We start from the raw sequence: 114,091 nt of genomic DNA, 5'->3' as shown, positions 1-114,091 counted from the left end.
GACGTGTAGGCGCCCCAGGGTTCGACCTGCGCCGGGGTGGACACCTCGTCGTCGGCCCCGGCGAACGCGACGACCGGGCAGCGCACGGGCGCCGGCCGGTCGAGCAGATAGCGTTCCGCGATCTCCAGGTCCGCCCGTACGGCGTGCAGCAGGTCCCGCAGGAAGTCCGGGAATTCCAGGAGCTGTTCGGGCAGCCCCCCACTCCCCCGCAGCCAGGCGACGAGTCGTGTGTCGTCGCTGCCCGTCAGCGGCTCCCGGCCGAGCGGCACGTGCGGTGCGCGGGAGCCCGACACCAGCAGCGCGACCGGCGCCTGCAGGCCGTCCTCCCGCTCGATGCGCCGGGTCAGCTCGTACGCGACGACCGCGCCGAAGCTGTGCCCGAACAGCACGTACGGCAACGTCAGTTCGCCGCGTATGCCGTCGAGCAGCGCCTCGACCAGCGGCTCCAGGGCACCAGGCACCGGCTCGTCGATGCGGGAGCCACGGCCCGGCAGCTCCAGCGGGGCCAGTTCGACTCCTTCCGGCAGATACGGCCGCCAGCCGCTGAAGGCCGCGGAGCTGCCTCCGGCGTGTGGCAGGCACAGCATCCTCAGGCGCGGCTGTCCGACGGCGTACCGGGCATTGATCCACCGGGCGGCCGGGGTCACGGGGTCTGGTGCAGTCATGGCGAACAGCGTTACCGCCGCGGCCCTGTGGCGGCCAGGCAGCGCGGCGGCAGTTTCGGCGGAAGCAGCACCTTCCGGCCGGGGCGAGTTGCCGAGAGCTTGCCGGGCCCGTTACCTGGGACCACCGCACGGCCGGGCCTAGCGTCGGCGCCATGACTCAGACCCCCGCCGTAAGCGCCACCGAAGCCGTCGCTCCCGTGGTCCTCGAGATGGTCCGGCTGATCGCTCCGCGCAAGCCGGACGTGGCACAGCCGGACCACCGCCTCATCGGCGACCTCGGCTTCCACTCCCTCGTCCTCGCCGAACTCGGCTACAACCTGGAGGACCTGTACGGCCTGCGGTCGCTGACCCCCGAGGAGGCCATGAAGCTGGAGCGCGTCCGCGACGTGATCGACTTCGTGGGCACCGAGGTGGCAGCCGGCCGCGCGCAGCTGCCCGCCGAGGACGAGGTCACACTCCTCTTCGGCCGCTACGGCCTCGACGAATCCGCGGCATGACCGGCCGCGCCTTCGACCGCCCCTCCTACGCGCTGGCCGCCGAGCTGGAGAGCATGCTCGGCGATCCGGCCACCGGGAGCGGTCCGTTCAGCTTCGCGGAGATCGTCGAGCATGAGGAGAACGGCTCACTGCCGCCGGGTGCGGTGGGCCTGCTGCGCTCATGGGGGTTCTCCCGCTACCTCGTGCCGGAGGCGTTCGGCGGTGGCCTGCGGAACCTGGAGCAGCTGTTCCTGCTGACCCGGGTCCTCGCACGCCGGAATCTGACCGTGTCGGTGATGTTCGGCTCGGCCCTGCTCGGCGTCAACCCGGTGTGGCTGTGGGGCGACGAGGCACAGCGTTCCCGGGTCGCCGAGGGCATGCTCGGCGGGGACCTCGCGTGCTTCGCGGTGTCCGAGCCGGACCACGGCAGCGACCTCGGGACGAACGAGACGGTCGCGGTGCCGGACGGCGACGGCTACGTCCTCACCGGCGAGAAGTGGCCGGTCGGCAACGCCACCCGGGGCCGGTTCCTCACGGTGTACGCGAACGTGCCGGGCGTCGGCTCGTCGCTGCTGCTGCTCGACAAGTCCCGGCTGGACGAGTCGACGTGGGACAACCACCCGTTCGTCCGCACCGTGGGCCTGCGCGGCCACGACCTCAGCGGGATCACGTTCCGCGGGACGCACGTGCCGGACGGAGCTCTGCTCGGCCGGCCCGGCGGGGGCCTGCCCGGCATCCTCCAGGTCCTGCAGATCACGCGTACGGCGATCGGCGCGCTCTCGGTGGGCACCATGGACTCGGTGCTGCGGATCGCGCTCCGGCACGCCCGGGAGCGGGTGCTCTACGGCCGGGAGATCTATCACATCCCGGTCATCCGGCGGCACTTGGTCCAGGCCCATCTGGACCTGCTGATCGCCGAGTGCACCGCGGTCCCGGTGACGCGCTCGCTGTCCGTGGCCCCCTCCCGCCTCAGCCTGTGGTCGTCCGTGGTCAAGTACCTCGTGCCGACCATCGGCGAAGAGGTGGTGGCCGAGGCGGCGCGGGTGCTGGGGGCGCGCAGCTATCTGCGGGAGGGCGTGGCCTCGGGCGTCTTCCAGAAGCTCCAGCGCGACCATGCGATCGCGAGCATCTTCGAGGGCACCACGCACGTCAATCTGCACAGCATCGCCTCGCAACTGCCCGCGGTGGCCCGGGTCGCCGACCGGCCGGCGCGCGAGGGCAACACGATCCTGCGCGCCCTCTTCGACTGGTCCGAAGAGGCGCCCTTGTGGCAGCCCTCCGGCCGCGCGCTGCGGCTGACCAACGCCAGCGAGGACGAGATCACCCGGGGTTGGGAACCCGCCGTGGCCCGAGCCCGGCTGATCGCCGAGCGGGAGCTGCCGACCGCCGAGGCGGTCGCGCTCACCAAGGTCCTCGATGAACTGTCCACGCGCCGCAAGGCGTTCTACACCCTGATCGCCACGGGTGAGCTCGACGCGGCCACGGCCGAAGCCCAGGACGTCGCCGTGGAGCACTGTCTCCACCATGCGGCCGCCTCCTGCCTCTACACGTGGCTGTACTCCTTCGAGGAGGAGCGCACCGCGCCCGTCGGCACCGCCTGGGTGATCCTGGCCCTTCAGCGGCTGCTGTCCCGTCTCCAGCCGGGTGCGGACCTGGACGAGTCGCTGCTGCCGCGACTGGAAGAGCTGATGCTCGCGTGCCTCGACGGTCCGGAGCACTTCTCGCTCCAGGCCGTCAAGGCCGCCTGCCGCCTGGCGTGAGGCGTGCGCCGGCTCCGGCCGGGCGGAACGTTCCGCCCGGCCGGAGCCGTCAGGCCGCCGGGTGACCGGCCCTCGTCGTGTGGACGGTCCGGACACCGTCCACGTCGGATGCCGGGGAGTGTTCGGTGTCGCCGGAGCGCCCCGTGTGCGCCACGACATGGCGGACGAGGGCGTGGACGCGGTACTCGTATCTGCCCTGACGGTTCGTCTGCACCAAGGAGGCATCGGCGAGTTCGGCGAGCAGGTGGGCAACGCGTGTCATCTCACGGTCACGGCCGGGCCGGCTTGCGAGGACGTCGTCCAGGGAGAAGCCGTCGGGCAGGGTGACCAGGTCGTGCAGGAGTGCCCGGTGCGGCCGGGGCAGCAGGTCGTAGCTCCAGCGCACGCTGTCGGACAGAGTGCGGTGCGCGCTGAGTCCGCTGGCGTCGACCTGGTCGAGCAGCTGGAACAAGGTCTCCTCGCGCAGTAACGAGGTCAGCGGCAGCGATCTGAGGCGCTGGGCGGCGATCTCGATGGCCAGCGGTACCCCGTCGAGGAGCCGGCACAGCGCGGTGACCTGCGGCAGGTGCTGGGCGAGGTCCAGCGTCGGCAGGCAGGCCTGGACGCGGCGGAGCAGCAGTTCCACCGCGCTGGGCGGCGGCGCGTCGCGCCCCTCCCGGCCGTCGACGCGCAGCGGTTCGACCTCCCAGCTCTCGGCCGCGGCGGCGGCCAGGGCCCGCCGCGAGGTGACGAGCAGATGCAGCCCGGGGTGCTGGTCGAGCAGCTGCCGCGCGAGACGGGCGGTCTGCCGGACCACGCGCTCGGCCGCGTCCAGGACCAGCAGGCGCCGCCCGGGTCCGACCGGCTCGCCGGTCAGTTTCCCCGTGATACGCGCCAGTTCGGCCTGCGCACGCGCCGGGTCCAGGTGCTCCGGCGTGCAGTCGTGCAGCTCGGCGACGGCGACCCCGTCCGGGAAGAGCGGACGCAGCCGGGACGCCACCGCGAGCGCGAGGCGGGTCTTGCCCACGCCTCCGGGTCCGGTGAGCACGATCAGCCTGCTGCGCTGCGCGGCGGCCAGGATGTGCCGCATGTCGGCCTGGCGTCCCACCAGCGGATCGCCGAGCGGCCGGGGCCCGTGCCAGGGTGACGGCCTCGCCGTGCGGTCGCGGTGCGTCTCCGAGCGCTGTTCGGGTATCAGAGGCCAGTTGACGCCACCCCACGATGCGGTTTCCGCGGGCGCCGCGCCGAGGGCGCTGAGCAGCAATTCCACGGAAGTCCGCCGTGGATTGGTGTTGGAGCCGGTTTCGAGATTGCGGATCGTCCGGACGCTGACGCCGGAGCGCTCCGAGAGCTCCTCCTGTGTCCAGCCGGTGATTCTCCGCCGATTGATCAGAAATTCACGCAGTTGATGAACGTCCATTCTGCCGTAGGAAGTGAACTCATCCTGAATCACCATTGACAGAATCCCCCTTGGAAATGAAACAAAGATGGCCGCCACCTGCACATCACGCCACTTCAAGGCAGTTGACGACGTCCCCACGAAGTCAACACCGGCGTGTCCATGTTTAGGCCAAGACCGGACCCTACTCGACCGAACGAGCGAGCGGGAGTTCCGGCCATTACAGGAAGGCGCCACCTGACCACTTGCTGCCAGGCGGGGTTTGGTCTACGCCAGGCAGACGACGGCCAGAAGGTAGCCGGAACGCGCGGTCCAGCGCCCCGAGAAACCGCCCGAACCGTCCGGCGGAGCACCCTGGAACGTGCCGTCGGAGGCCAGCCGCACCCGGAAGTCATTAAACCCGAAACGGCTTCCGAGCCATGGTGAAAACGCCTTGTAGGACGCCTCTTTGGCGCAGAAGAGCAGCCGGTCGAGCGGCACGTCGGCTGCCGCGCGAAAGTCGGCTTCCAGCCAGTCGCGCTCGGCGTCCGGCACGGTCCGCGCCGCGACGACGGCGGGCAGCGGTTCGGCCGGCTCCGCGTCGATGCCGAGGCCGGCGACGTGCACGGCGCGGGCCACGGCGGCGGCGCGGTAGCCGCGGCAGTGCGTCATGCTGCCGACGACGCCGGCCGGCCATCGCGGTGCACCCAACTCCCCCGGAACCAGCGGCTCCGCGGCCACGCCGAGGCGGGCGAGCGCCCGGCGCGCACAGCCCCGTACGGTCGTGAACTCGAGACGCCGATTCTCCACCACGCCCTCCACCAGGGCCTGTTCGGCGGGGAAGAGCACGATCGCCGCCTCCGGACCGGCATCGCCGTACGCCTCCCAGGCCTGGACACCGTCCGGCACGAGGTCAGCGATCACGCCCGAACTTCCCAGAAAATGCAGCCGGTTGACACACCCGCAACCCGAGGGACTCCTGCGGCGAGTGCGAGATTAGTGTGAAGATGATGAAGATCCAAGGAGTGACGGGGACCACGGGGGTGCTCCATGTTGCAGAGATTAGGGCTCGACGGACTCACCGACGCGGTGTACAAGCGGCTCATCGCCGGACGGTACCGGAGCGCGCACGACCTTGCCGACCACCTGGGAGTGACCGCGGACGACGTACGACTGGCGCTGGAGCACCTGGCCAAGCTGGACCTGCTGCGCTCCGTGGGCGACGGCGTCGGCGAGCTGGTGGACCCGCGCCTCGGCCTCAAGGCCCTGCTGCTGCGGCGGATGTCCGGAATCGAGGAGCAGCTGCGGGAGTTCGAAGAGGACCGAGCCGCGGTCATGTCGCTGATCGACGAGTACACCGAGGCGCGTCCGGGCGGTGGGGAGGTGCCCGGTTGCTCGTACGTCACAGGCCGCGACGCCGTCACCGACCAACTGCGCGAGATGTCCGACGGGGCCGGCGCCGAGTGGCTGGCCTTCCTGCCGGACGGTTCGCCGTCCGAGAGCTGGCTGGAGCCCCTGCAGGCGCTGCAACGACAGGTCCGCGCCCACGGCGTGGAGACCCGCGCGGTCACCACGGACAGCATCCGCGGCGACGCCCGGGCCGGCCTGCGCGCCGCCTGGGAGGGCGAGCCGGGCAGCAGGGTGCGCACGGTGCCGTCGCTGCCGGTGCACCTGCTCGTCGTCGACCGGTCGAGGGCGCTGCTGCCGGCGGACCCGGCCGACCCGTGGCACAGCGTCCTGCAGATCACGACGCCCGGCGCCGTCGAGGCACTGACGGCCCTCTTCGAGGGCGTGTGGGAGAACGCGGTCCCGCTCGGCAGCGCCGCTCCCGGGGTCGACGAGCACGGACTCAGTCCCCGCGAGAAGGAGTTGCTGCGCCTGCTGGCGCGCGGCCTGAACGACGACACCATCCGCAGACGCCTCGGCGTCTCGCTGCGCACGGTACGCCGGATCGTCGCGGAGCTGTGCGTCAGGCTGGGCGCGACCAGCCGCTTCGAGGCCGGGTACCAGGCGGCCAAGCGCGGCTGGATCTGACGGCTCGTGACGGTCTCCCGGTGCCCCCCGGGGGGACGCCGGCGGTGAGCGGCAACTTTCTCCGGCCGAGTTGCCGGTGCACTGCCTGGCCGGGCCGGTGACGCATCGACCAGCATGCTGGGCGGGATCCGCGGCACCGGCCCGGACGAGCAAGCACACGAGCGATGGGGGACGGACGACGATGGAGCGGTCACGTCCCGGGGAGACTCCCGCGGAAGACGCCCCTGAGGAGGCTGAGGAGCCGCAGGGCACTCCCGCGAAGCTCCCGTCGCTGTGGCGCAACCGCGACTATCTGATCTGGTGGTCCGGCGAGGGTCTGTCGGCGCTCGGCACCAGCATGTCGACCCTCGCCTTCCCCCTGCTCATGCTGTACGTCACCGGTTCGGCGACGCAGGCCGGCACCATCACCGTGCTGCACATGCTCGGCCGGCTCGGCACGCTCGTGCTGGGCGGGGCCCTGGCGGACCGGGTGTCGCGGCGGGCCTTGCTGAGCCTGGCCGCGCTGGTCGAGGCGCTGTCGATGGGCGCTGTCGCCTGGCTCGTGTACCGGGGCGATCCCTCGGTGCTCGGCCTCCATGCGCTGGCTCTGGTCAGCGGCCTCGCGGCCGGGCTGAGGTCCGGGGTCACCGCTCCGGTGCTGCGCCGGATCGTGCCAAAGGAGCAGGTCGCCGACGCGACCGCGCAGGGCATGGGCCGCGACCTGCTGGCCCAGCTCGTCGGCGCCCCGCTGGGCGGTCTGTTCTACGCCATGGCCCGCTGGGTGCCCTTCCTGTTCGACGCCATCTCGTTCCTGTGCATCATGCTCGGCTCGCTGCTGATCCGCCGGCCGCTCGGCCCGGACCGGCGCGACGACGGGGAACCGCGGGCCGGCCTGTTCGCGGACATCAAGGACGGCCTGCGCCTGATCCGGCGCAGCGACTATCTGGTGTTCACACTCGCCTGGGGCGCCCTGCTGAACACGGTTGCGCAGGGCTTCACCCTGCTCTTCGTCATCATCGTCCAGCACCGCGGCGGCAGTCCCACCACGGTCGGCGTCGTGACCTCGCTCGCCGTCGCCGGCGGTGTGCTCGGCGCCGTAGCCGGCCCGTGGCTGATGCGGCGCATCGGCGCACGGCGGGTGCTGCTGCTGTCCGCGTGGCTGTTCGCGGCGTCCTTCGCCGCCGTCGCGATGGTCCCCCGGCCCTGGCAGATCGGCCTGGTGATGATGATCGGCATGACCAGCATGGTGCCGATGAACGTCGTCACCGAGTCGTACGAGGTCCGGCTGGTCCCGGACGCGTATCTGGGCCGGGTCGCCTCGACAGGCCAGTTCTGCTTCCAGGCCGTGCAGTGGACCGGCCCCCTGGCGGCGGGCCTGCTCGCCGACGCGGTGGGCGTGGAGCGGGCCGTGCTGATCCTGGCCGCCGCCATGGCCGTACTCGCGCTCGCGCTGCATGTCGCCCGTCGCCGACTGACCGTCCTCGACACACCGTTGGCCGAGGTTCAGGAGCTCCCGCTCCCGGCGGCCGCAGACCCCGGGGCGCAGGACCTCCAGGACCCCGCCGAGCCCGGGACACACCGGGACGGCCCGGCGGAGGAACCCGTCCTCACCCCCCGTCGAAGGGCCGGGCGGACTGATCCACCCCGTTCAGCAGTGGAGGGACAACACATGGCCACGTCAGTGGAATTGGGCATCGTCACGACGGGCATGGCCTTCGGCGAGCGGCGCAGCGTGCGCGAGACCGCGGCCGACTACGTTCCCGACCCCGAGGCAGTCACGGGCCTCGGCTACGAGACGTACCACCGCGCCACCGAGGGCGCCACCGCCACCGACCTTGCCGCTCAGGCGGCGCGCGAGGCCCTGGAGAACGCGGATCTCGGCATCGCGGACGTCGACCTGATCGTCGTGGGCAACTCCGACGTGCCCGAGTATCTGGGCTGGGACCCGTCCGCAGCCGTGGCGAGGGCGCTCGGCGCGCACGGCACACCCACCGTGCTGTTCACCCAGGCGTGCGCCGCCTGGTCGCCCGCGCTGGACCACGCGGCCGGCGCGATGGCCCTCTCCCCCGGCACCGACACCGTGCTGGTGGTCCTGGTCAACGTACTGAGCGAGGCCCACAGCAACCGCATGGACTTCAACGGCTGCGTCGCCAGCGACGGAGCCGTCGCGGCCGTCGTACGACGCGGCCATCCGCGCCTGCGCCGGCTGTCCTCGGCGCAGTTCACCAACCCCGAGTACGCGGACCTGTTCCGCATCGAGTACGGCGGCGCCGCGGTCCCCGTACCACCGCCGGGCCGCGGCCTGCGGGACGTCAGCCCGATGGCCTCGGTCTACCGGCACTTCGGACGGGACCCCGAGCGCTTCCAGGCGTTCATGAAGGAGGTCACCGGGCGGCTCGCGGACGTGATCGACGAGGCCCTGGCCCGCGCCGGACGGGATCGGAGCGAGCTGACCCGGCTCATCCACCTCAACGACAACCAGCAGACCTTCCGCGCGGTCGCCGACGCGGTCGGCATCCCCGTCTCCCGCACCAACGCCGAACTGGCCCGCGGACTCGGCCACATGGGCGCCGCCGACCAACTGGTCTGCCTGTGGCGGCACATCGAGGCCGGCGACCTGGCACTCGGGGACCTGGTGGCGCTCACGGGTGTCGCCTCCCCGGGCATGCACTGGTTCTGCACGATCGTCGAAGTGTGAGGCGGCGGCCCCCTCCTGAGCGTCGCGAGGACGTCACGCACCTGCGAAAGGAAACACCACATGCCCGTCGAGCCCCATGCCTCGCCGGTGATGCCCTCGGCCGTCTCCGAGGCGGACATCGCCGGCTTCGTCGTCGAGCGCTTCCTGCCCGGCCTCGACGCCGCCGACCTGGACCCGGACTACGACCTGCTGGCCACCGCCGTGATCGACAGCCTCGGTGTGCTGCACATCGCCGCCTGGCTGGCGGACGAGCACGGTATCCACCTGCCCGACGAGGAGCTCACCAGCCGCAACTTCCGTACCGTACGCACCATCCGGGCCACAGCCGGGCGCGCGGAGGCCGGGGAGGGACGCGCATGAGCCGCTCCGTCGCCACGGCCTTCGCCGAACGCGCCGCCTCGCAGCCGTCCGCTCCCGCGCTCGTCTGGGAGGGCCGCACGGTCGGTTATGCCGAGTTGCACGCCATGGCCTGCCGGGCCCGTACCCAGGTGGAGGCCGCGGCGCCGCACGCCGACCGTCCGGTGGGCCTGCGGGTACCGAAGTCGCCGGAGACGGTGGCCCTGGTGCTGGGCTGCCTGATGGCGGGACGCAGCTTCCTGCTGCCCTCGCACGAGCTGCCCGACCTCCCGCTCAAGGAGCTGTACGAGCAGGCCGGTTGTGCGGTCGTCCTCGGTCTCGCCGACGGCCCGCTCGTCGACGTCGTGGTGGACCCGGCCGCCCCGCTCTCCCACACCGCCGAGGAGCACCGTCCGCCGGCCGAGGACGCCGAGGACGCCATCGGCTTCATGCTGACCACGTCCGGCTCGACCGGACTGCCGAAGATCGTGCCGCTGACGTCCGGGGCGGTGTCCCGCTTCACGGCCTGGGCGGCCGAGACCTTCGCCATCACCGCGGGCACGACCGTCCTCAACTACGCCCCGCTCAACTTCGACCTGTGCCTCCTGGATGTGTGGACCACCCTCGCGTACGGCGGCACCGTCGTCCTCGCCGACCCCGAACGGGGCACCTCGCCGCACTATCTGCGCGACCTGGTCGCCGACCACCGGGTCACCCTGATCCAGGGCGTACCGCTGCTGTTCCAGCTGCTCGCCCGGGCGGCGGCCGAGAGGGGCCCGCTGACCACGCCGGAGTACCTGGTCTTCGCAGGCGAGAGCATGCCCGCGAAGGTGCTGGCGGGCCTGCCCGAGGCCTTTCCCGAGGCGCGCTGGTTCAACAACTACGGCTGCACGGAGACGAACAACAGCTTCCTCCACGAGGTGGACCGCGACGGCCCGGTCACCACCCCGCTGCCGATCGGCAGGCCGCTGCCCGGCGTGCGCTGGCTGATCGTCGACGAGGACGGACGCGCCCTGACCGGCCCCGGCCAGGGCGAGCTGCTGGTCAACACCCCGTTCCAGACGGCGGGTTACGTGAACGTCCCGAACGACGAGAAGTTCGGCCCGCACCCCGACGGCGTGCCCGGCCTCGTGTACTACCGCAGTGGCGACGTCGCCGTGCGACACGAGGACGGCTCCCTGAGCGTGCTCGGCCGGACCGACTTCATGGTCAAGGTGCGCGGCACCCAGGTGAGCACGCAGCACGTCGAGAGCATCCTGCTGGAGCACCCGGCGGTCGTCGAGGCCGCCGTCGTCGCGCTCCCCGACCCGGTCGCGGGCCACCGTCTGCACGCCCGCATGCGCCTGACCGAGCCGGGCGCCGCGAACATGCTTGCCCTGCGCCAGTATTGCGCGGAGCGCGCGGTGCGCGCGGCCGTCCCCAGTGTGTTCGAGCCGGTGTCGGAGCCGCTGCCGAGGACGTCGACGGGCAAGGTCGACCGCAATCGGATCAGGGCCGAACTGTCGGCCTGCTGAGGCGACGCGGAAGGGGCTGCCCGGCCACGCGAGCCGGGCAGCCCCTTCGTTTGCTCCTATGCCCCGTCAACTCCGCGCGGTGCGGAAGCCCTTGGTCACGGAGCTGACGCCGATGGCGAGCACGATGAGGGCGGCGCCGCTGTAGACGGGGTCCGGCGTCTCCCAGAGGGTCTTGGCGTCGGCGAGGAAGTCGGGGTTGAACAGCTCCTGCTGGTACAGCACCCAGGCCAGCGGCAGCGTGAACACCGCCTGGGCGACGGCGTACCAGGTGGCCAGCCGGAGGGTCCAGCCGCGCGCCACGACCCGGGCGAGCCCGACGGCCACGAGACCGGCGAGTCCCGCGAGTATCGGCCAGATCCACCCCGACCACAGGTCCGGGTTCAGCACCTCCAGCCACTTGCCGTCCCCGGCGGCGCTGTCACCGTCCGCCCAGTACGGCTCGGCGGTGTGCTGCCAGATGATCAGCGCGAACAGGAAGGCGTCCCACACCACGGCGGCGAAGGCTCCGATGCCGCCCTTGTCGGGCTGCCGGACATCGGGAAGGTCGTCGGGCGTCCAGCGGGCCGCTCCTGTCACGCCCCGGCGGTGCCGGACCCGCTCGGCCACGGCGAACACCAGCGTCAGTACGGCGACCAGCTGTGCGCCGACCGTGATCAGCGTGCCGACACCGGAACGCAGCGCGGCACCGATGTCGTCGGTGTCCGCCACCTCCAGCAGCACGAGCCCGACGGTGATCACCGGAAGCACTGTGGTCAGCAGGGCCACCAGCAGTCGGAGGTAGGCGGGGTAGAGGTCGGGCCCGATCAGGGCGAGCGGTCGTTCCGTGTAGCGGGAGGCGTACCGTACCGGGTCCCCCATCTCACTGAGCACCTCGCGCTCCGCGGCCTGCGGGTCGTCGGCGTTCCGTCCCTCGACGGTGTCGGCGATCGTGGCGCGGAGTTCCTCGGCGATGTCGTCGCGCTGGTCGGCCGGGAGCCGCCGGACGACCTCGTGCACGTAGCGTTCAGTGAGCACGCCCGTACTCATTCGTTCTCCTTGGTCAGTCGTGAGATCGAGGCGACGAGGTCCTGCCACTCGCGCACCAAGCCCGCACGGACCCGGGAGCCGTCTGGGCTGACCTGGTAGAACTTGCGCGGCCGGGACTCGTCGGTATTCCACTCGCTCGTGAGCAGGCCCTGCTTCTCGAGGCGTCGCAGCAGTGGGTAGAGCGTGTTGCCGTCGACGGTAACCCCCGATTCGTTGAGCGTCTCCAGGAGCGCATAGCCGTACTGCGGCTTCCGGAGCAGCGCCAGACAGGCCAGCACGACCGTCCCGCGACGCAGCTCCTGCGCCTGGCTGAGGGTCAGTTCTTCTACGGACACACAGCACACGATACTGTGCGCCGCACACTAATGTCACCCCCCGAACAACGTGCGCCGCCTGCCCCCGACGGCACGGGCACGGTACGCGGCACGAGAAGCGGCCGGGCGAACGGAAGGGGACGTCGACAGAACTCCCGTGCGACTAGGGCCGTACGCAGCACAAGCAGCACCGCGGCACCCCCAACGGGGCGCCGCGGTGCAGGAGCTTCCGGGCGAACTCACAAGTGAGAAACGCCCGTTCTGAAGTTGTGGGGGCGGCGGGCACCCCCAGGTGTCCGCCGCGGGGTCATGCCGTGCGCCCGGCGACCAGCCACTTCGACGGCAGTTCGATCCTGGCGCCGTCCGGGCCGGACTCCGTGGTCGTCAGGGGCAGTTCGCCGCTCGCCAGCACGGTGAGCCCGGCTGCCCGCAGGTAGTCGGGCACGGCGGCGTCGGCGACCTCGCCGGGGGCGATGCCGTGCCGGAAGACGGGGGCGAGCTTGGCCGGCGGGCCGGCGGGGCCCTGAGCCAGACCGCGCAGGACGGCACCGGCGGCCTCGGCGAGCTCGACGAGGAAGACCCGGCCGCGGGCGCCGACAAGCGTGGCGATGCCGTCCACCAGTGGCTGCCGGTCGTCGGGCTCGCACTGGTGGAGTACACCGCGCATGTACACGTTGGCATCGCCGAGCTCCGCGTGCAGCGCCTCGGTCTCACTCTTCTCGGCGGCGTCCAGTGCTCGGTAACCCGCCTGCCCGGCGGGATCCCCGTACCGGGCGTGCTCGACGGCCGCCACGGACAGGTCGACGCCGAGGACACGCCGGAAGCGGTCGGCGAGGTAGCGGGTCTGGGTGCCGTTGCCGCAGCCCAGGTCGACCACGGGCAGGCCGGGGTCGGTCAGGTGCGGCTCGAACAGGGCGAGGTGGCGGCCCGCGGTGATGGCGGGCTCGGCGTCCCAGAACACGGCGCCCTGCTCGCGGGGCGCCTCGCGCCAGAACGCCTCCCAGGCCTCCCGGTACCGACTCGTCACGCTCATGGCCAACTCCCCAGGTCCGACGCCGATCCCACCGTAAGTGACGGGCCAGTACGGTGTATCGCGCCCGGGTCCACGGTCACAAGCACACGGCACATACCTTCACGGCTCGTTCGACAGGCCCACGGCCCCTGCGCCTGCTGATTCAGCGGCGCGGCAGCGTGAGTTCGAACCAGACCGTCTTGCCCGCACCCCTTCGGCTGGCGCCCCACTCGCGCGCGAGGGTGCTGACCACGCGCAGTCCGCGCCCCGCCTCGTCGCCGGGCCCGGCGCCCCGCAGCGTCGGCAGGTCGTGATCGTCGTCGTCCACCTCGCACAGCAGCGTGTCGCCGCGCACCAGACGCAGTTCGACGGGCCGGCGGTGGGAGTGCCGTACCGCGTTGGTGACGAGTTCGCTGACCATCAGCTCGGCGCTGTCCGCCAGCCGGGCCAGGCCCCAGTCGTGCAGCTGCTCGCGGACGGCGGCGCGGGCCCGGCCCACCTCGGCCGGGTCGAGGGCGAGCCGCCATTCGGCGACGTCGCCGGGTTCGATGCCGTTCAGGCGGGCCATCAGCAGGGCCACGTCGTCCTTGCGGCCGCCGCGGGTGTTGAGGGCGCGGATGATGGTGTCGCAGGCGTCGTCCATGGACGCGGCCGGGTGCGCGGCGGACTCGCACAGCGTGGCGAGGCCGACGCCGATGTCCTCGCCGCGCACCTCGACCAGCCCGTCGGTGCACATCACCAGCCGGTCGCCGGGCCGCACGCGCACGCGTACCGCCTCGAAGGGCACCCCGCCGACGCCGATGGGCGCACCCGTGGGCAGGTCGAGCAGTTCACTGCGACCGTCCTCCGCCCGCACCAGTACCGGAGGGATATGGCCCGCGTTGGCCAGGTGCAGCTCGCTCGCGATCGGGTCGTAGACGGCGTACAGACAGGTCGCCAGGTAGGTGTCGCCCAGCCGCTGGGCGAGGTCGTCGAGGTTGCGCAGCAGCTGGGCGGGCGGCAGGTCCAGGGCTGCCATGGTCTGCACGGCGGTCCGCAACTGGCCCATCATGGCAGCGGAGTTGAGGCCGTGGCCCATGACGTCGCCCACGACGAAGGCGGTGCGGGCGCCGGGCAGCTTCACCGAGTCGAACCAGTCGCCGCCGACCCGACCGAGCAGGGTGCCGGGCAGATAGCGGGTGGCGATGTCGCAGCCCGCCATGCGTGGCGGGATGTGCGGCAGCATGCTGTCCTGGAGGGTCTCGGCGACGCTCTCCTGGTAGGTGTACATGCGCGCGTTGTCGAGCACGAGGCCCGCGCGGGCGGCGAGTTCGGCGCCGGTGACCCGGTCCATGTCATTGAACTCGGCGCGCTCGGGATGGCGCAGCAGGATCATGAACCCGAGCACCACACTGCGTGCCTTCAGCGGCACGACGAGCATCGAACGGCCCGTGATCAGCGGCCGGATGTCCCGCTTCTCGAACTGCGAGGCGATGGCGTGGCCCATCTGCTCGCTGATCCGCGGCACCAGGACGGGCTCGCCGGTGGTCATGCACTGGAAGAAGGGTGTGTGCGCCGGGAACGGCATGGCCTCGCCGACGGGGACGACGTCGTCCCAGCGGCCGGGTTCGTCGGTGTGCTCGACGGCGACCCGGTGCCACATGGTGGTGGTGTCCGGCACGCCCTCGGGGAATCCCTCGCCGGCGACGACCTGTTCGCGCAGGTAGGTGCCGGCGACATCGGTGAAGCGCGGTACGACGGCCCTGCTGACCTCGACGATGGTCCGCGCCAGGTCGAGCGAGGTGCCGATCCTTCCGCTCACCTCGTTGAGGAACTCCAGGCGCTCGCGTACGGCGGCGTACTCGAGGTCCTCGCCGTCCTCGTCGTCGTCCCGCAGTTCCTCCGGTACGGTCTCGCCGGCCGCCACGGCCCTGGCCAGTCGCTCGCGGCGGGCCTTGCGCTCGGCGCGCCGGGGCACGCCCCAGTCGGGGGTGACCGGCACCCGGTCGTTCTGACTGAACTCCAGTACCGGATAGCCCAGTTCGAGGACCTGCACGACGATCCGGGCGCTCTCGTCGACGCTCATGCTGGGCAGGATCTCGGGAAGCCTGCGGGCGAGTTCCTCGGCGCCGGGAAAGTCGGTGTGCAGGGCGAAGGCGGGCGCGATCCGTTCGACGGCCGCGTCCTCGTCCGGCTCGTGCGGGCGCAGGGCGGCCGCATCCGCGGCAAGCACGAGCAGCCGCTCGAGGCCGGGTCCGATCAGCGGGTACGCCCACCACAGCACGTCGACCCGGCCGCCGTCGGGCACACCGACCCGGGCGCGGCCCGCGGCCGGGTAGGAGAGCCCTCCGTCGAGGGAGGCCTGCAGGTCGGGTCCGAGGCCGTCGTACCTGCCGTACGGCCCGTACGGCGTGTCCTCGGGGTCTGCGGGCAGCGCTCCGGAGACGGGGAGAAGGTCGGCCGCGGGCCGGCCGATCGCGGACTCCTTGGCGGCGCCGAAGAGGCGTCGCGCGCCGGAGCTCCAGTGGGAGACGAGGCCGTCGCGATCGACCACGACCACGGCCAGCGGGATGCGGCCGGCCGGGGCATGCCCCGTCGGTGCACCGCTTCCGGCCTGGTGGTCGGGAGGTGCTTGCCGGTCGGTGCCACGGTCCATGGCCCAGTCCCTCTCCCCACGACTGTGCAAGATCTAGATCTGTGCCCCCGTCACCCACCGTACGGCGACACCCCTCCACGATGTGCGGCAATACGGGAATTGATGTCGCCGACCGCGCGGGCGCACGCCCTGCCGCGGCCGACGGGCGGTTCAGTCCTCGTGGCCCAGCTGAAGGTCGCGTTCCGTGCGTCCCCCGCCCGCCACTTGCAGCACGGTGGCCACCGGCGGATATCCGGCCGCGATGACGGTGTACTCGCCGGAGGACAGATCGACGAACCGGAACGTTCCGTCAGCCCCGGTGGTGAGCGTGTCGACCACGTTGCCGGCCGCGTCCAGCAGGGTCACCCGCGCGTCCTCGACGGGCCGCCCGCCGCTCGCCCGGACCGTGCCGCGCAGCACGGCGCCGCCGGCGAGTTCGATGTCCTGCCGGGTCTCGCGGGCCGCCTGGACGGTGACCGGGAGGGCGGCCGGCCGGAACGCGGGAGCGCTCGCGGCGAGCGTGTACTCGCCCGCCACCAGCTCGGTGATGACATAGCCGCCCTCGCGTCCGCTGCGGGTACTGGCGACGACCTCTCCGTGCGCGTTGGTCAGGGTGACGGTGGCGTCGCGCACGGGGCTGCCGTCCGCGGTGAGCACGCTGCCGGCGAGGCGTCCGGCGCCGCCGAGGACGACGTCCAGTTCGACGGGGCGTTCGCCGACGGTCACGGAGACGGCCTGCGGCTGGTGGCCGCCGGCCGCGGCGATCAGGACGTACGCCCCCGAGCCGGGCGTGGCCAGCGCGTACCGTCCGTCCTCGCCGCTCGCGCCCCGCCCGATCTGCTGTCCGGCGACGTCGATGAGCGTGAGCGCGGCGCGGGGCACGACGGTCCCGTCGGGGTGCTGCACCGTGCCGCAGACGGCGATTCCGGCGGCGTACGGCGAACGGGCGTGCGGGATGGGAGCGTTCACCTGAGCTGTCTCCGGGTCGGTGGCGGGGGCGTGGGGGGACGCTGTACTGGTCAACAGGGGGGTCTCCTTGAGGAAGAACGAGATGAGCAGCCCGAGGACGAGCACCGGCACCAGGTAGAGGAAGATCCTCGGCATGGCGTCGGCGTAGGCCTGGATGTAGCCCTCGCGCAGCGCCGGGGGCAGTGCGTGGACGAGCTCGGGGGTGATGGACTCGGGGTCGGGCAGACCGGCGTCCGCGCGCGTGGGGAGGTGTTCGCGCAGGGAGTCGGTGAGCCGGTCGGCGAAGAGGGTGCCGAAGATCGCGGCGCCGACGCTGCCGCCGATCTGCCGGAAGTAGTTGTTGGCGCTGGTGGCGGTGCCGAGGTCGGCGGGGCGCACGGAGTTCTGCACGGCGAGGATCAGGACCGGCATCACCATGCCGATCCCGGCGCCGAGGACGGCCATCCAGATGCTGTAGTGCAGCCGGGGCGTGTCGGCTTCGAGCCGGGAGAGCAGCCACATGCCGACGACGGAGAGGGCGCCGCCGATGATCGGGTGGATCCGGTAGCGGCCGGTGCTGCTGATGAGCTGCCCGGAGATGATCGAGGCGCCGACGATGCCGCCCATCATGGGCAGCATCAGCAGCCCGGACTCGGTGGCGCTCGCCCCGTCCACCATCTGAAGGAACGTCGGCAGGTAGCTGGCGGCGCCGAAGAGGGCGACGCCGACCACCAGGCCCACCAGGCCGGTGATGTTGAAGACGGAGTCGCGGAACAGCCGCAGCGGGATGAGGGGTTCGGCGGCGAAGTGCTCGGCCACGAGAAAGAGCACGGTGGTGGCCGCGGCCCCGGCGGCGAGCGCGAGGATGACGTCCGAGCCCCAGGCGTACTCGGTGCCGCCCCAACTGGTCAGCAGGACCAGGCAGGTGGAGGCGGCGGCGAGCAGCAGCGCACCGAGGATGTCGAGGCGGGGTTTGGCGGTCGGCTTGGGAAGTTTCAGCACGACGGCGACGACGGCCATGGTGATCAGGCCGAAGGGCACGTTGATGTAGAAGCACCAGCGCCAGGAGAGATGATCGGTGAAGTAGCCGCCCAGCAGGGGCCCGGCCACCGAGGCGAGGCCGAACGCCGCGCCGATCAGCCCCATGAACCTGCCCCGCTGCCGGGGCGGCACGATGTCCGCGATGATCGCCTGGACGCCGATCATGAGCCCGCCCGCGCCGACGCCCTGCACCGCGCGGAAGGCGATCAGCTGGTCCATGGTCTGCGCGCGGCCGGCGAGCGCGGAGCCGACGACGAAGACGACGATGGCGAACTGGAAGACGCCCTTGCGGCCGAGGAGATCGCCGAGCTTGCCGTAGATCGGCAGTCCGATGGTGGCCGTGAGCAGGTAGGCGGTGATCGCCCAGGACATCTTGTCCAGGCCGTGCAGCTCACCGACGATTCTCGGGAGTGCGGTGGCGACGATCATCTGCTCCAGGGCGGCGAGCAGCAGCGCGAGCATCAGGCCGAGGAAGACCAACCGCACCCGGCGCGGGCTGAGTTCGGCGGTCAGGACCGGCGGTGGGGCAGGGAGGTGCGGAGGCGCCGTCGCAACCGGTCCGTCCTGCACCAGAGTTGTCCCGCCCACTACCGCTCCCCTCGTCGCACTGCCACACAATTGCCGCGTAAAGCGACAACTACGAGCAAGCGCGACGAGTTACGGAATCATGCCGGTCGGCCAGGAGATCCACCCGAACCGGTGAGACCTCAACAACCCCTGAGGGATTGCCCCTTGATCACTTCTCGACCTCGGCGGCCAGCTTGGCGAGCACCGCGTCGTAGATCCGGGCGAGGCCCTTGGGTGCGAAGGTCTTCTCGAAGAAGCCGCCGATGCCTCCGGCGCCCGTCCAGGTGGTGGTCACGGCCACGCGGGACCTGCCCTCGCCGGCCGGGGTGACCCGCCAGGTGGTGACCATGGAGGAGTTGCGGTCCTTCTCGACGAGCTCGCCGTCGGTCGGCTCACTGACCTCCAGGAGGCAGTCGCGGACGCGCTTGCTGGTGGCCTGGAGGCGCCAGTGGACGAGGGTGCCCTCGCCGTCACCGCCCTCGCGCACCTCGTATTCGCTGAAGTGCTCGGGCAGCAGCTTCGCCCGCGTGCCGGCGTAGTCGGCGAGGGTGTCGAACACCGTCTCCGGGTCCGCCGCGACGACCCGCTCCGTAGTGGCCTCGACCTGCGCCATTGCGTTCCTCCAGCACCTGAGTTCTCGGGGTTGCGCACAGCCAACCATCCCGGCACCCGGCCACCCAAATCGGGAGTACGGAAGTGATCGATCGGGTTCCGTGACACGACCGGGAGTGACGCTCGCACGATCATGGGAACGTATGTTCTATTCTGTGCCGAGCGACCCCGAGGAGGCGTCATGCGCTGGGAGAACCTCACCCTGGAGTCCGGCGAGCACAGCCGGGCCGACGCCGCGCTGTTCGGCGCGGACGCGGTGGTGACCAGGACCTTCGACACGCCCGAGTTCCGCGGGATCACCTTCCACGAGGTGCGGGCCCGCTCGATCCTCAACCGGGTGCCCGGGGCCTCCCGCATGCCCTTCGAGTGGACCGTGAACCCATATCGGGGCTGCACGCACGCGTGCGTGTACTGCTTCGCGAGGAAGACGCACAGCTACCTGGACCTCGACACCGGCCTCGGCTTCGACTCCCAGATCGTGGTGAAGGTGAACGCACCCGAGCTGCTGCGCCGCCAGCTCGGCTCGCGCCGCTGGCAGGGCGAGCACATCGCGATGGGCACCAACGTCGACTGCTACCAGCGCGCCGAGGGCCGCTACCGCCTGATGCCGGGCATCCTCGCCGCCCTGCGCGACCACGCGAACCCGTTCTCGATCCTGACGAAGGGCACCCTGATCCTGCGTGACCTGGACCTGCTGACGCAGGCCGCCCGGGTGACGGACGTCGGCATCTCCGTCTCGGTCGGTTTCACCGACGCCGAGCTGTGGCGCACCGTCGAGCCGGGCACCCCGACGCCGGAACGCCGCCTGGACGTCGTACGGACCCTGGGCGAGCACGGGATCGGCTGCGGTGTGCTGATGGCGCCGGTGATCCCGTTCCTGAGCGATCAGCCCGCCCAACTGCGGGCCACCGTGCGGGCGATCGCCGCCGCCGGGGCCACGTCGGTCACGCCGCTCGTGCTGCATCTGCGACCCGGCGCACGCGAGTGGTTCATGGCGTGGCTCGAGCGCCACCACCCGCACCTGGTGCGGCGGTACGAGCGGCTGTACGCGGACGGCGCCTACGCCCCGAAGTGGTACCAGCGCCGGATCACCCGTCAGGTCCACGAACTGGCCCAGGAGTACGGCATCGGGCCGACCCGCGCGGGTATGCCGCGCCGGATCCGGGAACCCGAGCCGGCGCCTTCGGACCTGCCTGGGCCGACCCAACTCTCGCTGATCTGAGAGCGTTCGAGCGCAACCATCGACCCAATCGGGTCAAATATGATCAGAATATGTTCTTCTGGGTGTTCCGTTCGGGACGATGCGGCGAGGGCCGTGGGATGCGCGGCCCCGCAACCCTCCGTCCTGGGAGGACCCCATGAACAAACGCGCAGCCGTGCTGTGCGGCGCCGCGCTCGTCGCGGCCGGCACCCTCACGGCAGTCCCCGCCGAGGCGAACGCCCCGCACGCCGCCACCTCGAGGCCGGCGTGGAAAAAGTGCGGCACCACCGACTACCCGACACTCCAGTGCGCGTCGCTGAAGGTGCCGCTCGACCACGCGAACCCGCACGGGCAGAAGATCACGCTGGCGCTGTCCCGCGTCCCGCACACCGCGAAGAGGTACCAGGGCCCGCTCTTGGTCAACCCCGGCGGTCCCGGCGGCAGCGGTCTGACCCTCGCCGGATTCGTCGCGTCCGCCCTGCCGAAGTCGGTTGCGGCGCAGTACGACGTCATCGGCTTCGACCCGCGCGGGGTGGGCGCGAGCAAACCGGCGCTGAACTGCGGGCCCGGCCACTTCGACCCGGCGCGCCCCGACCCGAGGCCCGCCACGCCCGCCGCCGAGACGGCCAACCTCGCGCGCGCGAAGTCCTTCGCCGCCACCTGCGGAAAGAAGTACGCGCGCGTGCTGCCGTACCTCGACACGGTCAGCGCCGCCGAGGACATGGACTGGATCCGGCGCGCTCTGGGTGCGGAGCGGATCAACTACTTCGGCTACTCGTACGGCACGTACCTGGGCGCGGTCTACGCCAGGCGGCACCCGGAGCGGGTCCGTCGTGCGGTCCTGGACTCCGTCGTCGATCCCACCGGCGTCTGGTACGACAACAACCTGGCGCAGGACCACGCCTTCGACGACCGCCACCGGGCCTTCATGAAGTGGGTCGCCAAGCACAACGCCACCTACCGGCTGGGCACCGACCCGGCCCGGGTCGAGGCCAGGTGGTACGCGATGCGGGCGGCGCTGGCCAGGAAACCCGCGCGTGGCACGGTCGGCGCCGGCGAACTGGAGGACACCTTCCTGCCCGGCGGCTACTACAACGGCTACTGGCCCCACCTCGCCGAGGCGTTCGCGGCGTACGTCAACGACAAGGATCCGGACCCGCTGGTCGAGGCGTACGAGGACTTCGGGGCCGTGGATGCCTCCGACGAGAACGGCTACAGCATCTACACCGCGGTGCAGTGCCGGGACGCCGCATGGCCGCGTGACTGGCGCCAGTGGAGCAAGGACAACTGGGCGGTGTACGAGAAGGCGCCCTTCCTGACCTGGAACAACGCCTGGTACAACGCGCCGTGCGCGTTCTGGCCGACGGACTCGCTGAAGCCGGTGAACATCGCCAACGGCCACCTGCCGCCGGTCCTGCTGTTCCAGGCGACGCACGACGCGGCCACCCCGTACCAGGGCGCCGCGACGGTCCACCGGCTGCTGCGCCGCTCCAGCCTGGTCGTCGAGGCGGGCGGCGGGAACCACGGCATCACGCTGAGCGGGAACACCTGCCTGGACAAGCACCTGGCGGCCTATCTGACCGACGGCACGGTGCCGCGCGGGAGCGGCGGGGTCGACGCGAGATGCAAGGCACTGCCCGACCCGAAGCCGCTGACCACCAGGGCGTCCGGCGCGACCCGGGGTTCGACGCTGCACAGGCTGCTGGGCTTCCGTGGCTGAGTGATCCGGCCGGTCGGGGGCGTTGTCAGACCCATGGTCCACCATGGACGCATGAGTGAGCCGACCAGGATTGCCGTGGGAGATCGAGGCGTTCGCGATGGTGGGCGCGTGAGCCGCCTGCGGATCCGGGAACTGACCGCCGCCGACTGCGAGCGCGTGGCCGAGATCCGCATCGGCGGCTGGCAGAGCGCGTACCGAGGCCTCATACCGCAGGAGTATCTCGACGCGCTCGACGTGGCGGAGGACGCCGAGCGCCACCGCACCCGCCTCGCCCAGGGCGACGGCAGCGTGGTGAACCTGGTCGCCGAGGTCAACGGCGACGTGCTCGGCTGGGCGTGCCACGGCCCGTACCGCGACGGCGAAGTGCGCACGGACGACGCCGAGTTGTACGCGATATACGTGCATCCCGAACGGTACGGCGCCGGCATCGGACATGCCCTGCTGGCCGAGTCGGTACGGCAGTGCACGGCCGCCGGACACACTCGCATGCTCCTCTGGGTGCTCAAGGAGAACGCCCTCGCGCGGCGCTTCTACGAGCGGGCGGGATTCCGTACGGACGGGGCCGAGGAGCCGTTCGAGGTGGCCGGGGCCGAGGTGCCGGAGGTGCGGTACGTGCGGGAGCTGACCCGCGTCGAGTGACCCGGCGGGCATCACCCCTGCCGTTGCCGGGGCATGCGGGCCAGTGCGGCCACGGCGGCCTCGGCGAGCGCCGGGTGCGCGAGGGCTTCGTTCAGTACGGGCCGGGCCCGGGCGTCGCCGAGCACTCCCAGCCCCTCCACGCAGGCCAGGGCCACGCGGCGGTACGGGTCGTGGGGGCGCAGCCGTCGCTCCAGCGTGGTGATCAGGGTGGGCACCGACTCCGGGGCGCGCAGTTCGACGAGGAGTCGGACCGGGTGCAGGGCGTAGGCGACGCGCAGTTCGTTGGTGGCGAGCGCGGCGGCGGCGCGGGCGGTGCGCGGATCGCCGAGGCGGGCGAGGGCATGGGCGGCAGAGGCGCAACGCGGTGGGTCGCGGTGGTTGAGGAGCAGGACGAGGGACTCGAAGGCCCGCCGGTCGCCCGCCAGCCCCAGCCGGAACGCGGCCAGTTCCCTGGCCCACAGCGGCTGTCCCGCCGCGGTGAGCACACTCGCCAGCTCCTCGTGGTCCTCGGTCGCCACCAGATGCTCGTACGCCGTGGTGGCGCCCGACTCCTGCCGTAAGCGCTCCGTGAGCAATCGCAACTCTTCGTCCATGACGCCGAGGGTACAAACGATCTCGGTTCGGGGGACCCACATCACAACGACAGAGGACTGGCGCGCTCGTTACCCGCGGGTTAAGCTCAGACGAGCGGGTAACCCACCCGCCCCCTTGCGACGGTTTGGTGACGCAGCCGTCGGGAGAGCAGTCGGTTCGGTACATCACGTACCTGAGTACGACTCGGCCACGGGACAGGGCCGGTCGGCATCACCGTTCCTCGGACGTGTGCACGTCCGCAGCGACGGCACCGGGCGTGTGCGCTTGCAGCCCGGCACCACCCGCACTCCTCACGCACCCGGTGCGCCCTCGGCGCACCCGGCCGCGTTCCCAGACGTCACCCTCATTTCCAGGAGTCCCGCGATGGCCACTCCCCTGTCCGACACCCCTCTGTCCCCGCTCAAGACCGTTGCCGTCGTCGGCCTCGGCACCATGGGCACCGGTATCGCCGAGGTTCTGGCCAAGGCCGGTCGCGAGGTCGTCGGTATCGACGTCAGCGAGGCCCAGGCCGCCCGGTGCGTCGCCGCCCTGGAGGCCTCCACGGCCCGCGCCGTGGAGCGGGGCCGGCTGACCGAGCAGGAGCGCGCGGACGCCCTCGCCCGGGTCCGTACCGCCACCGATCTCCGCGCGGCGGCCGACGCCGACCTGGTCATCGAGGTGGCGCCGGAGTCGTACGAGATCAAGCAGCAGATCTTCCGCGAACTGGACGGGATCGTCCGCCCGGAGACGATCCTCGCGACCGGCACCAACGCCCTGTCCGTCACGCGCCTGGCCGCCGACTCGGCGCGTCCCGAGCGGGTGCTCGGGCTGCACTTCTTCAACCCGGCGCCGGCGATGAAGCTGGTCGAGGTCGTCTCCTCGGTGCTGACCGCGCCCGCCGCCGTCAGTGCCGTCACCGGCCTTGCCCTCGACCTCGGCAAGGAGCCCGTCGCGGTCGGTGACCGGCCCGGATTCGTCGCCGACGGGCTGCTGTTCGGCTACCTCAACCAGGCGGCCGCGATGTACGAGGCGAAGTACGCCTCCCGGGAGGACATCGACGCGGCGATGCGGCTCGGCTGCGGACTGCCGATGGGCCCGCTGGCCCTGCTCGACCTGATCGGCATCGACACCGCGCGCACCGTCCTGGACGCCATGTACGCGCAGTCCCGCGACCGGCTGCACGCCCCCGCGCCGATCCTGAAGCAGCTCAGCGAGGCGGGCCTGACGGGCCGCAAGTCGGGCCGCGGCTTCTACACCTATGACGCTCCGGGCAGCGCCACCGTCGTGCCCGACGCACTGACGCCGCGGTCCGGCGACTCCCGGACGCCGGGCCGTACGGTCCGCTCGGTCGGCGTCGCGGGCTCCGGCACCATGGCGTCCGGCATCGCCGAGGTCTTCGCCAAGGCGGGCTACGACGTGGTCCTCGCCGCCCGCAGCGCGGAGAAGGCCGAGGCCGCCAAGGCCCGGATCGGCAAGTCGCTCTCGCGCTCGGTCGACAAGGGCAGGCTGACGGCGGAGGCGGCGGCGCAGACGCTGGACCGGATCACACCGGCGGGCTCGTACGACGCCTTCGGCGACGTCGACCTGGCGGTCGAGGCCGTCGCCGAGGACCTGGAGGTCAAGCGGCAGCTGTTCGCGACGCTGGACAAGGTCTGCAAGCCGGGCGCGGTCCTGGCGACCACCACCTCGTCGCTGCCGGTCGTCGCCTGCGCCCGTGCCACCTCGCGTCCGCAGGACGTGATCGGCATGCACTTCTTCAACCCGGCGCCTGCGATGAAGCTGGTCGAAGTCGTGCGTACGGTGCTGACGGCGGACGACGTCCACGCGACGGTTCACGAGGTCTGCTCCGCGATCAGGAAGCACGCCGTCGACTGCGGTGACCGGGCCGGATTCATCGTCAACGCGCTGCTCTTCCCGTACCTGAACAACGCGATCAAGATGGTGCAGGACCACTACGCGTCCCTCGACGACATCGACGCGGCGATGAAGCTGGGCGGCGGCTACCCGATGGGCCCCTTCGAGCTGCTGGACGTCGTCGGCCTGGATGTCTCGCTGGCCATCGAGAAGGTCCTGCACCGCGAGTTCCGCGACCCGGGCCTCGCCCCGGCGCCACTCCTGGAGCACCTGGTGGCCGCGGGCTGCCTCGGCCGCAAGACGGGCCGCGGCTTCCGCGAATATGCCCGCCGCTGAGCGTCCAGGGGACTGGTTCGGGGCAGCCGCGGAGTGGGGCGGACTGCTCGACCCGGCTGGTTCTCCCCCGCCCTTCCAGGGCGGGGGAAACCCCGGACCTGCGCATCGAGCTGCGCACATGCAGTACGTTCGGGGCATGTCCCAGCCCGCCAAGTCCTCACGTACACCAGCCGCGCCCGACGCACCCGAGAGTGCCGCAGGCAGTCGCGCCGCCGCCCAACGGCTGAAAATGCGCCGGGAGCTGGCGGCCGCGGCGATGGAGCTGTTCGCGACCAAGGGGTACGAGGCGACCACCGTCGACGAGATCGCGGCCGCGGCCGGGGTCGCCCGCCGCACCTTCTTCCGCCACTTCCGCTCGAAGGAAGAGGCGATCTTCCCCGACCACGACGACACCCTGATCCGGGCCGAGGCGGTGCTCAACGCGGCACCCGCGCACGAGCACCCGCTCGACACGGTGTGCCGCGGGATCAAGGAAGTCATGAAGATGTACGCGGGCCGGCCGGAGATCTCGGTCGCCCGCTACAAGCTCACGCGCGAGGTGCCCACCCTGCGCGAGGCGGAGATCGCGTCGGTGGCCCGCTACGAGCGCCTCTTCACCCGCTATCTGCTCGGCCACTTCGACGAGCACGCGCACGACGACGACGCCAACGACGATCCCCTGCTGGCCGAGGTCGCCGCCTCCGCCGTGGTCACCGCCCACAACCACGTGCTGCGACGCTGGCTGCGGGCCGGCGGCCAGGGAGACGTGGAGGCACAGCTCGACCACGCCTTCGCGATCGTGCGGAAGACGTTCGGGGCGGGCATCGGAATCGGACGCTCCGCGGCGCCGAAGCCGGCCCCCGCCTCGGTCTCGACGCAGGGCGAGGTGCTGGTGACGGTGGCCCGCACCGACGCTCCGCTGGACGAGGTCATGCGGACCATCGAGGAGGCCCTCCGGGACCGCTGAGCACCCACAGCGCAGTGACAACGGCCACCCCACCGGGGTGGCCGTTTTGGCATGCCAGAGCCCTCTTTCGCCCGCTTCCCAGCCTCCATACGATCGATCATCGCTCATTTGTTACGTAAAGATTTCGTCTGAGCGAAACTTCTGGCACCCAGTGCCTTGCCAGGTGACACGGCGTGCCATACGTTGATGTTGTCCGGGCGGCCGGCGTGCAGCGACCTTTCGTACGCCGGCTGTCCCCGCAAGCCCACGGCCTGCGCGCCCGGACGCCTGCGTCACAGGCAACCTCCCGCGCCACAAAGCGCTGCCGAACAGCACCACCCGCCGAACCGACGGCAACCCCCAACCCTCAGCAGCACCGACGTAACCCTCAGCGCCCTTCCCTCGGGGCGCGTATCGCCGGAGGCAACACCGTGACCGTGAAGAACATCCTGGACGCGATCCAGTCGCCGGACTCGACGCCGGCCGACTTCGCCGCTCTGCCCCTCCCCGAGTCGTACCGCGCGATCACCGTGCACAAGGACGAGACGGAGATGTTCGCGGGCCTCAGCACCCGCGACAAGGACCCCCGTAAGTCGATCCACCTGGACGACGTGCCGGTGCCGGAACTCGGCCCGGGCGAGGCCCTGGTGGCCGTGATGGCCTCCTCGGTCAACTACAACTCGGTGTGGACCTCGATCTTCGAGCCGCTGTCGACGTTCGGGTTCCTGGAGCGCTACGGCAGGCTCAGCGAGCTCACCAAGCGCCACGACCTGCCGTACCACATCATCGGCTCCGACCTCGCGGGCGTCGTCCTGCGCACCGGCCCCGGCGTCAACGCCTGGGAGCCGGGCGACGAGGTCGTCGCGCACTGTCTGTCGGTCGAGCTGGAGTCCAGCGACGGCCACAACGACACCATGCTCGACCCCGAGCAGCGCATCTGGGGCTTCGAGACCAACTTCGGCGGCCTCGCCGAGATCGCGCTGGTCAAGTCCAACCAGCTGATGCCGAAGCCGGACCACCTCAGCTGGGAGGAGGCCGCCGCTCCCGGCCTGGTCAACTCCACCGCGTACCGCCAGTTGGTCTCCCGCAACGGCGCCGGCATGAAGCAGGGCGACAACGTGCTCATCTGGGGAGCGAGCGGCGGGCTCGGCTCGTACGCCACGCAGTTCGCGCTGGCCGGCGGCGCCAACCCGATCTGTGTCGTGTCCTCGCCGCAGAAGGCGGAAATCTGCCGCTCGATGGGCGCCGAGGCGATCATCGACCGCAACGCCGAGGGCTACAAGTTCTGGAAGGACGAGAACACCCAGGACCCCAAGGAGTGGAAGCGCTTCGGCAAGCGCATCCGCGAACTCACCGGCGGCGAGGACATCGACATCGTCTTCGAGCACCCCGGACGCGAGACCTTCGGCGCGAGCGTCTATGTCACCCGCAAGGGCGGCACGATCACCACCTGCGCCTCGACTTCGGGCTACATGCACGAGTACGACAACCGCTACCTGTGGATGTCGCTGAAGCGGATCATCGGCTCGCACTTCGCCAACTACCGCGAGGCCTGGGAGGCCAACCGGCTCATCGCGAAGGGCAAGATCCACCCCACCCTGTCGAAGGTGTACTCCCTGGAGGACACCGGCCAGGCCGCCTACGACGTGCACCGCAACCTCCACCAGGGCAAGGTCGGCGTGCTGTGCATGGCCCCCGAGGAGGGCCTGGGCGTGCGCGACCACGAGAAGCGCGCCAAGCACATCGACGCCATCAACCGCTTCCGGAACATCTGAGAGGCGTCGCATGACTGAGCGTCAGAAGGACCGGCCGTGGCTGATGCGCACGTACGCCGGTCACTCCACGGCCGAGGCGTCCAACGAGCTGTACCGGCGCAATCTCGCCAAGGGGCAGACGGGTCTGTCGGTGGCGTTCGACCTGCCGACGCAGACCGGCTACGACTCCGACCACATCCTCGCCCGCGGCGAGGTGGGCCGGGTCGGCGTGCCGATCGCGCACCTCGGTGACATGCGCCGGCTGTTCCAGGACATCCCCCTGGAGCAGATGAACACCTCGATGACCATCAACGCCACGGCCATGTGGCTGCTGGCGCTCTACCAGGTCGTCGCGGAGGAGCAGGGCGCGGACATCACCAAGCTCCAGGGGACGACCCAGAACGACATCGTCAAGGAGTACCTGTCGCGGGGGACGCACGTCTTCCCGCCGGGGCCCTCACTCCGGCTGACGACGGACATGATCGCGTACACGGTCTCCCACATCCCGAAGTGGAACCCGATCAACATCTGCAGCTACCACCTGCAGGAGGCGGGCGCCACACCGGTCCAGGAGATCGCCTACGCGATGTCCACCGCGATCGCGGTTCTCGATGCCGTACGCGACTCAGGGCAGGTTCCCGAGGAGAAGTTCGGGGACGTCGTGGCCCGCATCTCCTTCTTCGTGAACGCGGGCGTCCGCTTCATCGAGGAGATGTGCAAGATGCGGGCGTTCGGGCGGATCTGGGACAAGGTCACGCGCGAGCGGTACGGCATCGAGAACCCCAAGCAGCGCCGCTTCCGCTACGGCGTCCAGGTCAACTCCCTCGGTCTGACCGAGGCGCAGCCGGAGAACAACGTCCAGCGGATCGTCCTCGAGATGCTGGCCGTGACCCTCTCGAAGGACGCACGCGCGCGTGCCGTCCAACTGCCGGCCTGGAACGAGGCCCTGGGTCTCCCCCGCCCCTGGGACCAGCAGTGGTCGCTGCGCATCCAGCAGGTCCTCGCCCATGAGAGCGACCTGCTGGAGTACGAGGACATCTTCGAGGGCTCGAAGGTGATCGAGGCGAAGGTCGACGAGCTGGTCGAGGAGTCCCTCGCCGAGATCGACCGTATCCAGGAGATGGGCGGCGCGATGGCCGCCGTCGAGTCCGGCTACCTCAAGTCGCAGCTCGTCGCCTCGCACGCCGAGCGGCGGGCTCGTATCGAGTCCGGTCAGGAGAAGATCGTCGGCGTCAACATCTTCGAGACGACCGAGCCGAATCCGCTGACGGCCGACCTGGACACGGCGATCCAGACGGTCGACCCGGCCGTCGAAGCCCGTGTCATCGCCTCGCTGCAGCACTGGCGCGACACCCGCTACCAGCCGCCCTTCAACCACCCGCGCCCCTGCAAGGCGCTGGAGCGCCTGAAGGAGGCCGCCAAGGGCACCGACAACCTCATGGAGGCCACCCTGGAGTGCGCCCGCGCCGGCGTCACGACCGGCGAGTGGGCAGGAGCCCTGCGCGAGGTGTTCGGCGAGTTCCGCGCGCCGACCGGCGTGTCGTCCGCGCCGGTCGCGGTGACCGCCGAGGAGGGCACCGCGATGGCGCTCGTCCGCCGCCGGGTCGAGGAGACCGCCCGCGACCTCGGCGTCGGCAAGCTGCGCTTCCTGGTCGGCAAGCCGGGCCTGGACGGACACTCCAACGGCGCCGAACAGATCGCCGTACGCGCGCGTGACGCCGGCTTCGAGGTGGTCTACCAGGGCATCCGGCTCACACCCGAGCAGATCGTCGACGCGGCCCTCGCCGAGGACGTCCACGCGGTGGGCCTGTCGATCCTCTCCGGCTCGCACGCCCAGCTGGTGCCGGACGTGCTGGAGCGGCTCCGTGTGGCCGGTGCCACAGATATACCGGTGATCGCCGGTGGCATCATCCCCAACGGTGATGCCGAGCAGCTCAGGGCCGCCGGAGTCGCCGCGGTCTTCACCCCGAAGGACTTCGACATCACCGGAATCATCGGCCGCATCGTCGACGAGATCCGCAAAGCGAACAAGCTCGACCCCCTGGAGGTCCCCGCATGACCGTCAACCGTCTTCGTCCGCGACGCTCCTGCCTCGCGGTCCCCGGAAGCAACCCGCGCTTCCTGGAGAAGGCGCAGGGCCTCCCGGCCGACCAGGTCTTCCTCGACCTGGAGGACGCCTGCGCGCCGCTCGCCAAGCCCGAGGCGCGGCACACCATCGTCAAGTTCCTCAACGAGGGCGACTGGACGGGCAAGACGAGGGTCGTGCGCGTCAACGACTGGACGACCGAGTGGACGTACCGCGATGTCGTCACCGTCGTGGAGGGCGCGGGTCCGAACCTCGACTGCATCATGCTGCCGAAGGTCCAGGACGCCCAGCAGATCGTGGCCCTGGACCTCCTTCTCACCCAGATCGAGAAGACCATGGGCTTCGAGGTCGGCCGCATCGGCATCGAGGCGCAGATCGAGAACGCGCAGGGCCTGAACAACGTCAACGAGATCGCGCAGGCCTCCCCGCGCATCGAGACGATCATCTTCGGCCCGGCCGACTTCATGGCGTCGATCAACATGAAGTCGCTGGTCGTGGGCGAGCAGCCGCCCGGCTACCCGGCGGACGCCTACCACTACATCCTGATGAAGATCCTGATGGCCGCCCGCGCCAACAACCTCCAGGCGATCGACGGCCCCTACCTGCAGATCCGCAACGTCGACGGCTACCGCGAGGTCGCGCAGCGCGCCGCGGCCCTCGGCTTCGACGGCAAGTGGGTGCTGCACCCGGGCCAGGTCGAGGCGTCCAACGAGATCTTCTCGCCCTCCCAGGAGGACTACGACCACGCCGAGCTGATCCTGGACGCGTACGACTACTACACGTCCGAGGCGGGCGGCAAGAAGGGCTCCGCGATGCTCGGCGACGAGATGATCGACGAGGCCAGCCGCAAGATGGCCCTGGTCATCTCCGGCAAGGGACGCGCGGCCGGCATGCAGCGCACCAGCAAGTTCGAGATCCCGGAGGCCTGAGCGCGATGCAGTTCGGACGCACCTACGAGGAGTTCGAGGTCGGAGCGACGTACAAGCACTGGCCGGGCAAGACGGTCACCGAGTACGACGACCACCTGTTCTGTCTCCTCACCATGAACCACCACCCGCTCCACATGGACACCAACTATGCGGAGAAGACGACGGACTTCGGCAAGAACGTCGTCGTCGGGAACTACATCTACTCGCTGCTGCTCGGCATGTCCGTCCCGGACATCTCCGGCAAGGCGATCGCCAACCTGGAGATCGAGTCGCTCAAGCACGTGGCGCCGACCTTCCACGGCGACACGATCTACGGCCAGACGACCGTGCTCGACAAGTGGCCGTCGAAGTCGAAGAACGACCGGGGCATCGTCCACGTCGAGACCAAGGGCTACAAGCAGGACGGCACGCTGGTCTGCGTGTTCCGCCGCAAGGTGATGGTCCCCACCGAGACGTACATCAAGGAGCGCGGCGGCGAGCAGCCGGGCCGCCCCGAGCTCAAGGAACAGGGGAAGTAGCAATGGCGCGACTCGCCCAGACCGCCGGTCTGACCGACATCCAGCAGGAGATCCTCTCCACCGTCCGCGACTTCGTGGACAAGGAGATCATCCCGGTCGCGACCGAGCTGGAGCACCGCGACGAGTATCCGCAGCAGATCGTCGACGGCCTCAAGGAGTTGGGCCTGTTCGGCCTGATGATCCCCGAGGAGTACGGGGGTCTGGGCGAGTCGCTCCTGACGTACGCCCTCTGCGTCGAGGAGATCGCCCGCGGCTGGATGTCGGTCTCCGGCATCATCAACACCCACTTCATCGTGGCGTACATGCTCAAGCAGCACGGCACGCAGGAGCAGAAGGACCACTTCCTGCCGAGGATGGCGGCCGGTGACATCCGTGGCGCCTTCTCGATGTCGGAACCGGGCCTGGGCTCCGATGTTTCGGCGATCACGTCGAAGGCGGTCAAGGACGGCGACGAGTACGTCCTGAACGGTCAGAAGATGTGGCTGACGAACGGCGGTACGTCCTCCCTCGTCGCCGTCCTCGTCCGGAGTGACGAAGGACACCCCGAGGGCACCGCGCCCCACAAGTCGATGACGACCTTCCTGGTGGAGAAGGAGCCCGGCTTCGGTGAGGTCCGCCCCGGCCTCACCATCCCGGGCAAGATCGACAAGATGGGGTACAAGGGCGTCGACACCACCGAGCTGATCATGGACGGCCTGCGCGTTCCGGCCGATCGGGTGCTCGGCGGCGTCACCGGCCGAGGTTTTTACCAAATGATGGACGGGGTCGAGGTCGGTCGCGTCAACGTTGCGGCACGTGGCTGCGGCGTCGCTCAGCGTGCCTTCGAGCTGGGTGTCCAGTACGCCCAGCAGCGTCACACTTTCGGCAAGCCGATCGCCCAGCACCAGGCCATCCAGTTCAAGCTCGCCGAGATGGCCACCAAGGTCGAGGCGGCCCATGCCATGATGGTGAATGCTGCACGCAAAAAGGACTCCGGGGAGCGAAACGACCTCGAGGCCGGGATGGCGAAGTACCTCGCCTCCGAGTACTGCAAGGAGGTCGTGGAGGACGCCTTCCGGATCCACGGCGGCTACGGCTTCTCGAAGGAGTACGAGATCGAGCGCCTCTACCGCGAGGCCCCGATGCTGCTGATCGGTGAAGGTACCGCCGAGATCCAGAAAATGATCATCGGCCGCAGGCTGCTCGAAGAGTATCGATTCCAGGGCTGAATGTCCGGAAACGGGGTGTTTTATTCGAGAAGAAGATCACACCCCGTAGGCACTCCCCGGCTACCGACTCGGCTTCCTGGCTTACCCAGTTACGGCCCTTAGCCGCTACGATCGCGAGAAAGCCGCCGTCCCCCGTTCAGAGCGCGGCATCATCCGCTACGAAGGTCATCCATGCCCCACAGCCAAACCTCTGCACCACGCGACAGCCTGGTCGGCACACGCCTCGCGCGCGGAGCATCGCCGTGGCTCCTCCCGACCGTCGCCACCGCAGCCCTCAGCCTGGCCCGCGCACGCCGCTCCGGTGCCGCCAAGGCCGTCGCCGTCCCCGCCACCGCGCTCGCGGCGGGGATGCTGTGGTTCTTCCGCGACCCCGAGCGCGAGATCACCCAGGGCCGGGTGATCTCGCCCGCCGACGGCGTGGTGCAGAGCATCATGCCGTGGAAGGACGGACGTACCCGCGTCGCGATCTTCATGAGCCCGCTCAACGTGCACGTCAACCGCGCTCCGCTGGCCGGCACCGTGACGTCGGTCGAGCACGTCCCGGGCGGATTCGTTCCTGCTTTCAACAAGGAGAGCGAGAACAACGAGCGGGTCGTCTGGCACTTCGACACCGAGCTCGGTGACATCGAGATGATCCAGATCGCCGGCGCGGTCGCCCGCCGTATCGTCCCCTACATCCCGCAGGGCACCAAGGTCGAGCAGGGCGAGCGGATCGGTCTGATCCGCTTCGGCTCGCGCGTCGACCTGTACCTGCCCGAGGGCGTCGAGGTCGCGGTCGAGGTCGGCCAGAAGACCATGGCTGGGGTGACTCGCATTGACCGTGATTGACCCTGATACGCAGTCGGGCTGGGTCCCGGAGGCGGCGGAGGACGACGAAGAGGAGGAGATGCCCCTCTCTCTTCGCCTCTCGATAGCGGACACCCTCACACTCGGCAACGCCACGTGCGGCTTCATGGCGGTGTACTTCACCACCACCGGCATCCTGATCCCGCACCTCACCGGCAGCCAGGAGACCGGCATGGCCCGCCACAGCGCGGCCACGGCGGTCATCCTCATGCTCTGCGCGGCGGTCTTCGACCTGTTCGACGGCCTGGTGGCACGCAAGCTGCGCTCCTCCCCCATGGGCGCGGAGCTGGACAACCTCTCGGACCTGATCAGCTTCGGCCTGGCCCCCGCGTACTTCGTCCTCGTCTACGGCATGGTCGCGGACGACGCGCACCAGCGGGTGGCCGCGGTCGGGGCGATCGTCGTACTCCTGGCCGTGGTGCTGAGGCTCGCGAGATTCTCCTGTGTGACGCCGACGAACGGCATGTTCCAGGGCATGCCCAGCCCGTTCGGTGCACTGACGGTCGTCGCGATCGTGCTGCTGGAGCTGCCCTTCGTGGCGACCCTGCTGGCGATCCTGGGGACCGCGTGGCTGATGGTGAGCCGGGTCGAGTACCCGAAGCCGCGGGGCCGCCTCGCCGGTGCGATGCTCGGCTGGATCGTGGTGAGCATGGGCCTGCTGGTCGCCTGGGCCTTCGGCGCCCCCAGCGGCCAGCTCCTTCTCCAGACGGGCTGCGCGCTGCAGCTGGTCATGGGCGCGGTGATCCCGCTGTTCGCCACGGCCCGCCGGGTGAACAACTTCCGCGACAACCGACGCGAGGCGCGGGCGGCGCAGCTGCCGTAGCGCTGGCGCTTGGCTTGGGCCCCGGACCTTGGGTTCGGGGCCCTTCGCTTTTTTTGGGGCCCGGCGTCGGTGTGGACGCCGCTGGGGGCTCCGCCCCCAGACCCCCGGCCTTCGCCCACCCACCACCCGACTCGGTCGGACGAGAGGCGGGGGTCCAGGGCGGAGCCCCTGGCGGGGTCCGAGGGGCGCAGCCCCGGCGGGGTCCGAGGGGCGCAGCCCCTGGGGATGGGAATGGGTAAGGGCGGCGGGGGCGAGAAAAGTCCCGCCTCAGCCCAAGTAGTCCCGCGCGATCCGCTCCGCCACCCGCTCCAGGATCGGCCCCGCCTCCGCGATGCACTTCGCCACGTCCGGCTCGACCTCCGTCAGCGGGTACGCCCGCCGGATCCCGGCCCGGCCCAGCGCCTGAGGCGGCAGCGCGAGGCGCCCGCACACCGCGACGACCTCCTTGCCCGCGGCCCGCGCAGCAGCCGCGACCCCCGCCGGAGCCTTGCCGTGCAGGGTCTGCTCGTCCAGCGAGCCCTCACCGGTGATCACCAGATCGGCCCGGGACAGTGCGGGGGCGAAGCCCAGGACGTCGAGCATCACCTCGATACCGGGACGGAACCGGGCCCCGATGATCAGCGCCCCGTACCCGATCCCACCCGCCGCGCCGGCGCCCGGCGACGCGGCGTACTCCCCGGCCTTCGGCCCGATGGCCTCCTCCAGCACCTTCGCGAAGTGCGCAAGCGCCGCGTCCAGCGCCGCCACGTCGTCCGGCGAGGCCCCCTTCTGCGGCCCGTACACCGCCGGCGCCCCCTTCGGCCCGGTCAGCGGGTTGTCGACGTCGCTGGCGAGGACGAACTCGACGTCCGCCAGCCGCGGGTCGAGGCCCGACAGATCGGCGGACGCGAGCGCGCCAAGCCCTCCGCCGCCCGGCGTCACCGGCTCCCCCTCCGCCGTCAGGAACCGCGCCCCCAGCGCGGCCAGCATCCCCGCCCCGCCGTCCGTCGTCGCGCTCCCCCCGACCCCGAACACGATCGTCCGCGCCCCCGCGTCGAGCGCGGCCCGCAGCAACTCCCCCGACCCGTAGGTGGACGCCGTGAGCGGCGCGAAGACCCCGGCCGGCAGCCGCTGCAGCCCGCTCGCCTCGGCCATCTCCACGACGGCAGTGTCGCCGCGCAGCGCAAAGGCGGCGGTCACCTCGTCGCCGAGGGGCCCCGCAACCCGTACCGCACGCCGCTCGAACCCGGCCGCGACCGCCGCGGCCACGGTTCCGTCGCCGCCGTCGGCCACCGGGAGCGCCTCCACGTCGACGTCCGGTACCACGCGGCGCAGTCCGGCTGTCACCCGCTCGGCGACCTCCACGGCCGTCAGCGACCCCTTGAACTTGTCCGCGGCGATGAGCACCCGACGGGCACCGTCCACAGCGTCAGCCACCTTGTCTTCCCCTTGCTCTCCGGGCCCCGCGCATGTCAGGGCCAGTCGCGCCGCTGTGACCCTAACCGCAGGACAGCCCTGCCGTCATGCCCCTGCCCGGACCGTGGAACACCGACCGTGGAACACCCCGGAATGCCCCTGAGAACCGCCTGTGACGACCGCCGGAATCGGGTAAACCGTTCCTATGACCCCTGTGGGCACCGAGTCAGAGCTCGCCGACCGCATCCTCGGGGGCTGGCTGGGCCGGATCGCCGGGAACATGCTGGGCAAACCGGTCGAGCAGGGCGACCTGTGGACGCGCGACCGCATCGACCGCTACCTGCGCCAGGCCTCCGCCCTGCCCCTCACCGACTACCTCCCCGAGCCGCCCCCCGACGGCGACAGCCCTCAGCTGCGCCCGGAGTGGCGCCAGTGCGTCCGCGGCCGCATCCACGGCAGCTGCCGCGACGACGACGTCGACTACGCCGTCCTCGGCCTGGACCTGCTGGAAACCCACGGCTTCGACTTCAGCACCGAGCAGGTCGGCGACCTGTGGCTGCTGCGGCTGCCGTACCTGCAGACGTTCACGGCGGAGCGGGCGGCCTACCGCAACCTCGCCAACGGACTCAAGCCGCCGCTCACGGCGACGTACGACAACCCGTACCAGGAGTGGATCGGCGCCCTGATCCGCGCCGACATCTACGGCTGGACCTGCCCGGGCGCCCCGTCCCGCGCCGCCTCGCTGGCCCGCCGGGACGCGGTGCTGTCGCACACCGGCAACGGCGTGTACGGGGCGATGTGGGCGGCCGCTCTGATCTCGGCCGCGTTCACGGCGCCCACCGTCCGGCACGCCGTGGACCAGGCGCTGACCGTCGTCCCGGCGAGCAGCCGACTGGCCCGCACGGTGCGCCGCGTCGCCTCGCTCCACGAGACCCGTATGACCTGGGAGGACACGCTGACGACGCTGACCGAGGAGACCGCCGGGCTCGGCTGGATCCACGCCGTCCCGAACGCGGCGGTGCTCACCGCGGGGCTGCTGTACGGCGACGGCGACTTCACCCGCACCATCACGCTCACCGTCCGCGGCGGCCTGGACACCGACTCCAACGGCGCCACGGCCGGTTCGGTGGCCGGTGTCCTGACCGGTGCGGAGGCGATCCCGGCCCAGTGGAAGGACCCGCTGGAGGACACGGTGCGCAGCGCGGTGTTCGGCTTCGACGGGGTACGGATCAGCGAGCTGGCGGAGCGGACCCTGCGACTGGCCCGGACGGAGGCCGACCACGCCGACCAGTAGGGCAGGCAGGCCCTGAGCCCGCCCTGGTTACCCTTCCTGGATGACCACTGCTGACTTCGCCACGTACATCGCGGGCCTGCCCCGCGTCCTCGCCGGTGCCGCCGCGCTCTTCCGTGACACCGAGGGCCGGGTGCTGCTCGTCGAGCCCAACTACCGTGACGGCTGGGCGCTTCCGGGCGGCACGATCGAGTCCGACGACGGCGAGACCCCGCGCCAGGGCGCGCGCCGGGAGACCGCCGAGGAGATCGGCCTGGACCGGGAGCTCGGGCGGCTGCTCGCCGTGGACTGGGTGCACGGGACGGCCCGGCCGCCACTGGTGGCATATCTGTACGACGGCGGGGTGCTCGGCGAGGAGGACCTCAAGGCGATCCGGTTGCAGGAGGAGGAACTGCTGTCCTGGCGACTCGTACCCCGCGAGGACCTCACCGACTTCCTGCCCGGCGCCCTGGGCCGCCGCGTGCTGACCGCACTCGACGTCCTCGCGGACGGTTCGGGAACGGCCGAGCTGGAGAACGGCCACCGCGTGCTCTGACCGGGCGGGGCGGCCGGGCGGGGAGTCAGCCCTCCACGTCCCGAGGCTTGGCATCCACCTCACGCAACGCCTCGTCACGCTCGGCGACCCGGGCCTCCGTACGGTGCCCACGCTCGACGTAGTCGCGCAGCACGAGCTCGACGGCGTCCTGGGGATTACCGACACCGGCAAGCACCATGGCTTCCACGACGAGTTCGGCGTCAAGCGCGACATTGACCTTGGCCATGCGCGGACCATAACACCAGCGCCCCGCCGGGACTCGATTATTCGTTCGCCGCCCCGGCCCCGTCTCGGAACAGCGCACCCGGGAGCAGCCGTGACACGGACACATCCGAACGACTGACGGCCCACCGGGTGACGTCCACCCGTACAGCGCCACATCGCCACGCCGGCGGCTCCGGCCGACGGATCCCTGATACTGCAGCGCTTCACAAACGGCACGATCGCAGATCCTTGTCAACACGGCCGAGCAGCCGGAACGACCACGGCAGGCAGGGTCGGTCGCGCGCCGCGATAAAGGAATTCCATGAGACAGTCCCGAATCGCGGCATGTACCTCCGCCCTCCTCTTCGCCGCTGCCTGCACCGTCGCCGGGCCCACAGCCGGGCCCACGACGGCCCGAGCGGCGCCGCACACGGCAGCCACGGACTATGTGGCCCTGGGGGACTCGTACTCCGCCGGCGTCGGAGCCGGCGACTACCTCTCCTCCAGCGCCGACTGCCAACGCAGCGGCAGGTCCTATGCCGCCCTGTGGACTGCAGCCCACGCACCCTCGTCCTTCAGCTTCACCGCGTGCAACGGCGCCCGGACCAGCGACGTCATGGCACTCCAGCTCGGTCCGCTCACACCGCGTACCGACCTGGTCAGCATCACCGTCGGCGGCAGCGACGCGGGCTTCGGAACCGTCATGACGACGTGCGTACTGCGCGGCACCACCACCTGCCTGTCCGCCCTCGCCGACGCACGCGCCACCATGGACGGCCCCCTTCCGGGCAACCTCGACCGCCTGTACTCAGCCATCACCAGGAGAGCACCCGCCGCCCACGTCGTGGTCCTCGGCTATCCGCGCCTGTACCAACTCCACGGCACCTGCCGGGCAGGCTTCCCGGACACGGTGCGCTCCGCCCTCAACGACGCCGCGGACCACCTCAACCGCGTGATCGCCAAACGCGCCGCCGATCACGGGTTCACGTTCGCCGACGTCCGTACCGCCTTCACCGGCCACGAAATCTGCTCGCCCAACCCGTGGCTGCGCAGCATCCACTTGCTGGCACCCACCGAGTCCTACCACCCCACGGCATCCGGCCAGTCCCTCGGCTACCTCCCCGTCCTGGCCGCCGTAGCCCGAGGCACCACCCAGGAGGGGCGGTGACGGGACCGCGCGCTCGACCGCTCCCCCAGGCCGATACAACCTGTTCACGCTACTACACATCTGCCCGGGTGCGCCGGATATCGGTTCGCCCCGAGCGGGCAGGCGCCCTACTCTCGGCTCATGAACAGGCCCCTCGTCGCCATCCTCAGTGGCGCAGGCATCTCCACCGATTCCGGAATCCCTGATTATCGCGGGCCGAACGGGCTGTGGCGGCGGGATCCCGAGGCCGAGAAGCTTGTGACGTACGAGTACTACATGGGCGATCCGGAGATCCGCCGCCGCTCGTGGCAGATGCGGCGGAAGAACCGGACGCTCAAGGCCGAGCCGAACGCGGCGCACCGGGCGGTGGCGGAGCTGGAGCGGTCCGGGGTGCCGGTGCGGGTGATCACGCAGAACGTGGACGGGCTGCATCAGCTGGCCGGGATGCCCGCCCGCAAGGTGCTGGAGCTGCACGGCACCGCGCGCAGTGTCGTGTGCACCAAGTGCCACACCAGGGGACCGATGGAGGACGCCCTCGCCCGGGTCGAGGCCGGTGAGGACGACCCGCCGTGCCTGGAGTGCGGCGGGATCCTGAAGTCGGCGACGGTGATGTTCGGCGAGCGGCTCGACCCGGTGGTGCTGGGCGAGGCCGTCGCGATCACCAAGGCGTGCCAGGTGTTCATCGCCGTCGGCACCAGTCTCCAGGTACAGCCCGCCGCCGGCCTCGCGGGGGTCGCCGCCGACCACGGCGCCCGGCTGATCATCGTCAACGCCGAGCCGACGCCGTACGACGAACGCGCGGACGAAGTCATTCGACAGCCCATTGGTGCGGCCCTGCCCGCACTGCTGGGCCGACTGAGCGCTGACAGCGAGTAGAACTGACAGGCGAAACCCCAACACTCGATGACGGCGCGACGCGCGAGGCCGGCTCGCCCCGGCAGAAGGGCGATCTCCCCGTACCACCCGCCCCAATGCCATGATCGTCCTACCGTCCGAGGACGGAACGGATGTCCAGTAAGAGGGGGAACGGGGTTGTCTTTCGAAGAGGAGTGGGCCCAGTTGAAGGCCGACGCCCTGGCGCGGCGGTCGACACGTATGCAGATCAATCAGCTTCCGGCAGATGCGAGCGGGGCGCAGGCACACCGGCCGCCGGAAGTCTGGTCGCCAAGACCGACTCGATCAACGGCAACGCGAATCTGCTGATCGAGATAGCGGGCTTCCTCCACGAGGGGCGGCCGGACGCCGAACTCACCACCATGGCACGGGATCCCCGTGCGCACGAGGACGTGGCCAAGCAGGTGACGCGGTTCGCTCGATTCGCCGATGACCAGTACCTGGATGCGGTCGCTCTGTTCGCGGCACTCTCCACCCGTCTGCGAACCGCCGGCAGCGACTTCGTGAAGGTTGATGGCGACACCGCACAGCGCTTCCTCGACAACGTGCTGCGCTACGGCCAGTACGTCGCCCCGGAGGCACGATGAGCAGCGGCATCAGCCACCGCAAGGACGTCGAGTTCCTGGAGAGTTGCAGCCCTCCACTCGTCGAGCGCAACGCGGACGAGTTCAAGCGCCTGCACGACATGCTCGTTGCGGTCGAACCATCCGCCGAGCGGGCCGATAAGCACACCCAGTGGAAGAGCGACGGCAGTCAGCACTACGAGGCCCGACTCACCGAAGCCCGCAAACTCATCGCGCAGATCGCCGACGGCTACAACAAGGCCGCTACTGCCCTGCGCGACTACGCGTTCGCCCTGGAGGTCGCAAAGGCCCACTACTCCAACGGCAAGGCGAACGAGCAGGCCCTTGCGAATCTGATCCACACCAAGGGCACGGCGATCACCCGTGAAGCCCAGGAGCCGAGCCGATGCGCCAGTGGGAGGACATGCGGGACACCACAGGCGTCATGGACTTCTTCGCCGAACTCACCATGGACGTCGACGACATCCGCGACGACGCGAACCGGCTGCACGACGCTGCCGGCGGCGATTTCCACCTGGCCAAGACTACCGAGCAAGAGGCACGTGAGCTCTGCGTCCACCAGCTCAAGCAGGCGTACGACTTGTTGCCGGACTTCCGCATGGGCTTCATCGACCGCGTCGACATCGTCTCGGCGATCGCTGAGCTGCGGCGGGAGGCGGCCGAGGCGAGTACGAACCCGCTGACGCGGCTGCCCGGCAGCGGCCCCAAGCAGGACTACTTCCCCATCGCCGGAAACGACATCGTCTCCCCGACCCTGCGCGATATCCAACTCCAGGTCGCCAGCCTGTCCGGAGCGAAGGACAGTTACTGGAGTCCGCCCTCCAACGCTCGGGAGCGCGCCGACTGGATCGCGGCGAACAAGGAGGTCATCACGGCTGCGGCACGCAACTCGGGATTGCCGCCGGACATGGTCGCCGGTATCGCCTGGCAGGAGATCGGCGGACAGCCCGGCATCCTCGACGACATGACCGACACCATCCGCGAACAGGCCGACTCCCCGCTCAGCCCGATCGCCCCCGAGAGCCTGCCGTGGCGCCTCGGCGGCGACCCCGACAACACATCCATGGGGCCCATCGCCATCCAGGTTCGACGCGGCGCGGAAGTCCTCGGCTATGACCCCGACCATCTCACCGATCAGCAACGCGGCACAGTGGAGGAAGCTCTGCAGGACCCCGCACAGAACATCTTCATCGCCTCCGAGTACCTGGCCCAGCTCAAGGCGGAGAGCGAATTCGCCGACGTGCCGGCGGAGGAGATGACACCGGCCCAGTATCAGGAGCTCGCCGCACGATACAACGGCGGTCCGTACTGGCAGACCGACGACGCCCAAGCGTATGGGCGTGGCTTTACGAACAACCTGGACGACGCAAGGAACGCACTGCGCTGATGACCAGCCCTTCCCACGTGGACGACGACCGTGGCTGCCTCCGCCTGGTCCTCGTCGTACCACTCGCTCTGCTGACCCTCATCGCTGGGTACTTCTGCTGGACGGCACTGACCATCCGTCCGTCCGGCTCCTGGGACGACGACGCGTACGCCGGCATCGTTCTGTCGTGCGTTCTCACCATCGGGGCCGCCGGTGCCGCAGGAGCGTTGTGGCTGCTTCCGTCGGTGCGACGGGTCATGGCCTGGTGGTGGGTGGCCCCAGCTCTGTTGTTGGGAGTGGTCGCGGCGGTGCGATGGGTTGTGGTCGGTTAGCCGGCTGCCGCCATCGCAGCGTTCACCTGCAGATCTGCTCCTCCCGCAGCTGCTGCGGACGCTCCCGTCCCTGCACAGTGCTCGTGTTACATCCGCCCATGCCTTGCGACTCCGGAATCCCGGACTACCGCGGGCCGAACGGGTTGTGGCGGCGAGATCCGGGGGCCGAGAAGCTCGTGACGTACGAGTACTACATGGGCGATCCGGAGATCCGCCGCCGCTCGTGGCAGATGCGGCGGAAGAACCGGACACTGCGGGCCGAGCCGAACGCCGCGCACCGGGCGGCGGCGTGTACGCGGTGCCTGCCACCTGCGCCTGTTTTCGCGTGGCGGGCGGACCTCAACTCTTGACGGCCTCTGCGATCTGTTGGGCGGCCTGGGCGGGTGTGAGGTGCGTGGTGTCGATGACCTCGGCCTCGAGGTGCAGCCACGTGCGGGCCGCCTCGGCGTAGGGCTCGAGGTATTTGAGGCGGAACGGGGAGTTGGGGCCAAGGACAGTGTCGCCCGCGATGCGCCCGCGCAGGGTGTCCTGGTCGGCGTGAAGGACGAAGTGCCGTACCGGGATGGCATGTTGGGCGAGACCGGAGCTGATCTCGCGCCAGTACTCCTCGACCAGGACAGTCATGGGCATCACCAGAATGCCGCCGGTGTAGTCGAGTACGCGGCGGGCGGTCTCGACGACGAGCTGCCGCCACGGCGGCCAGTGCTGGAAGTTGTCCGTCGCGGGCAGCCCCGGCGTGATGTCCATGAGTGTCTCGCCGACCTTCTCGGCGTCGAACACCCGTGAATCCGGGAGCAGTTGCTGCACAAGTGGGCTGGTCGTCGTCTTGCCTGCGCCGTGGGTGCCGTTGAGCCATACGATCATGGGACCCGACCCTAGTGCTTTGACCGCATGGGTTCGCCGGGTTGGGCCATCAAGGCCGTGATGACGAACGGCCGACCTCCCCATCGGATGCCTTGCCCGCTACGGACCTTGGCGCGTTCGCATCGCTGGCACGGCATTAGGGTGAAACGGTGACTTCTCTGCCGGAAGACCCGCCGCCACTGTTGAGCGAAGACGACCGGGACACGGCCGTGCAGCGCGTGCAGGAGGCGTACGCTGAAGGGCACATCTCGCACGAGGAGATGGACGAACGCCTCCACCAGGTGCTCACCGCCAAGACGCAGAGCGAGCTTGTGCCGGTTCTGGTCTCGCTCCCGGAGGAGAATGTGGGCACAACGTCCACGATTGCCGCCGCCGGCGGACGGATCAAGCGCCGCGGCGCATGGCGGGTGCCTCGGAACCTCAAGGTTGCGTCCGCATACGGAAGGGTGTACCTGGACCTGTCCCGGGCGGTCATCGAGCATCCGGTAGTTGACATTGAGTTGCAACTCGGCACCGGCAGGGCCAAGATCACGGTGCCTCGCGACGCGATCGTCGACTTCGACGATCTGCACACCGGGTGGAAGGACACGCTCTACAAGACCCGGCGGCGCTCCCGCCCCGGCGGGCCGAGGATCCGGATCTCCGGGACCATGGGCTTCGGACGGTTGAAGATCCGCCACGCGCGGCGTTGAGACCCCTCCGGCATCAGGACCGCCTGCGCTCTGCACGGTGTGGTTGGGGTGGGGGGTGGTTCCTGCCTTGGTGCCCGCGGTTGTGGCGGGGGTGCGATGGGGGGTGGGCGGCTAGGGACCACTAACGCCCTTCGGCGGGTCACGTGACCCTCGCCGGTCAGAAGAGTGCCTCTCCCCGCTCGAAGTCCAGCAGGCGCTGCTTGCGGTCCAGGCCGCCGCCGTAGCCGGTGAGGCTGCCGTCGGCGCCGACCACGCGGTGGCAGGGGACGATGATGCCGATGGGGTTTCTGCCGTTGGCGAGGCCGACCGCGCGGGACGCCTTGGGGCTGCCCAGGGCGTCGGCGAGTTCGCCGTACGTACGGGTCTCACCGTAGGGGATCTGCTGCAGCTGTTGCCAGACGGTGCGCTGGAACGGTGTGCCGTTCAGGCGTAGTTCGAGGGTGAACTCCTTCAACTCGCCTGTGAAATAGGCCTGTAGTTGCTTCTCGGCCTCCGCGAAGGGCGTGTCGTCGGGCTCGCCGAAGGTCTCCTCCGGTGGGCGGTGGCGTTGGCCGGTCATGTAGAGGCCGCACAGGACGCCGTCCTCGGCGACGAGCGTCAGCGGGCCGTACGGGCTGTCGATCACGGTGTGGTGTTTCACTGAACGTCCTTACACAGGCAGGAAGTTGATCGGGTGGCTGTCCGTCGCCCACAGGTACTGGACCGCGTACGCCCGCCACGGTCGCCAGGACGCCGCGCGGGCGGTGAGCGCGGCGGGTGTGGACGGCAGACCCAGCTCTCCTGCCGCGCGGCGGATGCCGAGGTCGGTGGGGAGGAAGGCGTCGGGGTCGCCGAGGGCGCGCATGGCGATGACGTCGGCCGTCCAGGGGCCGAAGCCGGGGAGGGAGAGGAGCCGGGCGCGGGTTTCGGGCCAGTCGCTCTCCACGCCCAGGTGGAGGGTGCCGTCGGCTAGTTGGCTGATGAGTGTGGTGAGCGTCGTCCGGCGCGTGCGGGGCATCGCCAGCGACTCCGGGTCGACGGACGCCAGCGACTCGACGGACGGGAACAGGTGGGTGAGGCCGCCCTCGGGGTCGTCGACGGGTTCGCCGTGTGCGAGGACCAGGCGGGCGGCGTGGGTACGGGCGGCGGCCGTGGAGACCTGCTGGCCCAGTACCGCCCGTACGGCGAACTCGGCCTCGTCGACGGTGCGCGGCACCCGCCGCCCCGGCGCCTTGTCCACCAGCGGTGCCAGCACGGGGTCGGTGCGCAGCTGGTCGTCGACGGCGACCGGGTCGGCGTCCAGGTCGAGCATGCGGCGGCAGCGGCTGATGGCGACCGGCAGATCGCGCAGGTCGCTGAGGGTGAGGCGGCAGGCGATGTGGTCGGGGTGCGGGGTCAGCGCGACGATGCCGTGGCCGTACGGGAGGCGGAGCGTGCGTCGGTAGGCTCCGTCGCGCCACTCCTCCACGCCCGGTACGGCGGTGGCGGCGAGGTGGCCGAAGAGGTTGTCGGGGTTGAGGGGGGCGCGGAACGGGAGGCGCAGGGACAGGGCGCCGGGGGTGCCCTGAGGGCGAGGTGCTCGGGTGCGCAGGTCGCTCGGAGTCAGGGCGTACACCTCGCGGACCGTGTCGTTGAAGGTGCGGATCGAGGCGAAACCGGCGGCGAAGGCGATCTGCGCCATCGGCAGTCCGGTCCTCTCGATGAGCAGCCGGGCAGTCTGGGCGCGCTGGGCGCGGGCCAGGGCGAGCGGGCCCGCGCCCAGCTCGGCGAGCAGCTGGCGTTCGATCTGCCGGGTGCTGTAGCCCAGCCGGGCGGCGAGGCCGGGGACACCCTCGCGGTCGACGACTCCGTCGGCGATCAGCCGCATGGCACGGGCGACCGCGTCGGCGCGCTGGTTCCATTCCGGGGAGCCGGGGCTGGTGTCCGGGCGGCAGCGTTTGCACGCCCGGAAACCGGCCTGCTGGCAGGCCGCCGCGCTCGGGTGGAACACCATGTTCTGCGGCTTGGGCGGTACGACGGGGCAGCTGGGGCGGCAGTAGATCCCGGTGGTCAGGACCGCCGTGAAGAACCAGCCGTCGAAGCGGGCGTCCTTGGACTGGACGGCGCGCAGACAGCGTTCGGTGTCGGTGTGCATCCCGTTCTGCATGCGTCCAGCATCGACCAGCGGCCGGGTTGGGGCTGGCAGGAATCCGACATCAACCTCGGCTGTCCTGGACCGGCCCGGATCGCCATGCGGATTCGCGCAGCAGCCGGAGCCCGTTCAGCGCGACCAGGATGGTCGAGCCCTCGTGTCCGGCGACGCCGAGCGGCAGCGGCAGATGGCCGACCAGGTCCCACACCACGAGCACGGTGATGAACGTGCCCGCGATGACCAGGTTCTGCTGGACCAGTCGGCGGGCGGCCCGGGATAGCCGTACGGTCGCGGGGACGGTGGCGAGTTCGTCGCGTACGACGACGGCGTCCGCGGTCTCCAGCGCCAGGTCGGAGCCGGCGCGGCCCATCGCGACGCCGGAGTGCGCGGCGGCGAGGGCGGGCGCGTCGTTGACGCCGTCTCCGACGAAGAGCACCTTGCGGCCGCTGTCCTGGAGGTCGCGTACGGCGTTCACCTTGTCCTCGGGCAGCAGGTCCGCGCGGACATCCGTCAGGCCGGTGGCCTGGGCGACGCGGGCGGCGGTGTGCGCGTTGTCGCCGGTGAGCAGGACGGGGGCGGTGCCGGTGAGGGCGGTGAGGGTGGCCGTGGTGGCGGCGGCCTCGGGGCGGAGGCGGTCGGTGAGGGCGAGTGTGCCGACGGGGTTGCCGTCGCGGACGACCAGGACGACCGTCGCGCCGTCCTCGCGACCGGTCACGGCCTCCACGCCGTCCTCGCCCTGGGTCACAGCCTCCGCGCGGCCGACGCTCACCTTGTGCCCGCCGACGACGGCGGTGACCCCGCGGCCCGGGACGGCCGTGAACTCCTCGGTGGGCGCGATCGGCAGGTCCCGGGCGCGGGCGGCGGCCACGATCGCGCGGGCCAGCGGGTGCTCGCTGGGGTGCTCGGCCGCGGCGGCGAGGGCGAGGAGCCGGTTCTCGTCGAGGCCGGAGTCCGGCAGCGGTCGTACGTCCGTCACCTCGGGGGCGCCCTCGGTGAGGGTGCCGGTCTTGTCGAGGGCGGCGGTGTCGATCTCGCCGAGGCGTTCCATCGCGACGGCCGACTTGACCAGCACGCCGTGCCGGCTGGCGTTGGCGATGGCGGACAGCAGGGGCGGCATGGTGGCCAGGACGACCGCGCACGGGGAGGCGACGATCATGAAGGTCATGGCGCGCAGGAGCGCGTCGGTGAGGTCGGCACCGAAGGCGAGCGGTACGGCGAAGACGGCGAGCGTGGCGGCGACCACGCCGACGGCGTAACGCTGTTCGACCTTCTCGATGAACAGCTGGGTCGGCGCCTTGGTACGGGAGGCCTCCTCGACGAGGGTCACGATGCGGGCGATGACCGAGTCGGCGGGGTCGCGTTCGACGCGGACGCGCAGGGAGCCGGTGCCGTTGAGGGTGCCGGCGAACACCTCGTCGCCGGGGCGCTTGACGACGGGGAGGGGTTCGCCGGTGATGGTCGCCTGGTCGGCCTCGCTGGTGCCGTCCAGGACCTGGCCGTCGGCGCCGATGCGCTCGCCCGGGCGGATCAGCAGCACGTCGCCGACGGTGAGGTCGCCGGTCGGCACGGTCTCCTCGGTGCCGTCGTCCGTGAGGCGGGTCGCGGTGGTGGGTGCGAGGTCGAGCAGGCCGCGCACGGAGTCGGCGGTGCGGGCGGTGGCCAGCGCCTCCAGGGCGCCGGAGGTGGCGAAGATGACGATCAGCAGGGCGCCGTCGAGGACCTGGCCGATGGCGGCCGCGCCCAGCGCCGCGACGATCATCAGCAGGTCGACGTCGAGGGTCTTGTCGCGCAGGGCCCGCAGTCCTTCGAGGGCCGGTTCCCAGCCGCCGGTGACGTAGGCGACGGCGTACAGCGGGGTGAACGCCCAGGTGGGGGCGCCGCCCAGGTCGAGGGCGAGTGCCGCCAGGAACGCCACGAGGGCGGCGAGGGCCCAGCGGGCCTCGGGCAGGGCGAGGATCCGGGTGCGGCGGCGGGGTGCCGTCGGGGTGCGGGTGGGGGCCGGATGGGGTGCAAGAGTCGCTGACACAGGGCCACCATACAGGAACACATGAAGACTCGTTCATTCGTTCATGCGGGGTGGGTAGGATGGCGGTCATGGGTCATGGAGCCGTCACCGCCGCGCAGGACACCACAGAACGCGTACGTCTCGACGCGGACAACGTCGCCAAGGTGGCCACCACGCTCCAGGCCCTGTCCACCCCGTCCCGCCTGCTGATCCTCGCGCGGCTGCGCGAAGGACCGCTGCCCGCAACCGAGTTGGCCGCCGAGGTGGGCATGGAGCAGTCCGCGTGCTCGCACCAGCTGCGCCTGCTGCGCAACCTCGGCCTGGTGGTGGGCGAGCGTCGCGGCCGGTCGGTGGTGTACGCGCTGCACGACGACCATGTCGCCCAGCTCCTCGACCAGGCCGTGTACCACGTGGAGCATCTGCGGCTCGGCATCAGCGACGCCGCCGAGTAACGCGTACCGACGGCGTCACGACTGCTGAACGCCGACGCCTACATGTTGATCATGTGGCCGGCCAGGCCGTGCACGGCCTCCTGGATCGCCTCGCCGAGGGTCGGGTGGCCGTGGACGTTGCGGGCCACCTCGTGGACGGTGAGGTCCCACTTCTGGGCCAGGGTCAGCTCGGGCAGCAGCTCGGTGACGTCGGGGCCGATGAGGTGGCCGCCGATCAGCTCGCCGTACTTCGCGTCGCTGATCAGCTTCACGAAGCCGGTGGTGTCGCCGAGGCCGTGCGCCTTGCCGTTGGCGGTGAACGGGAACTTGGCGACCTTGACGTCGTAGCCGAGGTCGCGGGCCTGCGCCTCGGTGTAGCCGAAGCTGGCGATCTGCGGCTGGCAGTACGTGGCGCGCGGGATCATCACGTAGTCGAGCTCCATCGTCTCGGCGTCCGCGATGGTCTCGGCGGCGACCACGCCCATGGCCTCGGCGGCGTGCGCGAGCATCAGCTTCGCGGTGACGTCGCCGATGGCGTAGATGTGCGGGACGGAGGTGCGGCAGCGGCCGTCGATGTCGATCGCGCCGCGGTCGGTGACCTGCACTCCCGTCTTCTCCAGCCCGTAGCCCTCGATGTTCGGCTGGAAGCCGATGGCCTGGAGGACCTTGTCGGCCTCGAGGATCTGCTGGGAGCCGTCCTTGGTGGTGACCGTGACGCGGACCTGCGGGCCGGACTCGTCGATGGCGTCGACGCGGGTCGAGGTGAGCACGTCGATGCCCAGCTTGCGGTACTGGCGGGCGAGTTCGGCGGAGACCTCGGCGTCCTCGAGGGGGGCGGCGCGGTCCAGGAACTCGACGACGGTGACCTTCACGCCGTAGTTGTTCAGGATGTACGCGAACTCGACACCGATCGCGCCGGCGCCCGCGATGATGATCGACTGCGGCAGCTCCTCGGCGAGGATCTGCTCCTCGAACGTCACCACGCGTGAGGTGCGGCGGGTGCCGGGCAGCAGCTTCGGGGTGGCGCCGGTGGCGATGATGCAGTGGTCGAAGCCGATGGTGCGGGTCTCGCCGTCGTAGCCGGTGATCTGGAGGGTGTGCGGGTCGACGAACGTGCCGCGGCCGTCGTACTCCGTGATCTTGTTCTTCTTCATCAGGTAGTGGACGCCCTTGACCCGGCCGTCGGCGACCTTGCGGCTGCGCCGGAACGCCTCGCCGTAGTCGAAGGTGATCTGTCCGTCGGCCTTGATGCCGAAGGTCTTCGCCTCACGGGTGACAATGTGCGCGAGCTCGGCGTTGCGCAGCAGGGCCTTGGTGGGGATGCAGCCGACGTTCAGGCAGACGCCGCCCCAGTACTTCTCCTCGACGACGGCGACACGTTTGCCCAGCTGGGCGGCGCGGATGGCGGCGACGTACCCGCCGGGGCCCGCTCCGAGAACGACGACGTCGAAGCGCTCGTCCTGCTCGTCCATGCGGAGGTCCCTTTCGGTGTGGTGAAGAGCGGTTGGCCGGGTGTGGTGCGTAAGAGATTCTTTCGTCCCGCCTTGCTCCTCGCCACACTGATCCCTGTGACATGACGCGAGTCTCAGCCGCGGCGCGGGCCGGTTCAGTGGTTGGGGGCGGCCCGGCTGATGTCCGCCAGGGCGGAGTGCGGATCCTCGGTGGTGGCGAGGTCGCCGAGGCTGATCATGCCGATGGGGCAGCCGCCGTGCTCGACGACGGGGATCCTGCGCACCGCGTGCCGGCGCATCAGTTCGATGGCGTGGTCGGTCGTGTCGTCGGGCGCGAGGGTCACCACGGGCGGCCGGGTGCACAGCGAGCCGACGGTGGTGGTGTTCGGGTCGAGGCCCTCGGCGACGGCCCGGACCGCGATGTCGCGGTCGGTGAGGACGCCGAACAGATCGCAGTCGTAGGCCACCAGGACGTCGCCGATGTCCTGGTCGCGCATCAGACGCGCCGCCCGCGCCACGGTGGTCATCGGCTCGACCGAGGCCGTGCCGGGCGACATCACGTCGCGTATCTGCCTGGTCATGAGCACCTCCTGGGGGTACGGCCGGCTCAGCTGCCGTGCAGCGCGTCCAGCACGTCGTCGTCCGTCAGCTGCTCGAAGTCCTCGTACCAGAGCCCGACCGCGTGGAACGGGCTCGGCCGCATCAGGCACACCACGTCGTCGGCGTCACCGCGCAGCAGGTTGGTCGCCTCGTGCGAGCAGACCGGGGCGGCGACGACCACCCGTTCGGGCTCGCATCGGCGCACGGCCTGCACGGCGGCGCGGGCGGTCGATCCGGTGGCCAGCCCGTCGTCGACGACGATCGCGGTACGTCCCTTCAGTTCGGCGGCGGGGCGGCCCTGCCGGTAGCGCTGCTCGCGCCGGTGCAGTTCGGCCCGTTCCCGGGCCACCACCGGGGCGAGCTCCTCCTCGGTCAGGCCCAGCTGGTTCAGGGCCCGGGCGTCGAACAACGGGGGGTCGTCGCCGGCGATCGCTCCGACGCCGAACTCCTCGTGGGCAGGCGCGCCAATCTTGCGGACGACGAGCACGTCGAGCGGGGCGCCGAGCGCCCGTGCGACCTCCCGGGCGACCGTGACGCCACCGCGGGGCAGGGCGAGCACGACGGGGTCCGGGAGGGTGCCCTTCTCCTGCAGGATGCGCAGATGCTCGGCCAGCTCCCGGCCGGCGTGCGCGCGGTCTCGGAAACTCATGTCCCACCACCTGCCTGCTGCTGGTCTCGCCCTGTGTCGGTACGGGTTTCCACAGGGCGCCGGGCGACACACCGACGATCACGGGTGTCGCCCGGCGGGCCCAGCGGCTACCCGGAGAAGTCCCCGGCCGTGGGCCGGCGTGCCGCCGCCGTCGCCCGGCGTACGTCGGTGAGGGGACGCAACCGGTAGGTGAAGGAGTAGTCGCGGTCGGCGAACAGCTTGTACTCGTCGTGGGTGTGCGCGCCCCAGCTGTTGTCGCCGCCCACGCCCATCTGGCGGTGGTTGACGCGCAGGACGACCTCGTCCCGCGGAGTGAGCTGGTAGTCGTGGCGCACCCCGGACGACAGGTCCTCCGGGGTGAAGTGCGAGGCGTTGACCTCCAGCAGCGGCTCACCGGAGACGAGCAGACCTGAGCCGCCCCGGTCGGTGAGCGCGACCCAGCGGACGTCCGTCTTGTTGCCGTTCTCCTGCGGGCGGATGTACGGGGTCCACTGCCCGGAGACGGTCCCGGAGTACACGCCCACGTCGGTGCCGTCGTTGCGGTCCCAGTGGTTCTCCTCGGGCCCGCGGCCGTAGTAGCGCAGATACTCGAAACGCCCCGGCAGGAACAGCAGCGTGCCGACCTCCGGGATGTACGGCAGGGACGCCGCGCCCGGGTGCAGGGTGTTGTCGACCTTGATCTCGCCGTTGCCGAACACCGTGTACGTCGTGCTGTAGGTGGACTCCACGGTGGTGGGCAGCGTCCCGCTGACCTTGATTTCCACGGCCTTGTCGCGCAGGGCGCGCACGCTCACGCCCGTCACTGTGCGCCGGGCCCCGGCGTCGCGCCAGGTCTGGTTGCGGGTGTGCTGGCCGTTGCCGCGGTCGTTCTCGGTGGGCGCCCGCCAGAAGTTCGGCGCGGGCCCGGAGGTGATGAGCCGGGTGCCCCCGGCCTCGTACGACGTGATGACGCCGCTGCTCTTGTCGACAGTGACGGAGAAGCCCTTGCCCTGCACCGTGACGCCCTTGTCCCCTTCCTCGTACCGCAGCGCCGGCACGCTCTCCAGCGGTACGGGCGTCACGGCCGGGCTGTCGGCGTCGACGGGAAGCTGCTGCTTGGCCACCTCGAAGCCGGCCTTCGCCCACGGGGTGGATTCCTTGAGGGTGAAGGAGAGCTGGAGGAAGTACTCGGCGCCCGGAGCCGGGTCCTCCGGCAGCTTCACCGGCACCGTGATGTCCTTGCTGCCGAGCGGAGGGACGTCCAGCTGGGTGCGACTCAGCTTTCCGCGCTGCACGACCTCTCCGTCCGCGACAAGGGCCCAACGGCCGTCGAACTCACGGAGGTTGGTGAACAGGTACTCATTGGTGAGGGTGACCGCGGCTCCGGGAGCCAGTGAGTCACCGGAGGCCGGCGCCGCGCCCACGGCCTGGTAGATCTGCTTGATCTCGGCCGCTTTGCCGGTGTGCCGGCGGTCGGCGGTGACGATGCCGTCCGCGTTGGAGGTGCCGTCGTTGGGGTTGTCGCCCCAGTCACCGCCGTACGGGAAGAAGGTCTTTTCGCGGGGCCGCTTCTCGGCGAGTCCGACGGTGGCCGCGTCGAACCAGAACCGCACACCCTCGTCACCGGGACCGCGGCTGTCGGAGCCGAGCTCGCCCGCGCTCAGCGCACGGGCGTACACACGCGCGCGGCGGATCGTGCCGCTGAACTCCCGGGTCGGGTTGTCCACGTCGGTGGCGAGCGAGAGGGGCGCGGTGTTGCTGCTGGGCTTCCGCGTGGTGGTCCGGGTGGCCTTCACCGCGCCGTCGACGTAGAGGGTCAGCGTGCCGGCGTCCGCGTCGAAGACACCGGCGATGTGGTGCTCACTGCCGGTCCAGCCGTCCGGGAGGGCCCAGCTCGCGCTGATCCACTGGCCGCCGCCGTAGATGAAGAACTCCAGGGTCTTGTTGGTCTGCTTGAGGGCGTACTGGGTGTCGCCCTTGGCGAGGATGGGCTGGTGGTAGCCGGTGTAGTGCGGGGTGACCCAGGCCTCCAGGGTGAGCGAGCCCGTGAGGTCGAGGCGCTCGTCGCGGGGGAAGACGGTGGCGCCGGAGACGCCCTTGGCGCGGTCGAAGGTGCCGCTCGCGGTGAGGATCTCACCGGGCAGCTGGCCGGGCCCGGACTCGGTGAGGATCTTCCGCGTCGGCACGGGCCAGCTCAGTGACTGGTCGACGAAGTCCCAGATCCAGCCGCCCTGGAGGACGTCGTAGCGGCGGACGATGTCCCAGTACTTCTTGAGGTTGCCGTTCGAGTTCCCCATCGCGTGGGCGTACTCGATCATGACGTACGGCCGGGTGTCGTTCGTGTCCTTCGCGCGCTGCTCGACGCGGGAGGGACTGTCGTACATCTCCGACCGGATGTCGCTGATCGTCGGCCGGTCGTCGCCCTCGTACTGGACGACGCGGGTGGTGTCGTACGACTTGATCCAGTCGCGCATGGCGACGAACGTGCTGCCGCCGCCGGCCTCGTTGCCGAGCGACCAGATGACCACCGAGGCGTGGTTCTTGTCGCGGTGGACCATGCTCTGGGCCCGGGCGACGCACGCCTTGGTCCAGTCGGCGTGGTTGCCCGGATACTCGTCGCGGATGCCGTGGGTCTCGAGGTTGGTCTCGTCCACGAGGTAGAGGCCGTACTCGTCGGCGAGCTCGTACCACAGCGGGTTGTCGGGGTAGTGCGAGGTGCGGACGCTGTTCATGTTCATCCGCTTGATGATCTCGATGTCCTCGACCATGTGCGCACGGGTGAGTGCCATGCCGCTGTCGGGGTGCATCTCGTGCCGGTTCGTGCCCCGGAAGGACACGGGCTGGCCGTTGATACGCATCAGCCCGTCCTTGAGCGCGAACTCGCGGAGGCCGATGCGGTGCGAGAGCGTCTCGATCACCTTGCCGCCCGGGTCGCGGAGGCGGAGCACGGCGGTGTAGAGGTTCGGGTGCTCGGCGGACCACAGTCTGGGCTCGGGCACGGCTCTGCTCGCCTGGACGGTCACGTCCTCACCGGCGGGGGCGGACGCGAGGTCGACGGCCTGCTGGAGCGGCCTGGGCCAGACGGCGTGGCCGCGGGAGTCGTACAGCTGCGTCTCGACGGAGTAGCCGCCCTCGCTCGGCCCCCCGTACGAGCGCACGCTCGCGGTGACGGACAGTTCGGCGGCCGTGTAGTCGTCGCTCAGCGGGGTGTCCAGCTTGAAGTCGCGCAGGTGCACGACCGGGGTGGAGAAGAGGTACACCGAGCGGAAGATGCCGCTCAGCCGGATCATGTCCTGGTCCTCGAGCCAGTCCCCGTCGGAGAAGCGGTACACCTCCACGGCGATCTGGTTGGTGCCCGATGTGAGGTACGGGGTGATGTCGTACTCGGCGGGGGTGAACGAGTCCTCTGCGTACCCCACCAACTGCCCGTTGATCCACACGTAATGCGCGGACTTGACCCCTTCGAAGTGCAGGAAGGTCCGCCGGCCCGCCCAGCCGCGCGGCACGGTGAAGGTCCGTCTGTACTGCCCCACCGGGTTGTACCGCGTCGGCGCCGCAGGGGGCTGCGCCTCCTCGCCGAGCCCGTTGGGTCCCCACCATGGGTAGGTGATGTTGACGAAGATCGGGCGGTCGTAGCCGTGCATCTGCCAGACGGAGGGGACGGGGATGCTGTCCCAGTCGCTGTCGTCGAGGTCGGTGCGGTGGAAGTCGGTGTCCCGGTCGTCGGGGCGGTCGGCGTAGGCGAACTTCCACTGTCCGTCCAGGCTCTGCCGGTACGGCGAGCGGGTGCGGTCGGCGGCCAGGGCCTGTTCGACGTCGGCGTACGGCATGAGGGTGGTGTGCGGCGGCTCGGTGCCCAGCCGGAAGACTCCGATGTTCCCGTTCCACTCGGGGGAGCCGTCCGCCGCCGCGCTCCGGCCGGCGGTGTGCGCGGCGGCGTCCCGGGCGGGCGAGGACAGGGCGAGCGCGCCGAGGACGGCGGCCCCGGACTCCAGAAGTCGACGGCGACTGACGAAGGCCCGCTGCTCGGGGCGAGCCGGCTGATCGGCGGGAAACGCGTGCGGGTGCGGCATGACCGTGTCCTTCCTCGGAACGAACAGTGCGCTGCACGAACTGGGAGCGGCTCAACTCACGTGAACTCACGGTGTTGAAACAGCAGTTGACGGCGTTACGGATCGCGGCTCGTGATGACGGAGTCGGCTGCTGCATCTCGGCTCACCCTAGAACTTCGAACACAACCGAAGCAATTACCCCGTCGGAGTTTGTGTGTTCCTGATGGAGGGGTGATCGACTGGTGGGGTTCCTTCGGCTGTTATGGGCGCACGCGCCGCTTCCCGCCCCGTCCCAGCGCCGTGCCCGACACGGCGAGTACGGAGAGCAGGACGAGCGCACCGGCCGGGCCGAGTACGGTCCAGGGGGCCAGTTCCACGTACGGCTGGTTCTCCGACAGCAGGCGGCCCCACTCCGGCGTGGGCGGCTGCTCGCCCAGGCCGAGGAAGCCGAGGGAGGCCAGGACAAGGACCGTGGTGGGCAGCCGCAGCAGCGCGTTGCGCAGGACGGCGGGCAGTACCGCGGGCAGGTAGTGGTGGCGCAGCACATACGTCGGTCCGGCGCCGAACGACAGCGACGCCAGCATGTGCCCGCTCGCCCGTTCCTGTTCGAGCAGCGCCGCGGTCTGGGCGGCGTAGGGGCTCCAGCCGACCAGGCACACCGCGAGCGCCGCACCCCACACCGACGGTCCGGTCACCGCCGTCGTCAGCAGTCCGGCGAGGACGGCCGGCAGCGTCGACACCACCTCCGTCAGGCCCGCGCTCACCTGCGCCGCCATACCGAGCAGCAGTCCGGTGAGGGTGCAGATCGCCGTCACCGCCAGGGCCACGCCCGCCGTGCGCACCGCGCCGTGGCCCAGGCGGGCCAGCAGATCACGGCCGAGCGAATCCGTACCCAAGGGGTGCGCGGCCGAGGGCGGCAACAGTCGGGCCACCGTGTCCACGTGCAGAGGATCACGCAGCAGCCCCGTCACGACGAGGGTGAGCAGGGCGACGGCGCAGAATCCGGCGACCCACCACTGGGAGCGGCGCCGCGGAAGGGCGGGCGGATGCAGAGCGGGCAGGGCGCCGTCGCGCAGGGCGGGGCCGAGGAGAGCGCGCCGCAGGGCCTGGACGAGCAGGCCGGCGGCGACGCCCAGCAGGACGAGGACCAGGGTTGCGGTCTGCAACGGCGGGAGATCCTGGGCCACGGCGGAGTCCAGGGCCAGTCGGCCGAGCCCCGGAATGTTGAAGATCTTCTCCACGGCGACCGCGCCGCCGACCAGGGCCACGACGGTCGGCAGGAGCTGCGGGAGCACACCGGACAGTGTGCGGCGCAGCGCGTGCCGGGCGATGCGGCCCGGCGCGTACCCGAAAGCGTGCCAGGTCCTTGCCCACGGCTCGTGGAAGGCGGCGGGCAGCGACTGGTCGAGCAGACCGCCGATCATCGCCCCGGACGGCACACCGAGGGCGAGCGCCGGCAGCACCATCGCCTGCGGTCCCTCCCAACCGCTGGACGGGAACCAGCCCAGCCACACCCCGAACACGGTGGCGAGCAGCGAGGCGAGCAGGAACTTGGGCAGCGCGGCGAGGACGGCGGCCCCGGTGCCCGCCCGCCCCTGGCGCAGCCGTCGGCGGGATCCGAGACGGAGGGTGCGGGCGCTGAGCAGCGCGGCCACCGCGACGGTGACCACGAGCGCCCCGAGCATCAGCGTGACGGAGACCGCGAAGGCGGCCGTCACCTGGGGCAGGACCGCCTCGCCCGACACCCAGGAGGTGCCCGCGTCGCCGCGCGGCAGTCCGCCCAGCCAGTGTGCGAGGTGCGCGAACGGCCCCTCGTCCAGGCCCAGTTGTTCCCGTACGGCGGCCAGCTGCCCGGGGGTCGGATCCTGGTCGGCGGAGCGGGCCCGCAGGACCGTCAGTGCGGGGTCGGTCCCGGACAGCCAGGGCAGCAGGGAGACGGCCGCCAGCAGGGCGGCCCCGGCGACGACACGGCCAGCTCCCGCGCGCCAGCGGGTCGAGCGGGAGTCGGCACCGACCGACACGGCACTCATCGCTGCTACTTCACGCGGGTGTCGATGTCGACCAGCGAGCGCTCGCGGGGGTCGAGGAGCACGCCCTCGACATCGCTGCCGATGCCCTGCACGACCTTCTCGTGGACCAGCGGCACGACGGCGTCGGTGCGCAGGATCTCCGCCTCGGCCTTCATGATCTTCTGCTGCCGCTGCGCCGTGTCGTCCTCCTCGGCGGCGGCCTCGATGGCCTGGTCGACCGGCGCGTCCTTCAGGCCCGCGATGTTGTAGACGCCGTCGGAGGTGTAGTCGCTCGCGAGGTACGCGACCGCGTCACCGGTGTCGAGCAGGGTCACCCGGGAGAAGACGAGCGCGTCGTACTTCCCGGCGAGGAGGTCGGCCTCCATCTGCGTGTACTCGCGGACGTCCTGTTTCACGGTGAACCCGGCCTTCTCCAGCTGCTGTTGGAGGACGGTCGCGGCCTCGGGCAGTTCCGCGCGGTTGGTGTAGGTGGCGAGGCGCAGGGTCTTGCCCTTGGTCTTCGTCTTGACCTGGGCGGTGGTCGCGGCCTCGGCGCGGCCGGTCACGTCCACGCGGTTGTCGGCCGCCCAGGAGACGGCGGGCCCGAACAGGCCCTGCGCGGGATCGGCGTACCCGCCGAAGACGGAGTCGACGAGGGCGGACCCGTCCACGGCCTCGCGGGCGGCCGCGCGCAGCGTCCCGTCGGTGAAGATGCCGCTGCCGGTGTTGAGCACGAGACTGTCGGTCCGTACGGAGGGCACTTCGTGGCGGGTGTCCTCGTCCAGCAGCTCCGCCTGGGCGGTGGGTATCCACTCGGCGATGTCGACGTCACCGCTGCGCAGGGCGTTGGCGCGGGCGGTGCCGTCGGCGATCCAGGTCACGTCGATGCCGGATGCCTCGGCCTTGCCGCCCCAGTACCCGTCGAAGCGGTCGAGCGTGGCCTTGGTCTTCCCGGTGAGCTTCGTGATCTCGAACGGGCCGGTTCCGGTGCCGACCGGGCTGACGGTGCCGTCCTTCGCGTATGCCTTCGGGGAGAGGATGCCCAGCGCGGGGCTGGCGAGCCGCAGCGGGAGCACGGGGTCGGCGGCCTTGGTGCTGATGGTGACGGTGTCGGCGTCCTCGGCCCGGGCGGTCAGTGTCACGTCGCTGAGGACGCGGGGCTTGGTCTCGGCCGCGTTGGCGTGGTCCAGCGCGTTGACGACGGACTCGGCGGTGACGCCGGTGCCGTCCTGGAAGGTGGCCTTGCGCAGCTCGAACGTCCAGGTGGTGCTGTTCACCTGCGTCCAGGACTTCGCGAGCGCGGGCGCGGCGGCTCCGTCCTCGTCCAGCGCCGTGAGGCCTTCGGCCACGGAGAGCTTGCTCAGCACGGTGGCGTCGTTGCTGTACGGGGACAGGGCCTGCACCGGCGGCACCGCGAGGGCGACCTTCAGCCGACCGGCCGATCCCGCTCCGGCGTCCGAACCGGCGCCGTCCTCGCCCGACACGAAGCAGCCGGCCAGCAACGGGGTGAGAGCAAGCGCCGCGAAGAGGCCACGGGAGGTCGTGCGCATGGGTGTTCCTGTCGTGCGGGAGAGACGGTCACGCCCCGGCGCACGGGTGCGGTGCCGGGGGCCGCGTCAGCATATAAGGCAAGCCTTACCCGACTTCACGCGGGTAGGTGAAATCTCAACCACTGAGATCATGACCGGACTGCCGGTCAGCGGACCTCTCGGGCGAACGCCTCGTACGCCCGCTCGTCGAAGAGGACGAAGATGACTTCCTCGACGGCCGTGTCCGTCTCCCGCACGGTCTGTACGGCGATACGGGCGGCGTCGTCCATCGGCCACCCGTAGATGCCGACGGACACGGCCGGGAACGCGACGGTGCGGGCGCCCAACTCGTCGGCCACGCGCAGGGACTCGCGGTAGCAGGAGGCGAGGAGGGCCGAGCGGTCCTCCTGCTCGGAGTGGACCGGGCCGACCGTGTGGATCACCCAGCGTGCGTTCAGATCCCCTGCGGTGGTGGCGACCGCCTGGCCCGTGGGCAGGCCCTTGCCGTACCGGGAGGCGCGGAGCGCCCGGCACTCCTCGAGGATCGCCGGGCCGCCGCGCCGGTGGATGGCGCCGTCCACTCCTCCGCCGCCGAGCAGCGAGGAGTTGGCCGCGTTGACGATCGCGTCGGCGCTCTCCCGGGTGATGTCGCCCTGGACCAGCCTGATGGTGGTCATGTCTGCCTCAGTCTCTTCCAGACGGCCTTCGCGGCGTTGTGCCCGGACATGCCGTGCACGCCGGGTCCCGGCGGGGTGGCCGAGGAGCAGATGAAGACGGCCGGATGCGGGGTGCTGTACGGGAACAGGGACAGCCTGGGGCGCAGCAGCGTCTGGAGTCCGGACACCGCGCCGGAGGCGATGTCGCCGCCGACGTAGTTGGCGTTGTGGGCGGCGAGTTCGGGCGGGCCGGCGGTGGCGCGGGCGAGGACGCGGTCGCGGAATCCCGGGGCGAAGCGCTCCAGCTGGCGTTCTATGGCGTCGGTGAGGTCGCCGGTCCAGCCGCTGGGGACATGGCCGTATGCCCAGAAGACATGCCGGTCTGCCGGTGCGCGGGTGGGGTCGGCGACGCTGGGCTGCACGGTGATGAGGAACGGCCGGTCGGGCGCACGGCCCTCGCGCGAGGCAGCGCGCAGCGCGGTGCCGATCTCCCCGCTGTCGGCGCCGATCTGCACGGTTCCGGCGCTGCGTGGCTCCTCGGCGGTCCACGGCACCGGGCCGTCCAGGGCGTAGTCGACCTTGAAGACGCCGGGGCCGTACCGGTAGCCCTCGTAGTAGCGGCCGAAGCCCGCGATGCGGGCCAGGGCGGTGGGTGAGGTGTCGAAGACGTACGCCCGGGCGGGCGGCAGGTCGTCGAGGCGCTTGACCTCGTAGTCGGTGTGGACCGTGCCGCCGAGGTCCTTCAGGTATGCGGCGAGGGCGTCCGAGATGGACTGGGAGCCGCCACGGGCCACGGGCCAGCCCCGGGCGTGCGCGGCGAGCGCGAAGACCAGGCCGATGGCGCCGGTGGCGAGGCCGGTGAGCGGGGCCATCACATGGGCGACGAGACCGGCGAAGAGGGTCTTGGCCCGTTCGTCGCTGAAGCGTCGCATCAGCCAGGTGGACGGGGGAAGCCCGACCAGGCCGAACCGGGCGAGGGTCACCGGGTCGCGGGGCAGCGCGGTGAGCGGCAGGGACATGAAGTCGCGGGCGAGGGTGTCCCAGTGGGGCAGGAAGGGCGCCACCAGCCTGCGGTACGCCCCTGCGTCGCGCGGGCCGAAGGAGGCGGCCGTCTCGCCGACCGACCGGGACAGGACCGCGGCGGTGCCGTCGGGGAAGGGGTGTGCCATGGGCAGCTCGGGGTGGACCCATTCCAGGCCGTAGCGGTCCAGGGGCAGGGCGCGGAACGCGGGTGAGTTGATGCCGAGCGGGTGCGCCGCCGAGCACGGGTCGTGGCGGAAGCCGGGCAGGGTGAGCTCTGCGGTGCGCGCTCCCCCGCCGATCGTGTCCCGGGCCTCGAAGACGGCCACGGAGAACCCGCGGCGGGCCAGCTCCACGGCAGCGGTCAGTCCGTTCGGCCCCGCACCCACCACGACCGCATCGAGCATCGACGGCACCTTCGGACCCCTTCGTCAGCCGATGGCCACTGAGGATCAGGATATGCCGGGGGACTGACAGTGCTCGGCGACGGGGTGGCCCCGCGGCATGCTCCGGGGCTCAGACCGACGACGCCAGCAGCCCCGCCACCCGGCGTGCCGTGGCCGCGTCGCGGGCCGCGGTGAACGGCAGGGCGTTGCCGCCCGTGATGCGGAACGGCTCACCCGTGCGGGTCAGGTGGGCGCCGCCCGCCTCCTCGACCAGCAGCAGGCCTGCCGCGTGATCCCATGCCGCCTCCCAGGAGAAGGCCGTGGCGTCCAACTCGCCGCGGGCGACGGCGAGATACTCCAGGCCTGCCGAACCGCAGTCGCGGGGTGCGACGCCGTCCGTCCACAGGCCGAGCAGGGCGCGCTTCTGCTCGTCCGTCGTGTAGTCCGGGTGGGACGTGGCGATCCTCAGGTCCCGTCCGGGTGCGGGCGAGCCGGCGAACAGCCGCTCGCCGTCGAGGAAGGCGCCCTGTCCCCGTACGGCCGTGGCGAGTTGGTCGCGGGCGGGGGCGTACGTCCATGACGCGAGCAGGACGCCGCTCTGCGCGAGCGTGACCAGGGTGCAGAAGCCGTCGTCGCCGTGCACGAACTGACGAGTGCCGTCGACGGGATCGACGATCCAGACCGGGGCGTCGCCCCGTAGCGCCTCGTACGACGCGGGGTTGGCGTGCACCGCCTCCTCGCCGACGACCACGGAGCCGGGCAGGAGCGCGCCGAGCGCCACGGTGAGGTACTGCTCGGCCAGGCGGTCGGCGTCCGTCACCAGGTCGTGCGGGCCGCTCTTCTCGTCGACCTCGTGGGCGGCCAGCTGACGGAAACGCGGCATGATCTCGGCCGCGGCGGCCTTGCGGACCGCCTCCTCCACGTCGGCCGAGTGGCGAGCGAGAAACTCGTCGATGGTTTCGCTGTCTTCGATCATGCCTCCATGAGAGCACGCGCCACTGACAATCCCCGCCCGCCCGGTGTACTCCGGGTGGAATCGGCATGAACTCCCGATGCCGCACCCCACCGCGGGCAAGGGACATTCAGGACATCACCGGCCCACCGCGTACCCCTGCATCCCCCGCGGATTGGCCGCCGCCGACAGAATGCCGCTCTCCGGGTCCCGGGCGACCGCGCACAGCCGGCCCTCGGACCAGTCGTCACCGACCGTGACGTCATGGCCGCGTCGTCGCAGCTCCGCCACGACAGCGGGGTCCGTGCGCGCCTCGACGGTGACGCTCCCCGGGCGCATCCCGCGTGGGTAGAAGGAGCCGGGGAAGCTGTCGTTGTGCCAGTTCGGCGCGTCGATCGCGCCCTGGAGGTCGAGGCCGCCGCGTACCGGGGCACGCAGGGCGACCGCCAGGAAGAAGTGGAGCTGCCACTGGTCCTGCTGGTCGCCGCCGGGCGTGCCGAACGCCATGACCGGCGTCCCGTCCCGCAGGGCGATGGACGGCGTCAGGGTGGTGCGGGGCCGGCGCCCCGGGGTGAGCGAGTTCGGCAGGCCCTCCTCCAGCCAGGTCATCTGCAAGCGGGTGCCGAGCGGGAAGCCCAGTTCGGGCACGACGGGGTTGGACTGCAGCCAGCCGCCGCTGGGCGTGGCGGCGACCATGTTGCCCCAGCGGTCGACGATGTCGAGATGGCAGGTGTCGCCGCGGGTACCGCCGTCGGCGGCGACGTCGGGTTCGCCCGGCACCGGGGCCGTCGGGCCCTTGGCGACCGTCGGCTCTCCGGCCCCCGGCGCGCCGAGGCCCGCCACGCCGGTGGCGGCGTCGCGCGCGTGGGCGCACAGCCGCGGGGTGCGCCCTCCGGGGCTCCCGGGCCGCAGCTCGTACGACGCCGTGTCGGCGACGAGCTCACGCCGTGCCGCGTTGTAGGCGCCCGACAGCAGCTCGTCGAGCGGCACCTCGGCCGCGTCGCCGTACCAGGCCTCCCGGTCGGCCATGGCGAGTTTGCAGCCCTCGATCAGCAGGTGGACGTAGTCCGCGGAGCCGTACGGGGGCAGTTCGGGCGGGAGCAGTGCGAGCTGCTGAAGGAGGACCGGGCCCTGGCTCCAGGGGCCGGCCTTGCACAGGGTCCAGCCGTTCCAGTCGTACGTCACCGGCGCCTCGTAGGTCGCGGACCAGCCGGCGAGGTCGGCGGCCGTGAGGGTGCCGGTGTGGTGCTTCCCGCTGGTGTCCAGGGTGGGCCGGTGTGCCTGCCGTACCAGCGCCTCGGCGATGAAGCCCGTGCGCCACACCTGCCGTGCCGCCTCGATCTGCGCCTCGCGGTCCCCCGCCCCGGCGACCTCGGCGAGCAGCCGCTGCCAGGTGGCGGCGAGCGCGGGATTGCGCAGCAGCTCGCCGGGCCGGGGCGCCCGGCCGCCCGGCAGATACACCTCCGCGGACGTGGTCCACTCGGTCTCGAACAGCTCGCGCACGGTCTCGACGGTCTCGCCGACGCGCTCCACGGGCGCGTGCCCGTGCTCCGCGTATCCGATGGCGTACTTCAGGACGTCGGCGAGGGACTTGGTGCCGTGATCGCGGAGCAGGAGCATCCAGGCGTCGAACGCACCGGGGACGGCCGCCGCGAGGGGCCCGGTACCGGGTACGAGATCCAAACCGAGTCCCCTGTAGTGCGCGACCGTCGCTCCGGCCGGCGCCACGCCCTGCCCGCACAGCACCCGCACCTCGCCGCCGGCCGGGGCGAGCAGGATCGGCACCTCACCGGCGGGCCCGTTCAGGTGCGGCTCGACGACATGCAGCACGAAGGCACCGGCCACGGCAGCGTCGTAGGCGTTACCGCCGTCCTCCAGGACGGCCATCGCCGACTGCGAGGCCAGCCAGTGGGTGGAGGACACCATGCCGAAGGATCCTTGAAGCGTGGGTCGGGTGGTGAACTGCATCCCTCACCTAGTTGTTCGCGTGCGTCAGCCAGCCCCATCAGTACTCCAGACCGCTCTGGGGAGAATCTGGGGAGTTTGAGCTCGGCTCCGGTCGGCTCGATCAGGCAGCAGACTACCGAGGCGCTGCCTGGCAGCAATATCGCCCCAACGACCGCCACGGGCGTCGCTTCAGCGTCGGGGCAAACCGCGCCATAGAGGACCGGGTCCGACGGAGCCGTCGCCGCTGGCGTCCGCCTCTGTGCCCCCGGTCAGCACGGAGGCGGAGGTATCGCTCGCGGATGAGAAACATGAGAACCGCACATTTATGACTTCTCCTTGCCTTCCGCTGAGGTTCGTCCCGGCTGGTGAACATGGCGGAGCGTCGGCCTCCACCGGTCGGCCGAATTCCGCTCACCACTCCGCTCGGGAGACGAGATGCCGCTGAACCGCAGGGAATTGCTGAGCCGATCGGCGCTGGCCGGCGCCGGGGTCATGCTCATCGGCAGTGTGGAGGCGCTGCTCACGGCGCCCGGAGCCGTGGCCGACACGGGCGCGACGGGCGGCGCCGTCGGCTATGGCCCGCTGGTCCCGGACCCCAAGGGCATCCTCGCTCTGCCCGAGGGCTTCTCCTACCGGATCCTGACCCGCACCGGTGTCACCACTCTGGAGTCCGGCCAGACCACTCCGAGCAACCATGACGGCACGGGCGCGTTCGCGGCCGGCGGCGACGATGACGACGACGCCGTGACCCTGCTGGTGAACAACCACGAGATCGACGACCCGCTGGGCGTGGCCGAGCACCCCGTGCCGCATCTGGACGGCCTGGTCTACGACCCGGCGGCGGCCGGCGGCTGCACAGTCGTGGAGGTGTCCGACGACTCCGTGCGCGAATGGGTCGCCATCGCCGGTACGTCCACCAACTGCGCCGGCGGCGTCACCCCGTGGGGCACCTGGCTCACCTGCGAGGAGACCGAGGACAGGGCCGGCGTCAACGGCATGACCAAGGACCACGGCTACGTCTTCGAGGTCCACCCCGCGCACGGCAGCGTGGCCAACCTCGGCCCCAAGCCGATCAAGGCCCTCGGCCGCTATGCCCACGAGGCGGTCGTGGTCGACTCCTACCGCGGCCACCTGTACCTCACGGAGGACGCCTCCAAGCCCAACGGCCTGCTCTACCGCTGGACTCCGCCGGTCGGCTTCACCCACGGCCCCGGCAAGCTGCGGGCCCTGGCCGACGACGCGGGCGTGCTGGAGGCGTTCAAGTGCTTCGACGCCGCCGGCCAGTACATCGACGACCTCTCCCGCGCGACGAAGGTCGGCACCGCATACCGCGTGGACTGGGTGAAGGTCCCGGACCGGGACGCCGTCACCACGTCCGTGCGCAAGCAGTTCCTGGCCGGTGAGATCACCCGCTCCCGCAAGCTCGAGGGCATGTGGTGGGGCGACGGCGGCGCGTACTTCGTCTCCAGCTACGCCCGCACCGAGAGCCCCGGCACCCCGCACGACGGCCAGGTGTGGTTCTACGACCCGCGCAGCAGCACCATCACCCTCAGGGTCCTGCTGGCCGTCAACAGCGACCCGACCCAGGACGGCGCCTACGACGGCCCCGACAACATCACCGTCTCCCCGTTCGGCGGCCTGGTGATCGCCGAGGACGGCGAGGGCGTCTCCCACCTCTTCGGCGCCACCGCCGACGGCCAGACCTTCCCGATCGCCCGCAACGAGCTGAACGTCGGCACGGCGGAGGCGCCGGAGTACAGCGAGTTCGCCGGCGTCACCTTCTCCGCGGACGGCAGGACGCTGTTCGCCAACATCCAGGACCCCGGCATCCTCCTCGCCATCACCGGCCCGTGGTCGGGCGACGACGGCGACGACGACTAGTTCCGCCGGTTCACCCTCCCCCCGATTCCGCCCCCCACGGTTCCACCAGTTCGACGGCAGCGGCTCAACGGCGCGCCACTGCCGCCCCCTTGCCAGTGGCACCTCTCCTCACGAGGAAGCTGACATGCAAACCCTCATCGCACACGCACGTACCTTCGCCCACTCCCAGGGCGCCGAACTGGGCAGACTCGCCGCGGGGCAGTCGCCGTACGCCCTCTTCATCACCTGCTCCGACTCACGCGTCATCCCCTCGCTCATCACCGGTGCCCGCCCCGGTGAGCTCTTCGAACTCCGTACGGCGGGGAACATCGTCCCGCCGTACGACGCGGGTCCCACCTCCGAGGCCGCGACGATCGAGTACGCCGTCAAGGTGCTCGGTGTCTCCGACATCGTGGTCTGCGGCCACTCCCACTGCGGCGCGGTCGGCGCGCTGGTGCGCGGCGACGATCTGACGGCCGTACCGGCGGTGCGCGAGTGGCTCGGCCACGCCGCCGTACTGCCGTCCGGCGCGCCGGACGACCCGCAGGTCGCCGAAGCGGTCCAGCACCACGTGCTGGGGCAGGTGCTCCGGCTGATGTCGTACCCGTGCGTCGAGACCCGCCTCCGGGACGAGCGGCTGCGGGTCCACGCCTGGTTCTACGAGGTCCACACCGGCAGCGTGCTGGCGTACCGGGCCGAGTCCGACTCCTTCGAAGCGCTGTGAGGCATCCGATGAACACCGCTTACTTCAAGCAGGACTTCGCCGCCTCCGTCGTCGTGTTCCTGGTCGCCCTGCCGCTGTGCGTCGGCGTGGCGGTCGCCTCCGGGGTACCGGCCGAACTCGGCATCGTCACCGGCATCGTCGGCGGTCTGGTCACGGGCATGCTGCCGGGCAGCAGCCTGCAGGTGTCCGGCCCGGCCGCCGGTCTGACCGTGCTGGTCTTCGAGGCCGTGCACACGCACGGGCTCGCCACGCTCGGCGTGATCGTCCTGGCCACGGGCCTGATGCAGCTCGGCATGGGCGCGCTGCGCTGGGGGCGCTGGTTCAGGGCCATCTCCGTCGCCGTGGTCGAGGGCATGCTCGCCGGAATCGGCCTGGTGCTCATCGCCGGCCAGCTGTACGCGATGACCCACAGCAAGGCTCCGGCGTCCGGCATCGACAAGATCGTCGGGCTGCCGGAGATGCTCATCGACTCGCTGGACTCCGCCCCGGCCGTGGCGTCGCTGCTGCTGGGCGCGGGCACCATCGCCGTACTGCTGCTGTGGCCGAAGCTGCCGAAGAAGGTACGCCTCGTACCCGGCCCGCTCGCGGCCGTCGCCCTCGCCACCGTCGCCACCCTGGCCTTCGCGCTGCCCGTCACCAAGGTGACGGTGGAAGGGCTCGTCTCGGTGATCCAGCCGCCCGCGCCTTCCGCCTTCGCGGGGCTGGCGGAGATCGGCGTGGTGAGCACCATCCTGGCGTTCACGCTGATCGCCTCCGCGGAGAGCCTGTTCAGCGCGGCGGCCGTGGACCGGCTGCACGACGGGCCGCGCACGAACTACGACAAGGAGCTGATGGCCCAGGGCGTGGGCAACACGGTCTGCGGCCTGCTCGGCGCCCTGCCGATGACCGCGGTGATCGTGCGCAGCGCCGCCAACGTCCAGGCGGGGGCCCGGACCAGGGCCTCCCGGATCATGCACGGCGCCTGGCTGCTGCTGTTCGCTGCGCTGCTCCCGGCCGCGCTGGGCGTCATCCCCATCCCGGCGCTCGCGGCCGTCCTGGTCCACTCGGGCTTCAAGCTCATCCCCGTAAAGGGACTCGTCGCACTGTGGCGCGGGCACCGAGGCGAGGCCGTGATCCTCGTCGTCACCGCGGTGTCGATCGTCGCGATCAGCATGTTCGAGGGCGTACTGATCGGCCTCGCGCTCGCCGTGGTCAAGACGGCCTGGGAGGCGTCCCACGTCAAGCTGGAGATCGTCGACAAGGGCGCGGGCTCCGTGCAGGCCCACCTGAGCGGCAACGCGACCTTCCTCAGGCTGCCGAAGATCCTCGACGCCCTGGAGGCGATCCCGCAGGACCGCCCCGTCGAACTGAACCTGTCCCGCGTGCACCACCTCGACCACGCCTGCCGTACCGCCCTGGAGAACTGGGCCGAGCGGCACGGAGCGGCCGACACCGCATCGGCCAAGGTCATCACGGCCGCCTGAGCGCGACGCGGGGGCGGCACCGTACGCGGACACCGACAGGTCCGTACTGGGTGCCGCCCCCGCGCACACAGTCGGCGCATCGCTCACACACAAAGTTCAAGATCAGGTCATGCGCCCAGCAAGCCGCCGCCGGACTCCGCTGGTACCTCTTCGGACCGGGTCCGATGACGCACCCTCGCCCCACCACACCGAGGAGGTCGTATCCGCGTGACCCGCAGCCAGCGCCTCGCCGCTCTCGCCGCCGGCGCGATTCTGCTCGTCGGAATCCCCGTCACCGGTGCCCATCAGGCACCGCCTCCGGATCTCGGGGAACCCGTCGTCGTCGGCCGCACCGGACCCGGCCCCACGAGCAGTTCCGTACCGTCCCCGGACATCCGGGCGACGGAGCGGACCCCTACCCGGTCACCGTCCCCCGGCGCGACGACACGGGCCCCCGACGCGTACGGCGGCGAGGATGCCGTGGCCCCCACCCCCACCGGTGCGGAGCAGCCGGACGACACGGCCCCCGACCGGACGGACGAGGCGCAGCCCGTGTCACCGAAGGCCCCCGTCCCCGCCGGGGAGGCGTCCGACGACGATCCGACGCCCACCTACAGCCCCGCGACATCAGCCACCCACGGGACGCCGAGCACACCGGCAGGCGACGACGACGGAGACGACGAGGACACCGGTGAGGACGGCTGAGCCCGCGCCCCCGAAGCAGGCCGCCGGCCCGCCCGGGCGCCACCCGCTCCGGTCGATCCGCGTGCGCCTGCTCGGGCGGATGCTGGTGCTGGTCGGGCTCACCCTGGCGAGCCTCACCGGTGCGGAATCGTTCATCCTCACGGCTCGCCTGAACGAGCGCGTCGACCGCGAACTCGCCCACGACATCCAGGCGTTCCGCTCCTTCGCGACCGGAACCGCAGCCGGTTCCGGGCCGGTCCCCGGCGGGGTCCGCGCGCTCTTCGTCTCCTACCTGCAGGGGTACATACCGGAGCACGGCCAGACGCTGATCACCCTGGTCGACGGCGATCCCTACCGGCGCTCCGCCGAGGAGCCGCCGACCCGCCTGGACACCGATCGCGCACTGATGCGGCGGGCCGCCGAGGTCCGCTCACCCTCCTACGGCGACGCGAAGAGCGCGGCGGGCTCCGTGCGGTTCGTGGCCGTGCCCGTGACGGTGGCGGGCGACTCCACGCGGGGCGTGCTCGTCATCGCCACCTTCACCCAGCAGGAACGCGACCACATCTACGACTCGATCCGCATCCAGATCTATCTCGGCTTCGGCGCCTTGCTGCTCTCCGCCTGCGTCGGCTGGATCTTCGCCAGCCGTATCGTCGCGCCGCTGCGGCTCCTGCGGGACACCGCCCGCTCGATCCACGAGTCGGACATCACCCGCCGCATCCCCGTCCAGGACAGGGACGAGATCGGCCAACTGGCAAGCACCTTCAACGACATGCTGGAGCGCCTGGACGACGCCTTCTCCACCAAGCGCCAGTTCATGAACGACGTGGGCCACGAACTGCGCACCCCCATCACCATCGTCCTCAGCCAGTTGGAGACGCTCCCCGACGACCCGGCCGGCCGCGCCCGGACGGTGGCGGTCATCACCGACGAACTACACCGCATGCACCGCATGTCGGAGGAACTCCTCATGCTGGCCAAGGCACGCCGCCCGGACGCCCTGCGCCCCGAGGACCTCAGCCTCTCCGAACTGATCGAGGAGGTGTACGTGAAGGCCGCCGCGCTGGCCGAACGCCGCTGGCTCCTCGACTTCGGGGAGAACCCCCACCGCGACACCCTCCACGCCGACCGTCAGCTCCTCACCCAGGCCATGATCCAACTCGCCCAGAACGCCGCTCAGCACACCGAGGAGCACGGCCGGATCTGGATCGGCGGACGGGCCGGAGCCGACAGGGTGGAACTGTGGGTCAAGGACTCCGGCCCCGGCATCCGGCTCGCGGACCAGCAACGCATCTTCGAACGGTTCGCGCGTGCCGAGGAGAGCCGGGGCAGGACCGGAGCGGGCCTCGGACTCGCCATCGTCAAGGCCATAGCCGAGGCGCACCACGGCGAGATCCAGGTGGACAGCGCTCCGGGCCAAGGCGCGACCTTCACCCTGCTCATCCCCTACGTCACGCACGCCCTGAACGGCGGCCTCGGGAAATCATGAGCCAGAGCAGACAGCCCCGCCGCCTCCTGATCGCCGAGGACGAGGCTCACATAGCCTCCTACCTGTCGGAACGCTTCACCACCCACGGCTTCCGCACCACCGTCGTCACCGACGGGGAGACGGCTCGGCGCGCTGCCATGTCGGGCAGGTTCGACCTGATGATCCTGGACATCGGGCTGCCCGGCGAGGACGGCTTCACCGTGGTCACCCGCCTCCGCGCGGCATCCAGTGCCCTCCCGGTCATCATCCTCACGGCCCGGGACACCGTCGCCGACACCGTGCACGGTCTGGAGGGCGGCGCCGACGACTACATGACCAAACCCTTCAGCTTCGAGGAACTCCTCGCCCGGGTCCGGCTGCGCCTGCGTCTGCGCGAGACCGACAGCTCCGTCCTGCGCCGTGCCGGAATCGCCCTGGAGACCCGCACCCGCCAGGCCTATGTCGACGGCCGGATCCTCCAGCTCAGTGCCCGAGAGGCCGCCCTGCTGGAACACCTCATGCGCAACGCGGGCAGCGTGCTCAGCCGGGAGGACCTGCTCTCCGACGTCTGGGGATACGAGGCGACCGAGGGCTCCAACATCGTCGACGTGTACGTCCGTTATCTCCGCCGCAAGCTGGGCGCGTCCAGGATCACCACGGTGCGGGGGCAGGGCTACCGGCTGGGGGGCGACGAACTCGCGTGACGGGGGCAAGGCGGCAGGGATCTGCCCGACCCTGGCGGGCTACTCGCTGGCGTCACGCCGGCGCCCAGTCCCCGGAGGCAGAACTGACCCCGCGCGGCGCATGGTTGCTGGTCACCCTCGCCACCCATCCCGACGGCCGCACGGCGGCCCAGCTCGCCCTCGATCCTGTCGCGGACCGGCACCGGGCGGGGTGGGTCCGTGCGGAGATGGGGCGCCTGCGGGCGAGCCTGCCGGAGGTGCAGACGACACTGAGCCGGACTGCCGGTCGCGAGGCTGCACGGAAGCGCAGCCACAGCCCATGCTCGGGGCCGGGGGGAAATCGGCTCCGGCCGCGTGGTGCCGGCACACGGCCGCGCCCCGCCGGGAGCAAGCGGGGGCAGGTGAGCCCCCGCATGGGCGGGGACGTGGTGGAATCACCGCATTCGGGGGACTCGGGGTGTAGTCGTCCACAGGCCCGGATGGAGCACCCGGTTCCATGCCGTGCTGCTCCTGCCGTCCGCGGGGGTCGAAATGAGAGTCGAACTGATCCGACAGGCTGCCACCGTGCTGTTCGACGTCCCGGACGGCGCGCATCAGGAGATCATCGCGCTCATCACGGCTGTGGCCCAGGCTCCGAATCCACAGGATCCGGAGCTGGCCGCGGCGTTCGGTGAATGGTGCTGGCTCGTCTACACCACCCATGGTGACGTGATCGAAGTGCTGGACGTCGGCTGCGCCCGGTGACGTCAGCTGCACGCGGGGACCGATTCCCGGCGCCCCGAGGCCGCCCGGGAAGCGCGCACGGCGTCACTTCCCCAGGCTACCGAGGCACCTGCCCGCCCCGGACCCCGTGCACGGTCACCGGATGGGTCCGGCCCCTGAGCCTTCCGGTTCCCTCCCGGACCTCAGCGATTCCGCCTCGGTTCGTGCGGGAAGGCGCGCATGCATGGGTACGCCTCCGTCGGATCCGGCGGAGGCGTATGTTGATCATTGTGTGCTACGACCCGGTGCCGGGAGCGACCGGGCCACCGCGCATACCGAGTGATGTGGCGTCAGTCGTCCCCGTCCAGCGCGTTCGTGACCTTGGCCAGGTCGACGAACTTGAAGTCGGTGTTGTCCCGGACCTCACCGTTCGCGTCCGTCTCGTCCGGGGTGTTGTGCCCGTCCTGCACCACGAGCAGGCCGTTGGGGTAGCGGGAGCCCAGGGGGGCGTTCAGCACCGCGGCGCCGTCGCACTCCTCGGAGCCGTCGACGGTGCCGGCGGTGATCCGGAAACCGCTCTCGTACTCGTTGTTGTCGGCCACCTCGCGGTCGTACGCGGCGAAGGTGTTGTCGCCCTGGCTGGAGGCGAGCAGGTAACCGTCACCCGCGCCCTCGTCGAGGATGGTCAGGCCCTCGACGTCGGCGGACAGGTGCGTGCCGCCGTAGCCGGGGTCCGCGCCCGCGACGCACTCCTCGGTCGCCTCGTCGTACGTGGCGGGGACGCCGTACTCCCGCACCTTGTCGATCATCTTCGGCTTGCCGCCGAGGTCGGCGGGCATCCGCCAGATGCCGACGTCCTCCTGGCCGGCGTAGAGCACGTTGTTCACCGGGTCCACGACCATGCCCTCGACCTGCGGAAGGTCACCGGGGTCGGCGCAGGGAGTCCAGGACCGGCCGTTGGGGAGGGTGAAGGAGGACGGCAGGTCGATGGTGCGCACCTGCTGGTAGGTGACTGCGCCGGTGGAGGTCGCCTTCAGCTCCAGCAGGGCCAGCCGGGTGCGGCTGCGCCGGCTCGCGACGGCGTAGGAGCGGCCGGTGGACTTGTCCGTCCAGGTAGCCAGACCGTAGGGGGTGGTCTGGTCGTTGACCTCGTCCAGGGTCTTGGAGAAGACCAGCGGGGCGTTCGGGTCGGTGATGTCCGTCAGCGGCTGGGCGGCGCCCGGCGTGATGCGGTAGATCCGCAGGTGGTCGCGGCCCCGATCGGTGACGACGGCGACGTCGGCGCGGCCCGTCGGCAGCGGGAACCCGGAGACCAGGTCCACGTTGTTGAAGCGGCCCGGCTTGTCGTCGGGGGTGGGGGCGGGCGGCGCCGCTATCGACTGCACTTCCTTGCCGGCCAGGTCGTACACGCGCAGGCCGCCTTCCTTGGCGGTGGCGATCACCAGGCTGGCGTCCGGGTCGGCGGCGTTGCGCCAGATCGCCGGATCGTCGGCGTCGGCATTGCCGCCGGCGTCGTCGCCGTACAGGGCCGGGGTCTCGATGGTGGCGGTCAGGCCCGGAAGCCCGGAGTCGGCCTGGGCCGAGGTGGGCAGGACCGCCACGGCGGTCATGGCCGCGACGATCGCGGCCAGCTGTGTCCCGCGCAGGTTGCGCACAGTACCTCCACGTAGGGGAAGAGCGGACGAGACCCGGTGGGGCAACGCATGGCATGTGATCGATGTGATCCCTGCGTCGGGCCCGTCAAGATCCTCAGCTTCGAAGGTGAAGCGCTTACCGCTGTCGGATGACGCGTCCATGCCTTGATGGTGAGGAATCGGAGCGCGCCTCGACCGTGGCGCACCCCTGGCCCGCGGTCTGCGGCCGGTGGCCGGTGGCCGGAAAGAGGTTCTCCCGATGCTCACTTTCCGTTGGGAATCGGATGAAGGATTCGCTCCTAGGGTGACCGCGGCCGCCCCCCGTTCGTTGCATCGAGAGGACTCCCATGACAGGCACGTCCGCCGGAAGACCGACCGGTCCCGGTTTCGAACGACGCACCCTTCTGCGTGGAGCAGCGGTGGCCGCGGCCGCTTCCGTCCCCTTCCAGGCCCTCGCCGCGCGCACGGCGGCGGCCGCCCCGCTGAAGCTCGAATTCGACGCCGGATACGGCCCATTGAGCCCGGTCAAGGATCAGGCGACCGGGCTGGAACTGCTCCAGCTGCCGCGCGGGTTCGAGTACATCTCCTACGGGTGGACGAACGACCTCATGGACGACGGCGTGCGCACCCCGGGTTCGCACGACGGCATGGCGGCCTTCCGCTACGGCGACAAGGTCCATCTCGTCCGTAACCACGAGCGCGGCGCCGGTCCCGCCTTCACCGCCCCCGCCTACAACCCCGAGGCCGGTGGTGGCACCACCACCCTGGTCTTCGACCCCGACGCCGGCCAGTGGCTGGAGTCCTACGGCAGCCTCGGCGGCACCATCCGCAACTGCGCCGGCGGTCCCACGCCGTGGAACACCTGGCTGACCTGCGAGGAAACCTTCTCCACGACCGCCGGCAAGCGCCACGGCTACATCTTCGAGGTGGCCTCGCAGGGCAAGGGCAACCCCGAGCCGTACAGGGCCATGGGCCGGTTCAACCACGAGGCGATCGCCGTCGACCCGGCGACGGGCTACGTCTACGAGACCGAGGACCGCGGCGACGCCTCGCTGTACCGCTTCGTCCCGGCGGTCCCGGGCGAGCTGTCCAAGGGGGGCCGGCTGGAGGCCCTTCGCATCGGCAGCACGTCGTACGACACGCGCCTCGACGGCGAGAAGGTGTACGGCACCGTCTCCTGGGTGCCCGTGGAGGACGTCGACCCCGCGACGGACACGGTGCGGCTCCAGGCGCAGGCCAACGGCGCCGCGGTGTTCAGCCGCCTGGAGGGTGCCTGGTACGGCAACGACCGCATCTACGTCATCACCACCGACGGCGGTCCGGCTCGCCAGGGCCAGGTCTTCGAACTCGACCCGGCCACCGACGAGTTCCGCGTCCTCTTCGCCTCGCCCGGCGCCGAGGTCCTCAACGCGCCGGACAACATGTGTGTCAGCCCGCGCGGTGGCCTGGTGCTCTGCGAGGACGGCGGCGGCACCGAGTACGTCCACGGGCTGACCACCGAGGGCGAGATCTTCCGCTTCGCCGCCAACAACGTTGATCTGCGCGGCGGGACCGCGGGCAAGAACGTCGCGGCGGCCGACCACCGGGGCTCGGAGTGGGCCGGCTCGGTGTTCGAGCCGAAGAACGGCAACTGGCTGTTCGTGAACATCCAGACCCCCGGCATCACCTTCGCGATCACCGGGCCCTGGACCCAGGGCGCCCTCTAGCCTTCGGCCGGGAACGAGGGACGCGTCGAGGACTCCGTACGCCCAGCCCAGCATCACCAGGTGCGCGGTGTCGGCGGCCTCGACGCGCTCCCGCAACGCCCGGCCTCGGCCGAGAGCTTCATTGCGCGAACGCACCCACTCGCCGCCCGGCCCGCGGGACAGGGAGAGTTGAGGCGAAGGCGGGCACGGCTCGATGTACACCACGTCAGCGGCGGCCCGCAGCGCGAAGGGAGAGCTGCGGCGGTGCTGGTGGCACGCTGACCGCTGCGGGCGCGCCGTCAGGTGTCGGCTGTGCGGTCCGGAGCGGAGGCTCTGGCGGCCTCTTCGACGGCATGCAGCCTGCGTCGCAGGTGGGCGCGCTCGGGCTCGGTCCCGGCCAGGGCGAGTGCCTCCCGATAGGCGGCCGTCGCCTCGGTGAGGCGGCCCAGCCGGCTGAGCAGGTCGGCCCGCACGGCCGGGTAGGGGTGGTAGTCGCGCAGCCGCGGCTCGTCGGCCAGATCGTCCAGCAGGGCCAGGCCCGCTTCCGGGCCGTCGCGCATCGTCACGGCTGCCGCCCGGTTCAGCGCGACGACGGGGGACGGCGCCAGTGCGAGCAGCACGTCGTAGAGCGCCACGACCTGCGGCCAGTCGGTCGATGCGAGGTCTTCGGCCTCGTCGTGCAGCGCGGCGATCGCGGCCTGCACGCCATACGGGCCGGGTGGTCCGCCAGTGAGAGCGATGAGCACCAAGTCCCGGCCCTCGTCGATCATCGCGCGGTCCCAGCGGCCGCGGTCCTGCTCGTCGAGCAGCACGAGCGCGCCGTCCGGACCGGTGCGGGCCTCGCGTCGGGCATGGACGAGCAGCATCAGCGCGAGCAGCCCGGCGACCTCCCGTTCGGCGGGCAGTAGCCAGTGCAGGATGTGGGCCAGCCGGATGGCCTCCTCGGCGAGGTCGAGCCGCTGAAGTAGTGGGCCCGAGCTGGCCGCGTACCCCTCGGTGAAGATCGAGTAGATGGTCTGCAGCACTCCCGGCAATCGTTCCGGGAGTTCCTCGGCGCCGGGCACACGGAAGGGGATACGGGCCTCGCGGATCTTCTTCTTCGCCCGCGTGATGCGCTTGGCCATCGTCGCCGGTGGCACGAGAAAGGCCCGGGCGACCTCGGGCGTGGTCAGCCCGGCCAGGCACCGCAGGGTCAGCGCCAACCGGTCCTCGGCCGCCAGCGCCGGGTGGGCGCAGGTGAAGAACAACTGCAGCCGTTCGTCCGGCAGTTCTCCACCGGCATCCGCGGGCGGGGCGGGGGCGGCACGATCGGCGTCCGTTTGCAGGAGCGCCAGCCGGGCGGCGTAGGCGCGGTTCCGCCGCAGCCGGTCCACCGCCTTGCGCCGCGCCGTCGTCATGAGCCACGCCCCGGGCCGGGGCGGAACGCCGGAGGACGGCCAGTGCACCAACGCCGCCTCGATGGCCTCCGAGGCCACCTCCTCGGCCAGATCGAGATCCCCGAAGCGACGGACGAGGGCCGCCAGCAGGCGGCCACGCTCCTCCCGGAAGATGGCCTCCACCGACGCCGCAACAGGCGTCCCGGTACCGGCGGCCCGCTCGTCCACGATCCTCAGCCCCCGAACTCGGCCACCGGCCGCACCACGACCGACCCGCTGCCCCGTGCCCCCGGACAGCGGGCGGCCCAGTCCAACGCGACATCCAGGTCCGGCACGTCGATGACGTAGAAGCCGCCGAGAACCTCCCGGGTCTCGGCGAACGGCCCGTCCGTCACGGTCCGCCTGCCCTCCTGATCGACCCGCACCGTGGTTGCGGTGACCAGGTCGGCGAGCGACTCGCCGGAGACCAGGATCCCGGCATCCCTCACCTCCTTGTCGTAGGCCATCCAGTCCTCGACGCTGCACTCGGCGGCTCCGCCGTTTTCGTCCACGGCACCGGCATTGATCAGCAGCATGTACTTCACAGTCAGTCTCCCGACGTCCCTTGCCTTCTTGTCTTCGCGCACGACACAGCCGTCGTACGACATGACTACGAACGGCACGCTCTCGGATGGACACCCTTCCCGAAGAATTTCACCAAGGCAGGCTCTGGGGAGTTCGAGCAACACAAGCGGGAATGCCTCTGACAAGACGGTGAAAGAGACGTTCCCGCAGGTCAGACACCCAGAAGGCGCCAAAAGCCCAAGTCAGCGCCCCGGCTCCGGGGCCTCCATGCCGAAGGTGCCCTGGAGGGTGGGCCGGGTGGTGAACATACGGCTGCCTCTCACCTCGCTGTTTGCGCCCATCGGCCAGACCATGGGCGCTCAGGATCAGTCCTGAGGCTATCGATCGCCCTGCGCCCCTTCCTCGCCGCCTCCGATCCAGCTTGCCATGCCCCGAACAACGAGGAGCTGACCATTCATGGCCGTGTGCGAGGTCTGCCACAACGACTACGAGATGTCGTTCGAAGTGCGCGCCGCAGGAGGAGCAGTCCACACCTTCGACAGCATCGAGTGCGCCGCCCAGAAGATGGCACCGGTCTGCGACAACTGCCAGTGCCGCATCCTCGGCCACGGTCTCCAAGCGGACGGGCAGTTCTTCTGCTGTGCGCACTGCGCCCGCCAGAAGGGCTTCGCGCAACTCGTGGATCATGCCTGACGGCAGCATCTGCCGGTACGTCACGTAGCCAGCGCCGTCAGTAAGGTCGAACGGGTCGGCCTCACACCCCTCGTACCCTGTTTCCCGTGCCATCCTCCGCCCTGCATCGCGTCGCCGTCCTTGTGCTCGAGGGTGCGAAGCCGCTCGATGTCGGCATTCCGGCGCAGGTGTTCACGACTCGGGCGAGCATGCCGTACGAGGTGCGGGTGTGCGGTGCGGAAACCGGTCTCGTGACCGGCGGCGACGGCCTGTCGTACCACGTCGCCCACGGCCTCGAGGCGCTTGCGTGGGCCGACATCGTCTTCATCCCCGGCTACCGGTTCCCGGACCGCGACGACCCGCCGTCGGCCGTCGTCGACGCGCTGCTCGCCGCCCACGGCCGGGGCGCGCGGCTCGCCGCCATCTCGACGGGCGCGTTCGCGCTCGCCGCCACCGGTCTGCTCGACGGCAAGCGCGCCACGACGCACTGGCATTACTCGCGGGCGCTCACGGCGAAGCATCCGCTCGTGCGGGTCGACGAGAACGTTCTGTTCGTCGACGAGGGCAGCGTGCTGACGTCTGCCGGCGCCGCCTCGGGCATCGACCTGTGCCTGCACATTCTGCGCGGGGACCTCGGCGTGGCCGCGTCGAATCACGCGGCCCGGCGCCTGGTTGCGGCCCCCTACCGCAGCGGCGGTCAGGCGCAGTATGTGCCGCGCAGCGTACCCGAGCCGCTCGGCGAGCGGTTCGCCGCCACCCGCGAGTGGGCGCTGCACCGGCTCGGCGAGCCCCTCACCCTCAAGCTGCTCGCCCGGCACGCGGCGGTCTCGCCGCGCACATTCTCGAGGCGCTTCGTCGAGGACACGGGGTACACGCCGATGCAGTGGGTCATGCGGGCACGCATCGACGTGGCCCGTGAGCTGCTTGAGCGTTCGGAACGCAGTGTCGAGCAGATCGCCGCCGACGTCGGCCTCGGCACCGGTTCGAATCTGCGGCTGCATTTCCAGCGCATCCTCGGCACCACGCCGAGCGAGTACCGGCGCACCTTTGCGCAGGGCGACTAGGGCCTGTCCGGCGGATCATGCCGCAGACGCGGGGTCTGGCACGCCCATCTGCGGCGTTGTCGTCGGTCGCCGACTCCCCCACTCTCGACTTCGCTCGCGCGGGGGGACCCCCATCGCGTCGACTCCCTCCTCCGCCTTGCAGCTGCACGCACCAGACCCCGCTCACCGGCGCCGATCAGTCACCGTCGCTTTCCTGCGACCTGATCCGCCGGACAGGCCCTAGCCCGCCGTGGCGTGGCGCGATCCTTGTGAACCGTGGCGATCTCGCCGCTGTCACGGGCGGATGCGGCCCGCGAACCTGGTGGCGAACGAAGGGACACCACTCATGACTCGCATCGCCGTCAATGGATTCGGCCGCATCGGACGCAATGTGCTGCGCGCGCTGCTCGAACGCGACAGCGACCTCGAGGTCGTCGCCGTCAACGACCTCACGGAGCCCGCCACCCTCGCGCGGCTGCTCGCCTACGACACGACGGCCGGCCGGCTCGGTCGCCCGGTGACCGTCGACGGGGACGCCCTCGTCGTCGACGGCCGTCGCATCACGGTGCTCGCCGAGCGCGAACCGGCGCAGCTGCCGTGGGCCGAGCTCGGCGTGGACATCGTGCTCGAGGCGACCGGCCGCTTCACGTCGGCCAAGGCCGCCCGCGCGCACCTCGACGCGGGCGCGAAGAAGGTGCTCGTCAGTGCGCCGTCGGACGGCGCCGATGTCACACTTGCGTTCGGGGTCAACACCGACGCGTACGACCCGGCCGTGCACACGATCATCTCGAACGCCTCGTGCACGACCAACGCCCTTGCGCCGCTGGCCGCGGTGCTGGATGAACTCGCCGGCATCGAGCACGGCTTCATGACGACGGTGCACGCCTACACGCAGGAGCAGAACCTGCAGGACGGTCCGCACCGCGACGCCCGCCGCGCCCGCGCCGCCGCTGTCAACATCGTGCCGACCACGACGGGCGCGGCCAAGGCGATCGGCCTCGTGCTGCCGAATCTCGACGGCAAGCTGTCGGGCGACTCGATCCGCGTGCCGGTTCCGGTGGGCTCGATCGTCGAACTCAACACGACCGTCGCTCGCGACGTGACGCGCGACGACGTGCTGGCGGCGTACCGCGCCGCGGCGGAGGGGCCGCTTGCCGGCATCCTCGAGTACTCGGACGACCCGCTCGTGTCGTCAGACATCACGGGCCATCCGGCCTCGTCGATCTTCGACTCGGCCCTCACCCGCGTCGATGGCCGCCACGTCAAGGTTGTCGCCTGGTACGACAACGAGTGGGGCTTCTCGAACCGCGTGATCGACACGCTCGAACTCCTCGCCGCACGCTGACCGGACGCCGGGGCGACCCCCGCGGTCTGCTCCCGGCGCGGGTCGAGGGAGTTCGGTGGCGCGACAGCCAACGTGGCGGACCACCGGGCACCGGTGATTCGGTCATGGCCTCACCGTGATCCCGTCGTCGCCGCACGCTTGGCGGGCCGGGCGGGAGATGTCGGTCGGCCACGCCGGGTGCTCATGTTGGGTGTTGTGTGGTGCCACCACGTGATCCGCTGTGTGTGGTCTCCCGGCGGGCAGACGCCGGGGGCGAGGGAGCGGTCGGGGCTGCTCCGCCCAGATGGTCTTTCCGGTCGGCGTGTGACGGGTGCCCCAGCGTTCGGCGAGCTGGCCGACCAGGAACAGGCCACGGCCGCCCTCGTCCAGGGCACGGGCGCGGCGTGCGTGGGGCGCGGTGCTGCTGGCGTCGGAGACCTCGCAGATCAGGGTGGTGTTGCGGATGATCCGCAGTTGGATGGGGGCTTCGGCATGCCGGATGGCGTTGGTGACCAGCTCGCTGACGATCAGCTCGGTGGTGGGGACGGCATCCTGCAGGCCCCAGGTCGTGAGCTGATCGGCGGCCCGGCGGCGCGCGTCGGCGACGACGACGGGCGCCGCGGCCAGGTCCCAGGTGGCCACGTGGGAGGGACCGAGAGCGTTCGTGCGGGCGACGAGCAGCGCGACGTCGTCGTCCGGTCGCTCGGGCAGGAGCGTCGTGATGAGGTTGTCGCAGGTGGCTTCCAGCGATGGGGTGGGGTCGGCCAGGGCGTGCAGGAGTTCCTGCATTCCGGTGTCGATGTCGCGGTCGTGGGTCTCGATGAGTCCGTCCGTGTACAGGACGAGCAGGCTGTCTTCGGGCAGGCGGACGTCGGTTGCTTCGAACGGGAGGCCGCCTACCCCGAGAGGCGGGCCTGGGGCGACGGGGATGAAGTCCACGGAGCCGTCCGGCATGACGGCGGCAGGGGCGGGGTGGCCGGCGCTGGCCAGGGTGCACTGGCGGGAGACCGGGTCGTAGACCGCGTACAGGCATGTCGCGCCGACCTCCCCGGCGGATTCGATGCCCTCTTCGATCTCTTCGAGGATGAGGTCGTCGAGGTGGGTCAGCAGTTCGTCAGGAGGAAGATCGACATCGGCCAATGTGCGGATCTCGCTGCGCAGCTGGCCCATGGTTGCGGACGCCTGGATGCCGTGGCCGACGACATCGCCGACGACGAGAGCCACCCGGGCGCCGGAGAGCGGGATCACGTCGAACCAGTCGCCGCCCACACCGGCCTGCGGATCCGCGGGCAGGTAGCGCATCGCCGTCTCCACGGCCAGCTGTGCGGGCCGGTGATACAGAAGCAGGCGACGCTGCAGGGCCAGGTCCGCGCCGTCGGCCTCCTGTGGGGCGGCGTGGATGAACCACCCGACGTGGTCATCGGCGCCCACCAGCGGGTAGGCCCGCACATCGGCTTCGATCGTGTGGCCGTCCCGGTCGCGCAGCGCGACCCGCCCGGTCCACGGCTCCTGCTGGGACAGGCTCCGCCACGCCGAGTCGGGAAGGCGGGCGGCAAGAAGATCGGTCGCCGGACGTCCGATCGCCTCGCCCGGCTCGTAACCCAGCAGCAGTCGGGCACCCCGGCTCCAGGCCGCTACGACGCCCCGCGCGTCCACAGCAGCCGCAGCATTTTCCGCCGCCAGGGTGTGGTCGTACATCCCCTCAACCTCTACTTTCCAGTGTGCTACCGGACCCGACGCGCAGGTTCTCCGGCTGAATGGGCACAGGTGAACCACCGGAGGCCGCCGCTAGGCCGGAGCCGGGCGGCGCAGGCCGGTGTCGATGTCCCTGCCGCGGCAATCGACCAGCCCGCGGTCAATAGCGCAGGAGCACGCCGATCCCGTCCTCCAGCGGCGTCTGTTGCCGTGGGACGACTATCAGTTCGGCACCGGTGGTGACGGCGGCGTGCAGCAGGGCGGCGTCCGCGGGCTGCTTCTCGTAGCCGGTGGCACCGAAGGTTTGCAGGTCGGCGGCGGACAGGGCGATCTGGTCGGGGTCGGTGCCGATCCAGAGCGGGGGCCACTCCTCGACGGGGTGGTTGACCAGGAGGGCGTCGGCCTGGCCACGCTGCAGGGCTGCGACGGTGGCCGACAGCCCCTCACCGGCGGGGTGACGGGCACGCTGGGCGGCGAAGCTCTCCAGCCGGTCGCGGTCGTGGGCGGAGAGTCGGCCGTGGAAGAGGGCGGCGAGCTGGGGCTCGAGCAGGGCCCGGCCGGTCTCGACGTCCTGTCCGTTGCCGGGGACGGTGGCCACGCGACTGCGTACGGGGGCGGGCAAACGGTTGACAAGGACACCACGTGCCCAGGTGTCCCCACAGAGCACGAGAGTGTCGGCGTGGCCGAGGTCGATGAGGTGGGCCAGCTCGTCGGCGAGCCGCTGGGCCTCCTGGTGCCACTCGCGAATCGGTACCCGCAGGTGGGTGAGGGCCCGGGGCGCCACGGAGCTGCTCGGCCAGCGCCCGGTTTGCAGCCTCACCTGCAGGTCTTCGGCGGCTGTGTCGCTCTCCTCCGGTTCTACGCGGCTGAGGACGGCGGCGGCGTAGGGGATGTCGGGGGCATGCTGCAGCGCCAGGGGCATGGCGTCGGGAAGCAGGGCGTAGCTGGCCTTGTCCACGGGGGGAGGTTGCGGCAGCTCCTCGGTGAGGATCAGTTCGCCGTGGGTGGCGAAGAGGGCCTGGCCATGGCGGCCGGGCAGGTCGGCGTCGGTCCCGACGGCATCGGCGGAGGCGTCGACGGTGGCCGGGTCGGCGCCCAGCTCGACGAGGTCCGAGCGGGCGTGGCGCCGGTGCAGCTCGATCGCCTTGTCCGGGTCGTCGATGTCCCGCGAGGTGTCCACGTAGACGGAGGCGTACGGGCCTGGCCGGGCGTACAGGGGGGCGAGGAAATGCAGCCTCATGAGAATCGCTCCTCGGTCCGGTTCACGCGGTTCCCGCTGAGCCGTCCACTTGCTCCTGCCCGTGTACCCGACGCGCCGCGATTCACCGTGAGGTCGGGGTACGGCCTACGGCCGCCGTCGCTCCGACCACCATCGGCGCCACGCGAGCACGAACCCGACTCCCGCGATCAGCGCGGGAACGGCCAGCACCACGGCCAGGCTCTGTGCCCACTCCGGAACCATCTGCCTCGTCATTCCGCTGCTGTACTGGCAGGTCGCCTGCGGCGGGAAGAAGCTGTAGTCCAGCGTCCTCGGCGAATTGGAACCCCAGTCGGAACCGGCCGAGCAGGACGACGAGGGACCGGTGAACAGCTGCCACGCCACCAGCGCGTAGAACATCAGGAACACGGAGCCGGTCACGAAGAAGGCCGTTCCCGTGCGGCGCAGCTTGCCGGCACGGGACACCGGTTCGGCAAGGTGGTGCTCAGCGGGCGGTTCGAAGCACTCGGCGAGCAGGGCCGCGACCACGCTCACAGCCAAGGCCAGCAGGCTGAGCCAGAGCACCGCGCCGAGTATCCCCGTGCCTCCCGCGGAGACGTCTCCGCCCTCGAACTCGCAGATGGTGGCCGGGGGGAAGGCCTGGTTTCGCACGTCGCGCAGTCGTCCGGGGCCCTGGACCATCCCGTGACTGCATCGTTCGTCGAACTCGAGCAGGCTCAGCAGAGCAAAGCCCGAGCCGACGAACAGAACGCCGAACGACACGCCGGCCGCGGCCCACAGGCGGCCTGTCCGGTACGCGCCGTACGCAGGAGCGTTTGACATTCGCGCACATTAACCGATCACCAGGCGGCTCCGGACGCCATGCGATGGCAGCCGGGATTGCCGCGGCCTCACCACACGCCCAGACCAGGCGATGGACATAACGGGACACTCAACGCATCAGTATGGGGCGCGAGTTACCGCGCGGGCACGGAGCGAGTTGGCACTTTCGCCTCACAGGGACTCGTGTGACACTGGCGTCCCGTCCGCTGTGCGGACCCCTCCGCACCGTCCCCCACGAGAAGTGCGCCGTGCGTTCTCTTCCTCTGCCGCTCGCTCTCACCGCACGCCTGACTCCGGTCGTCGTGCTCGCCTGTGCGGGCTGGGCCCTCAGTTCGGGCCCGGACTCGTCGGTGCCGGCCGCCCAGGACCGGGCGACCGGCAAGACCGGGACCCAGTCCGCCTCCGCGCCGTCCACGACCGCCGTGCCGAAGACGTACACCTCTGCCCCGGCGCCCTGCACCAGCCTGGCCAAGAAGACGATCACGTCGCTGGTGCCGGATGCCAAGACGGGCGGGAAGGAGATCGCCTCGACGGACAAGTCGGTCCGCCGCACCTGTTCCTGGAACGCGCTCAGTGGCTACGACTACCGCTGGCTCGACGTCTCCTTCGAGATCAGCGACTCCGACGACCACGCGGCGAAGAAGTACAGGGAGCGGGTCAAGGAGAAGAGCGGCGGCGGCGACGTGCCCGGCCTCGGCGACGCGGCCTACTCCGTCGTGAACCTCACCACCGAGGACGACCAGAAGACGCGCGAGGGCGTGGTGCTGGTGCGTGACGCCAACGCGCTGCTGGTCATCACGTACAACGGCTCCGACTTCGAGTCGAAGGAGGCGCCCAGCACGGACGAGATCAACAAGGGCGCCATCAAGGCCGCCAAGGAGGCGGTGGCGGCCCTGAAGGGCGGCCAGTAGAGCCGGCCGCCCTCCGAGAGCGAGGCCTCAGGAAGCGGTCCGCTCCCTTGGCAGCATCAGCGCGACGTACAGCAGCAGCGAGGCGGCCAGCCCCACCGCCCAGCCGTAGTCGGCGAGCGGCTTGAGGAACGGGATCAGCCCGTCGGCCGGGAACGGACCCGATTTCGTGCCGTCTGCGCCCACGGTCGAGTACGAGCCGCCGACGGCCAGGACGCCGCCGACCGCGAAGGCCACGATGGCCCGCCAGTTCCAGCCGGCGGAGTACCAGTAGCGCCCACCGGGCGTGTACAGGTCCGCCAGGTGCAGGACCGTACGGCGGACGATCCAGTAGTCGGCGATGAGGATGCCCGCGACCGTGCCGAGCAGACCGCCGACCACACCGAGCCAGGTGAAGATGTAGAACTCGGGCGTGGAGATCAGCTTCCACGGGAAGATCAGGATGCCGACGACGCCCGTGATGAGCGCGCCCGTACGGAAGTTGATGAACTTCGGCGCAAGGTTGGCCAGGTCGTACGCGGGCGAGACCACGTTCGCCGCGATGTTCACGGAAATGGTGGCGACCAGCACCGTGATGAGCGCGAAGAGCAGACCGAAGACGTTGTCCGCCTTGGCCGCGAGGGTGACCGGGTCCCAGATCGCCTCGCCGTAGACGACCTCGGAGCCGGAGGTGACCAGCACGGCGAGGATCGCGAACAGGGTCATCGTGGTGGGCAGGCCCAGGGACTGACCCCAGGTCTGGGCGCGCTGGCTGGCGCCGAAGCGGGTGAAGTCCGGGATGTTGAGCGACAGGGTGGCCCAGAAGCCGATCATGCCCATCAGGGACGGGAAGAAGACCGGCCAGAAGTCCGCACCCCAGCCGAGCTTGGAGGGCTGCGACAGCAACTCGCCGAATCCGTCGGCCTGGACGGCGATCCAGATCAGCAGCACGAAGGCGCCGACGATCACGAAGGGCGCGGCCCAGTTCTCGAAGTGCCGCAGGAAGTCCATGCCGCGGTAGATGATGGCGATCTGCACGGCCCAGAACAGGATGAAGCAGAGCCACAGCGGCCACGGGTTGCCGGCGATCTGCCCGGCCTTCTCCCACTCACCGCCGGTGAGCTTGGAGCCCAGCGCGAAGATGCCGCTGCCGCCGATCCAGGTCTGGATGCCGAACCAGCCGCAGGCCACGGCCGCGCGGATCAGCGCCGGGATGTTGGCGCCGCGCAGCCCGAAGGAGGCGCGGGCGAGCACCGGGAAGGGGATGCCGTACTTGGGGCCGGCGTGGCCCGTGGCCAGCATCGGCAGCAGCACGATGACGTTGGCGAGAGCGATGGTGAAGACCGCCTGCTTCCAGTCCATGCCGAGTGCGACCAGGCCGGAGGCCAGGGTCCAGCTGGGGATGCAGTGGGCCATGGAGATCCACAGCGCCGCGAAGTTGTACGTCGTCCACTTGCGCTCGGCGACCGGGACGGGACGCAGGTCCTCGTTGGCGAAGGGGCTGTTGGCGGGGTAGGCCTCGGGGGCGAGCTCTGCCCGGCCGTCGGCGTCGACGGTCTGGGCGGCGGACGACCCCGTGGGGACTGTTTCGGTCATGGGCAGGCCAATCGACAAAGGGGACAGGAGAGGCCGTGCGGGGGCGGGCCTTGGGCCCCTCCCCGGGGAGGTGGGGAGGGGAGACAAGGTGGGGGGTGGGGTCGGGTCCGGCGATCAGGCGGCGTTGACCGCGGGGATGATCCGCGCGCCGTACGCGTCGATCACCGTTTCCTGCGCGTCGTGCATGTCGTACACCGCGAACTGGTCGACGCCCAGCTCGCGCAGGGCGTTCAGCTTCTCGATGTGCTTCTCGACCGGTCCGATGATGCAGAACCGGTCGACGATCTCGTCCGGTACGAACTGGGTGTCCGGGTTGCCGCTGCGCCCGTGGTGCGAGTAGTCGTAACCCTCGCGGGCCTTGATGTAGTCGGTGAGTTCGTCCGGTACGGCGGCGGAGTGCTCCCCGTACTTGGCGACCAGGTCGGCGACATGGTTGCCGACCATCCCGCCGAACCAGCGGCACTGCTCGCGCGCGTGGGCGAGCGCCTCGGGCGAGTCGTCCTCGGTGACGTACGCGGGCGCGGCGACGCAGATCGTCACCTCGGACGGATCACGTCCGGCGGCGACGGCCGCGTCCTTGACCGCCTTGACCATGTACTCGGTGAGATAGAGGTCGGCGAGCTGCAGGATGAACCCGTCGGCCTCCTCGCCGGTCATCTTCAGGGCCTTGGGGCCGTACGCGGCCATCCAGACGGGGAGTTGGGCGCCGGGTTTGATCCACGGGAAGCGGATCACCGTGCCGCCGAGGTCGGCGTCCCCGCCGCTGCCCAGCGCCCGGATCACCTTCATCGCCTCGCTGATCCGGGCCAGGGTGTTGGGCTTGCGGCCGGCCACGCGCATCGCGGAGTCGCCGCGGCCGATGCCACAGACGGTGCGATTGCCGAACATGTCGTTGAGGGTGGCGAAGGTGGAAGCGGTGACCTCCCAGGTGCGGGTGCCCGGGTTGGTGACCATGGGCCCGACCTTCAACTTGCTGGTGTTGGCCAGAATCTGACTGTAGATCACGAACGGTTCCTGCCAGAGCACGGCGGAGTCGAAGGTCCAGCCGTGCGTGAAGCCGTTGCGTTCGGCGCGCTTCATCAGGGAGACGACCCGCGAGGCGGGCGGGTCGGTCTGCAGGACGAGTCCGAAGTCCATGGGCACCGCTCCTAGTTGAGGTACTGACAGGTGGAGCGGGGGGTGTAGACGCCGTGCCCGGCGTGCCCGGTGTACTCCCGCTCGGTGATGACGGGTTCGCCGCGCGAGAGGACGGTCTCGACACGGCCGGTGACGCGCTTGCCCTCGTACGCCGAGTAGTCGACGTTCATATGGTGCGTGTCGGCCGACATGACCTGCTCGGCGTGCGGGTCGTAGATGACGACGTCGGCGTCGGCGCCCGGGGCGATGGTGCCCTTCTTCGGGTACATGCCGAACATCCGGGCCGGCGTGGCGCAGGCGATCTCGATCCAGCGGCGGCGCGAGATGTGCCCGTCGACGACGGCCTGGTGGAGCAGGTCCATACGGTTCTCCACGCCCGGCAGCCCGTTGGGGATCTTGGAGAAGTCGCCGCGGCCCAGCTCCTTCTGGCCGGTGAAGCAGAAGGGGCAGTGGTCGGTGGAGACGACCTGGAGGTCGTTGGTCCTGAGCCCCTTCCACAACTGCGCCTGGTGTTCGCGCGGCCGCAGCGGCGTCGAGCACACGTACTTCGCGCCCTCGAAGTCGGGTTCGGCGAGGTTGTCCGTCGACAGGAACAGATACTGCGGGCAGGTCTCACCGAAGACGTTGAGTCCCTCGTCGCGTGCTCTGGCCAGCTCGGCGACTGCCTCCATCGCCGAGACGTGCACGACGTACAGGGGCGCGCCGGCGACCTGTGCGAGCCGGATGGCGCGATGGGTGGCCTCGGCCTCCAGCAGCGCCTTCCGCACCTCTCCGTGGTACCGGGGATCCGTCTCGCCGCGGGCCAGCGCCTGCTCGACCAGGACATCGATCGCGATGCCGTTCTCCGCGTGCATCATGATCAGCCCGCCGTTCTCGGCGGAGCGCTGCATGGCACGCAGAATCTGGCCGTCGTCGCTGTAGAAGACGCCCGGATACGCCATGAACTGCTTGAAGGAGGTCACCCCCTCCTCCACGAGCAGGTCCATCTCCTTGAGCGTCTCCTGGTTCACATCGGAGACGATCATGTGGAAGCCGTAGTCGATGGCGCAGTTGCCCTCGGCCTTGGCGTGCCAGGCGTCCAGGCCCTCGCGCAGGGTGTGGCCGACGCTCTGCACGGCGAAGTCGACGATCGTGGTCGTGCCGCCCCAGGCGGCGGCCCGGGTGCCGGTCTCGAAGGTGTCGGAGGCGAAGGTGCCGCCGAACGGCAGCTCCATGTGGGTGTGGGCGTCGACGCCACCCGGGATGACGTACTTCCCGGTGGCGTCGATGACCCGCTCGGCCGTCCAGGCCTCGGCGGCCGGGGTGCCGGAGGCGGCGAGGGCGGCGATACGGCCGTCCTCGATCAGGACGTCGGCGTGGATCTCGTCGGACGCGGTGACAACTAGGCCGCCGCGGATCACTGTACGGCTCATCGGTCGCTCCTCGCGGTTTGAATCTGCCGGTCGTGTGTGGCTGGTCGCGCCCACGGTGGGGGTCCCCCCGCTCGAGCGAAGCCGAGAGTGGGGGAGGAGCCGCATGTCGACTCGGCCCGCGCCCCTGGGGCGCTGCCCCTCAGGGCGTTGTCAGCGGTCCGTACGCCCCCGGCGCCCTGTCCCTGTAGAACTGCCAGCGGTCCCTGACCTCTCGCAGCTTCGCCATGTCCAGGTCCCTCACGACCAGTTCGGTCTCCTTGTCGCTCGCGACCTCGCCGACGAACTGCGCCTCCGGGTCGACGAAGTACGACGTCCCGTAGAAGTCGTTGTCGCCGTACTCCTCGACGCCCACCCGGTTGATCGCGCCGATGAAGTACTCGTTGGCGACGGCGGCCGCCGGCTGTTCCAGCTGCCACAGATAGCCGGAGAGTCCGCGCGAGGTGGCCGACGGGTTGAAGACGATCTCGGCGCCCGCGAGGCCGAGCGCCCGCCAGCCCTCCGGGAAGTGACGGTCGTAGCAGATGTAGACGCCGATCTTTCCGACGGCGGTGTCGAAAACCGGCCAGCCGCTGTTCCCGGGCCGGAAGTAGAACTTCTCCCAGAAGCCCCTGACCTGCGGAATGTGGGTCTTGCGGTACTTGCCGAGGTACGAGCCGTCCGCGTCGATCACGGCGGCGGTGTTGTAGAGAACGCCGGGCTGCTCCTCCTCGTACATCGGCAGGACGAGAACGATGCCCAGTTCCCGGGCCAGCGCCTGGAAGCGCCGGACGATGGGACCCTCGGGGATCTGCTCGGCGTACTCGTAGAAGGCCGGGTCCTGGACCTGGCAGAAGTACGGCCCGTAGAACAGCTCCTGGAAGCACAGGACCTGAGCACCCTGCGCGGCGGCGTCGCGCACGGCCTGCTCGTGCACCTGGATCATCGACTCCTTGTCGCCGGTCCAGGCGGTCTGGAAGACGGCGGCGCGGATCACTCTGCTCATCGGGACCTCCGGTAGCTCGGTGTGCGGTGAGCCTAGGAAGTCGGGTGGTCCTCTTTGAGTTGCATCGTGTCACGTCTGCGGGCACCCGGCGTGCCACGGTGTCACCCCGGAGCGAGCCCATGTTTCACCGCCGTTTTCCCAGGTCGTACCGTGTTTCCCCGCTGTTTCGCAGTGCTGTGTCCACCCCTGTTGCACATCGCCGGTCACCCCTGTTGCGCATCGTGCGCGAGGAGCGCGATATGCACCGAGGCCGCCTGCTCGAAGTCGTCCAGGTCGACGCGCAGCCGGGCCTGTATCGCCTCCAGGCGGCGGTAGAGCGCCGGCCGGGAGACGTGGTGGAGCTGGGCGGTGCGGGACTTGTTGCGGCCGGTGGCGAGATACGTCCGCAGCACCGCCAGCAGATCCTCCTCGCCGCCGCACAGCAGCCCGTCCAGCTCCCGCTCCGCGAAGGACTGCACATGCGGATCGTCCCGCAACAGCCGGATCAGGCCCCGCAGGTGTACGTCCCTCAGGCGGACGACGGCCGGGAGGTCGAGGGCGGCGGAGGAGTCGGCCACGGCGTCGGCGACATGCCGCGCCTCGCGCAGGCCCGCGGACACGTCGTCCCAGGCGGTACGGGCATCGGCGGCGGCCACTGTTGTCGAGGCCGCCCCGGACTCCGAGCGCAGCCGGGCCGCGAAGTGCGCCGTGAGCGCCTCCGCGTCCTGGTCCCGGGCGAGGCTCAGCAGCACGGCGGTGGCTCCGTCGGCGAGCTCGGCGACGAGCCCGGCCATCCCCAGCAGACGCAGCACCCGGTCGAGCTGGGCGGCGTCGCCGTCGCGTACGACGAGCGGCACGAAGGTGCGCCGGTTGACCGGCAGTCCGGCGGCACGCGCGCGTGGCAGCAGCTGCCGGGCCGGTACGACCCCACTGACCAGGTCGGTCAGCAGGCTCTGCGCGGACTGCTCCTCCCAGGAGCCGCTCGCGTTGCCGCCGAGCATGCGGTGCAGGACGAGGGCCTCGGCGGCGCGGTCGGCGAGCAGCCGTCCGGTCGCGGTGTCGCCGCGGTAGCCGCACAGCACGATCCGGCCCCAGCGTTCCCCGCGCCCGCCCAGCTCGGCGCGGATCCAGCCGTCGCCCTCGCGGCCGCCGGCCTGCCGGGAGATCCGCTCCCAGTCGCGCAGCACGTCGTCCACCGCCGACCGCTCCCCCGCCGTGGCCAGGACGCGGTGGGCGAGGTTGGTGACGACGACCGGGCAGGCGCTGTGCTGGGCGACCTCGTCGAGCAGCCGTTGCAGAGGGGCACCGGAGGTGATCAGTCCGGTGAGCGCGGTCCGTACCGCCTCCGACAGACTGACGGCGGCGAACTTCCGCCGGACCAGCCGGGACTGGACCTCCTCGGTCAGCTCGGCGAAGGGGAAGGGCCGGTGCAGCACCACCATCGGCAGCCCGCAGCGCTCGGCCGCGCGCCGCATGACGTCCGGCGGGGCCGGGAAGGCACGGCCGAGCCCCAGGACGACGGCTGCGGCCTCCGCGCGGTGCAGCGAGTGGATGTACTCGGCCTGCTTGGCGACGTCGCCGGCGAGCAGCACCCCGGTGGTGAGCACCATCTCCCCGCCGCTGAGCATGACCCCGACGTCCGCGGCCTCGGCCACGTGCACCCACCGCACCGGCCGGTCGAGCTGGCCCGCACCGGCCACCACCTCGGGCTCCCCCGCGAGCACCCGTTCCAGGGCGAGGACCTGGCGGACCGACAGGGCCGGTTCCGGGCGTTCGAAGGACTCCAGCGGTTCCAAGGGCTCCGAGGTGGTGGTCATGGCGGTGTTCCCTTGCTCGGCCTGGTGCTAGCTGATGCTCCGCAGAGCGTGTTCGAGGATCGCGGCGCCCTCCTCGGCCTCCGCGACGGTCAGGGACAGCGGCGGGGCGATGCGCAGGGCGCTGGTGTTGTGGCCGCCGCCCTTGCCGATGAGCAGCCCGGACGCGCGGGCCGCCTCCAGCACGGCGGACGCGGCCTGCGGGTCGGCCTCGTCCGTGCCGGGCCGCACGACCTCGATGCCGATCATCAGCCCGCGTCCGCGTACCTCCCGGACGGCCGGTACCTGCGCGGCGACCGCCCGCAGCCGCTCGATGAGCAGCCCGCCGACCCGCCGGGCGTTGCCCTGGAGGTCGTGTTCCAGCAGGTACGTGAGGTTGGCGAGGCCCGCCGCCATGGTGATCTGGGTGCCGCCGAAGGTCGAGATGCTGTTGGCGTCCAGGCAGTTCATGATCTCGGCGCGGGCGACGACCCCGCCGATGGACATGCCGTTGCCGATGCCCTTGGCGAAGGTGACGATGTCCGGCGGGCCGCTGCGGCCGTGTGCCTGCCAGCCCCAGAAGTGCTCGCCGGTGCGGCCCCAGCCGGTCTGCACCTCGTCGGCGATCCAGAGGATGCCCCGCTCGTTCAGGACCTCGCGGAAGGCCGCGTACAGACCGTCCGGCGGTGAGGTGAAGCCGCCGACGCCCTGGATGGGCTCGGCGATCAGGGCGGCGGGCGGGCGGGTGTGCCCGAGCAGGTCCTTCAGATCCTCGACGCAGGCCGCGATGAAGTCGGCGTCGCTCAACGAGGCGTACGGGCCGCGCGTGCGGATGCCGCCGTGGACGTAGAGCGTCTGCAGCGGGGACAGCGAGGTCGGCGACCAGCCTCGGTTGCCGGTGATGCCGACGGCGCTGAAGGAGCGGCCGTGGTAACTGTTGCGCATCGCGAGGACGGTGTTGCTGCGGCGACAGGTGGTGGCCAGCAGCAGGGCGGTGTCGTTGGCCTCCGTGCCGGAGGTGGTGAAGAAGACACGGGCGTCCGGGATGCCGCTCAACTGGGCGATGCGCTCGGCGAGTTCGACCATCGGCCGGTTGAGGTAGAGCGTGGAGGAGTGGATGATCCGCCCGGCCTGCTCGCTCACCGCCTTGGTGACCTCGGGCAGGGCGTGCGCGGTCATGGTGGTGAGGATGCCGCCGAAGAAGTCGAGATACTTGTTTCCGGCGGCGTCCCAGACGTGCCGGCCCTCGCCGTGGGTGATCTCGATCGGGTCGTCGTAGTAGAGGGCGAGCCAGTCGGGCAGCACGGCCCGGTGGCGGCCCAGCAGGTCCTTGGTCACGGCTGTACCAGCCCTTCGTAGGCGTCGGGGCGGCGGTCGCGGTAGAAGGCCCACTGCTGCCGCACCTCTTCGATGACGTCGAAGTCGAGGTCACGGACGAGGAGTTCCTCGCTCTTGTCGTCGGCGACCTCCCCCACGAACTGCCCTCGCGGGTCGACGAAGTAGCTCGTGCCGTAGAAGTCGTTGTCGCCGTACTCCTCGACACCGACCCGGTTGATGGCGGCGATGAAGTACTCGTTGGCGACGGCGGCGGCAGGCTGCTCCAGCCGCCACAGGTAGGCCGACAGACCGCGGTGCGTGGCGGACGGGTTGTACACCAACTGGGCGCCGTTGAGCCCGAGTTGCCGCCAGCCCTCCGGGAAGTGGCGGTCGTAGCAGATGTAGACGCCGACCTTGCCGACAGCGGTGTCGAAGACGGGCCAGCCGAGGTTTCCGGGCTTGAAGTAGTACTTCTCCCAGAAACCCTTCACCTGCGGGATGTGGTGCTTGCGGTACTTGCCGAGGTACGAGCCGTCCGCGTCGATCACCGCCGCGGTGTTGTAGTAGAAACCGGACTGCTCGACCTCGAAGACCGGCACGACGATCACCATGCCGGTCTCGCGCGCGAGTTCCTGCATACGACGCACGGTCGGCCCGTCGGGCACCGGCTCGGCCCACCGGTAGTGCTCCGGCTCCTGGACCTGACAGAAGTAGGGGCTGTTGAAGACTTCCTGGAACCCGATGATCCCGGCGCCCTGCCGGGCTGCCTCGCGGGCGTGCTCCTCGTGTTTCGCCACCATGGACTCGGTGTCGCCGGTCCAGGTGGCCTGGACCAGAGCGGCACGGACGACGTTCGCCATGAGCTGCTCCTTCGACGGGACGTCAGCGCCTCTACGCCCGTAGACGCAGGCCGTAGAGGCACGAACGTATGCCTCGGTGAAGGCCTTGCCAAGACCATCGTCGTTAACCCGCGGAGTCGGTCGCGTTTCGCACTCCTGTGGGTGATCGACAGGGTTCTCAGGAGGTGAGCCCGGCCACCCGGAGGGCGTGCACGAGATCCCAGTGCCGGTCGTCGGAAACGCCCCGTGCCGCCTCCAGCAGGAGCGGTACGAGGGTCTGCGGGTCCGGCTCGGCGCTGCGGGCCGCCTCCTCGGGGGTGCGGACGCGGACATAGGCGTCGAGCAGCGCGCGGACCTCGCGGCGGCGGCCCTCGACGGCCAGGGCGAGCACGGACCGGCCGATCTCGGCGGCGGGCCGGGCCACGCCCTGCCGGAGCATCTGCTCCCCGTCGGCGGTCCGACCCGCCGCGGCCAGCGCGTCGGCGGCGGCGACGAGCCGGTCGGCGGGCAGCGAGGCGGCCTCCCACAGCAGCGTCGCCCAGTCGGCGCCGAGCCCGGCGCGCTCCATCTCCGCGGCGAGCAGTGGGAAGCGCGCGGCGGGCCAGTACGCGGCCTCGACCAGCAGGACGTGCGCCTCACCGCTGCGCCCCTCGCCGCGCAGCCGCACCAGCGTCTCGACGACCCCGGCGGTCTCCCGCCGTGCCGCCGCGTCCAGCGGTTCGGCCTGTGGCTGCGACCGCTCGGCCGGCTCGGCGGCGGCACCCGCGAAGCGGGCTCCGCGCGGGGTACGGCCGGAGGCGGCGGCCGGCGCGGGTGCCTCCGGCGGTACGACGGAGGGGGTGGCCTCTTCCTCGACCATTCCGGCGAAGCGAGCGCTGCCACGCCGGCGTTTGCGCTGCTTGGGGGTGGGACGGGGATCAGCCGGGCTGGGGTCCGGGGCAGCGGGGGTGGTGGGGGTCTGGTCGAAGGGCGTGGGCTGCGGGGACGGGGCGGGGGCCGAGTGGCCGGAGGCGGAGTGCGGGGCCGGGTGGTCGGAGACGGGGTGCGGGGCCGGCTGTGGGCGGGTCGGGGTCTGGGAGCCGTACGGGTCGCTCCCGGCGTGCAGCACAGGGCCCTCCGCTGTGTTCCGCGGCCGGATCGCCTGCGCCCCGTGCACCTGACCGCCCACCGCCCGTCGCTCCAACTCCTCTATGCGGGACCGGAGTTCGGCACACCGTGCGGTCGCCCGTTCATGGTCGTCGCGGGCCCAGGCGAGGTCCAGGCGGATGGCGTCGGCGTCCTGCCGGGTGGTGGCGGTATGGAGCAACCGCCCCAGCTCGGCGAGCCGTTCGGCGGCGTAGCGCTGCTCGCGGAGCATGACGTCGAGCCGGTCCCCGAGGGCGTCCCGGCCGCCGAGCGTGACGTCGTACGCGAGGAGTGCGGCGGCGTGCAGGGAGCGGGCCTGTTCCTTCTCCGGGCCGGCGACACCGGGGCCGTACTCCGCGGCGAGATCCTGCAGTAGCGCCTCGACGACGTCCCACGGCGGCACTTCACGCCCGTCGAGGCAGGCCCGCATGCCCTCGGGGTCGCGCTGCCAGAACACGGCACACCACCCGCCGCCCTGATCCAGGCGCGCCAGCAGGCCGTCCAGGTAGTTCGCGAACTCCCGCACCTGACCGGGGAGTTGATCCACTGTCATCGCTCAACCCCCGCAAGACCGGAGCACTCCGGTTCCGTAGACAACACCAGCCGTGTTACAGGCTCGCTACGGGGAGTTTTCAGAGGGGACGCGGAAGCCTCAGATCACCCGGACCCCAACAGTGACATCACGCCGCTGCCGGCGTACACGCTCCGGCCAGTTCGTCCATCGACAGACCCAGGGCCCCGGCCAGCGCGGCCACCGTGAAGAAGGCCGGTGTCGGGGCACGGCCGGTCTCGATCTTGCGGAGCGTCTCCGCGGAGATGCCCGCGTTCGCCGCCACGTCCGCCATGCTGCGGCCGCCGCGGGCCTCACGCAGCAGCCGTCCGAGCCGCTCGCCGCGTTCGCGTTCTTCCGGGGTCAACGGGGTGCGTACCATGCCGTCATTCTAATACCGGTATAGTAATTGGCATGGTTGAGCTGAAGACGGACACATCGATCGACGCCATGCACGAGGCGGGCCGGATCGTCGGGCGGGCACTGACCGCCGTACGGGCGGCCGCGGACGTCGGCGTTTCCCTGCTGGAGCTGGACGAGGTGGCCCGCGAGGTGCTGCGCGAGGCGGGGGCGACCTCTCCCTTCCTCGGCTACCGCCCCTCGTTCGCGTCCACCCCTTTCCCCGCCGTCATCTGCGCCTCGGTGAACGACGCGATCGTGCACGGCATCCCCACCCGCCACCGCCTGCGCGACGGCGACCTGGTCTCCATCGACTGCGGGGCGGAACTGAACGGCTGGGTCGGCGACTCGGCGATCAGCTTCGTCGTGGGCACGCCCCGCGCGGCCGACCTACGACTGATCGAGACCGCCGAGAGGGCGTTGAACGCCGGCATCGAGGCGGCAGTCGTCGGCAACCGCATCGGCGACATCGCCCACGCCGTCGGCTCGGTGTGCCGCTCGGCCGGATACGGCATCATGGACGGCTTCGGCGGCCACGGCGTCGGCCGCCGCATGCACGAGGACCCCCCGGTCCCGAACGAGGGCCGCCCCGGCCGCGGTCTCCCCCTGCGCCACGGCATGGTCCTGGCCATCGAACCGATGCTGATCGCAGGCGGCAGGGACGACTACCACACGTCCCCCGACGGCTGGACCCTCCGCACCAACGACGGCTCCCGAGCAGCCCACACGGAACACACGGTGGCGATCACGGAGACGGGACCTCGCATCCTCACGGCAAGGTGAGCAGGGGCGCGGGGAACTGCGCGAACGACCACACACGACCCGCACGCGCACGACACGAGCGAGCCCCCCGGAACCGCAGGCGCCCGAACATGCCGCCCACCCCCGATCGTGCCAGGGTGTTAGAAGCGCCCCACGCATAGCCGCACAGCGCAAGGGCACTCGTGCACCCCGGCATGTCGATCAGCGAAACGGAACTGAGATGACCAGCGGCTTCCCCGGCCCCGAGGGCTTCAACTCAGACCCCTTCGGCGAGTTCCTGGCCCGCTTCTTCGGCGGCCCGCGCCCCGGCCCACGCCAGATCAACATCGGCCAGCTGCTCAGCCAGCCGGCCAGGGAGCTCGTACGCGGCGCCGCCCAGTACGCCGCCGAGCACGGCAGCCGTGACCTGGACACCCAGCACCTGCTGCGCGCCGCGCTCGCCACGGAGCCGACCCGGAGTCTGCTCAGCCGGGCCGGCGCGGACCCCGACTCGCTGGCGACGGAGATCGACGAGCGGTCGGGCCCGGTCCAGCACCCGCAGGGCGAGGTCCCGCCGCCGACGTCGCTCTCCCTCACGCCGGCCGCCAAGCGGGCCCTGCTGGACGCGCACGACCTGGCCCGGGCGCGCGGCACCGGTTACATCGGCCCGGAGCACGTGCTCAGCGCTCTCGCCGCGAACCCCGACTCGGCCGCCGGGCACATCCTCAATGCGGCCCGTTTCGCCCCCTCCGGCCTGCCGCCCGAGACCCCCGACGCCACCCAGCCCCGCCCCGGCACCGACCAACGGCCGCGCGTCGACACGGGCACCCCCACGCTCGACAAGTACGGCCGCGACCTCACCGACCTCGCCCGCCAGGGCCGTATCGACCCGGTGATCGGGCGGGAGGAGGAGATCGAGCAGACAGTCGAGGTGCTTTCCCGGCGCGGCAAGAACAACCCGGTGCTGATCGGCGACGCGGGCGTAGGCAAGACCGCGATCGTGGAGGGTCTGGCCCAGCGGATCGCCGACGGCGACGTGCCCGACGTGCTCAGCGGCCGCCGGGTCTTCGCGCTGGACCTGGCCGCTGTAGTCGCCGGCACCCGCTACCGGGGGGACTTCGAGGAGCGGCTGAACAACATCGTCGGCGAGATCCGCACGCACTCGGACCAACTGATCGTCTTCATCGACGAGTTGCACACCGTCGTGGGCGCCGGAGGCGGCGGCGAAGGCGGGTCCATGGACGCCGGCAACATCCTCAAGCCGGCCCTGGCCCGCGGCGAACTGCACATCGTCGGCGCGACCACGCTGGAGGAGTTCCGCCGGATCGAGAAGGACGCCGCGCTGGCCCGCCGCTTCCAGCCGATCATGGTGCCCGAGCCGACCACCGCGGACGCGATCGAGATCCTGCGCGGTCTGCGCGATCGTTACGAGGCCCACCACCAGGTCCGCTACAGCGACGAGGCGCTCGTCGCCGCCGTGGAGCTGTCCGACCGCTATCTCACCGACCGCCGGCTGCCGGACAAGGCGATCGACCTGATCGACCAGGCCGGTGCCCGGGTACGGCTGCGCGCCCGGACGAAGGGCACGGACGTACGGACCATGGAGCGCGAGGTCGAGCAGCTGACCCGGGACAAGGACCAGGCGGTCGCCGACGAACAGTACGAGCAGGCGACGCAACTGCGCGACCGTATCGTCGAGTTGAAGCAGCGCATCGCGGAGGCCAGCGGCGAGGAGGAGGTCGACGAGGGCCAGCATCTGGAGGTCACCGCGGAGGCGATCGCGGAGGTCGTCTCACGGCAGACCGGCATCCCGGTGAGCAGCCTCACCGAGGAGGAGAAGGACCGGCTGCTCGGCCTGGAGGAGCACCTGCACGAGCGGGTCGTCGGCCAGGACGAGGCGGTGCGCGTCGTCTCCGACGCCGTGCTGCGCTCCCGGGCCGGACTCGCGAGTCCCGACCGGCCGATCGGCAGCTTCCTCTTCCTCGGCCCGACCGGCGTCGGCAAGACCGAACTGGCCCGGGCGCTGGCCGAAGCGTTGTTCGGCAGCGAGGAGCGCATGGTCCGCCTGGACATGAGCGAGTACCAGGAAAGGCACACCGTCAGCCGTCTGATCGGCGCCCCGCCCGGCTACGTCGGGCACGAGGAGGCCGGTCAGCTCACCGAGGTCGTACGCAGGCACCCGTACTCACTGCTCCTCCTGGACGAGGTGGAGAAGGCGCACCCGGACGTCTTCAACATCCTGCTCCAGGTCCTGGACGACGGGCGGCTGACCGACTCCCAGGGCCGGACCGTCGACTTCGCCAACACGGTCATCGTGATGACCAGCAACCTCGGCTCCGAGGCGATCTCCCGGGGCGGGGCCGGCATCGGCTTCGGAACGGGCGACGCCGAGGCCGACGAGGAGGCGCGACAGGAGCAGATCCTGCGGCCGCTGCGCCAGCACTTCCGGCCCGAGTTCCTCAACCGCATCGACGAGATCGTCGTCTTCCGCCAGCTGACCCACGAGCAGTTGGAACGGATCACCAACCTGCTGCTGGACAAGACCCGCCGCCTGCTGCGGGCCCAGGGCGTCTCGGTCGACTTCACCGACGCGGCCGTCGACTGGCTCTCCGAGCGCGGCTACCAGCCCGAGTACGGCGCCCGCCCGCTGCGCCGCACGATCCAGAGGGAAGTCGACAACCAGCTCTCACGGATGCTTCTGGACGGCCGTGTCAGCGAGGGCGGCCGGGTGACCGTGGACATGGAGGACGGGCGGCTCGCCTTCCGTACGGAGGACTTGCCGCCCGCTCCTGAGCTGTGACGCGTTACGACGCCGGCCGCACGACCATCGCCGAGCCGCCGCCCCGCCGTACCTTCTCGGCGGCGGCCAGCCACCTGCCGTCCGGAAGCCGCTGCACAGCCGTGGTCGCGCCGATCTCGGGGTTGAGCCGGAAGCCGTGCCCGATGGACTCCAGCCGTGCCTTCAACGGGCTGTCGTACAGGCCCGGTTCGAGCTCGGTGGTGGTCTGGTTGCGCTGACTTGCGCGCGGTGCGGCGATCGCGTCGACGAGCGGCAGCCCGCGGTCCAGGAAGCCGGTCAGGGTCTGCAGCACGGTGGTGATGATGGTCGCGCCGCCGGGCGAACCGAGCGCCACCACCGGCCTGTTGTGCCGGTCGAGCACGATCGTCGGCGAGATCGACGACCGCGGCCGCTTGCCCGGACCGGGCAGGTTCGGGTCGTGCACGGCCGGGTTGGCCGGGGCGAAGGAGAAGTCGGTCAGCTCGTTGTTGAGGATGAACCCGCGGCCGGGGACGGTGATGCCGCTGCCGCCGGTCTGCTCGATGGTGAGGGTGTAGGCGACGACGTTGCCCCACTTGTCGGCCACCGTCAGATGGGTGGTGTTCTCGCCCTCGTACGTCGTCGGCGCCGCCTTTCCACCGGTGGCACAGGCCACCGGGTCGCGCGGGTCGCCCGGCGCGAGCGGGCTGGTGAGCACGGCGTCGTCCTTGATGAGGCACGCGCGGGAGTCGGCGTACCGCTGGGACAGCAGTTCCTGCGTCGGTACGTCCTCGAAGGCGGGGTCGCCGACCCAGCGCCCGCGGTCGGCGAACGCGAGCCGGCTCGCCTCGATGTGGCGGTGCAGGTACTGGACGTCGCTCGCCTTCGAAAGGTCGGTGCTCTCCAGGATGTTGAGGGCTTCGCCGACCGTGGTGCCGCCGGAGGAGGAGGGGGCGATGGAGTAGACGCCGAGGCCGCGGTACCTGGTCTTCGTGGGCGCCTGGACCTTGGCGTCGTAGGCAGCCAGGTCCTTCTCGGACAGTTCGCCGGGTCGGGCGTTCCAGCCCGAAGCCGGGTCCACCGGCGGCTTGTTGACGGTGTCGACGATGTCGTCGCCGATGCCGCCGCGGTAGATCGCGCCGACGCCCTTCCTGCCCAGCTCCGCGTAGGTGCGGGCGAGGTCGGGGTTCTTGAAGGTGGAGCCGACGACGGGGAGTTCACCGTTCGGCAGGAACAGCTCGGCGGTGTCGGGGAAGTAGCGGAACCGGGTCTCGTTGGCGGCGGTCTGCGCACGGAAGGTGGCGTCGACGGTGAAGCCGTCGCGGGCCAGCCGCTCGGCGGGCGCGAGCAGGGTGGCGAGCCGCTTGCTGCCCCACTTGTCGAGTGCCGTCCGCCAGGTGGCGGGCGTGCCCGGGGTGCCGACGCCGAGGCCACTGCTGACGGCGTCGGCGAGGGCGAGCGGCTTGCCGTTCTCCAGGAAGAGGTCCGAGTCGGCGGTCAGCGGCGCGGTCTCGCGGCCGTCGACGGTCTGCACGGTACGGGACCTGGCGTCGTAGTAGACGAAGTAGCCGCCTCCGCCGATGCCGGCGGAGTAGGGCTCGGTGACGCCCAGCGCGGCGGCGGTGGCAACGGCCGCGTCGACGGCGTTGCCGCCCTTCCTCAGTACCTCGATCCCGGCCGCGGAGGCGTCCGCGTCGACGCTCGCGACCGCGCCGCCGTAGCCGACGGCGACCGGGACCTTCTCGGCCGGTGCCGTCATGGGGGCCGGGGGCGCCGCGGCCCCCACCGACACCACGGCGGCGGACACCGCCAGGACCGTCAGTTTCCGCACGACAGGGCGACGCATCCGCACCTCCAGTCAGGAACCGGTTCGCGCAGCCTAATCCATTGCCATGCCCCCGTCAGGATCACACACCCGGGCGCCGGCCTCACCTCGAACACGGTTTCCCTTCGCCCGCTACCATGCGCGCCCATGAATGACGACGTGCGCAACATCGTCCTGGGCGTGATCGCGGCCGGCCTCAGTGCCGCGATCGGCTGGCTGGCCCGCACCTACCTGTGGAGGCGCAAGCTCCACCGCAAGCAGGCGTTCCTCGGGCTGCCGCAGAACTCGGAGTCCCTGCTCGTCGTCAACCGCGACTCAGCCACCTCCGAGCCCGCGGTCCACCGGTTCGACGTGTTCGCCCTGCTGGAACTCTCCGCGTTGATCAAGGACTGCGGGGCGCACCTGCAGATGGTGACCCAGGACAACGTCCAGCAGGGCTTCGGCGAGCGCACCGAGTTCTGCGTCGGCGGCCCCGGCTCCAACCGGCGCATGCTGGCCCACATGGCGGCGATGCTGCCCGGCGTGCGCGTCAACATCGACCCGGAACCAGGGCCGGACCGGGGCGCCTTCCAGATCGGCAGCGAGCGCTACCGCATGGAGCCCGGTGTCATGGAGTACGTCATCCTGGCCCGCCTCACCGCGGGTGAACGGCGCGAGGCACGGCCGGTGTTCCTCTTCTGCGGGCAGCGTGCGATCACCAACCAGGCCGCGACCCGCTATCTCGCCCGCAACCACGAGCGCCTGGCCCGCAAGCACGGGACCAAGCCCTTCGTCCTGCTTCTGAAGGTCGTCAACTCGCAGGCGTACGGCCCGGACGTCGTCGAGCTGGTCGCCGACGTGACGCGGGCGGCGCAGGAGCCCCTGCCCGCACCGGCACCGACGCGCACGTCGCATCGGGCGGAGTCCTGAGCGTCGTATGACGGCCGCCGGAACACAGGTTCGGGGCGCGTTCCGGCGGACGTCATGTCAGGGCAGCCGCCCCGGCGGCGTCAGCGCCTCCTCCAGGTGGGCGAGCACCCGCAGGTGGTACGCCCGTGCCGCCCACCCCAGGCTGCAGTTGTGCCCGGCGCCCGGCAGCCGCTCCACCAGGACGCGGGGGGCGTCCGTGAACCGTCCGGCGAGGTCGGCCAGGTCGTCGTCGGTGTTCCGCCACCAGGCCTCGTGCTCGGCGAAGGTCAGCCGTACCGGCACCCGCACCCGGGGCAGCAAGGTGTCACAGAGCCGGGGCCAGTCCCTGACCCCCTCGGCCTCGCGGCGCGGCATCGGCGCCACCACCCGCTCGCTCGCCAGGAAGGTGCCGGGCGGATACAGCGTCAACGGGCCCCAGTTCAACCGCCGTTGCCGCAGGCCGTGCAGTTGGGCGAGGCTGCCCGGATCGACGGCGAACCGGTGGCCGATCCCGGCCACGTCCACGGCGAGAAGGCTCCCGAGGGACCCGTCGGCGGCCAGGTGCAGGGCCAGTTTTCCACCGTACGAGTGACCCACGAGCAGCACACCGGCGCCGGTCGGACACCGCTCGCCGAACTCCATGATCGCCGAGCTCACCGTCACCGCCTGCTCGGCGAGCGTCTGCCCGTCCGGGAGCCGGGCGGCCGAGTGGCCGTAGCCGGGGCGGTCCAGGGCGAGCACGGTGAAACCGAGCCGCGCTCCCAACGTGAGCAGGGACAGGTCGGGATGCGCCTGCCCGTCGAAGTAACCCGCGCTCATACCGCCGCCGTGCAGGGCGACCACGGTCGCACGGGGGGCACTCCGCTCCGGCTCGGCCAGCAGCCCGGACAGGGAGACGCCCGCTGCGTCGAGCGTGATCGGCCGCACCTCGGCGGACATCGCTGCCGCCGGCTGTTCCGAGGCCGGCAGGACTTCCGTCACAACGCCTCCTTTCTCATCGCCCGACGTGCTGAACGCGTCCAGCCTGCGGGCCGCTCCATGCCCCCGCAAGGCGGGCCGAGTTCAGGCCTGCGTCCGGTTTGCAGGCTCCCGCGGCGCTGTGTATGGCCGAGGTCGGACACACGCCGGAAGAACTTCAGCGCTCAATCGTTACTGCCACGTAACTTACCGACGGGTTACCTGCGGTAAGGGTGCGCGGTTACCGTCGGGTCACTTTGCACTGACACGAGTGAGGAGTGACCCGTGGGACTGCCTCGCAAGGCCCTGCGTACGACCGCCGTGGGCGCCGTCTCCGCGACCCTGGTCGCCGGTAGCGCCCTCGGGCTCGCCCCCGCCGCCCAGGCAGCCCCGAACAGCGTCCGTTTCGTCGACATCACCGGCGACGGTGACACCGTCCTCAAGGCGAACGTCGTCACGCCCGCGGGCGCCGACGCCGGTGACCGCTATCCGCTGCTCGTCCTGCCCACCAGCTGGGGCCTGCCCCAGATCGAGTACCTCGCCCAGGCCCAGAAACTCGCCGACGCCGGGTACGTCGTGGTCAGTTACAACGTGCGCGGCTTCTGGCAGTCCGGCGGACACATCGAGGTCGCCGGACCGCCCGACATCGCCGACGCGTCCAGGGTCATCGACTGGGCGCTCGCCAACACCCCGTCCGACGCCCAGCACATCGGCATGGCGGGCGTCTCGTACGGGGCCGGCATCAGCCTGCTCGCCGCCGCGCACGACAAGCGGGTCAGGGCGGTCGCCGCACTCAGCGGCTGGGCCGACCTGATCGACTCGATCTACTCCGGCCGCACCCAGCACTCCCAGGCCGCCGCCCTGCTGAACGGCGCGGGCACGCTCACCGGCCGCCCCAGCCCCGAACTCCAGCAGATCTTCAAAGACTTCTTCGCCTCCGATCTGGACCGGGAGGACGAGATGATCACCTGGGGGAAGAAACGTTCCCCCGCGGCCTACGTCGACCGTTTCAACGCCAACGGCACCGCGGTCATGCTCGCCAACGCCTGGGGCGACACGATCTTCCCGCCCAACCAGTACGCGGACTTCTACGAGAAGCTGACCGTCCCCAAGAGGCTTCAACTGCGCCCCGGCGACCATGCCACCGCCGAGGTGACGGGACTGTTCGGGCTGCCCAACGACGTGTGGACCGACACCGGGCGCTGGTTCGACCACCACCTCAAGGGCGCGGACAACGGCATAGACCGTGAACAGCCGGTCCGCCTCAAGTCCCGTTCCGGGGGCGGCTACGAGGACTACCCGGACTGGAAATCGGTCACCGCGACGAGCCGGAAGATCGCCCTCGCGGACACGACCACGATCCACACGAACGTCAACTCCGGGGCGGACGGCGGGATCATCTTCCTGTCGAGCATCCTCGACCAGGTCGCCCAGGTCCCCCCGATGGCCTCGATCCCCCTGCTCCCGCGCCGCTGGGCCGCCGTCTGGCAGTCGGAGAAGTACGCCACCACCCAGCACGTGCGCGGTACGGCGAAGCTGCACACGACCATCACGCCCACCAAGGAGAGCGGAACCCTCGTCGCATACCTCTACGACGTGGGCCCGCTCGGCCTCGGCAAGCTGGTCAGCAACGCGCCGTTCACCTTCCACGGGCAGACGCCCGGCAAGCCGTTCGGCGTCGACCTGGAGCTGTTCTCCACGGCCTACGACGTCCCGGCAGGGCACCGTCTCGCCCTGGTCGTCGACACGGTCGACCCGCTCTACATCGAGCACAACCCGTCCGGCGGGCGGCTGACCTTCTCCTCGCCGGCGAACGACCCGTCGTACGTGTCGATTCCGCTGCGCAAGCAGTGATCTGCGGCCGCTGCCGGGCGGGCCTGGCTCGGGGTACTGCTGCCCCCTACGGGATGAACGGCACATAGTAGTCGAGGTGCGCAGCGATGGCCCGACCGATAGGGCAGGGCAGGGACCCGGCCTCCGGCCGGTCGGGGACACACGTTCGGACTGCGTCAACGAGCCGGTGTCGAACAGCAGATGGGGGCGGTGGCCGGTCCCCCGCTCGGTGCGGGTGGGTCAGGTCTCGGCGACCTCCGCGTACAGCTGGGACAGCTCCGGCACACCATTCGCGGCCCACTCGTGACCGGAGGCCACCACGTCGAACTCGCGGCCGGACTCCAGCCGCACCACCGGCTGGCCGTCGGGCCAGATCTCCCAGGCCGCGCCCGGCACCGTGCGCACGATGACGGTGCCCAGATACAGACCGGCGTCGTTGCCCAGCCAGGGCAGGATCTCCTCGTCGTCCCGCCAGCGCGGCAGCAGCTGGTCGAGCGCCTCCAACGAGGCTGACGTGTCGTCGAGTCGGACGCCCGCCCGGCCCGCCTGGGAGCGGAGCAGCTCGCACTCGGCCAGGAGCTCGGCGATGCCCGTGGGGTCGGGGATCGGGGGCCGCTGGCGGCGGTGGCCGAGAAAAGGGATGTTCATACGTCCAGCCTGTCATTCGCACCCGCGTGCGCACCACAGGCGCGCGGGTGGTCGTCTCCGGTCGTCCGGGCGGTTTCATGCGGTGTTCGCTCATGGTTCGTTGACCGGTCCGCTGCCTCCTTTCTAGCTTCACGTGCGTCGTTCGTCTCAGTCCGGAGCAGTGCGGTCAGCGCGGTCAGTCCGGTCGGTGCGGATCACCGGAGAACAGGGAGGGTCGGTTGGTACGCCGAGGTGTCCGGGGGCTCGCAGCCGTCCTGATCCTCTTCGGATCCGTGCTGCTCACGACCTCGGCACAGGCCACCGTCGAGGAGACATCCGCGCCGCTGCCGCTGGAGCAGCTCTTCGACAACACGGCCGTCAGCGAGGACACCAGCCCCGCCGAAGCCGACTTCGACGGCTCGGGCGCCTCCCTCTCCGCCCAGGACCTCGACGCCGCGGGCTGGACGCCGGGCCGCGCGCTGACCGTGCAGGGCGCCACGCTGACCTGGCCGGACCGGGCGGCGGGCGAGCCCGACAACGTCCGGGCCGACGGCCAGAGCGTGTGGCTGTACGGCACCGGCGACGCGCTCGCCTTCCTGGTCGCGAGCACCGCCGGCGACGAGGTCACCGGCTCGGGCACGGTCGCGTACGCCGACGGGAGCCGGTCGACGTACGTGCTCGGCGCGCCCGACTGGCGCCGAGGCCCGCTCGCCACCAAGGCGGTGGCCCTCCCCCACGTCAACACGCCCGGCGGCCAACTCGCCGAGAAGGCGCGGCTGTACGTCGTGACCGTGCCGATCGTGCCGGGGCGCGCGCTCGCCTCCGTGCAGCTGCCCCGCGCAACCGACCTGCATGTGTTCGCCCTGTCGGTGCGGACGGCCACGTCCGGCTGGACGGGCAGCTGGGCGACGGCGACGTCCGGTTACCAGGCCGTGGGGCCGTGGACCGACCGGACGCTGCGACTGGTGGTGCACACCTCGGTGGGCGGACCGATGGTGCGGCTGCGCTTCGACAACACCTTCGCGGCGGCTCCGGTACGAATCGGGAGCGCGACGGTGGCCGTGCAGCGGGCGGGCGCGACGGCGCGGGGCACGCCGGTTCCGGTGACCTTCGGGAGGGCGGCGGGCGTCGAGGTCCCGGCCGGGGCGCAGGTGTACAGCGACCCGCTCGCCTTCGACGTGCCCGCCGGCACCAACCTGCTGGTCAGCTTTCATCTGCCGGGGACGGTTCCGGCGACGCCCGTGCACCGGCTCGCGCAGCAGCGGTCGTATCTGAGCGGACCGGGCGACCACGCCGCGGACGGCTCGGCGGCCGCGTACACCACGGTCCTGACGAACTGGCCGCTGCTGACCGGGGTGGACGTCGGCGGCGGGCCCGGGTCCGTCGTGGTGCTCGGGGACTCGATCACCGACGGCGACAGGTCCACGGTGGACGCCAACCGGCGCTGGCCCGATGTGCTGGCCGCCCGACTGCTTTCGCAGGACGTGGTCCCGCACTACGGGGTGCTCAACCAGGGCATCGGGGGCAACCGCGTGGTCACCGACCGCTACCCGGGAGACGGGGTCTCCAGGGATACGGGCGGGGTGAGCGCGCTCCACCGACTCGACCGGGACGTACACGCCCAGACGTCGGTGCGTACGCTGATCGCCTTCGAGGGCGTCAACGACCTGCTGTCGGGCTCGACCGCGGACGAGGTGACGGCCGGGCTCCAGGAGATCGCGGACCGCGCGCACGCACGGGGACTTCGCGTGCTGGCGGGCACACTCCTGCCGTGCGGCGGCCAGGCCGGGTGCACGGCGGCCGTGGAAGCCGAGCGGACCGCCGTCAACGCGTGGCTCCGGGACACCGACATCTTCGACGGGGTGCTGGACCTCGACGCGGTGCTACGGGACCCGCAGCAGCCGACGCGGCTGGCTCCGGCCTACGACAGCGGGGACCACCTGCACCCGAACGACGCGGGGCTCGCGGCGCTCGCGCACTCGGTGGACCTGACGCTGCTGTGAGGGCGGGCCTGTCCGGCCCGGCGGATCAGGTCGCAGGAAACCGGCGGTGACTCATCGGCGCAGGGAAGCGGGGCTTGGTGCGTCCAGTTGCAAGGCGGAGGAGGGAGTCGACGCGATGGGGGTCCCCCCGCGCGAGCGAAGCCGAGCGTGGGGGAGTCGGCGAGTGACGACAACGCCGCAGATGGGCGTGCCAAGCCCCGCGTCTGCGGCATGATCCGCCGGAGAGGCCCTACACGTTCAGGTCGACCACGACCGGCGCATGGTCCGAGGCGCCCTTGCCCTTGCGCTCCTCGCGGTCCACGTACGCGTCCTTGACCGCCGTCGCGAACGGCTCGTTGCCGTACACCAGGTCGATCCGCATGCCGCGGTTCTTGGGGAAGCAGAGCTGGCGATAGTCCCAGTACGTGAACGGGTGGTCGTACTTCAGGGGGCGCGGGACCACGTCGGACAGGCCCGCCTCGCGCAGGGAGGCCAGGGCGGCGCGCTCGGCGGGGGTGACGTGGGTGCTGCCCTCGAACGCGGCCACGTCGTAGACGTCGTCGTCCGTCGGAGCCACGTTGTAGTCGCCCAGCACGGCGAACGGGCGGCTGCCGCCCGCATCGCCCGCGACGGCTGCCTTCAGGGCCTCGAACCACTGGAGCTTGTAGGCGTAGTGGGGGTGCTCCACCTCACGGCCGTTCGGCACGTACACCGACCAGACGCGGACCGGGCCGCAGGTCGCGGAGATGGCGCGGGGCTCGACCACGCCGTCGAAGCCGGGGTCGCCGGGCAGGCCCTTGACGACGTCCTCCATGCCGACGCGGGAGAGCACCGCCACGCCGTTCCACCGGCCGGTGGCGTGGACCGCGGCCTCGTAGCCCAGCTCACGCAGCTGCTCGAAGGGGAACTGCTCCTCGGCGACCTTGGCCTCCTGCAGGCAGAGCACATCGGTGCCGCTGCTCTCCAGCCAGGCCAGCAGCCTCGGAAGGCGGGCGGTGATCGAGTTGACGTTCCAGGTCGCGATGCGCATGCCTCACAACGTACCGGGTGGGTCCGACAACCCGGCCCGCCCGCTCGTCGTCAGACGTCCGCCGAGGCTCCGGGCGCCAGCCGCAGGTGCTCCGCGCCGCCCAGGGCGCCGATCTGGTTGTCGTAGATCGGGCGGGCGAGGTCGGTGAGGAGGGCGTCGTGGATGTCGTAGGCCCGCTGCGGCTTGACCTCACGTACGTAGTCGATGACCTCGGAGATCTTGTTCCACGGGGCCATGACCGGCAGCATCAGCGTCTCCACGGGCTGCTCGGGGACGGTGAGGGCGTCGCCGGGGTGGAAGACCCGGCCGCCGTCGATCAGATAGCCGACGTTGGTGATGCGCGGGATGTCCGGGTGGATCACCGCGTGCAGTTCACCGTGCACCTGGACGTCGAAGCCCGCCGCGGTGAACGTGTCGCCGTGGCCGACGGTGTGGACGCGGCCCGGGAACGCCGCCGCGATCTTCTCCGCGACGGACCGGAGCGTCCAGATCTCGGCGGCCGGGTTGGCCTCCAGGCCGGCCCTCAGCCGCTCCTCGTTGAAGTGGTCGGGGTGCTCGTGTGTGACGAGGATCGCGTCCGCGCCGACCGCGGCGTCCGCCTCACTGAATCCACCGGGGTCGAGCACGAGCGTCTGCCCGTCCTTCTCGAGCCGGACGCAGGCGTGCGACTTCTTCGTGAGCTTCATGGGTCCATCCTGCCCCGGTCCGGCGCTGCGGGCCTCGGCCGCCGGCCGCCCCGGGCTCACTCCTGGGGCGTGGTCTCCTCCCTGATGACCTGCTGGGCCACCTTGAACGCGCTGTTCGCCGCCGGTACGCCGCAGTAGACGGCCGCCTGGAGCAGCACCTCCTTGATCTCGGCCGGGGTGAGGCCGTTGCGCAGGGCGGCGCGGACGTGGAAGGCGAGCTCGTCCAGGTGACCGCCCGCCACCAGGGCGGTGAGGGTGATGCAGCTGCGGGTACGGCGGTCCAGGCCGGGCCGGCCCCAGATCTCGCCCCAGGCGTAGCGGGTGATGAACTCCTGGAAGTCCCCCGAGAACTCGTCGGCCTGCGCCAGCGCGCGGTCGACGTGCGCGTCGCCGAGCACCTCACGGCGCACCTTGATCCCGGCGTCGTACGGGTCCGGCCGCCCTGCGACCAGCGGTTCGGCGGCGGCCGGGGCGATCTCGGCGATGGGCGCGGTCTGCGGGGGCACCGCGGTGAGGACCGGCTTGACGGGGGCCGCCGCGATGGCCATCTGGCCGGTGGCGTCGAAGCCGGGCTGCCAGGCGGTGGAGAAGTGGGTGACCAGCAGGTCCGTGACCGCCGCGGGCTGTTCCACGGGAACCAGGTGGGAGGCGCCGGGTACGACGGCGAGACGGGCGTCCGGTATGCCGGCGACCAGCGTACGGGCCTCGGCGGGACCGGTGACCTGGTCCTCCGAGCCGACCAGTACCAGCGTCGGCACACCCACGCGGCCGAGTTCCGGCCGTACGTCAAACGTGGCGAGTGCCTCGCAGGCGGCGATGTAGCAGCCGGGGTCGGTGGTGCGCACCATCTGCACCGCCCACTCGGTGATCGCCGGCTGGGCGGCGGCGAACCCGGCGGTGAACCAGCGGTCGGGTGCGGTGCGGGCGATCGGGTCGAGCCCGTTCGTCCGCACGATCACGCCGCGCTGGCGGAACTCGTCGGCCGTGCCGAAACGCGGCGAGGCGGCGATCACCGCGAGCGAGGCGAGGCGCTCGGGGTGGCGCAGGGCCAGTTCGACGCCGACCGCGGCGCCGAGGGCGCAGCCCGCGTAGCCGAAACGCTGCACGCCCAGACCCTCGAGCGTGGCGAGCAGCCGGTCGGTGAGGTCGGCGACGGAGCCCGCGGGGTAGGCGGGGGCGCCGCCGTGTCCGGGCAGGTCGAACCGGAAGACCCGCCACTGCTTGGTCAGCTCCGGGACCTGCCGGTCCCACATGTGCCATGTGGTACCCAGTGAGGGACCCAAGATCAGGACCGGAGCGTCTTCTGGCCCGTCAAAGCGGTATTGCAGGGTGTTCGATGGTGTCTCACTCACCCGCCTGAGCCTCTCATCTGTCACGAGATGTCACATCGCCGGGGTGGGTTAGCGGGCCTTGTCCCGCTCCGGCGCTGCCGGGCCTGCCGGCGAGAGTCAAGGTACATATTCTCCGCGGCGCCAGTGGGTCCTCCCGGCGCCTGCCCCTCCCTCAGTCACTACGATCAAGTCTTCCCCCCTTCGTCACGACCCCTCTCCACCAAACCCGTGCATGTCATCCCAAGTCGTGGCGGCTCCGCGAAGATCCTCTACGTCCGGCTTGACGTACCACCGCTTGGTCGTCTGGATATTTGTATGCCCGGCCCATCGCGCGAGGATGTGATCCGGGACACCGTTGTTGGCCAGGAAGGTGAGGCACGACGAGCGCGCATCGTAGAGCCTGACGCGACGGAGCCCGAGAAGCTCCATGAGCCTGTACGCGCGCCGGCGGAGTTGCTTGATCGTGAAGGCATCGCCCGCCTCGTGCACCAGCACGTAGCCAGAAACTGTGTACGCCTCCCCCAGCGCGAGCCTCTCCTCAGCTTGGAGAGCCCGGAACGCTTTGAGGGCACCCAGTACGAGAGCCGGCAACGGCAGCTCCCGCTCACCCGCAAGGGATTTGGTGTCCTTCTCCACCACGTGCCGATTTCTCATCATCGTGCGCGTGTTGGCAATAACGATCGTGGCGTTCTCAAAGTCAACGTCCTCCCACCGGAGGCCGCAGACCTCGGCCGGACGAAGCCCCATCAGCGAAAGAAGAAGCGCAGCGTATAGGCGATCACCCCTGATCCCATGGATGAACTTTTGAACCTCTTGAACATTCCAGGGCAGGACCTCCTCCTTAGTCTTCCGCTCTTCCTTGCGCGCCCTTCGAGGAATGGATACGTGCGCTGCGACATTCACGTACACCAATCGCCGGGTAACAGCTCTCCCCAGCGCTTCCTTCAACCGGGCAAGGCTCATATCCACAGTTGTGACACTGAGTGGCGTCCCGGCCCCTTTTCCGCGCACACGGCCATGCGTCAGCGCCCAGTCCCTCCACTCCTCCACGTGCTCTTCAGTTAGGTCCTGGAGGCGGATATTGCCGAGCCTCCCACGAACTCGGTCCAGGGTAATCCTGTAGTTGTAGATGGTGGTTTCTTCCAGGTCCTCCGCCTTCATGGCCAGCCATCGGTCGAGCCACTCATTCACGGTGATCTTGTTGGGCGGCACAAGAGACCCCTCATGCCGTCGATTAGTTATGTTTGCGTACTCAGCCTTAGCTTCCTTCAACGAGTCGAAGGTGCGCCTCAACTGCTTACGCTTACCAGTTTCGGGGTCGATCCCTACGTCCACAACAAATTGGTATCGAACCTTCCCCTTCGAGTTCGGCGGAAGTTTCTTGATGGGATCCGGCAGAAGAATCACTGAGGTCTTTCAGCGCGGCCACCGTTCGGGTGACCGGAACTGTGGCCGCAACGCACAAGGCTCCCGTGCCGTTGAGGGAGGTGTTCGAAGTCTCAACCCATCGGCGCAGGAGCCTTGTTGGTCCCTCACCCTGCCGCACTCGACCTGCCCCATGCCCTGGTCGAGTGGGTCACGCTGCTCATCGTCACCCGCGAGGGTGACCGCCGCTGCAAGCTCCCGCCGCACCAGCGTGCCCTGGTCGCTCTGGTGTACCTGCGCAAGCACGAGCCCCTCGCGCAGATCGCCGCCGGGTTCGGCATCTCGGTCGGCACCGCGCACGCCTACACCACCGCGGTCATCGATCTCCTGGCCGCCCGGGCCCCCGGTCTGCTGCGCGCTCTGCGTGAGGCAGATCCCGAGTTCGTCCTGCTCGACGGCACCCTGGCCGAGTGCGACCGCCTCGGCGACGGCCGCGCCGACTACTCGGCCAAACACCGCCGGCACGGGGTGAACGTGCAGGTGCTCACGGACCCTCACGGCGAGGTGCTGTGGCTCTCCCCGGCCCTGCCGGGGCGCTGCCACGACCTGACCGCGGCCCGTACCCACCGGATCATCAGGATCTGCGAGCGCCAAGGGGTGCCGATCCTGGCCGATCGCGCCTACATCGGTGCCGGCGCGTGGGTCACCACGCCGGCCAGACGGCCTGCGGGAGGCGAGCTGTCGCTCACCGAGCAGACCGTCAACCGGGCGCTGTCGAGCGCGCGGGCCCCGGTCGAGGGCGGTATCGCACGTCTGAAGTCCTGGCGGATCTTCCGCAGAGCGCGGTGCAGCCCAAATCGAATGACGTCAATCGCCGCAGCGGTCCTCACCCTGGAGCGGCAACGCTGAAAGACCTCAGTAGGTACACCGCAGATTGCACCGATCGGTCAGCGAGACCCTCAGGTCGGTGGCCACCCGGCCGTAGGTGTCGATGAGCACGTCGGCCTCCTCCATCTCCTTCATCACAGACTGGTACAGGGCGACGCTCGTACTCGCAGTCGGCTTCATAAGACCTCATCACCTCCTTGTGCCAGCCGTCTCGAACAACGCGACGAGCGGTCTTTCGGCACATGCAATCCGCGCCCCGTCGCCCCACACGATGAGGTGCCTCTTGCCCAGCCGGTCAGGTGTTCTCCGCCTGGAACATCCAGTGCTGCTTCTCCAGGTCCGCAGTGATGGATATGAGCAGGTCTTGGGTGACCGGGTCGGCCTCTGCGGTGTTCGTAACCCGCTCCCGCATCCGGACGATGACCAGCGCCAAGGACTCTACGACTGCGGCTACCGCGTCGCTGTCCCTTACCCAACCAGCCGGGTAGCCGGGCAGATTGCTGTCGGCGGCGATGGTCGCCGCCCGGCCGTCGGGCGTGATGCCGAGCGCGGCAGCCCGCTCGGCGACAGCGTCGGAGAACTCTCGGGCGCCCGTCACCACCTCGTCGAGCTGGAGATGAATGGAGCGAAAGCGGGGCCCGTACAAGGTCCAGTGGGCCTGTTTGCCCGTCAGCGACAGGTCCAGCAGGTCCACCAGGGCGCCCTGCAAGGCCTCTGCGACGACCTTTCGGTCGTCTTCCGGCAACGGGCTGGTGATGACATACATGACATGTTCTCCATTACCGCCCACGGCGTGGGACAGGATGAGGGATGAAAAGGGCGGAGTGTTACTCCCGCCAGACAGATTTTTCGATGCCCCTGATGAACTTGCCGCCGGTGAAGCGACTGGCAGGCATGCGAACGGGACGCGCTCAGGGGAGAGCTTGAGCCTCTCCGGGTACTCCGCCGGAGCGGCGCAAGAGATCGAAAGTTTGCTTGGCGAGTCGGTGCCGAAATTCGGCGTCGAGGGAAATGGGGTTCGGCTGGACCGGCCGTCGCTCGTCCAGGTACTGGCCGGCCCACCTATTGGTGTACAGGGCGGCGTTCACAACATTGTGGGCTCCGTGCACGACCGAATCACCGCGTATATCGAACATGGCGTGCAATAGATCAGTGCTGATGACTCCCGGGTGCACACTTACGGTGTCCGGCTGGGGCTGCGGAGCCTGCTCAACCAGCCAGCGAGCGTGCGCCACCAAGGCCAGCTTCGAGCGTGCGTACGCCATCGTGGCGCTGTAGTCGGAGCGCTCGAGATTGAGGTCGTCCGGGTCGAGCGAAGCGGAAAGATGTGTCGACGAAGCGACATGGACTACTCGGCCGCCGGATGCGAGGAGCAACGGGGGTGAGAAGTTCGGTGAGCAGGACGGCCGCTAGGTAGTTCGTCTGTAGGGTCGCTTCATTGCCGTCCTGGCTGAGCCGGCGCCGTGGTGCTCCCGGACGGCCTGCGTTGTTGATGAGCACATCGAGCCGATCCGTGATCTTCGAGATCTCGGAGGCGAGCGCGCGCACCATGGCCAGGCTGTCGAAGTCAGCCTGTACGTAGTGCACCTCCCCTGCGCTGGAAGCGCGGAGCTCCTCCAATTGCTGAATGACTTCTTGTGGCCTTTGCGGGCCATGCAGGATCAATTGAGTCGCATGCGGAGCCAGCAGACGGGCGGCGGCTTGCCCAATGCCGCTGGTAGCGCCGGTGAGCACCACCGTCATGTCGTGTTCTCTCGGCTGAGCGAGCCGCCCTGTTTCACTCACTGTTTCACTCATGCGACCTGTTCCTCGTCGGGGAAGTCGGTGGATTTCGACAGCTGGCTCCAAGCGGCGGTCTCCGTATCGAAGGCGGCGCGGGCGTCGGCGACGAGCCGGAGTGCGTCGCTGCCGAGGATGAGATGCGTCGGCGGCTTGTCGGCATCGATGACGGCGAGCAGGGCACGTCCGGCCTGAGCGGGATTGCCGGGCTGGTGGCCGCTCATGGCGAGGCGGCGTTCGCGGATCGGGGCGAAGATCTTGTCGTAGTCGGCGATGGTGCTCTCGACGCGGTGCATGGAGCGGCCGGCCCAGTCGGTGCGGAAGGAGCCGGGCTCGATGGCGG

96 protein-coding genes and 4 pseudogenes (1 of these 100 cut by a window edge) are annotated in these 114,091 nt (G+C 70.7%); 46 read left to right on the top strand and 54 right to left on the bottom strand.

The features are described 5' to 3' along the window. A protein-coding gene (locus ACFVJQ_RS10055) for a thioesterase II family protein (protein WP_385782417.1) crosses the window boundary here: on the bottom strand, positions 1–665 show its 5' portion. The gene continues 136 nt to the left of window position 1, outside the view; only the first 665 of its 801 coding nucleotides appear in the window; the start codon lies at positions 663–665; its stop codon lies off the left edge, out of view. Positions 666–817: 152 nt separating this feature from the next. Here ACFVJQ_RS10055 and ACFVJQ_RS10050 point away from each other — a divergent pair, with 152 nt between their 5' ends. Then, positions 818–1,162: an acyl carrier protein gene (locus ACFVJQ_RS10050; protein ID WP_385782414.1), complete on the top strand. Its 345-nt coding sequence runs from the start codon at positions 818–820 to the stop codon at positions 1,160–1,162. Next, entirely contained in the window at positions 1,159–2,901 is a 1,743-nt protein-coding gene (locus tag ACFVJQ_RS10045; protein ID WP_385782411.1) for an acyl-CoA dehydrogenase family protein, read from the top strand. Before ACFVJQ_RS10050 ends, ACFVJQ_RS10045 begins: the two co-directional genes overlap by 4 nt. A gap of 49 nt (positions 2,902–2,950) precedes the next feature. Here ACFVJQ_RS10045 and ACFVJQ_RS10040 read toward each other — a convergent pair whose 3' ends face one another. Together ACFVJQ_RS10040 and ACFVJQ_RS10035 are read right to left on the bottom strand one after the other, a co-directional pair. After that, complete coding sequence (locus ACFVJQ_RS10040; protein ID WP_385782408.1) at positions 2,951–4,336, bottom strand: helix-turn-helix domain-containing protein; 1,386 nt, start codon at positions 4,334–4,336, stop codon at positions 2,951–2,953. A 210-nt stretch (positions 4,337–4,546) separates the two neighbouring features. Then, the gene (locus tag ACFVJQ_RS10035; protein WP_385782405.1) at positions 4,547–5,182 is read right to left on the bottom strand and encodes a 4'-phosphopantetheinyl transferase; all 636 of its coding nucleotides are present in this window, start codon (positions 5,180–5,182) and stop codon (positions 4,547–4,549) included. 126 nt (positions 5,183–5,308) lie between these two features. On the opposite strand from ACFVJQ_RS10035, the gene ACFVJQ_RS10030 reads away from it, so the two are divergent. The 4 genes from ACFVJQ_RS10030 to ACFVJQ_RS10015 all read left to right on the top strand — a co-directional run bounded on the left by ACFVJQ_RS10030 (position 5,309) and on the right by ACFVJQ_RS10015 (position 10,819). After that, positions 5,309–6,292, top strand: a complete 984-nt coding sequence (locus ACFVJQ_RS10030) for a LuxR C-terminal-related transcriptional regulator (RefSeq protein ID WP_385782402.1) — start codon at positions 5,309–5,311, stop codon at positions 6,290–6,292. Positions 6,293–6,473: 181 nt separating this feature from the next. Then, the gene (locus ACFVJQ_RS10025; RefSeq protein WP_385782399.1) at positions 6,474–8,969 is read left to right on the top strand and encodes an MFS transporter; all 2,496 of its coding nucleotides are present in this window, start codon (positions 6,474–6,476) and stop codon (positions 8,967–8,969) included. A gap of 60 nt (positions 8,970–9,029) precedes the next feature. Continuing rightward, a complete protein-coding gene (locus ACFVJQ_RS10020) occupies positions 9,030–9,329 on the top strand; it encodes an acyl carrier protein (protein WP_385514263.1) in 300 nt (99 codons plus the stop codon). Further along, positions 9,326–10,819, top strand: coding sequence for an AMP-binding protein (locus tag ACFVJQ_RS10015; protein ID WP_385782396.1), 1,494 nt, complete (start codon positions 9,326–9,328; stop codon positions 10,817–10,819). The genes ACFVJQ_RS10020 and ACFVJQ_RS10015 overlap by 4 nt, the downstream gene beginning before the upstream one ends. Before the next feature lie 66 nt (positions 10,820–10,885). On the opposite strand, the gene ACFVJQ_RS10010 is transcribed toward ACFVJQ_RS10015, so the two are convergent. From ACFVJQ_RS10010 to ACFVJQ_RS09985, 6 genes are all read right to left on the bottom strand, one after another. Then, entirely contained in the window at positions 10,886–11,845 is a 960-nt protein-coding gene (locus ACFVJQ_RS10010; RefSeq protein WP_385782393.1) for an HAAS signaling domain-containing protein, read from the bottom strand. Beyond that, a complete protein-coding gene (locus ACFVJQ_RS10005; RefSeq protein WP_385514266.1) occupies positions 11,842–12,180 on the bottom strand; it encodes a PadR family transcriptional regulator in 339 nt (112 codons plus the stop codon). Before ACFVJQ_RS10005 ends, ACFVJQ_RS10010 begins: the two co-directional genes overlap by 4 nt. Positions 12,181–12,466: 286 nt before the next feature. Continuing rightward, positions 12,467–13,192, bottom strand: a complete 726-nt coding sequence (locus tag ACFVJQ_RS10000; protein WP_385514267.1) for a class I SAM-dependent methyltransferase — start codon at positions 13,190–13,192, stop codon at positions 12,467–12,469. 142 nt (positions 13,193–13,334) lie between these two features. Continuing rightward, complete coding sequence (locus ACFVJQ_RS09995; RefSeq protein ID WP_385782388.1) at positions 13,335–15,806, bottom strand: SpoIIE family protein phosphatase; 2,472 nt, start codon at positions 15,804–15,806, stop codon at positions 13,335–13,337. Between the two features lie 150 nt (positions 15,807–15,956). Further along, positions 15,957–18,362, bottom strand: coding sequence for an MFS transporter (locus ACFVJQ_RS09990; RefSeq protein ID WP_385782385.1), 2,406 nt, complete (start codon positions 18,360–18,362; stop codon positions 15,957–15,959). Between the two features lie 148 nt (positions 18,363–18,510). Then, entirely contained in the window at positions 18,511–18,954 is a 444-nt protein-coding gene (locus tag ACFVJQ_RS09985; protein ID WP_385514270.1) for an SRPBCC family protein, read from the bottom strand. A 180-nt stretch (positions 18,955–19,134) separates the two neighbouring features. Here ACFVJQ_RS09985 and ACFVJQ_RS09980 point away from each other — a divergent pair, with 180 nt between their 5' ends. The 3 genes from ACFVJQ_RS09980 to ACFVJQ_RS09970 all read left to right on the top strand — a co-directional run bounded on the left by ACFVJQ_RS09980 (position 19,135) and on the right by ACFVJQ_RS09970 (position 22,513). Beyond that, positions 19,135–20,175 (top strand): Rv2578c family radical SAM protein, encoded by a 1,041-nt coding sequence (locus tag ACFVJQ_RS09980; protein WP_385514271.1) that lies wholly within the window; start codon positions 19,135–19,137, stop codon positions 20,173–20,175. A gap of 136 nt (positions 20,176–20,311) precedes the next feature. Continuing rightward, the gene (locus ACFVJQ_RS09975) at positions 20,312–21,874 is read left to right on the top strand and encodes an alpha/beta hydrolase (RefSeq protein WP_385782381.1); all 1,563 of its coding nucleotides are present in this window, start codon (positions 20,312–20,314) and stop codon (positions 21,872–21,874) included. 108 nt (positions 21,875–21,982) lie between these two features. Next, on the top strand, positions 21,983–22,513 hold the full coding sequence (locus ACFVJQ_RS09970; protein ID WP_385782378.1) for a GNAT family N-acetyltransferase: 531 nt from the start codon (positions 21,983–21,985) through the stop codon (positions 22,511–22,513). An 11-nt stretch (positions 22,514–22,524) separates the two neighbouring features. Here the strand turns inward: ACFVJQ_RS09970 and ACFVJQ_RS09965 are convergent, their stop codons facing one another. Beyond that, positions 22,525–23,106: an adenylosuccinate lyase gene (locus ACFVJQ_RS09965; protein WP_385514274.1), complete on the bottom strand. Its 582-nt coding sequence runs from the start codon at positions 23,104–23,106 to the stop codon at positions 22,525–22,527. 364 nt (positions 23,107–23,470) lie between these two features. Here ACFVJQ_RS09965 and ACFVJQ_RS09960 point away from each other — a divergent pair, with 364 nt between their 5' ends. The 9 genes from ACFVJQ_RS09960 to pssA all read left to right on the top strand — a co-directional run bounded on the left by ACFVJQ_RS09960 (position 23,471) and on the right by pssA (position 34,365). Then, complete coding sequence (locus ACFVJQ_RS09960; RefSeq protein WP_385514275.1) at positions 23,471–25,276, top strand: 3-hydroxyacyl-CoA dehydrogenase family protein; 1,806 nt, start codon at positions 23,471–23,473, stop codon at positions 25,274–25,276. Between the two features lie 136 nt (positions 25,277–25,412). Then, complete coding sequence (locus ACFVJQ_RS09955; RefSeq protein ID WP_206306932.1) at positions 25,413–26,222, top strand: TetR family transcriptional regulator; 810 nt, start codon at positions 25,413–25,415, stop codon at positions 26,220–26,222. 416 nt (positions 26,223–26,638) lie between these two features. Then, positions 26,639–27,976, top strand: coding sequence for a crotonyl-CoA carboxylase/reductase (gene ccrA / locus ACFVJQ_RS09950; protein ID WP_385782821.1), 1,338 nt, complete (start codon positions 26,639–26,641; stop codon positions 27,974–27,976). Positions 27,977–27,986: 10 nt separating this feature from the next. Further along, positions 27,987–30,014 (top strand): protein meaA, encoded by a 2,028-nt coding sequence (locus tag ACFVJQ_RS09945; RefSeq protein WP_385514278.1) that lies wholly within the window; start codon positions 27,987–27,989, stop codon positions 30,012–30,014. Beyond that, entirely contained in the window at positions 30,011–30,970 is a 960-nt protein-coding gene (locus ACFVJQ_RS09940) for an HpcH/HpaI aldolase/citrate lyase family protein (protein WP_385514279.1), read from the top strand. Before ACFVJQ_RS09945 ends, ACFVJQ_RS09940 begins: the two co-directional genes overlap by 4 nt. Positions 30,971–30,975: 5 nt before the next feature. Further along, positions 30,976–31,488 (top strand): MaoC family dehydratase, encoded by a 513-nt coding sequence (locus ACFVJQ_RS09935; RefSeq protein ID WP_224737430.1) that lies wholly within the window; start codon positions 30,976–30,978, stop codon positions 31,486–31,488. Between the two features lie 2 nt (positions 31,489–31,490). Further along, positions 31,491–32,696: an acyl-CoA dehydrogenase family protein gene (locus ACFVJQ_RS09930; RefSeq protein ID WP_385514280.1), complete on the top strand. Its 1,206-nt coding sequence runs from the start codon at positions 31,491–31,493 to the stop codon at positions 32,694–32,696. Positions 32,697–32,867: 171 nt separating this feature from the next. Further along, positions 32,868–33,524 carry a phosphatidylserine decarboxylase gene (locus tag ACFVJQ_RS09925; protein ID WP_385514281.1) on the top strand — a complete coding sequence of 219 codons (657 nt, stop codon included), beginning with the start codon at positions 32,868–32,870 and terminating at the stop codon, positions 33,522–33,524. Beyond that, positions 33,511–34,365 carry a CDP-diacylglycerol--serine O-phosphatidyltransferase gene (gene pssA / locus ACFVJQ_RS09920; RefSeq protein ID WP_224737433.1) on the top strand — a complete coding sequence of 285 codons (855 nt, stop codon included), beginning with the start codon at positions 33,511–33,513 and terminating at the stop codon, positions 34,363–34,365. The genes ACFVJQ_RS09925 and pssA overlap by 14 nt, the downstream gene beginning before the upstream one ends. Positions 34,366–34,632: 267 nt before the next feature. On the opposite strand, the gene ACFVJQ_RS09915 is transcribed toward pssA, so the two are convergent. After that, positions 34,633–35,769 carry a glycerate kinase gene (locus ACFVJQ_RS09915; RefSeq protein ID WP_385782818.1) on the bottom strand — a complete coding sequence of 379 codons (1,137 nt, stop codon included), beginning with the start codon at positions 35,767–35,769 and terminating at the stop codon, positions 34,633–34,635. 196 nt (positions 35,770–35,965) lie between these two features. Here ACFVJQ_RS09915 and ACFVJQ_RS09910 point away from each other — a divergent pair, with 196 nt between their 5' ends. After that, on the top strand, positions 35,966–37,054 hold the full coding sequence (locus tag ACFVJQ_RS09910; RefSeq protein ID WP_385782371.1) for an ADP-ribosylglycohydrolase family protein: 1,089 nt from the start codon (positions 35,966–35,968) through the stop codon (positions 37,052–37,054). A gap of 40 nt (positions 37,055–37,094) precedes the next feature. Then, the gene (locus ACFVJQ_RS09905; protein WP_385782369.1) at positions 37,095–37,586 is read left to right on the top strand and encodes an NUDIX domain-containing protein; all 492 of its coding nucleotides are present in this window, start codon (positions 37,095–37,097) and stop codon (positions 37,584–37,586) included. A gap of 25 nt (positions 37,587–37,611) precedes the next feature. On the opposite strand, the gene ACFVJQ_RS09900 is transcribed toward ACFVJQ_RS09905, so the two are convergent. Then, a complete protein-coding gene (locus ACFVJQ_RS09900) occupies positions 37,612–37,812 on the bottom strand; it encodes a type II toxin-antitoxin system VapB family antitoxin (protein WP_385514284.1) in 201 nt (66 codons plus the stop codon). Between the two features lie 300 nt (positions 37,813–38,112). Here ACFVJQ_RS09900 and ACFVJQ_RS09895 point away from each other — a divergent pair, with 300 nt between their 5' ends. The 3 genes from ACFVJQ_RS09895 to ACFVJQ_RS09885 all read left to right on the top strand — a co-directional run bounded on the left by ACFVJQ_RS09895 (position 38,113) and on the right by ACFVJQ_RS09885 (position 40,418). Continuing rightward, a complete protein-coding gene (locus ACFVJQ_RS09895) occupies positions 38,113–38,958 on the top strand; it encodes an SGNH/GDSL hydrolase family protein (protein WP_385782367.1) in 846 nt (281 codons plus the stop codon). Between the two features lie 120 nt (positions 38,959–39,078). Continuing rightward, positions 39,079–39,813: an NAD-dependent deacetylase gene (locus ACFVJQ_RS09890; RefSeq protein WP_385782364.1), complete on the top strand. Its 735-nt coding sequence runs from the start codon at positions 39,079–39,081 to the stop codon at positions 39,811–39,813. 173 nt (positions 39,814–39,986) lie between these two features. After that, a complete protein-coding gene (locus tag ACFVJQ_RS09885; RefSeq protein ID WP_385782362.1) occupies positions 39,987–40,418 on the top strand; it encodes a hypothetical protein in 432 nt (143 codons plus the stop codon). Here the strand turns inward: ACFVJQ_RS09885 and ACFVJQ_RS09880 are convergent. Next, a complete protein-coding gene (locus ACFVJQ_RS09880) occupies positions 40,385–40,756 on the bottom strand; it encodes a hypothetical protein (protein WP_385782359.1) in 372 nt (123 codons plus the stop codon). The genes ACFVJQ_RS09885 and ACFVJQ_RS09880 overlap by 34 nt on opposite strands. A gap of 44 nt (positions 40,757–40,800) precedes the next feature. Here ACFVJQ_RS09880 and ACFVJQ_RS09875 point away from each other — a divergent pair, with 44 nt between their 5' ends. The 3 genes and pseudogenes from ACFVJQ_RS09875 to ACFVJQ_RS09865 all read left to right on the top strand — a co-directional run. Then, positions 40,801–41,802, top strand: a complete 1,002-nt coding sequence (locus ACFVJQ_RS09875; protein ID WP_385782356.1) for a hypothetical protein — start codon at positions 40,801–40,803, stop codon at positions 41,800–41,802. Then, entirely contained in the window at positions 41,802–42,113 is a 312-nt protein-coding gene (locus ACFVJQ_RS09870) for a hypothetical protein (RefSeq protein ID WP_385514289.1), read from the top strand. Before ACFVJQ_RS09875 ends, ACFVJQ_RS09870 begins: the two co-directional genes overlap by 1 nt. Before the next feature lie 98 nt (positions 42,114–42,211). Beyond that, a pseudogene (locus ACFVJQ_RS09865) lies at positions 42,212–42,403 on the top strand (Sir2 family NAD-dependent protein deacetylase); the annotation flags it as partial. 49 nt (positions 42,404–42,452) lie between these two features. On the opposite strand, the gene ACFVJQ_RS09860 reads toward ACFVJQ_RS09865, so the two are convergent. Continuing rightward, the gene (locus ACFVJQ_RS09860) at positions 42,453–42,977 is read right to left on the bottom strand and encodes an ATP-binding protein (protein ID WP_385782353.1); all 525 of its coding nucleotides are present in this window, start codon (positions 42,975–42,977) and stop codon (positions 42,453–42,455) included. A 149-nt stretch (positions 42,978–43,126) separates the two neighbouring features. Here ACFVJQ_RS09860 and ACFVJQ_RS09855 point away from each other — a divergent pair, with 149 nt between their 5' ends. Then, positions 43,127–43,669: a DUF1707 domain-containing protein gene (locus ACFVJQ_RS09855; RefSeq protein ID WP_385782350.1), complete on the top strand. Its 543-nt coding sequence runs from the start codon at positions 43,127–43,129 to the stop codon at positions 43,667–43,669. Between the two features lie 157 nt (positions 43,670–43,826). Here ACFVJQ_RS09855 and ACFVJQ_RS09850 read toward each other — a convergent pair whose 3' ends face one another. The 3 genes from ACFVJQ_RS09850 to ACFVJQ_RS09840 are packed head-to-tail and all read right to left on the bottom strand — an operon-like array spanning position 43,827 to position 47,805. After that, positions 43,827–44,309, bottom strand: a complete 483-nt coding sequence (locus ACFVJQ_RS09850; protein WP_385514292.1) for a methylated-DNA--[protein]-cysteine S-methyltransferase — start codon at positions 44,307–44,309, stop codon at positions 43,827–43,829. A gap of 9 nt (positions 44,310–44,318) precedes the next feature. After that, positions 44,319–45,794, bottom strand: a complete 1,476-nt coding sequence (locus tag ACFVJQ_RS09845; RefSeq protein ID WP_385782347.1) for a DNA-3-methyladenine glycosylase 2 family protein — start codon at positions 45,792–45,794, stop codon at positions 44,319–44,321. 49 nt (positions 45,795–45,843) lie between these two features. After that, complete coding sequence (locus tag ACFVJQ_RS09840) at positions 45,844–47,805, bottom strand: heavy metal translocating P-type ATPase (RefSeq protein ID WP_385782344.1); 1,962 nt, start codon at positions 47,803–47,805, stop codon at positions 45,844–45,846. Between the two features lie 68 nt (positions 47,806–47,873). Between ACFVJQ_RS09840 and ACFVJQ_RS09835 the strand changes: the two genes are divergently transcribed. Then, positions 47,874–48,236 (top strand): metalloregulator ArsR/SmtB family transcription factor, encoded by a 363-nt coding sequence (locus tag ACFVJQ_RS09835; RefSeq protein WP_129800329.1) that lies wholly within the window; start codon positions 47,874–47,876, stop codon positions 48,234–48,236. A gap of 38 nt (positions 48,237–48,274) precedes the next feature. On the opposite strand, the gene lpdA is transcribed toward ACFVJQ_RS09835, so the two are convergent. The 10 genes from lpdA to ACFVJQ_RS09785 form a co-directional block, all read right to left on the bottom strand. Continuing rightward, the gene (gene lpdA / locus ACFVJQ_RS09830; RefSeq protein ID WP_385782341.1) at positions 48,275–49,687 is read right to left on the bottom strand and encodes a dihydrolipoyl dehydrogenase; all 1,413 of its coding nucleotides are present in this window, start codon (positions 49,685–49,687) and stop codon (positions 48,275–48,277) included. A gap of 134 nt (positions 49,688–49,821) precedes the next feature. Continuing rightward, a complete protein-coding gene (locus ACFVJQ_RS09825) occupies positions 49,822–50,247 on the bottom strand; it encodes a CBS domain-containing protein (protein WP_385514296.1) in 426 nt (141 codons plus the stop codon). Between the two features lie 26 nt (positions 50,248–50,273). Then, on the bottom strand, positions 50,274–50,915 hold the full coding sequence (locus tag ACFVJQ_RS09820) for a phosphoribosyltransferase (RefSeq protein ID WP_385782338.1): 642 nt from the start codon (positions 50,913–50,915) through the stop codon (positions 50,274–50,276). A gap of 107 nt (positions 50,916–51,022) precedes the next feature. Then, a complete protein-coding gene (locus ACFVJQ_RS09815) occupies positions 51,023–54,967 on the bottom strand; it encodes a glycoside hydrolase family 2 TIM barrel-domain containing protein (protein WP_385782335.1) in 3,945 nt (1,314 codons plus the stop codon). Positions 54,968–55,206: 239 nt separating this feature from the next. Beyond that, positions 55,207–56,976: an ABC transporter permease subunit gene (locus ACFVJQ_RS09810; protein ID WP_385514299.1), complete on the bottom strand. Its 1,770-nt coding sequence runs from the start codon at positions 56,974–56,976 to the stop codon at positions 55,207–55,209. A 5-nt stretch (positions 56,977–56,981) separates the two neighbouring features. Beyond that, a complete protein-coding gene (locus ACFVJQ_RS09805; RefSeq protein ID WP_385782332.1) occupies positions 56,982–58,505 on the bottom strand; it encodes an ABC transporter substrate-binding protein in 1,524 nt (507 codons plus the stop codon). A 146-nt stretch (positions 58,506–58,651) separates the two neighbouring features. Further along, positions 58,652–59,161 carry an O-acetyl-ADP-ribose deacetylase gene (locus tag ACFVJQ_RS09800; protein WP_385782329.1) on the bottom strand — a complete coding sequence of 170 codons (510 nt, stop codon included), beginning with the start codon at positions 59,159–59,161 and terminating at the stop codon, positions 58,652–58,654. After that, positions 59,158–60,567, bottom strand: a complete 1,410-nt coding sequence (locus ACFVJQ_RS09795) for a phytoene desaturase family protein (protein WP_385514302.1) — start codon at positions 60,565–60,567, stop codon at positions 59,158–59,160. The genes ACFVJQ_RS09800 and ACFVJQ_RS09795 overlap by 4 nt, the downstream gene beginning before the upstream one ends. A 109-nt stretch (positions 60,568–60,676) precedes the next feature. Continuing rightward, positions 60,677–61,522, bottom strand: a complete 846-nt coding sequence (locus tag ACFVJQ_RS09790; RefSeq protein WP_385514303.1) for an inositol monophosphatase family protein — start codon at positions 61,520–61,522, stop codon at positions 60,677–60,679. A 114-nt stretch (positions 61,523–61,636) separates the two neighbouring features. After that, a complete protein-coding gene (locus ACFVJQ_RS09785; protein WP_385782325.1) occupies positions 61,637–63,466 on the bottom strand; it encodes a gamma-glutamyltransferase family protein in 1,830 nt (609 codons plus the stop codon). A gap of 414 nt (positions 63,467–63,880) precedes the next feature. Here ACFVJQ_RS09785 and ACFVJQ_RS09780 point away from each other — a divergent pair, with 414 nt between their 5' ends. The 7 genes from ACFVJQ_RS09780 to ACFVJQ_RS09750 all read left to right on the top strand — a co-directional run bounded on the left by ACFVJQ_RS09780 (position 63,881) and on the right by ACFVJQ_RS09750 (position 71,050). Beyond that, positions 63,881–65,326, top strand: coding sequence for an alkaline phosphatase PhoX (locus tag ACFVJQ_RS09780; RefSeq protein WP_385514305.1), 1,446 nt, complete (start codon positions 63,881–63,883; stop codon positions 65,324–65,326). A gap of 124 nt (positions 65,327–65,450) precedes the next feature. Beyond that, positions 65,451–66,029 (top strand): carbonic anhydrase, encoded by a 579-nt coding sequence (locus tag ACFVJQ_RS09775; RefSeq protein WP_385782322.1) that lies wholly within the window; start codon positions 65,451–65,453, stop codon positions 66,027–66,029. Positions 66,030–66,037: 8 nt separating this feature from the next. Next, complete coding sequence (locus ACFVJQ_RS09770; protein WP_385782319.1) at positions 66,038–67,492, top strand: SulP family inorganic anion transporter; 1,455 nt, start codon at positions 66,038–66,040, stop codon at positions 67,490–67,492. Positions 67,493–67,699: 207 nt separating this feature from the next. After that, positions 67,700–68,176, top strand: coding sequence for a hypothetical protein (locus ACFVJQ_RS09765; protein ID WP_385782316.1), 477 nt, complete (start codon positions 67,700–67,702; stop codon positions 68,174–68,176). Beyond that, the gene (locus tag ACFVJQ_RS09760; protein WP_385782313.1) at positions 68,163–69,644 is read left to right on the top strand and encodes a sensor histidine kinase; all 1,482 of its coding nucleotides are present in this window, start codon (positions 68,163–68,165) and stop codon (positions 69,642–69,644) included. The genes ACFVJQ_RS09765 and ACFVJQ_RS09760 overlap by 14 nt, the downstream gene beginning before the upstream one ends. Beyond that, positions 69,641–70,327 (top strand): response regulator transcription factor, encoded by a 687-nt coding sequence (locus tag ACFVJQ_RS09755; protein WP_385514310.1) that lies wholly within the window; start codon positions 69,641–69,643, stop codon positions 70,325–70,327. Before ACFVJQ_RS09760 ends, ACFVJQ_RS09755 begins: the two co-directional genes overlap by 4 nt. Positions 70,328–70,870: 543 nt before the next feature. Further along, entirely contained in the window at positions 70,871–71,050 is a 180-nt protein-coding gene (locus ACFVJQ_RS09750; protein WP_385514311.1) for a hypothetical protein, read from the top strand. Between the two features lie 308 nt (positions 71,051–71,358). On the opposite strand, the gene ACFVJQ_RS09745 is transcribed toward ACFVJQ_RS09750, so the two are convergent. Next, on the bottom strand, positions 71,359–72,618 hold the full coding sequence (locus ACFVJQ_RS09745; RefSeq protein WP_385782815.1) for a phytase: 1,260 nt from the start codon (positions 72,616–72,618) through the stop codon (positions 71,359–71,361). A 443-nt stretch (positions 72,619–73,061) separates the two neighbouring features. On the opposite strand from ACFVJQ_RS09745, the gene ACFVJQ_RS09740 reads away from it, so the two are divergent. Then, on the top strand, positions 73,062–74,348 hold the full coding sequence (locus tag ACFVJQ_RS09740; protein WP_385514313.1) for an alkaline phosphatase PhoX: 1,287 nt from the start codon (positions 73,062–73,064) through the stop codon (positions 74,346–74,348). Between the two features lie 278 nt (positions 74,349–74,626). Here the strand turns inward: ACFVJQ_RS09740 and ACFVJQ_RS09735 are convergent, their stop codons facing one another. Further along, on the bottom strand, positions 74,627–75,931 hold the full coding sequence (locus ACFVJQ_RS09735) for an RNA polymerase sigma factor (protein ID WP_385782309.1): 1,305 nt from the start codon (positions 75,929–75,931) through the stop codon (positions 74,627–74,629). Positions 75,932–75,936: 5 nt separating this feature from the next. Further along, positions 75,937–76,287 (bottom strand): YciI family protein, encoded by a 351-nt coding sequence (locus tag ACFVJQ_RS09730; protein WP_385514339.1) that lies wholly within the window; start codon positions 76,285–76,287, stop codon positions 75,937–75,939. 436 nt (positions 76,288–76,723) lie between these two features. Between ACFVJQ_RS09730 and ACFVJQ_RS09725 the strand changes: the two genes are divergently transcribed. The 3 genes from ACFVJQ_RS09725 to gap all read left to right on the top strand — a co-directional run bounded on the left by ACFVJQ_RS09725 (position 76,724) and on the right by gap (position 79,327). After that, positions 76,724–76,960: a hypothetical protein gene (locus ACFVJQ_RS09725; protein ID WP_385514315.1), complete on the top strand. Its 237-nt coding sequence runs from the start codon at positions 76,724–76,726 to the stop codon at positions 76,958–76,960. Positions 76,961–77,046: 86 nt separating this feature from the next. Further along, positions 77,047–78,003, top strand: coding sequence for a GlxA family transcriptional regulator (locus tag ACFVJQ_RS09720; protein WP_385782306.1), 957 nt, complete (start codon positions 77,047–77,049; stop codon positions 78,001–78,003). Positions 78,004–78,328: 325 nt separating this feature from the next. Then, entirely contained in the window at positions 78,329–79,327 is a 999-nt protein-coding gene (gap, locus tag ACFVJQ_RS09715) for a type I glyceraldehyde-3-phosphate dehydrogenase (protein WP_385514340.1), read from the top strand. Positions 79,328–79,588: 261 nt separating this feature from the next. On the opposite strand, the pseudogene ACFVJQ_RS09710 reads toward gap, so the two are convergent. The 4 genes and pseudogenes from ACFVJQ_RS09710 to ACFVJQ_RS09695 form a co-directional block, all read right to left on the bottom strand. After that, positions 79,589–80,671: pseudogene (locus ACFVJQ_RS09710) on the bottom strand (ATP-binding SpoIIE family protein phosphatase); the annotation flags it as partial. 42 nt (positions 80,672–80,713) lie between these two features. After that, positions 80,714–81,004, bottom strand: a pseudogene (locus tag ACFVJQ_RS09705) (PAS domain-containing protein); the annotation flags it as partial. 157 nt (positions 81,005–81,161) lie between these two features. Continuing rightward, a complete protein-coding gene (locus tag ACFVJQ_RS09700) occupies positions 81,162–82,241 on the bottom strand; it encodes a hypothetical protein (protein ID WP_385782303.1) in 1,080 nt (359 codons plus the stop codon). Positions 82,242–82,346: 105 nt separating this feature from the next. Beyond that, positions 82,347–83,042, bottom strand: a complete 696-nt coding sequence (locus tag ACFVJQ_RS09695) for a hypothetical protein (protein ID WP_385782300.1) — start codon at positions 83,040–83,042, stop codon at positions 82,347–82,349. A gap of 248 nt (positions 83,043–83,290) precedes the next feature. On the opposite strand from ACFVJQ_RS09695, the gene ACFVJQ_RS09690 reads away from it, so the two are divergent. After that, positions 83,291–83,953, top strand: coding sequence for a hypothetical protein (locus ACFVJQ_RS09690; protein ID WP_385782297.1), 663 nt, complete (start codon positions 83,291–83,293; stop codon positions 83,951–83,953). A gap of 27 nt (positions 83,954–83,980) precedes the next feature. Here the strand turns inward: ACFVJQ_RS09690 and ACFVJQ_RS09685 are convergent, their stop codons facing one another. The 9 genes from ACFVJQ_RS09685 to ACFVJQ_RS09645 all read right to left on the bottom strand — a co-directional run bounded on the left by ACFVJQ_RS09685 (position 83,981) and on the right by ACFVJQ_RS09645 (position 95,041). After that, positions 83,981–85,525, bottom strand: a complete 1,545-nt coding sequence (locus ACFVJQ_RS09685) for an NCS1 family nucleobase:cation symporter-1 (protein ID WP_385782294.1) — start codon at positions 85,523–85,525, stop codon at positions 83,981–83,983. Between the two features lie 114 nt (positions 85,526–85,639). Next, on the bottom strand, positions 85,640–86,662 hold the full coding sequence (locus ACFVJQ_RS09680; RefSeq protein ID WP_385782291.1) for a TIGR03842 family LLM class F420-dependent oxidoreductase: 1,023 nt from the start codon (positions 86,660–86,662) through the stop codon (positions 85,640–85,642). Positions 86,663–86,673: 11 nt separating this feature from the next. Then, complete coding sequence (gene hydA, locus ACFVJQ_RS09675; protein ID WP_385514322.1) at positions 86,674–88,074, bottom strand: dihydropyrimidinase; 1,401 nt, start codon at positions 88,072–88,074, stop codon at positions 86,674–86,676. 139 nt (positions 88,075–88,213) lie between these two features. After that, entirely contained in the window at positions 88,214–89,056 is an 843-nt protein-coding gene (locus ACFVJQ_RS09670) for a nitrilase-related carbon-nitrogen hydrolase (protein ID WP_385514323.1), read from the bottom strand. 203 nt (positions 89,057–89,259) lie between these two features. Next, positions 89,260–90,852: a PucR family transcriptional regulator gene (locus ACFVJQ_RS09665; protein ID WP_385514324.1), complete on the bottom strand. Its 1,593-nt coding sequence runs from the start codon at positions 90,850–90,852 to the stop codon at positions 89,260–89,262. Between the two features lie 27 nt (positions 90,853–90,879). Then, entirely contained in the window at positions 90,880–92,166 is a 1,287-nt protein-coding gene (locus tag ACFVJQ_RS09660; protein WP_385514325.1) for an aspartate aminotransferase family protein, read from the bottom strand. Continuing rightward, positions 92,163–93,005 carry a nitrilase-related carbon-nitrogen hydrolase gene (locus ACFVJQ_RS09655; protein WP_224738629.1) on the bottom strand — a complete coding sequence of 281 codons (843 nt, stop codon included), beginning with the start codon at positions 93,003–93,005 and terminating at the stop codon, positions 92,163–92,165. Before ACFVJQ_RS09655 ends, ACFVJQ_RS09660 begins: the two co-directional genes overlap by 4 nt. A 157-nt stretch (positions 93,006–93,162) precedes the next feature. Next, positions 93,163–94,662: a hypothetical protein gene (locus tag ACFVJQ_RS09650; protein ID WP_385782286.1), complete on the bottom strand. Its 1,500-nt coding sequence runs from the start codon at positions 94,660–94,662 to the stop codon at positions 93,163–93,165. Positions 94,663–94,789: 127 nt separating this feature from the next. After that, positions 94,790–95,041: a helix-turn-helix domain-containing protein gene (locus ACFVJQ_RS09645; RefSeq protein ID WP_385514327.1), complete on the bottom strand. Its 252-nt coding sequence runs from the start codon at positions 95,039–95,041 to the stop codon at positions 94,790–94,792. 32 nt (positions 95,042–95,073) lie between these two features. Between ACFVJQ_RS09645 and map the strand changes: the two genes are divergently transcribed. Both map and ACFVJQ_RS09635 read left to right on the top strand, forming a co-directional pair. Then, positions 95,074–95,841 carry a type I methionyl aminopeptidase gene (gene map / locus ACFVJQ_RS09640; protein WP_385782283.1) on the top strand — a complete coding sequence of 256 codons (768 nt, stop codon included), beginning with the start codon at positions 95,074–95,076 and terminating at the stop codon, positions 95,839–95,841. Between the two features lie 199 nt (positions 95,842–96,040). Continuing rightward, complete coding sequence (locus ACFVJQ_RS09635; protein WP_385782280.1) at positions 96,041–98,599, top strand: ATP-dependent Clp protease ATP-binding subunit; 2,559 nt, start codon at positions 96,041–96,043, stop codon at positions 98,597–98,599. Positions 98,600–98,603: 4 nt separating this feature from the next. Here ACFVJQ_RS09635 and ggt read toward each other — a convergent pair whose 3' ends face one another. Next, a complete protein-coding gene (ggt, locus tag ACFVJQ_RS09630) occupies positions 98,604–100,403 on the bottom strand; it encodes a gamma-glutamyltransferase (protein ID WP_385782277.1) in 1,800 nt (599 codons plus the stop codon). Between the two features lie 126 nt (positions 100,404–100,529). On the opposite strand from ggt, the gene ACFVJQ_RS09625 reads away from it, so the two are divergent. Continuing rightward, positions 100,530–101,291 carry a hypothetical protein gene (locus ACFVJQ_RS09625; RefSeq protein WP_385782275.1) on the top strand — a complete coding sequence of 254 codons (762 nt, stop codon included), beginning with the start codon at positions 100,530–100,532 and terminating at the stop codon, positions 101,289–101,291. A 57-nt stretch (positions 101,292–101,348) separates the two neighbouring features. On the opposite strand, the gene ACFVJQ_RS09620 is transcribed toward ACFVJQ_RS09625, so the two are convergent. After that, positions 101,349–102,209, bottom strand: a complete 861-nt coding sequence (locus ACFVJQ_RS09620) for an alpha/beta hydrolase (RefSeq protein ID WP_385782812.1) — start codon at positions 102,207–102,209, stop codon at positions 101,349–101,351. 303 nt (positions 102,210–102,512) lie between these two features. Here ACFVJQ_RS09620 and ACFVJQ_RS09615 point away from each other — a divergent pair, with 303 nt between their 5' ends. Further along, complete coding sequence (locus ACFVJQ_RS09615; RefSeq protein ID WP_385782272.1) at positions 102,513–104,081, top strand: alpha/beta fold hydrolase; 1,569 nt, start codon at positions 102,513–102,515, stop codon at positions 104,079–104,081. Between the two features lie 219 nt (positions 104,082–104,300). Here ACFVJQ_RS09615 and ACFVJQ_RS09610 read toward each other — a convergent pair whose 3' ends face one another. Continuing rightward, the gene (locus tag ACFVJQ_RS09610; protein ID WP_385514333.1) at positions 104,301–104,708 is read right to left on the bottom strand and encodes a DUF6278 family protein; all 408 of its coding nucleotides are present in this window, start codon (positions 104,706–104,708) and stop codon (positions 104,301–104,303) included. Positions 104,709–104,926: 218 nt separating this feature from the next. Here ACFVJQ_RS09610 and ACFVJQ_RS09605 point away from each other — a divergent pair, with 218 nt between their 5' ends. After that, positions 104,927–106,690, top strand: coding sequence for a GDSL-type esterase/lipase family protein (locus tag ACFVJQ_RS09605; RefSeq protein WP_385514334.1), 1,764 nt, complete (start codon positions 104,927–104,929; stop codon positions 106,688–106,690). A gap of 229 nt (positions 106,691–106,919) precedes the next feature. Here the strand turns inward: ACFVJQ_RS09605 and ACFVJQ_RS09600 are convergent, their stop codons facing one another. From ACFVJQ_RS09600 to ACFVJQ_RS09585, 4 genes are all read right to left on the bottom strand, one after another. Next, the gene (locus ACFVJQ_RS09600; protein WP_385514335.1) at positions 106,920–107,699 is read right to left on the bottom strand and encodes an exodeoxyribonuclease III; all 780 of its coding nucleotides are present in this window, start codon (positions 107,697–107,699) and stop codon (positions 106,920–106,922) included. 50 nt (positions 107,700–107,749) lie between these two features. Next, positions 107,750–108,385: an MBL fold metallo-hydrolase gene (locus ACFVJQ_RS09595; protein WP_224737034.1), complete on the bottom strand. Its 636-nt coding sequence runs from the start codon at positions 108,383–108,385 to the stop codon at positions 107,750–107,752. A 56-nt stretch (positions 108,386–108,441) separates the two neighbouring features. Continuing rightward, entirely contained in the window at positions 108,442–109,737 is a 1,296-nt protein-coding gene (pcaC, locus tag ACFVJQ_RS09590; RefSeq protein WP_385514336.1) for a 4-carboxymuconolactone decarboxylase, read from the bottom strand. Between the two features lie 183 nt (positions 109,738–109,920). Continuing rightward, on the bottom strand, positions 109,921–111,123 hold the full coding sequence (locus tag ACFVJQ_RS09585) for a tyrosine-type recombinase/integrase (RefSeq protein ID WP_385782267.1): 1,203 nt from the start codon (positions 111,121–111,123) through the stop codon (positions 109,921–109,923). A 117-nt stretch (positions 111,124–111,240) separates the two neighbouring features. Between ACFVJQ_RS09585 and ACFVJQ_RS09580 the strand changes: the two genes are divergently transcribed. Continuing rightward, positions 111,241–111,990, top strand: a complete 750-nt coding sequence (locus ACFVJQ_RS09580; RefSeq protein ID WP_385782264.1) for a transposase family protein — start codon at positions 111,241–111,243, stop codon at positions 111,988–111,990. A gap of 6 nt (positions 111,991–111,996) precedes the next feature. Here the strand turns inward: ACFVJQ_RS09580 and ACFVJQ_RS09575 are convergent, their stop codons facing one another. The 4 genes and pseudogenes from ACFVJQ_RS09575 to ACFVJQ_RS09560 form a co-directional block, all read right to left on the bottom strand. Further along, complete coding sequence (locus ACFVJQ_RS09575; RefSeq protein WP_385518549.1) at positions 111,997–112,149, bottom strand: hypothetical protein; 153 nt, start codon at positions 112,147–112,149, stop codon at positions 111,997–111,999. Positions 112,150–112,264: 115 nt separating this feature from the next. Then, positions 112,265–112,735: a Dps family protein gene (locus ACFVJQ_RS09570; RefSeq protein ID WP_385518534.1), complete on the bottom strand. Its 471-nt coding sequence runs from the start codon at positions 112,733–112,735 to the stop codon at positions 112,265–112,267. 443 nt (positions 112,736–113,178) lie between these two features. After that, positions 113,179–113,766 (bottom strand): SDR family NAD(P)-dependent oxidoreductase, encoded by a 588-nt coding sequence (locus tag ACFVJQ_RS09565; protein WP_385782261.1) that lies wholly within the window; start codon positions 113,764–113,766, stop codon positions 113,179–113,181. Next, positions 113,763–114,091 (bottom strand): annotated as a pseudogene (locus ACFVJQ_RS09560) (short-chain dehydrogenase/reductase); the annotation flags it as partial. The pseudogene ACFVJQ_RS09560 and the gene ACFVJQ_RS09565, both read right to left, overlap by 4 nt.

Origin of the sequence: Streptomyces sp. NPDC127197 (assembly GCF_042672405.1) — a bacterium.
In the GTDB taxonomy this organism is placed as follows: domain Bacteria; phylum Actinomycetota; class Actinomycetes; order Streptomycetales; family Streptomycetaceae; genus Streptomyces; species Streptomyces flavusporus.
This window is presented reverse-complemented; position numbering and strand designations above follow the sequence as displayed.

Coding starts and splice junctions, on each gene's coding strand:
- ACFVJQ_RS09670 (WP_385514323.1), bottom strand. CDS start 89,056: ATGAGCAGAGTGATCCGCGCCGCCGTCTTCCAGACCGCCTGGACCGGC.
- ACFVJQ_RS09600 (WP_385514335.1), bottom strand. CDS start 107,699: ATGCGCATCGCGACCTGGAACGTCAACTCGATCACCGCCCGCCTTCCG.
- ggt (WP_385782277.1), bottom strand. CDS start 100,403: ATGCGTCGCCCTGTCGTGCGGAAACTGACGGTCCTGGCGGTGTCCGCC.
- ACFVJQ_RS09870 (WP_385514289.1), top strand. CDS start 41,802: ATGACCAGCCCTTCCCACGTGGACGACGACCGTGGCTGCCTCCGCCTG.
- ACFVJQ_RS09965 (WP_385514274.1), bottom strand. CDS start 23,106: ATGGACGAAGAGTTGCGATTGCTCACGGAGCGCTTACGGCAGGAGTCG.
- ACFVJQ_RS09565 (WP_385782261.1), bottom strand. CDS start 113,766: ATGAGTGAAACAGTGAGTGAAACAGGGCGGCTCGCTCAGCCGAGAGAA.
- hydA (WP_385514322.1), bottom strand. CDS start 88,074: ATGAGCCGTACAGTGATCCGCGGCGGCCTAGTTGTCACCGCGTCCGAC.
- ACFVJQ_RS09905 (WP_385782369.1), top strand. CDS start 37,095: ATGACCACTGCTGACTTCGCCACGTACATCGCGGGCCTGCCCCGCGTC.
- ACFVJQ_RS09815 (WP_385782335.1), bottom strand. CDS start 54,967: ATGCCGCACCCGCACGCGTTTCCCGCCGATCAGCCGGCTCGCCCCGAG.
- ACFVJQ_RS09665 (WP_385514324.1), bottom strand. CDS start 90,852: ATGACCACCACCTCGGAGCCCTTGGAACCGCTGGAGTCCTTCGAACGC.
- ACFVJQ_RS09725 (WP_385514315.1), top strand. CDS start 76,724: ATGGCCGTGTGCGAGGTCTGCCACAACGACTACGAGATGTCGTTCGAA.
- gap (WP_385514340.1), top strand. CDS start 78,329: ATGACTCGCATCGCCGTCAATGGATTCGGCCGCATCGGACGCAATGTG.
- ACFVJQ_RS09975 (WP_385782381.1), top strand. CDS start 20,312: ATGAACAAACGCGCAGCCGTGCTGTGCGGCGCCGCGCTCGTCGCGGCC.
- ACFVJQ_RS09775 (WP_385782322.1), top strand. CDS start 65,451: ATGCAAACCCTCATCGCACACGCACGTACCTTCGCCCACTCCCAGGGC.
- ACFVJQ_RS09645 (WP_385514327.1), bottom strand. CDS start 95,041: ATGGTACGCACCCCGTTGACCCCGGAAGAACGCGAACGCGGCGAGCGG.
- ACFVJQ_RS09635 (WP_385782280.1), top strand. CDS start 96,041: ATGACCAGCGGCTTCCCCGGCCCCGAGGGCTTCAACTCAGACCCCTTC.
- ACFVJQ_RS09755 (WP_385514310.1), top strand. CDS start 69,641: ATGAGCCAGAGCAGACAGCCCCGCCGCCTCCTGATCGCCGAGGACGAG.
- ACFVJQ_RS09810 (WP_385514299.1), bottom strand. CDS start 56,976: ATGAGTGCCGTGTCGGTCGGTGCCGACTCCCGCTCGACCCGCTGGCGC.
- ACFVJQ_RS09955 (WP_206306932.1), top strand. CDS start 25,413: ATGTCCCAGCCCGCCAAGTCCTCACGTACACCAGCCGCGCCCGACGCA.
- ACFVJQ_RS09745 (WP_385782815.1), bottom strand. CDS start 72,618: ATGACCGCCGTGGCGGTCCTGCCCACCTCGGCCCAGGCCGACTCCGGG.
- ACFVJQ_RS09685 (WP_385782294.1), bottom strand. CDS start 85,525: ATGACCGAAACAGTCCCCACGGGGTCGTCCGCCGCCCAGACCGTCGAC.
- ACFVJQ_RS09575 (WP_385518549.1), bottom strand. CDS start 112,149: ATGAAGCCGACTGCGAGTACGAGCGTCGCCCTGTACCAGTCTGTGATG.
- ACFVJQ_RS10020 (WP_385514263.1), top strand. CDS start 9,030: ATGCCCGTCGAGCCCCATGCCTCGCCGGTGATGCCCTCGGCCGTCTCC.
- ACFVJQ_RS09770 (WP_385782319.1), top strand. CDS start 66,038: ATGAACACCGCTTACTTCAAGCAGGACTTCGCCGCCTCCGTCGTCGTG.
- ACFVJQ_RS10015 (WP_385782396.1), top strand. CDS start 9,326: ATGAGCCGCTCCGTCGCCACGGCCTTCGCCGAACGCGCCGCCTCGCAG.
- lpdA (WP_385782341.1), bottom strand. CDS start 49,687: ATGGACGAGCAGGACGAGCGCTTCGACGTCGTCGTTCTCGGAGCGGGC.
- ACFVJQ_RS10050 (WP_385782414.1), top strand. CDS start 818: ATGACTCAGACCCCCGCCGTAAGCGCCACCGAAGCCGTCGCTCCCGTG.
- ACFVJQ_RS09780 (WP_385514305.1), top strand. CDS start 63,881: ATGCCGCTGAACCGCAGGGAATTGCTGAGCCGATCGGCGCTGGCCGGC.
- ACFVJQ_RS09910 (WP_385782371.1), top strand. CDS start 35,966: ATGACCCCTGTGGGCACCGAGTCAGAGCTCGCCGACCGCATCCTCGGG.
- ACFVJQ_RS10045 (WP_385782411.1), top strand. CDS start 1,159: ATGACCGGCCGCGCCTTCGACCGCCCCTCCTACGCGCTGGCCGCCGAG.
- ACFVJQ_RS09960 (WP_385514275.1), top strand. CDS start 23,471: ATGGCCACTCCCCTGTCCGACACCCCTCTGTCCCCGCTCAAGACCGTT.
- ACFVJQ_RS09610 (WP_385514333.1), bottom strand. CDS start 104,708: ATGAACATCCCTTTTCTCGGCCACCGCCGCCAGCGGCCCCCGATCCCC.
- ACFVJQ_RS09935 (WP_224737430.1), top strand. CDS start 30,976: ATGCAGTTCGGACGCACCTACGAGGAGTTCGAGGTCGGAGCGACGTAC.
- ACFVJQ_RS10000 (WP_385514267.1), bottom strand. CDS start 13,192: ATGAGCGTGACGAGTCGGTACCGGGAGGCCTGGGAGGCGTTCTGGCGC.
- ACFVJQ_RS09895 (WP_385782367.1), top strand. CDS start 38,113: ATGAGACAGTCCCGAATCGCGGCATGTACCTCCGCCCTCCTCTTCGCC.
- ACFVJQ_RS10010 (WP_385782393.1), bottom strand. CDS start 11,845: ATGAGTACGGGCGTGCTCACTGAACGCTACGTGCACGAGGTCGTCCGG.
- ACFVJQ_RS09625 (WP_385782275.1), top strand. CDS start 100,530: ATGAATGACGACGTGCGCAACATCGTCCTGGGCGTGATCGCGGCCGGC.
- ACFVJQ_RS09890 (WP_385782364.1), top strand. CDS start 39,079: ATGAACAGGCCCCTCGTCGCCATCCTCAGTGGCGCAGGCATCTCCACC.
- ACFVJQ_RS09860 (WP_385782353.1), bottom strand. CDS start 42,977: ATGATCGTATGGCTCAACGGCACCCACGGCGCAGGCAAGACGACGACC.
- ACFVJQ_RS09945 (WP_385514278.1), top strand. CDS start 27,987: ATGACTGAGCGTCAGAAGGACCGGCCGTGGCTGATGCGCACGTACGCC.
- ACFVJQ_RS09930 (WP_385514280.1), top strand. CDS start 31,491: ATGGCGCGACTCGCCCAGACCGCCGGTCTGACCGACATCCAGCAGGAG.
- ACFVJQ_RS09655 (WP_224738629.1), bottom strand. CDS start 93,005: ATGGCGAACGTCGTCCGTGCCGCTCTGGTCCAGGCCACCTGGACCGGC.
- ACFVJQ_RS09570 (WP_385518534.1), bottom strand. CDS start 112,735: ATGTATGTCATCACCAGCCCGTTGCCGGAAGACGACCGAAAGGTCGTC.
- ACFVJQ_RS09925 (WP_385514281.1), top strand. CDS start 32,868: ATGCCCCACAGCCAAACCTCTGCACCACGCGACAGCCTGGTCGGCACA.
- ACFVJQ_RS09700 (WP_385782303.1), bottom strand. CDS start 82,241: ATGAGGCTGCATTTCCTCGCCCCCCTGTACGCCCGGCCAGGCCCGTAC.
- ACFVJQ_RS09985 (WP_385514270.1), bottom strand. CDS start 18,954: ATGGCGCAGGTCGAGGCCACTACGGAGCGGGTCGTCGCGGCGGACCCG.
- ACFVJQ_RS09900 (WP_385514284.1), bottom strand. CDS start 37,812: ATGGCCAAGGTCAATGTCGCGCTTGACGCCGAACTCGTCGTGGAAGCC.
- ACFVJQ_RS09820 (WP_385782338.1), bottom strand. CDS start 50,915: ATGAGTTTCCGAGACCGCGCGCACGCCGGCCGGGAGCTGGCCGAGCAT.
- ACFVJQ_RS09620 (WP_385782812.1), bottom strand. CDS start 102,209: ATGTCCGCCGAGGTGCGGCCGATCACGCTCGACGCAGCGGGCGTCTCC.
- ACFVJQ_RS09825 (WP_385514296.1), bottom strand. CDS start 50,247: ATGACCAGGCAGATACGCGACGTGATGTCGCCCGGCACGGCCTCGGTC.
- ACFVJQ_RS09995 (WP_385782388.1), bottom strand. CDS start 15,806: ATGGACCGTGGCACCGACCGGCAAGCACCTCCCGACCACCAGGCCGGA.
- ACFVJQ_RS09595 (WP_224737034.1), bottom strand. CDS start 108,385: ATGAAGCTCACGAAGAAGTCGCACGCCTGCGTCCGGCTCGAGAAGGAC.
- ACFVJQ_RS09680 (WP_385782291.1), bottom strand. CDS start 86,662: ATGGACTTCGGACTCGTCCTGCAGACCGACCCGCCCGCCTCGCGGGTC.
- ACFVJQ_RS09845 (WP_385782347.1), bottom strand. CDS start 45,794: ATGCAGAACGGGATGCACACCGACACCGAACGCTGTCTGCGCGCCGTC.
- ACFVJQ_RS09835 (WP_129800329.1), top strand. CDS start 47,874: ATGGGTCATGGAGCCGTCACCGCCGCGCAGGACACCACAGAACGCGTA.
- ACFVJQ_RS09695 (WP_385782300.1), bottom strand. CDS start 83,042: ATGTCAAACGCTCCTGCGTACGGCGCGTACCGGACAGGCCGCCTGTGG.
- ACFVJQ_RS09785 (WP_385782325.1), bottom strand. CDS start 63,466: ATGCAGTTCACCACCCGACCCACGCTTCAAGGATCCTTCGGCATGGTG.
- ACFVJQ_RS10040 (WP_385782408.1), bottom strand. CDS start 4,336: ATGGTGATTCAGGATGAGTTCACTTCCTACGGCAGAATGGACGTTCAT.
- ACFVJQ_RS09980 (WP_385514271.1), top strand. CDS start 19,135: ATGCGCTGGGAGAACCTCACCCTGGAGTCCGGCGAGCACAGCCGGGCC.
- ACFVJQ_RS10030 (WP_385782402.1), top strand. CDS start 5,309: ATGTTGCAGAGATTAGGGCTCGACGGACTCACCGACGCGGTGTACAAG.
- map (WP_385782283.1), top strand. CDS start 95,074: ATGGTTGAGCTGAAGACGGACACATCGATCGACGCCATGCACGAGGCG.
- ACFVJQ_RS09790 (WP_385514303.1), bottom strand. CDS start 61,522: ATGATCGAAGACAGCGAAACCATCGACGAGTTTCTCGCTCGCCACTCG.
- ACFVJQ_RS09800 (WP_385782329.1), bottom strand. CDS start 59,161: ATGACCACCATCAGGCTGGTCCAGGGCGACATCACCCGGGAGAGCGCC.
- ACFVJQ_RS09805 (WP_385782332.1), bottom strand. CDS start 58,505: ATGCGCACGACCTCCCGTGGCCTCTTCGCGGCGCTTGCTCTCACCCCG.
- ACFVJQ_RS10025 (WP_385782399.1), top strand. CDS start 6,474: ATGGAGCGGTCACGTCCCGGGGAGACTCCCGCGGAAGACGCCCCTGAG.
- ACFVJQ_RS09940 (WP_385514279.1), top strand. CDS start 30,011: ATGACCGTCAACCGTCTTCGTCCGCGACGCTCCTGCCTCGCGGTCCCC.
- ACFVJQ_RS09650 (WP_385782286.1), bottom strand. CDS start 94,662: ATGACAGTGGATCAACTCCCCGGTCAGGTGCGGGAGTTCGCGAACTAC.
- ACFVJQ_RS09875 (WP_385782356.1), top strand. CDS start 40,801: ATGCGCCAGTGGGAGGACATGCGGGACACCACAGGCGTCATGGACTTC.
- ACFVJQ_RS09795 (WP_385514302.1), bottom strand. CDS start 60,567: ATGCTCGATGCGGTCGTGGTGGGTGCGGGGCCGAACGGACTGACCGCT.